This window comes from Mesorhizobium sp. M0998 (assembly GCF_040318885.1).
Lineage (GTDB): Bacteria > Pseudomonadota > Alphaproteobacteria > Rhizobiales > Rhizobiaceae > Mesorhizobium.
In genome coordinates this window covers 114166-222783 of record NZ_JAMYND010000002.1, presented here as the reverse complement: position 1 = coordinate 222783, position 108618 = coordinate 114166, and the positions used below count along the sequence as shown (strand labels likewise).

At 62.8% G+C, this 108618-nt stretch carries 125 protein-coding genes and 3 pseudogenes (2 of these 128 cut by a window edge); 59 read left to right on the top strand and 69 right to left on the bottom strand.

Going from position 1 to position 108618, the window contains the following annotated elements; translation table 11 throughout:
• Window positions 1-200, bottom strand: the 5' end (the start) of a protein-coding gene (locus tag NKH59_RS02985) for a TetR/AcrR family transcriptional regulator (RefSeq protein WP_352502131.1). Its footprint begins 451 nt before the window's first position; 200 of the gene's 651 nt are visible here — the first part of the coding sequence; the start codon lies at window positions 198-200; its stop codon lies off the left edge, out of view.
• 77 nt (window positions 201-277) lie between these two features.
• Between NKH59_RS02985 and NKH59_RS02980 the strand changes: the two genes are divergently transcribed.
• Both NKH59_RS02980 and NKH59_RS02975 read left to right on the top strand, forming a co-directional pair.
• Window positions 278-472: a hypothetical protein gene (locus NKH59_RS02980; RefSeq protein WP_352502132.1), complete on the top strand. Its 195-nt coding sequence runs from the start codon at window positions 278-280 to the stop codon at window positions 470-472.
• Between the two features lie 16 nt (window positions 473-488).
• A complete protein-coding gene (locus NKH59_RS02975; protein WP_352502133.1) occupies window positions 489-1382 on the top strand; it encodes an NAD(P)/FAD-dependent oxidoreductase in 894 nt (297 codons plus the stop codon).
• Between the two features lie 732 nt (window positions 1383-2114).
• Here the strand turns inward: NKH59_RS02975 and NKH59_RS02970 are convergent.
• The 3 genes and pseudogenes from NKH59_RS02970 to NKH59_RS02960 all read right to left on the bottom strand — a co-directional run bounded on the left by NKH59_RS02970 (window position 2115) and on the right by NKH59_RS02960 (window position 5262).
• Entirely contained in the window at window positions 2115-2660 is a 546-nt protein-coding gene (locus NKH59_RS02970) for a dihydrofolate reductase family protein (protein ID WP_352502134.1), read from the bottom strand.
• A 281-nt stretch (window positions 2661-2941) separates the two neighbouring features.
• Window positions 2942-3025: pseudogene (locus NKH59_RS02965) on the bottom strand (dihydrofolate reductase family protein); the annotation flags it as partial.
• A gap of 167 nt (window positions 3026-3192) precedes the next feature.
• The gene (locus tag NKH59_RS02960; RefSeq protein ID WP_352768218.1) at window positions 3193-5262 is read right to left on the bottom strand and encodes a N,N-dimethylformamidase beta subunit family domain-containing protein; all 2070 of its coding nucleotides are present in this window, start codon (window positions 5260-5262) and stop codon (window positions 3193-3195) included.
• 199 nt (window positions 5263-5461) lie between these two features.
• Between NKH59_RS02960 and NKH59_RS02955 the strand changes: the two genes are divergently transcribed.
• The 9 genes from NKH59_RS02955 to NKH59_RS02915 all read left to right on the top strand — a co-directional run bounded on the left by NKH59_RS02955 (window position 5462) and on the right by NKH59_RS02915 (window position 14303).
• Entirely contained in the window at window positions 5462-6235 is a 774-nt protein-coding gene (locus NKH59_RS02955; protein WP_352502136.1) for an SDR family NAD(P)-dependent oxidoreductase, read from the top strand.
• 79 nt (window positions 6236-6314) lie between these two features.
• The gene (gene hisD, locus NKH59_RS02950; RefSeq protein ID WP_352502137.1) at window positions 6315-7637 is read left to right on the top strand and encodes a histidinol dehydrogenase; all 1323 of its coding nucleotides are present in this window, start codon (window positions 6315-6317) and stop codon (window positions 7635-7637) included.
• Window positions 7638-7652: 15 nt separating this feature from the next.
• Window positions 7653-8675, top strand: coding sequence for a zinc-dependent alcohol dehydrogenase (locus NKH59_RS02945; RefSeq protein ID WP_352502217.1), 1023 nt, complete (start codon window positions 7653-7655; stop codon window positions 8673-8675).
• Window positions 8676-8706: 31 nt separating this feature from the next.
• Window positions 8707-9438, top strand: a complete 732-nt coding sequence (gene hutC / locus NKH59_RS02940) for a histidine utilization transcriptional repressor HutC (protein WP_352502138.1) — start codon at window positions 8707-8709, stop codon at window positions 9436-9438.
• Window positions 9439-9664: 226 nt separating this feature from the next.
• Window positions 9665-10666, top strand: a complete 1002-nt coding sequence (locus tag NKH59_RS02935) for an ABC transporter substrate-binding protein (RefSeq protein WP_502893732.1) — start codon at window positions 9665-9667, stop codon at window positions 10664-10666.
• A gap of 97 nt (window positions 10667-10763) precedes the next feature.
• The gene (locus NKH59_RS02930; RefSeq protein WP_353020915.1) at window positions 10764-11561 is read left to right on the top strand and encodes an ABC transporter permease; all 798 of its coding nucleotides are present in this window, start codon (window positions 10764-10766) and stop codon (window positions 11559-11561) included.
• Window positions 11562-11571: 10 nt separating this feature from the next.
• Window positions 11572-12354, top strand: coding sequence for an ABC transporter ATP-binding protein (locus NKH59_RS02925; RefSeq protein WP_352451005.1), 783 nt, complete (start codon window positions 11572-11574; stop codon window positions 12352-12354).
• Between the two features lie 204 nt (window positions 12355-12558).
• Entirely contained in the window at window positions 12559-12960 is a 402-nt protein-coding gene (locus NKH59_RS02920; protein ID WP_051406115.1) for a YciI family protein, read from the top strand.
• An 86-nt stretch (window positions 12961-13046) separates the two neighbouring features.
• Entirely contained in the window at window positions 13047-14303 is a 1257-nt protein-coding gene (locus NKH59_RS02915; protein ID WP_353020799.1) for an RNA polymerase sigma factor, read from the top strand.
• Window positions 14304-14390: 87 nt separating this feature from the next.
• On the opposite strand, the gene NKH59_RS02910 is transcribed toward NKH59_RS02915, so the two are convergent.
• From NKH59_RS02910 to NKH59_RS02895, 4 genes are all read right to left on the bottom strand, one after another.
• Window positions 14391-14798 (bottom strand): PIN domain-containing protein, encoded by a 408-nt coding sequence (locus NKH59_RS02910; protein WP_352502141.1) that lies wholly within the window; start codon window positions 14796-14798, stop codon window positions 14391-14393.
• The gene (locus NKH59_RS02905; RefSeq protein WP_023676182.1) at window positions 14788-15018 is read right to left on the bottom strand and encodes an AbrB/MazE/SpoVT family DNA-binding domain-containing protein; all 231 of its coding nucleotides are present in this window, start codon (window positions 15016-15018) and stop codon (window positions 14788-14790) included. Before NKH59_RS02905 ends, NKH59_RS02910 begins: the two co-directional genes overlap by 11 nt.
• Window positions 15019-15125: 107 nt before the next feature.
• Window positions 15126-15554 (bottom strand): type II toxin-antitoxin system VapC family toxin, encoded by a 429-nt coding sequence (locus tag NKH59_RS02900; RefSeq protein WP_352849884.1) that lies wholly within the window; start codon window positions 15552-15554, stop codon window positions 15126-15128.
• Entirely contained in the window at window positions 15551-15793 is a 243-nt protein-coding gene (locus NKH59_RS02895) for a type II toxin-antitoxin system Phd/YefM family antitoxin (protein WP_352502143.1), read from the bottom strand. The genes NKH59_RS02900 and NKH59_RS02895 overlap by 4 nt, the downstream gene beginning before the upstream one ends.
• Window positions 15794-15987: 194 nt before the next feature.
• Between NKH59_RS02895 and NKH59_RS02890 the strand changes: the two genes are divergently transcribed.
• The 6 genes from NKH59_RS02890 to NKH59_RS02865 all read left to right on the top strand — a co-directional run bounded on the left by NKH59_RS02890 (window position 15988) and on the right by NKH59_RS02865 (window position 18465).
• On the top strand, window positions 15988-16311 hold the full coding sequence (locus NKH59_RS02890; protein WP_023716560.1) for an ArsR/SmtB family transcription factor: 324 nt from the start codon (window positions 15988-15990) through the stop codon (window positions 16309-16311).
• Window positions 16308-16718: an SRPBCC family protein gene (locus NKH59_RS02885; RefSeq protein ID WP_352502144.1), complete on the top strand. Its 411-nt coding sequence runs from the start codon at window positions 16308-16310 to the stop codon at window positions 16716-16718. The genes NKH59_RS02890 and NKH59_RS02885 overlap by 4 nt, the downstream gene beginning before the upstream one ends.
• Window positions 16719-16789: 71 nt before the next feature.
• Window positions 16790-17182 carry a VOC family protein gene (locus tag NKH59_RS02880; RefSeq protein WP_352502145.1) on the top strand — a complete coding sequence of 131 codons (393 nt, stop codon included), beginning with the start codon at window positions 16790-16792 and terminating at the stop codon, window positions 17180-17182.
• A gap of 87 nt (window positions 17183-17269) precedes the next feature.
• A complete protein-coding gene (locus NKH59_RS02875; protein WP_352473441.1) occupies window positions 17270-17500 on the top strand; it encodes a hypothetical protein in 231 nt (76 codons plus the stop codon).
• A 4-nt stretch (window positions 17501-17504) separates the two neighbouring features.
• Window positions 17505-17975, top strand: coding sequence for a DUF1801 domain-containing protein (locus tag NKH59_RS02870; protein ID WP_352502146.1), 471 nt, complete (start codon window positions 17505-17507; stop codon window positions 17973-17975).
• Between the two features lie 91 nt (window positions 17976-18066).
• Window positions 18067-18465, top strand: coding sequence for a DUF1801 domain-containing protein (locus tag NKH59_RS02865; protein ID WP_352502219.1), 399 nt, complete (start codon window positions 18067-18069; stop codon window positions 18463-18465).
• On the opposite strand, the gene NKH59_RS02860 is transcribed toward NKH59_RS02865, so the two are convergent.
• The gene (locus NKH59_RS02860) at window positions 18466-19374 is read right to left on the bottom strand and encodes a dihydrodipicolinate synthase family protein (RefSeq protein ID WP_352502147.1); all 909 of its coding nucleotides are present in this window, start codon (window positions 19372-19374) and stop codon (window positions 18466-18468) included.
• A 265-nt stretch (window positions 19375-19639) separates the two neighbouring features.
• On the opposite strand from NKH59_RS02860, the gene NKH59_RS02855 reads away from it, so the two are divergent.
• From NKH59_RS02855 to NKH59_RS02830, 6 genes are all read left to right on the top strand, one after another.
• Entirely contained in the window at window positions 19640-20737 is a 1098-nt protein-coding gene (locus tag NKH59_RS02855) for a Gfo/Idh/MocA family protein (RefSeq protein ID WP_352768230.1), read from the top strand.
• An 11-nt stretch (window positions 20738-20748) separates the two neighbouring features.
• The gene (locus NKH59_RS02850) at window positions 20749-21408 is read left to right on the top strand and encodes a ThuA domain-containing protein (RefSeq protein WP_352502149.1); all 660 of its coding nucleotides are present in this window, start codon (window positions 20749-20751) and stop codon (window positions 21406-21408) included.
• A gap of 153 nt (window positions 21409-21561) precedes the next feature.
• On the top strand, window positions 21562-22761 hold the full coding sequence (gene uxuA, locus NKH59_RS02845) for a mannonate dehydratase (protein ID WP_352502150.1): 1200 nt from the start codon (window positions 21562-21564) through the stop codon (window positions 22759-22761).
• Window positions 22758-23672 (top strand): PfkB family carbohydrate kinase, encoded by a 915-nt coding sequence (locus NKH59_RS02840; RefSeq protein WP_352502151.1) that lies wholly within the window; start codon window positions 22758-22760, stop codon window positions 23670-23672. Before uxuA ends, NKH59_RS02840 begins: the two co-directional genes overlap by 4 nt.
• 99 nt (window positions 23673-23771) lie before the next feature.
• Window positions 23772-24554 carry an SDR family NAD(P)-dependent oxidoreductase gene (locus tag NKH59_RS02835; protein ID WP_352451506.1) on the top strand — a complete coding sequence of 261 codons (783 nt, stop codon included), beginning with the start codon at window positions 23772-23774 and terminating at the stop codon, window positions 24552-24554.
• A gap of 70 nt (window positions 24555-24624) precedes the next feature.
• Window positions 24625-25386 (top strand): GntR family transcriptional regulator, encoded by a 762-nt coding sequence (locus NKH59_RS02830; protein ID WP_353020794.1) that lies wholly within the window; start codon window positions 24625-24627, stop codon window positions 25384-25386.
• Here NKH59_RS02830 and NKH59_RS02825 read toward each other — a convergent pair.
• The 3 genes from NKH59_RS02825 to NKH59_RS02815 are packed head-to-tail and all read right to left on the bottom strand — an operon-like array spanning window position 25372 to window position 25918.
• Window positions 25372-25560: a hypothetical protein gene (locus tag NKH59_RS02825; protein WP_352473431.1), complete on the bottom strand. Its 189-nt coding sequence runs from the start codon at window positions 25558-25560 to the stop codon at window positions 25372-25374. The two genes, NKH59_RS02830 and NKH59_RS02825, sit on opposite strands and share 15 nt — an antisense overlap.
• A gap of 8 nt (window positions 25561-25568) precedes the next feature.
• Entirely contained in the window at window positions 25569-25697 is a 129-nt protein-coding gene (locus NKH59_RS02820) for a hypothetical protein (RefSeq protein WP_280952094.1), read from the bottom strand.
• Window positions 25698-25702: 5 nt separating this feature from the next.
• Window positions 25703-25918 carry a DUF2934 domain-containing protein gene (locus tag NKH59_RS02815; RefSeq protein ID WP_023676165.1) on the bottom strand — a complete coding sequence of 72 codons (216 nt, stop codon included), beginning with the start codon at window positions 25916-25918 and terminating at the stop codon, window positions 25703-25705.
• On the opposite strand from NKH59_RS02815, the gene NKH59_RS02810 reads away from it, so the two are divergent.
• The 9 genes from NKH59_RS02810 (at window position 25917) to NKH59_RS02770 (ending at window position 32564) form a co-directional block, all read left to right on the top strand.
• Window positions 25917-26537 carry a hypothetical protein gene (locus tag NKH59_RS02810; protein ID WP_352473430.1) on the top strand — a complete coding sequence of 207 codons (621 nt, stop codon included), beginning with the start codon at window positions 25917-25919 and terminating at the stop codon, window positions 26535-26537. The genes NKH59_RS02815 and NKH59_RS02810 overlap by 2 nt on opposite strands.
• The gene (locus tag NKH59_RS02805; RefSeq protein ID WP_352502156.1) at window positions 26534-27754 is read left to right on the top strand and encodes an NRAMP family divalent metal transporter; all 1221 of its coding nucleotides are present in this window, start codon (window positions 26534-26536) and stop codon (window positions 27752-27754) included. The genes NKH59_RS02810 and NKH59_RS02805 overlap by 4 nt, the downstream gene beginning before the upstream one ends.
• Window positions 27754-28116 (top strand): hypothetical protein, encoded by a 363-nt coding sequence (locus NKH59_RS02800; protein ID WP_352502157.1) that lies wholly within the window; start codon window positions 27754-27756, stop codon window positions 28114-28116. Before NKH59_RS02805 ends, NKH59_RS02800 begins: the two co-directional genes overlap by 1 nt.
• Window positions 28116-28454 (top strand): hypothetical protein, encoded by a 339-nt coding sequence (locus tag NKH59_RS02795; protein WP_352830903.1) that lies wholly within the window; start codon window positions 28116-28118, stop codon window positions 28452-28454. Before NKH59_RS02800 ends, NKH59_RS02795 begins: the two co-directional genes overlap by 1 nt.
• A 34-nt stretch (window positions 28455-28488) precedes the next feature.
• Window positions 28489-29775, top strand: coding sequence for an SDR family oxidoreductase (locus tag NKH59_RS02790; protein WP_353020791.1), 1287 nt, complete (start codon window positions 28489-28491; stop codon window positions 29773-29775).
• On the top strand, window positions 29775-30248 hold the full coding sequence (locus NKH59_RS02785; protein ID WP_352473424.1) for a DUF2269 family protein: 474 nt from the start codon (window positions 29775-29777) through the stop codon (window positions 30246-30248). The genes NKH59_RS02790 and NKH59_RS02785 overlap by 1 nt, the downstream gene beginning before the upstream one ends.
• Before the next feature lie 269 nt (window positions 30249-30517).
• Window positions 30518-31246, top strand: a complete 729-nt coding sequence (locus NKH59_RS02780; protein ID WP_352502160.1) for a hypothetical protein — start codon at window positions 30518-30520, stop codon at window positions 31244-31246.
• A complete protein-coding gene (locus NKH59_RS02775) occupies window positions 31243-31638 on the top strand; it encodes a phage holin family protein (RefSeq protein ID WP_352502161.1) in 396 nt (131 codons plus the stop codon). The genes NKH59_RS02780 and NKH59_RS02775 overlap by 4 nt, the downstream gene beginning before the upstream one ends.
• Window positions 31635-32564 carry a hypothetical protein gene (locus NKH59_RS02770; protein ID WP_352502162.1) on the top strand — a complete coding sequence of 310 codons (930 nt, stop codon included), beginning with the start codon at window positions 31635-31637 and terminating at the stop codon, window positions 32562-32564. The genes NKH59_RS02775 and NKH59_RS02770 overlap by 4 nt, the downstream gene beginning before the upstream one ends.
• Window positions 32565-32861: 297 nt before the next feature.
• On the opposite strand, the gene NKH59_RS02765 is transcribed toward NKH59_RS02770, so the two are convergent.
• The 11 genes from NKH59_RS02765 to NKH59_RS02715 form a co-directional block, all read right to left on the bottom strand.
• Window positions 32862-33383 (bottom strand): ferritin-like domain-containing protein, encoded by a 522-nt coding sequence (locus NKH59_RS02765; RefSeq protein ID WP_352472854.1) that lies wholly within the window; start codon window positions 33381-33383, stop codon window positions 32862-32864.
• Window positions 33384-33909: 526 nt separating this feature from the next.
• Entirely contained in the window at window positions 33910-34323 is a 414-nt protein-coding gene (locus NKH59_RS02760) for a c-type cytochrome (RefSeq protein WP_352472855.1), read from the bottom strand.
• A complete protein-coding gene (locus tag NKH59_RS02755) occupies window positions 34304-35188 on the bottom strand; it encodes a cytochrome c oxidase assembly protein (protein WP_352502163.1) in 885 nt (294 codons plus the stop codon). The genes NKH59_RS02760 and NKH59_RS02755 overlap by 20 nt, the downstream gene beginning before the upstream one ends.
• A complete protein-coding gene (locus NKH59_RS02750; protein ID WP_352472927.1) occupies window positions 35185-35526 on the bottom strand; it encodes a hypothetical protein in 342 nt (113 codons plus the stop codon). Before NKH59_RS02750 ends, NKH59_RS02755 begins: the two co-directional genes overlap by 4 nt.
• Window position 35527: 1 nt before the next feature.
• The gene (locus tag NKH59_RS02745; protein ID WP_352472857.1) at window positions 35528-36133 is read right to left on the bottom strand and encodes a cytochrome c oxidase subunit 3; all 606 of its coding nucleotides are present in this window, start codon (window positions 36131-36133) and stop codon (window positions 35528-35530) included.
• Window positions 36130-38106: a cytochrome c oxidase subunit I gene (gene ctaD, locus NKH59_RS02740; protein WP_352502164.1), complete on the bottom strand. Its 1977-nt coding sequence runs from the start codon at window positions 38104-38106 to the stop codon at window positions 36130-36132. The genes NKH59_RS02745 and ctaD overlap by 4 nt, the downstream gene beginning before the upstream one ends.
• Complete coding sequence (coxB, locus tag NKH59_RS02735) at window positions 38103-39077, bottom strand: cytochrome c oxidase subunit II (protein WP_352502165.1); 975 nt, start codon at window positions 39075-39077, stop codon at window positions 38103-38105. Before coxB ends, ctaD begins: the two co-directional genes overlap by 4 nt.
• Before the next feature lie 38 nt (window positions 39078-39115).
• Window positions 39116-39649 (bottom strand): c-type cytochrome, encoded by a 534-nt coding sequence (locus NKH59_RS02730; protein WP_352830893.1) that lies wholly within the window; start codon window positions 39647-39649, stop codon window positions 39116-39118.
• Between the two features lies 1 nt (window position 39650).
• Window positions 39651-40514 carry a substrate-binding domain-containing protein gene (locus tag NKH59_RS02725; protein ID WP_352502167.1) on the bottom strand — a complete coding sequence of 288 codons (864 nt, stop codon included), beginning with the start codon at window positions 40512-40514 and terminating at the stop codon, window positions 39651-39653.
• Window positions 40495-42297 (bottom strand): methanol/ethanol family PQQ-dependent dehydrogenase, encoded by a 1803-nt coding sequence (locus NKH59_RS02720; protein WP_352502168.1) that lies wholly within the window; start codon window positions 42295-42297, stop codon window positions 40495-40497. Before NKH59_RS02720 ends, NKH59_RS02725 begins: the two co-directional genes overlap by 20 nt.
• 59 nt (window positions 42298-42356) lie before the next feature.
• Window positions 42357-43022 carry a GlcG/HbpS family heme-binding protein gene (locus NKH59_RS02715; protein ID WP_352502169.1) on the bottom strand — a complete coding sequence of 222 codons (666 nt, stop codon included), beginning with the start codon at window positions 43020-43022 and terminating at the stop codon, window positions 42357-42359.
• A gap of 310 nt (window positions 43023-43332) precedes the next feature.
• Between NKH59_RS02715 and NKH59_RS02710 the strand changes: the two genes are divergently transcribed.
• The 4 genes from NKH59_RS02710 to NKH59_RS02695 all read left to right on the top strand — a co-directional run bounded on the left by NKH59_RS02710 (window position 43333) and on the right by NKH59_RS02695 (window position 45659).
• A complete protein-coding gene (locus NKH59_RS02710) occupies window positions 43333-44163 on the top strand; it encodes an SIR2 family NAD-dependent protein deacylase (RefSeq protein WP_352472864.1) in 831 nt (276 codons plus the stop codon).
• Between the two features lie 118 nt (window positions 44164-44281).
• Complete coding sequence (locus NKH59_RS02705) at window positions 44282-44440, top strand: hypothetical protein (protein ID WP_352472865.1); 159 nt, start codon at window positions 44282-44284, stop codon at window positions 44438-44440.
• Window positions 44441-44444: 4 nt separating this feature from the next.
• A complete protein-coding gene (locus NKH59_RS02700; protein ID WP_352502170.1) occupies window positions 44445-45077 on the top strand; it encodes a LysE family translocator in 633 nt (210 codons plus the stop codon).
• 84 nt (window positions 45078-45161) lie between these two features.
• Window positions 45162-45659: a hypothetical protein gene (locus NKH59_RS02695; protein ID WP_352472867.1), complete on the top strand. Its 498-nt coding sequence runs from the start codon at window positions 45162-45164 to the stop codon at window positions 45657-45659.
• A 41-nt stretch (window positions 45660-45700) separates the two neighbouring features.
• Here the strand turns inward: NKH59_RS02695 and NKH59_RS02690 are convergent, their stop codons facing one another.
• The 3 genes from NKH59_RS02690 to NKH59_RS02680 all read right to left on the bottom strand — a co-directional run bounded on the left by NKH59_RS02690 (window position 45701) and on the right by NKH59_RS02680 (window position 46739).
• Complete coding sequence (locus NKH59_RS02690) at window positions 45701-46000, bottom strand: DUF982 domain-containing protein (protein ID WP_352502171.1); 300 nt, start codon at window positions 45998-46000, stop codon at window positions 45701-45703.
• 69 nt (window positions 46001-46069) lie between these two features.
• Window positions 46070-46417 carry a DUF982 domain-containing protein gene (locus NKH59_RS02685; protein WP_352502172.1) on the bottom strand — a complete coding sequence of 116 codons (348 nt, stop codon included), beginning with the start codon at window positions 46415-46417 and terminating at the stop codon, window positions 46070-46072.
• A 118-nt stretch (window positions 46418-46535) separates the two neighbouring features.
• Window positions 46536-46739 (bottom strand): hypothetical protein, encoded by a 204-nt coding sequence (locus NKH59_RS02680; RefSeq protein WP_292657608.1) that lies wholly within the window; start codon window positions 46737-46739, stop codon window positions 46536-46538.
• 316 nt (window positions 46740-47055) lie between these two features.
• Between NKH59_RS02680 and NKH59_RS02675 the strand changes: the two genes are divergently transcribed.
• Together NKH59_RS02675 and NKH59_RS02670 are read left to right on the top strand one after the other, a co-directional pair.
• Window positions 47056-47619, top strand: coding sequence for a sigma-70 family RNA polymerase sigma factor (locus NKH59_RS02675; RefSeq protein ID WP_352488584.1), 564 nt, complete (start codon window positions 47056-47058; stop codon window positions 47617-47619).
• A 50-nt stretch (window positions 47620-47669) separates the two neighbouring features.
• A complete protein-coding gene (locus NKH59_RS02670; RefSeq protein WP_352502174.1) occupies window positions 47670-47798 on the top strand; it encodes a hypothetical protein in 129 nt (42 codons plus the stop codon).
• Window positions 47799-47986: 188 nt separating this feature from the next.
• Here NKH59_RS02670 and NKH59_RS02665 read toward each other — a convergent pair whose 3' ends face one another.
• The 10 genes and pseudogenes from NKH59_RS02665 to NKH59_RS02620 all read right to left on the bottom strand — a co-directional run bounded on the left by NKH59_RS02665 (window position 47987) and on the right by NKH59_RS02620 (window position 56577).
• A complete protein-coding gene (locus NKH59_RS02665; RefSeq protein WP_353020911.1) occupies window positions 47987-48205 on the bottom strand; it encodes a hypothetical protein in 219 nt (72 codons plus the stop codon).
• 192 nt (window positions 48206-48397) lie between these two features.
• Window positions 48398-49132 (bottom strand): annotated as a pseudogene (locus NKH59_RS02660) (class I SAM-dependent methyltransferase); the annotation flags it as partial.
• Window positions 49133-49191: 59 nt separating this feature from the next.
• The gene (locus tag NKH59_RS02655) at window positions 49192-50181 is read right to left on the bottom strand and encodes a GNAT family N-acetyltransferase (protein WP_352502175.1); all 990 of its coding nucleotides are present in this window, start codon (window positions 50179-50181) and stop codon (window positions 49192-49194) included.
• 7 nt (window positions 50182-50188) lie between these two features.
• Window positions 50189-51253: a glycosyltransferase gene (locus tag NKH59_RS02650; protein ID WP_352830888.1), complete on the bottom strand. Its 1065-nt coding sequence runs from the start codon at window positions 51251-51253 to the stop codon at window positions 50189-50191.
• A 20-nt stretch (window positions 51254-51273) separates the two neighbouring features.
• On the bottom strand, window positions 51274-52206 hold the full coding sequence (locus NKH59_RS02645; RefSeq protein ID WP_352502177.1) for a glycoside hydrolase 5 family protein: 933 nt from the start codon (window positions 52204-52206) through the stop codon (window positions 51274-51276).
• Window positions 52199-52960, bottom strand: a complete 762-nt coding sequence (locus NKH59_RS02640; RefSeq protein ID WP_352502178.1) for a TIGR04290 family methyltransferase — start codon at window positions 52958-52960, stop codon at window positions 52199-52201. Before NKH59_RS02640 ends, NKH59_RS02645 begins: the two co-directional genes overlap by 8 nt.
• A gap of 2 nt (window positions 52961-52962) precedes the next feature.
• On the bottom strand, window positions 52963-53763 hold the full coding sequence (locus NKH59_RS02635) for a nucleotidyltransferase family protein (protein ID WP_352502179.1): 801 nt from the start codon (window positions 53761-53763) through the stop codon (window positions 52963-52965).
• Complete coding sequence (locus NKH59_RS02630) at window positions 53763-54866, bottom strand: CgeB family protein (RefSeq protein ID WP_353020783.1); 1104 nt, start codon at window positions 54864-54866, stop codon at window positions 53763-53765. The genes NKH59_RS02635 and NKH59_RS02630 overlap by 1 nt, the downstream gene beginning before the upstream one ends.
• A 14-nt stretch (window positions 54867-54880) precedes the next feature.
• Entirely contained in the window at window positions 54881-55477 is a 597-nt protein-coding gene (locus NKH59_RS02625; RefSeq protein ID WP_352472876.1) for a histidine phosphatase family protein, read from the bottom strand.
• The gene (locus tag NKH59_RS02620) at window positions 55474-56577 is read right to left on the bottom strand and encodes an inositol-3-phosphate synthase (RefSeq protein ID WP_352488477.1); all 1104 of its coding nucleotides are present in this window, start codon (window positions 56575-56577) and stop codon (window positions 55474-55476) included. Before NKH59_RS02620 ends, NKH59_RS02625 begins: the two co-directional genes overlap by 4 nt.
• Before the next feature lie 239 nt (window positions 56578-56816).
• Here NKH59_RS02620 and NKH59_RS02615 point away from each other — a divergent pair, with 239 nt between their 5' ends.
• Window positions 56817-58562 carry a hypothetical protein gene (locus NKH59_RS02615; RefSeq protein WP_353020781.1) on the top strand — a complete coding sequence of 582 codons (1746 nt, stop codon included), beginning with the start codon at window positions 56817-56819 and terminating at the stop codon, window positions 58560-58562.
• On the opposite strand, the gene NKH59_RS02610 is transcribed toward NKH59_RS02615, so the two are convergent.
• The 9 genes from NKH59_RS02610 to NKH59_RS02570 form a co-directional block, all read right to left on the bottom strand.
• Window positions 58499-58696, bottom strand: coding sequence for a hypothetical protein (locus NKH59_RS02610; RefSeq protein WP_023676132.1), 198 nt, complete (start codon window positions 58694-58696; stop codon window positions 58499-58501). The two genes, NKH59_RS02615 and NKH59_RS02610, sit on opposite strands and share 64 nt — an antisense overlap.
• A gap of 107 nt (window positions 58697-58803) precedes the next feature.
• A complete protein-coding gene (locus NKH59_RS02605) occupies window positions 58804-59850 on the bottom strand; it encodes a UDP-glucuronic acid decarboxylase family protein (RefSeq protein ID WP_352472879.1) in 1047 nt (348 codons plus the stop codon).
• Between the two features lie 23 nt (window positions 59851-59873).
• Window positions 59874-60983, bottom strand: coding sequence for a CgeB family protein (locus NKH59_RS02600; protein WP_352502182.1), 1110 nt, complete (start codon window positions 60981-60983; stop codon window positions 59874-59876).
• Window positions 60980-62074 carry a CgeB family protein gene (locus NKH59_RS02595; RefSeq protein WP_352502183.1) on the bottom strand — a complete coding sequence of 365 codons (1095 nt, stop codon included), beginning with the start codon at window positions 62072-62074 and terminating at the stop codon, window positions 60980-60982. The genes NKH59_RS02600 and NKH59_RS02595 overlap by 4 nt, the downstream gene beginning before the upstream one ends.
• Window positions 62071-63201, bottom strand: a complete 1131-nt coding sequence (locus tag NKH59_RS02590; RefSeq protein ID WP_352830885.1) for a CgeB family protein — start codon at window positions 63199-63201, stop codon at window positions 62071-62073. Before NKH59_RS02590 ends, NKH59_RS02595 begins: the two co-directional genes overlap by 4 nt.
• A 2-nt stretch (window positions 63202-63203) precedes the next feature.
• On the bottom strand, window positions 63204-64304 hold the full coding sequence (locus NKH59_RS02585; protein WP_352502185.1) for a glycosyltransferase family 4 protein: 1101 nt from the start codon (window positions 64302-64304) through the stop codon (window positions 63204-63206).
• Window positions 64289-65581, bottom strand: coding sequence for a TIGR04295 family B12-binding domain-containing radical SAM protein (locus NKH59_RS02580; RefSeq protein WP_352502186.1), 1293 nt, complete (start codon window positions 65579-65581; stop codon window positions 64289-64291). Before NKH59_RS02580 ends, NKH59_RS02585 begins: the two co-directional genes overlap by 16 nt.
• Entirely contained in the window at window positions 65578-66657 is a 1080-nt protein-coding gene (locus NKH59_RS02575) for an NAD-dependent epimerase/dehydratase family protein (protein ID WP_352502187.1), read from the bottom strand. Before NKH59_RS02575 ends, NKH59_RS02580 begins: the two co-directional genes overlap by 4 nt.
• Complete coding sequence (locus NKH59_RS02570; RefSeq protein ID WP_352502188.1) at window positions 66654-67760, bottom strand: NAD-dependent epimerase/dehydratase family protein; 1107 nt, start codon at window positions 67758-67760, stop codon at window positions 66654-66656. Before NKH59_RS02570 ends, NKH59_RS02575 begins: the two co-directional genes overlap by 4 nt.
• A 272-nt stretch (window positions 67761-68032) precedes the next feature.
• Here NKH59_RS02570 and NKH59_RS02565 point away from each other — a divergent pair, with 272 nt between their 5' ends.
• Window positions 68033-68302, top strand: coding sequence for a hypothetical protein (locus tag NKH59_RS02565; RefSeq protein WP_352472886.1), 270 nt, complete (start codon window positions 68033-68035; stop codon window positions 68300-68302).
• Between the two features lie 24 nt (window positions 68303-68326).
• Here NKH59_RS02565 and NKH59_RS02560 read toward each other — a convergent pair whose 3' ends face one another.
• Window positions 68327-68923 carry a response regulator gene (locus tag NKH59_RS02560; RefSeq protein WP_352502189.1) on the bottom strand — a complete coding sequence of 199 codons (597 nt, stop codon included), beginning with the start codon at window positions 68921-68923 and terminating at the stop codon, window positions 68327-68329.
• Between the two features lies 1 nt (window position 68924).
• Window positions 68925-69122 carry a hypothetical protein gene (locus NKH59_RS02555; protein WP_352502190.1) on the bottom strand — a complete coding sequence of 66 codons (198 nt, stop codon included), beginning with the start codon at window positions 69120-69122 and terminating at the stop codon, window positions 68925-68927.
• A 157-nt stretch (window positions 69123-69279) separates the two neighbouring features.
• Here NKH59_RS02555 and NKH59_RS02550 point away from each other — a divergent pair, with 157 nt between their 5' ends.
• Together NKH59_RS02550 and NKH59_RS02545 are read left to right on the top strand one after the other, a co-directional pair.
• The gene (locus NKH59_RS02550; protein ID WP_352502191.1) at window positions 69280-72384 is read left to right on the top strand and encodes a CheR family methyltransferase; all 3105 of its coding nucleotides are present in this window, start codon (window positions 69280-69282) and stop codon (window positions 72382-72384) included.
• Between the two features lie 8 nt (window positions 72385-72392).
• Window positions 72393-72740: a response regulator gene (locus tag NKH59_RS02545; protein ID WP_352502221.1), complete on the top strand. Its 348-nt coding sequence runs from the start codon at window positions 72393-72395 to the stop codon at window positions 72738-72740.
• A 66-nt stretch (window positions 72741-72806) separates the two neighbouring features.
• Here NKH59_RS02545 and NKH59_RS02540 read toward each other — a convergent pair whose 3' ends face one another.
• Window positions 72807-75107: an FdhF/YdeP family oxidoreductase gene (locus NKH59_RS02540; RefSeq protein ID WP_353020777.1), complete on the bottom strand. Its 2301-nt coding sequence runs from the start codon at window positions 75105-75107 to the stop codon at window positions 72807-72809.
• 147 nt (window positions 75108-75254) lie between these two features.
• On the opposite strand from NKH59_RS02540, the gene NKH59_RS02535 reads away from it, so the two are divergent.
• The 5 genes from NKH59_RS02535 to NKH59_RS02515 all read left to right on the top strand — a co-directional run bounded on the left by NKH59_RS02535 (window position 75255) and on the right by NKH59_RS02515 (window position 76771).
• Window positions 75255-75473: a hypothetical protein gene (locus NKH59_RS02535; RefSeq protein ID WP_352472892.1), complete on the top strand. Its 219-nt coding sequence runs from the start codon at window positions 75255-75257 to the stop codon at window positions 75471-75473.
• A 26-nt stretch (window positions 75474-75499) separates the two neighbouring features.
• Complete coding sequence (locus NKH59_RS02530) at window positions 75500-75937, top strand: GFA family protein (protein WP_352472893.1); 438 nt, start codon at window positions 75500-75502, stop codon at window positions 75935-75937.
• Window positions 75938-76085: 148 nt separating this feature from the next.
• A complete protein-coding gene (locus NKH59_RS02525; protein ID WP_023716639.1) occupies window positions 76086-76244 on the top strand; it encodes a hypothetical protein in 159 nt (52 codons plus the stop codon).
• Between the two features lie 125 nt (window positions 76245-76369).
• Window positions 76370-76549, top strand: a complete 180-nt coding sequence (locus NKH59_RS02520; protein WP_352502193.1) for a hypothetical protein — start codon at window positions 76370-76372, stop codon at window positions 76547-76549.
• Between the two features lie 3 nt (window positions 76550-76552).
• Window positions 76553-76771 (top strand): hypothetical protein, encoded by a 219-nt coding sequence (locus NKH59_RS02515; RefSeq protein ID WP_352502194.1) that lies wholly within the window; start codon window positions 76553-76555, stop codon window positions 76769-76771.
• 43 nt (window positions 76772-76814) lie between these two features.
• Here the strand turns inward: NKH59_RS02515 and NKH59_RS02510 are convergent, their stop codons facing one another.
• Window positions 76815-77075 carry a hypothetical protein gene (locus NKH59_RS02510; RefSeq protein WP_352502195.1) on the bottom strand — a complete coding sequence of 87 codons (261 nt, stop codon included), beginning with the start codon at window positions 77073-77075 and terminating at the stop codon, window positions 76815-76817.
• 448 nt (window positions 77076-77523) lie between these two features.
• On the opposite strand from NKH59_RS02510, the gene NKH59_RS02505 reads away from it, so the two are divergent.
• The 9 genes from NKH59_RS02505 (at window position 77524) to NKH59_RS02465 (ending at window position 85352) form a co-directional block, all read left to right on the top strand.
• Window positions 77524-78240 (top strand): GntR family transcriptional regulator, encoded by a 717-nt coding sequence (locus NKH59_RS02505; protein ID WP_353020774.1) that lies wholly within the window; start codon window positions 77524-77526, stop codon window positions 78238-78240.
• Window positions 78240-79334 carry an LLM class flavin-dependent oxidoreductase gene (locus NKH59_RS02500; protein ID WP_352502222.1) on the top strand — a complete coding sequence of 365 codons (1095 nt, stop codon included), beginning with the start codon at window positions 78240-78242 and terminating at the stop codon, window positions 79332-79334. The genes NKH59_RS02505 and NKH59_RS02500 overlap by 1 nt, the downstream gene beginning before the upstream one ends.
• On the top strand, window positions 79334-79879 hold the full coding sequence (locus NKH59_RS02495; protein ID WP_352502197.1) for a flavin reductase family protein: 546 nt from the start codon (window positions 79334-79336) through the stop codon (window positions 79877-79879). The genes NKH59_RS02500 and NKH59_RS02495 overlap by 1 nt, the downstream gene beginning before the upstream one ends.
• A gap of 80 nt (window positions 79880-79959) precedes the next feature.
• Window positions 79960-80937, top strand: a complete 978-nt coding sequence (gene dctP / locus NKH59_RS02490) for a TRAP transporter substrate-binding protein DctP (RefSeq protein WP_352472899.1) — start codon at window positions 79960-79962, stop codon at window positions 80935-80937.
• Window positions 80938-81015: 78 nt separating this feature from the next.
• Window positions 81016-81528, top strand: coding sequence for a TRAP transporter small permease (locus NKH59_RS02485; protein ID WP_352502198.1), 513 nt, complete (start codon window positions 81016-81018; stop codon window positions 81526-81528).
• 3 nt (window positions 81529-81531) lie between these two features.
• Complete coding sequence (locus NKH59_RS02480; protein WP_352502199.1) at window positions 81532-82842, top strand: TRAP transporter large permease; 1311 nt, start codon at window positions 81532-81534, stop codon at window positions 82840-82842.
• A 26-nt stretch (window positions 82843-82868) separates the two neighbouring features.
• The gene (locus tag NKH59_RS02475) at window positions 82869-83582 is read left to right on the top strand and encodes a hypothetical protein (protein ID WP_353020772.1); all 714 of its coding nucleotides are present in this window, start codon (window positions 82869-82871) and stop codon (window positions 83580-83582) included.
• A gap of 42 nt (window positions 83583-83624) precedes the next feature.
• Window positions 83625-84383, top strand: a complete 759-nt coding sequence (locus tag NKH59_RS02470; RefSeq protein ID WP_352502201.1) for an HpcH/HpaI aldolase family protein — start codon at window positions 83625-83627, stop codon at window positions 84381-84383.
• Between the two features lie 12 nt (window positions 84384-84395).
• Window positions 84396-85352 (top strand): C-terminal binding protein, encoded by a 957-nt coding sequence (locus tag NKH59_RS02465; protein WP_352502202.1) that lies wholly within the window; start codon window positions 84396-84398, stop codon window positions 85350-85352.
• Between the two features lie 212 nt (window positions 85353-85564).
• Here NKH59_RS02465 and NKH59_RS02460 read toward each other — a convergent pair whose 3' ends face one another.
• The 8 genes from NKH59_RS02460 to NKH59_RS02425 all read right to left on the bottom strand — a co-directional run bounded on the left by NKH59_RS02460 (window position 85565) and on the right by NKH59_RS02425 (window position 92894).
• Window positions 85565-86044 carry a MaoC/PaaZ C-terminal domain-containing protein gene (locus tag NKH59_RS02460; RefSeq protein ID WP_352502203.1) on the bottom strand — a complete coding sequence of 160 codons (480 nt, stop codon included), beginning with the start codon at window positions 86042-86044 and terminating at the stop codon, window positions 85565-85567.
• A gap of 1 nt (window position 86045) precedes the next feature.
• Window positions 86046-87122 carry a Gfo/Idh/MocA family protein gene (locus NKH59_RS02455; protein ID WP_352830870.1) on the bottom strand — a complete coding sequence of 359 codons (1077 nt, stop codon included), beginning with the start codon at window positions 87120-87122 and terminating at the stop codon, window positions 86046-86048.
• Window positions 87115-87444: an L-rhamnose mutarotase gene (locus NKH59_RS02450; protein WP_352502205.1), complete on the bottom strand. Its 330-nt coding sequence runs from the start codon at window positions 87442-87444 to the stop codon at window positions 87115-87117. Before NKH59_RS02450 ends, NKH59_RS02455 begins: the two co-directional genes overlap by 8 nt.
• A 9-nt stretch (window positions 87445-87453) precedes the next feature.
• Window positions 87454-88566 (bottom strand): mandelate racemase/muconate lactonizing enzyme family protein, encoded by a 1113-nt coding sequence (locus tag NKH59_RS02445; protein ID WP_352849892.1) that lies wholly within the window; start codon window positions 88564-88566, stop codon window positions 87454-87456.
• 4 nt (window positions 88567-88570) lie between these two features.
• Window positions 88571-89668 (bottom strand): ABC transporter ATP-binding protein, encoded by a 1098-nt coding sequence (locus NKH59_RS02440; protein WP_352502207.1) that lies wholly within the window; start codon window positions 89666-89668, stop codon window positions 88571-88573.
• Between the two features lies 1 nt (window position 89669).
• Window positions 89670-90536, bottom strand: a complete 867-nt coding sequence (locus tag NKH59_RS02435; protein WP_352502208.1) for a carbohydrate ABC transporter permease — start codon at window positions 90534-90536, stop codon at window positions 89670-89672.
• Between the two features lie 2 nt (window positions 90537-90538).
• The gene (locus NKH59_RS02430; RefSeq protein ID WP_352451568.1) at window positions 90539-91435 is read right to left on the bottom strand and encodes a carbohydrate ABC transporter permease; all 897 of its coding nucleotides are present in this window, start codon (window positions 91433-91435) and stop codon (window positions 90539-90541) included.
• Window positions 91436-91577: 142 nt separating this feature from the next.
• The gene (locus NKH59_RS02425; RefSeq protein WP_352502209.1) at window positions 91578-92894 is read right to left on the bottom strand and encodes a type 2 periplasmic-binding domain-containing protein; all 1317 of its coding nucleotides are present in this window, start codon (window positions 92892-92894) and stop codon (window positions 91578-91580) included.
• 159 nt (window positions 92895-93053) lie between these two features.
• Between NKH59_RS02425 and NKH59_RS02420 the strand changes: the two genes are divergently transcribed.
• Entirely contained in the window at window positions 93054-93842 is a 789-nt protein-coding gene (locus NKH59_RS02420) for an IclR family transcriptional regulator (RefSeq protein WP_352502210.1), read from the top strand.
• 67 nt (window positions 93843-93909) lie between these two features.
• Window positions 93910-94746 (top strand): amidohydrolase family protein, encoded by an 837-nt coding sequence (locus tag NKH59_RS02415; RefSeq protein WP_352502211.1) that lies wholly within the window; start codon window positions 93910-93912, stop codon window positions 94744-94746.
• 62 nt (window positions 94747-94808) lie between these two features.
• On the opposite strand, the gene NKH59_RS02410 is transcribed toward NKH59_RS02415, so the two are convergent.
• From NKH59_RS02410 to NKH59_RS02370, 9 genes and pseudogenes are all read right to left on the bottom strand, one after another.
• Window positions 94809-95774 carry an ABC transporter permease gene (locus tag NKH59_RS02410; RefSeq protein ID WP_352502960.1) on the bottom strand — a complete coding sequence of 322 codons (966 nt, stop codon included), beginning with the start codon at window positions 95772-95774 and terminating at the stop codon, window positions 94809-94811.
• 5 nt (window positions 95775-95779) lie between these two features.
• Window positions 95780-96169: an ABC transporter permease gene (locus NKH59_RS02405; RefSeq protein WP_353020770.1), complete on the bottom strand. Its 390-nt coding sequence runs from the start codon at window positions 96167-96169 to the stop codon at window positions 95780-95782.
• A 184-nt stretch (window positions 96170-96353) separates the two neighbouring features.
• Window positions 96354-96482 (bottom strand): annotated as a pseudogene (locus NKH59_RS02400) (ABC transporter permease); the annotation flags it as partial.
• A 242-nt stretch (window positions 96483-96724) separates the two neighbouring features.
• Window positions 96725-97468 (bottom strand): ATP-binding cassette domain-containing protein, encoded by a 744-nt coding sequence (locus tag NKH59_RS02395; protein ID WP_352502962.1) that lies wholly within the window; start codon window positions 97466-97468, stop codon window positions 96725-96727.
• Window positions 97461-98198: an ATP-binding cassette domain-containing protein gene (locus NKH59_RS02390; RefSeq protein WP_352502963.1), complete on the bottom strand. Its 738-nt coding sequence runs from the start codon at window positions 98196-98198 to the stop codon at window positions 97461-97463. Before NKH59_RS02390 ends, NKH59_RS02395 begins: the two co-directional genes overlap by 8 nt.
• 55 nt (window positions 98199-98253) lie before the next feature.
• Window positions 98254-99444: an ABC transporter substrate-binding protein gene (locus tag NKH59_RS02385; RefSeq protein WP_352502964.1), complete on the bottom strand. Its 1191-nt coding sequence runs from the start codon at window positions 99442-99444 to the stop codon at window positions 98254-98256.
• A 21-nt stretch (window positions 99445-99465) separates the two neighbouring features.
• Window positions 99466-100608, bottom strand: a complete 1143-nt coding sequence (locus tag NKH59_RS02380; protein ID WP_353020908.1) for an ABC transporter substrate-binding protein — start codon at window positions 100606-100608, stop codon at window positions 99466-99468.
• 20 nt (window positions 100609-100628) lie between these two features.
• Window positions 100629-101789 carry a CaiB/BaiF CoA transferase family protein gene (locus tag NKH59_RS02375; RefSeq protein ID WP_352472920.1) on the bottom strand — a complete coding sequence of 387 codons (1161 nt, stop codon included), beginning with the start codon at window positions 101787-101789 and terminating at the stop codon, window positions 100629-100631.
• 3 nt (window positions 101790-101792) lie between these two features.
• Window positions 101793-102344, bottom strand: coding sequence for a MaoC family dehydratase (locus NKH59_RS02370; protein ID WP_352472921.1), 552 nt, complete (start codon window positions 102342-102344; stop codon window positions 101793-101795).
• A gap of 190 nt (window positions 102345-102534) precedes the next feature.
• Between NKH59_RS02370 and NKH59_RS02365 the strand changes: the two genes are divergently transcribed.
• On the top strand, window positions 102535-103632 hold the full coding sequence (locus tag NKH59_RS02365; protein WP_352472922.1) for a lactonase family protein: 1098 nt from the start codon (window positions 102535-102537) through the stop codon (window positions 103630-103632).
• A 52-nt stretch (window positions 103633-103684) separates the two neighbouring features.
• Here the strand turns inward: NKH59_RS02365 and NKH59_RS02360 are convergent, their stop codons facing one another.
• The 3 genes from NKH59_RS02360 to NKH59_RS02350 form a co-directional block, all read right to left on the bottom strand.
• Window positions 103685-106933, bottom strand: a complete 3249-nt coding sequence (locus tag NKH59_RS02360; RefSeq protein WP_352502965.1) for an AfsR/SARP family transcriptional regulator — start codon at window positions 106931-106933, stop codon at window positions 103685-103687.
• A gap of 437 nt (window positions 106934-107370) precedes the next feature.
• The gene (locus NKH59_RS02355) at window positions 107371-108093 is read right to left on the bottom strand and encodes a phosphoadenylyl-sulfate reductase (protein WP_352502966.1); all 723 of its coding nucleotides are present in this window, start codon (window positions 108091-108093) and stop codon (window positions 107371-107373) included.
• A gap of 36 nt (window positions 108094-108129) precedes the next feature.
• Window positions 108130-108618: the 3' portion of a putative sulfate exporter family transporter gene (locus NKH59_RS02350; protein WP_352502967.1), read on the bottom strand. It continues 942 nt past the right edge of the window; the window shows 489 of its 1431 coding nt (coding positions 943-1431); its start codon lies off the right edge, out of view; it ends in the stop codon at window positions 108130-108132.

Sequence of the window (108618 nt, the reverse complement as noted above, 5' to 3'; positions counted from 1 at the left end):
GCCGCGCTGTACAGCGCCTCCTTGTTCTCGAAGTGCCGATAGATGCTGAGCTTGGATATCTTCGCCCGCTGGGCGACCTTGTCCAATGTCGTCGCTTGAAAACCCAATTCCACAAAGAGTTCGCAAGCGGCGTCGAGTATCGTTTGGCCAAGCGCCTCGTTGGCGGGCCGGCCGCGCCGGCCCTGGCTGTTTTCGGTCACGACAATTCCAGTCCTTGACAGTATCCTAATTCTTGAATTACGATACCATGTAGTTTCCGAAATGTGCAAGCTAGCGGGTGGATTTCAACCTGTCCTCCAAATCAAGTTTCCCCGGGCCGCCCGGCGATATCGAATGCGGCATCGTCCGGCCGGCCAACACAGTGATGGGCGACTTTCTCGCCGATGCCGAAGCCCTGCTCGCTGCCCGTCTTGAGCGCGTATCGCTGGACGCTATTTCGCGACACGCCCAGCCCACACCCCTCCAACCGTAACACGGAGCCCATCACTATGGATGACGTCATCATCATCGGCGGCAGCTTTGCCGGTCTCGCCGGCGCCCTGCAGCTCGGCCGTGCCCGCCGCAAGGTCACCGTTCTCGATACCGGCCTGCCGCGCAACCGCTTCGCCGGCCACTCGCATGGTCTGCTCGGCCACGATCACAAGCCACCGCTGGACATCCTGGCCGAAGCGCGGCAGCAGCTGGCGCGCTATCCCACGATCAGGCTGGTCAATGCCCGGGCCGACAGGGTCTCCGGCGCCATCGACGATTTCTCCGTCCTCACTGGCGATGGCGAAAGCCTTGGGGCGCGGCGACTGATCCTGAGCTATGGCGTTGCCGACCAGATGCCTGATGTCCCGGGCTTTGCCGAGGGCTGGGGCACGTCCATCGTACCCTGCCCCTATTGCGATGGCTTTGAAGTCGCCGGCCAGCATTGGGGCCTGGTCTGGTCCGGCCCGCCGTCGCACAATTATGTCAGGCTGTACCACGACTGGACCGACACGTTGACGGTCTTCGCTGATGGTCACGACATTGCACCCGATATCCGGGCCGATCTGGCGCGCCGCAACATACCTGTCGTCGATGGCCGGATCACCGAGATCGCCCATCACGGGGGCCATATCGCCACCGTCAATCTCGATACCGGCCGCAATGTCGCGGTCGACATCCTGTTCGCCCATCCGCGCAACAAGCCGTCCGCAAGCCTGCATGAATCACTGGGCCTCGCCACGGTCGATACGCCCCTCGGCATCGCCCTCAAGGTCGACGAGCGCCGCGAAACTAGCATTCCCGGCATCTACGCCGCCGGCGACCTCGCCAACCCCCTCATGGCCTCGGTCACCCTGGCAACATCGCATGGCGCGACGGCGGGTATCTCCGCCCAGCAGTCGATGCTGGTTTGAGAGCACAGATTCCCTTCTCCGGTTGCCGCGGGCTATCATATTCTGAAGGTTGCGGGCCGGTGCCACGGAACGCGGGGCCCCTCTCCCCTGAGGAGCGTCTTTGGCCGGTCAGCCGTCTCGAAGGGGCAGTTGAGCAAAACGATTCCTAGGCTCAGGCCGGTCCGCAAACGGTCCCAAAAAGACCCACAGGCCTTCCACAGGTTATTCAACCTCCCCCGGCCCCCTCCGGGAAGAAGTTCAGCAAGTGGAGGGCGCGACATTGCACCTTGAACCGTGCTGTCGCGTCCTCGGAGCGGGTGGGTCTTGAGGTGTCCAGTTTATGCTGCCGGGAGTGTCCAGTTTGCACTGCCAGCGGTATCCAGTTCACCTACAAACGGAGAGGGATGGCGCTTGGATGACGCTGCCGCGGCGGGTCGCGTTGTGGCGCGCTGTGCTATGAAAGTTAGTGACGGTACTTTCTTGGTTCGCTGTGAAGCCCACCTGAGTTGCCCAAAGTGGGTCGGGAAAAGGCGATCGACTTCGATAGATGCCGAAACGGCACAAAAAATTTTCGTGCTATTTTTCCATTTCAAATCAAGACTGTAACGTTTTGACGGCCCATGGGTTCGGCTTCTTGCGCGGCAACGAATAAAAAACCTAGCTATATCAATGGCCTAACTAGATTTGGAACAATCGAGTAGGAATGAGCTCAAATTCGGTCCGACGGACGTTAGGGTGTCGGATGGGTTGTGATCAGGCGGGAACGTACGTCACTCTGATCGCGTCCTCGCCAACCCGGTCGCTGGCCACGAGACGCAGCGGCGGCCGCGGGCCGGCGAAGAATGGCTTGCCGCGACCAAGCACGATGGGACGGAAGTAGAGCCGGTACTCATCGACAAGGCCAAGCTCGGTCAGACTACCCGCAAGCTCCGGTCCGGCGACTTCGATCTCGCCCTCGTGTTCGGCTTTAAGCGCCCTAACGAACCCTTTGAGATCGTCGTCCACCAGCGTCGCGTTCGGCCCGACCGACTTCAGGGTGCGAGAGACGACCCATTTCGGCTGCGCCCGCCAGGCCGCCGCAAAGTCGCGCCCGACCTGGTCCTGTCCTGGCTGACCCTCGTCCCAATAGCGCATTACCTCGTACATGCGCCGGCCGTAGAGGCTGCCGGCGATCCCGCGCACATGGGCGTTGAAGTGGCGATGGAGCGCCTCGCCCGGCATCGGCAGCCCGGGCCCGCCCTCGGCGCCAGCGACATAGCCGTCGAGCGACTGCATCATTCCGAACACAAGCTTCGCCATGCACAGGCTCCTATCGATCGACGACGATCCGAAGGGATCGCATTCATTTATACCTCGCCCTTACTTCGTCGGTTCGTTGGCTGCACACATTCTCTGACCTGTTCACGTTGGCCGGTAAATCTGCGCCACCGCGGCCCCCGGAAAGGCTTTCGAGCTCACCAGCTTGAGAGACATCGGCGCGGCGAGTTCGGAGAACAGCGGCAGGCCTTTGCCCAGCGCCACGGGGCCACCATCAGGGCGAGCTGGTCGACCAGTCCTTGGGCGACGAGACTGCGGGCGAAGCTCACTCCGCCGTGGGCGATGATCGGCTTGCCCTCTTGGGCTTTCAACTTCGCGACTTCCTCCGCCAAGTCACCGCTCGCCACATAGGCCTCCGCCCAACTTTCACCACCGGGCTGCAATTTCGCCGGCTGGTTGCGGCTGAGGCAACTGCCGTCCGCCAGGTGGCGAGAGGCATGTGAGACGAAGCCGGTGCACGCCGACTGATTTGATTTCCCAAGACCGGATACGGGTCTTTCCGTAACGGCGCCAATCAGCTTATCGATTTTTCTCGGCCTGGTTCTCCTTTCGTCGCACCGAGGCGGGTAAGCAGATTGAGCGTGATCCTGCCGACATCGTTCATGGCGCCTGCGGCTGGCAGCGCGCCGCACCAGGCAACCGAGCTTGCGGAAAAGATCAAGCCGCCTGCTGCGAGCTTTCGCAGGGTCATTTCGGCGCAGCGGCGGGCGATGCGTTGCTTATCCCCGCCCTCATACCAGCGCGTCGGATCCTGGAAGAAGCTGTCGGGAAATCCCGTCGCCCGCGCGATCACGACGGTGTCAGCGGAAGTGCCGAGGGCTGGATACGTCGCATCCACTTCGTAGCCCGCGGCACCGCCCAGCACCATGCCGTCGGTGCCGAAGGTCGCATTTTCAACGCCTTCGAACAGCCATGCGCATCCTGCTTCATGGCTTTCCTCAGTGCGCGTGAAGGGGCGTGCGCCATCGAAACCCATCAATGAGATTGCACCGCCGATCAGCGAGAATTCGCCTCGGCCGCGGCAGCGGAGATAGCCGCCTGGTTCGTTGGTGATCGACAGCGCCTGTTCGGCGACAGGGCCGTCCCAGGTGCGGCCGGCCTCCAGCGGCGAGCGCCGCAACTCCATCAGGTCGTCCTTGAAAGCCACAGTGGCAGCAAAGCCGTTTCCGCCGAGATAGGCGATGCTGCCGCCTTCGGCTACAAACTGCCGCAGCGCCTGCTCCATCTCGATCGACATATATTCGGGATGACTGCCGGTGACGACGGCTTGATGTCGACGCAAACCGTCTATGCCGCATTCGTGCAAATCGTGATCGGTCATGACGTCAAACACGATTCCATTGTCGTGGCAGAATCGGAGGAAATGCAGATCGACCGGCAAATTGTGTGGGCAGCCGCAGAGCGGATAATCGTAATCGTCCCTGAGCGTCACTTTCGGCTTTTTGTAGGAGCAGATGGAAACACCGCTAAGGTCGGAATGGTAGTCGTAAAGGGATTTCAGATTGTTGGCGATCGCGAAGCGATGTCCCCGGTCGTCGCCTTTCCATTCATAAAGATGATCCGGGAGATATTCGTCCGCATAAGCGAGATAGGTGGCCGTCGGCACGAGATACAACAGCGGCGACGAAACCTGTGAAGAGGTGACGAAGAACACCACGCGTTCGTAGCCACCCTCCCATTCGGCCTGGAACGCGTAGACGCCTGGGTGTGCGTTTTCGGGGATCGTCACGCGGTGCGAGACCGGCCACTCAAGCGGGCCGATGTCGTCGTCGTGGCAATGGATAGCGTCGTAGTGCGACGGCACCAAGCGAGGCTCGAAGCTCGATCCGTCCCAGCGTGCCGAAGTCACGCAGAAGGCTGGCTGATTGATCACGTCGAGGAGCAACGGATCTGCTCCGCCCGACGTCAGGATCGCCTGCGTTGGTAACAGCGTCGGGAAATCCCAGGCAACAGTCCCCTGTGGGGTGTCGAGCCGGATCGCAGCAAATTTCGCGTTGAGGGTAGGTTCGTGGTTGGTGGCGCTTGCGCCGAAATGGATGCCTTGCGCCTGGAGGTTCCGCGCCGGGCCGCCAAAACCTTCATGGAGTTCGTAAGGCGCGAGACGGTCATGGGATTTGATGCGCAGACGCGATTGATCCTGCCGCAGATCCAACTCGACGGTGAGCCACACACCAGTTGGCGCCTTCTTCTCGACAAAGGTTTCGTCACCGATTTCCACGACAAATGCGCCGTCGTCGCGGAGGCGCAGCCCGAGGGCGCCTGCTTCCAGGATCGTGCGCGCACCTTCGTTGCGCGTGAGGAACAGCTCGAAACGAATGCCGTGGACGGCTTGTACTTTGGCCAGTTCGCCGGCTCGCACGAACAGGAACGACCCCTGGTCGAAATGCCGATGCCGTGCTTCACCTATCGTTTCGATGGGCCAGGCGAGAAATTCCGGAGCCGGCTTGTCGAGCCGGCAAATTCGTGTGGCCTTTATCGGCCGATCGCATGACAGGCTGAGGTTGATCCGCTGGCCTGCTTTGGCACTCCAGGGGGTGGTATAGCCTACCACGCTCATCGCGTCGTGGTCTACTGCGCGCTTCATCTATCCCCTCCCGATGAACTCCAGATGGGCTGGGGCGAACCGCGTAGACCGGTCCGATGTCGGTCAATGCGCTGCCGCTCTGACAAGCAAAGTTCCGCATGGCGCACTACAGCCATGATGTACATGCTTGTATAGATAAGCTGCATTCGGATAGTCTCGACGCGATCGGTCCAAGCGCGACATTACCAAGGAGGATGACATGCGCAACGCATCTCTCTTCGATCTGTCAGGCAGGAAGGCGCTTGTAACCGGCGCAAGCCGTGGCATCGGGCGCAGCATCGCCGAGGCGCTCAGCGCGGCCGGCGCCGACGTCGCGGTCGCGGCGCGCAGCGTGGCCTCGCTCGAGAAGACGATGGCCGCCATCCGCACCGCCGGCGGGGTCGCGCACGCCGTCGCCCTGGATGTCACCGATGTCGACCGCTGCCGGGCGGCGACAGCCGAGGCCGGCAGCCTGCTCGGAGGTCTCGATATTCTCGTCAACAATGCGGGGGTGGAAGAGGTCCGGCCTTCACTCGATGTCGACGAGGCCTTGTGGGACCGGATTGTCGATACGAATCTCAAAGGCGCCTTCTTCTGCGCCCAAGCCGCCGCGCGGCAGATGAGAGACGCCGGACGGCCCGGCGTCATTATCAATCTCTGCTCGCTGACCTCCGAGGTTGGGGTTCCCACGGCGGTGCCGTACGGCTCGTCGAAATCAGGCCTCCTCGGCATGACGCGGGCGCTTGCTGCAGAGTGGGCAGATCTCGGAATCCGGGTCAACGCCATTGCGCCTGGCTATTTCAGAACAGCGATGACAGACGTGTTCTACAGCAACGAGGCATGGCAGCAATCGATGCTCGCCAAGATTCCGCAGCGCCGTTTTGGTGATCTCTCGGACCTGCACGGAATCGCGGTGTTCCTCGCTTCGGATGCGGCAGCCTACATAACCGGCCTGTCCATTCCCGTGGATGGAGGCTTTCTCGCATCGATTTGAAGGCTTCAGGGCCGGAGACGTGTCCCAGAAGTGATCGACAAGCGCTAATCGTAATTGCGTTCTAACAAAAGGAGCCGCCATGTCTGACGTCAGCTTCCACCGCCTGTCATCCCTCAGCGTCGATCAGCGGGCCAGTTTACTGAAACGCGCCGAAGGAGATCTGTCTTCCTTCATCGAAAAGGTCCGTCCAATCATTCAGGCCGTCAAGGATGAAGGTGACGCGGCACTGCTCCGGTTTGCACGCGAACTCGACAAAGCCGATGTTGCCGACGGTGGACTGAAAGTTTCGGAAGCGGAGTTCGACGCGGCATTCGACAAGGTCGAAAAGGATGTCGTGGAGAGTATCCGGTTCGGCATTGAGAACATCCGGCATTTCCACGAGGAGCAGCGCCCGGAAACGATGTGGCTCAAGGAAGTTCGGCCGGGCGCCTATGCGGGTGACCGATACACACCGATTGCTTCCGTTGCGCTTTATGTGCCGCGCGGCAAAGGCGCCTTTCCCTCGGTGACGATGATGACCTCGGTTCCGGCGGTGATTGCCGGGGTTCCCCAGATCGCGATTGTGACGCCTGCGACTTCGGATGGTTCCGTCGACGCCGCGACGCTGGTTGCTGCCCGCATCGCCGGCGTGGAGACCGTGTACAAGTGCGGCGGCGCCCATGCGGTCGCCGCCGTCGCCTATGGGACCGAGACCGTGAAGCCTGCCGTCAAGATCGTCGGGCCGGGGAGCCCCTGGGTGGTGGCGGCAAAGAGCGTGTTGTCCCCGATCATCAACACAGGTCTCCCCGCCGGTCCTTCCGAAGCGATCATTTTTGCCGATCACAGCGTCGACGGCGGCTTGGCCGCTCTTGACCTGTTGATCGAGGCCGAGCACGGGCCGGATTCCTCGGCCTACCTAGTGACGCACAGCCGCAAGGTCGCCGAAGCCGCGTTGATTGCGATACCGGAACACTGGTCCAGGATGAGCGAACAGCGTGTGGAGTTCTCACGCGCGGTGCTGACTGGGAAGCGCGGCGGCATCGTGCTGACCGAGTCGCTGGAGGACAGCTACCGGTTCATCAACGACTATGCGCCGGAGCACCTCGAGATTCTGTCAGCGGAGCCATTTGCGCATCTCGGACGTATCACGGAAGCTGCCGAGATCCTCATGGGTCCGCATACGCCGGTGACCCTCGCCAACTTCGTCCTGGGACCCAATGCGGTGCTGCCGACCAGCCGGTGGGCGCGAACCTTTGGACCGCTTTCCGTGACGGATTTCGTCAAGAGATCGTCGGTCGGCTATGTGACCTCGGCGGCCTATCCGGAACTCGCCCTGCATGCCCGCAGGCTCGCCCGCTACGAAGGATTCAGCTCGCATGAGAACGCGGTTTCGGAGATCCGCGATCGCTATCTCGCCGGCTGAGCGGAAACGATGACGATGAGGGCGGCGCGGCTCCATGGACCCGGCGACCTGCGCGTCGAGGATATCGCCGCGCCAGGCGCTCCCGAGCCAGGCTGGGTGAAGCTGAGGGTCGATGCCGCAGGCATTTGCGGTTCCGATCTCCACAACTTCCGCACGGGCCAATGGATAAGCCGATCGCCTTCCACGGCCGGCCATGAGCTGACAGGCACGGTGATTGCCATCGGCGAGGGCGTGGATACCGTCGGTGTTGGCGACCGAGTGGTCGCCGATTCCCGTTTCTGGTGCGGAGAATGCGCGCAATGCCATGCAGGCAAGCGGCATCTTTGCACGTCGCTGGGCTTTGTCGGCGAGATATGCGACGGCGGATTTGCTGAACAGGCGGTCCTGCCCGCACGCCTCCTGCACATCGTCGATGCCGTGCTTGACGAACGGGTCGCGGCGATGGCCGAGCCGCTGGCTGTAGCGTTGCACGCAGTGCGGCGTCTGCCGAAAACGGCCGGTTCCGTTCTTGTCGTCGGCTGCGGGACCATTGGCGGGCTTGCCGCACTGCTGCTTTCCCGGACATTCGCAGGTACCGTGCTCGTCGCCGACCGCAATCAGGGCCGCTGCGCCCGCGTGGCGCGGGTCACCGGCGCCAGCATCGTCGATTTGAACCGGAACGCCATCGCCGCCGCCACCGCGGATGCCCCCTTGCTCGCTGCCGTCGAAGCGACCGGCAGCATCGCAGCACTCGGCCAGTTGCTCGGCGTTCTCGACGCCGGCGGCACCGTTGCGATGGTCGGCATATTCCACGGCCGCCTCGATATCGATCCCAACATCCTGGTTGAACGCGAAATCGCATTGCTGGGATGCCACGCCTTTGCCGATGAGCTTCCCGACGCCATCCGGATGCTCGGCGAATTGACCGAGCCCATGGTCGAACTGATCGACCGGGAGATCGGCCTGGATGATGTTCCCGCAGCCTATAAGCGGTTGTTGGCGGGACAGGGCGATGGCTTGAAAACAATCATCCGGATGCGGTCTGCCGGGCGCGTGTGATTTCCGAACCTTGCCGGAAAGGATTTTTGTAATGATCACTTTGCCCGACACCGCCAGCCCTCTTTACGAGAAGGTCAAGGACTACATCCTGACGAATATCGGAACGGGGCGATGGAGCAAGGACCGCAAGCTGCCGTCCGAAAATGAATTCGTGGCGACACTCGGCGTGTCTCGGATGACGGTCCATCGTGCCTTGCGGGAGTTGACCTCTGCGGGTTTTCTGATCCGGCTCCAGGGCGTCGGCACATTCATCGCGCCGCCTCGACCGCAATCCGCACTGATCGAGATCAACAACATCGCGGCGGAAATTGTCGCGCGGGGAAACAGGCATCGCTCCGAGGTTATCGTCCTCGAAAAGATCACGCCGACAAAGGAGCTCGCGCTTTCGTTTGAGTTTGCAAAGCGCGTGTCGGTCTATCATTCCATCGTCGTCAACTTCGAGAACGACCTGCCTGTGCAACTGGAAGAGCGCTTCGTCAACCCGGGCCTGATACCCGACTATGACAAGCAGGATTTTTCCAAGACAGCGACCTACGACTACCTCATGCAGAAAACCCCCGTGACGGAGGTCGAGCACATCATCTCGGCGACCCCTGCCGATGCCGAGACGGCGCGGTATCTGGGCATCGACGTCGGCAGCTGCTGCCTGTTTCTGCATCGCCGGACATGGACGGGCGCCGTCGTTGCCACGATCAGCAAGCTGACTTACGTTGGCAGCCGCTACTCGCTTGGCAGTCGATATTCTCCATCCAAAAAAACCTGATCGCAGTGAAGCGAATCAGAGTCGGAAGGAGGGGGGCTAACTTGTATATGCATGTATGTATTTAGCCTTGACATCCGCTGTTGCTGACGTTGAAGTGTCGTCGCACTTTCGTTGAACGGACAGCTAAGATGCCGAGGCACGGTGCCGCAAGAGCAGAAGCCCGCATTCTCACCAGGCCGGATGTTTGGTTCAAAAAAGCGGCCTGATCATCAAGGGGAACAAGATGATGCGTAACCTAGCAGGACAATTTCGGGCACTCGTTATGGCTGCTGCCGTCGGGTTTGCCCCGGCGGTCTACGCGGCCGACACGACAATTCCGGCGACGCCTGAGGCAGGAACATTCAAGATAGGCATCGAGCCATGGCTTGGCTACGGCCAGTGGCACGTCGCCGAAGCCAAGGGTCTGTTCAAGGCAAACGGGCTGTCCGACGTGCAGATCGTGAACTTCGCCGAGGACAAGGACATCAACGCCGCCCTGGCGAGCGGCCAGCTCGATGCCGCCAACATCGCGACCCACACGGCTATGGGCATGGTTGCGGCCGGCCTGCCGGTGAAGATCGTGCTTCTGCTCGACGTCAGCATGACGGCGGACGCCATGATCGCCGGCAAGGACATCGCCTCCGTCGCCGACCTCAAGGGCAAACAGGTGGCTTTCGAGGAAGGCACGACGAGCGACATCCTGCTCAAATACGCGCTCGCCAAGAACGGCATGTCCATCGCCGATGTCCAGCCGGTTCCAATGCCGGCGGCGGATGCCGGCAGTGCGTTGATCGCCGGCCAGGTCCCGGTCGCGGTTACCTATGAGCCCTATCTCACCGCGGCCAGGGCACAGAACAAGGACGTCAAGCTGCTCTTCACCGCAGGCGAAGATCCCGGCCTGATCAGTGACGTGTTGGTGGTGCGCGATGAGGTGATCAAGTCGCGTCCCGGCCAGGTGCTTGCCATGATCAAAACCTGGGATGCGGCCCTGAAGGCTTACAATGCCGACACGCCCGACGGCCGGGCGATCATCTCCAAGGCGGTTGGTTCGAGCGTCGAAGACCTGAACACCGCCTTTGATGGCGTGCGTTACTATACTCTCGCCGAAAACAAGGATGCGCTGACGGGCGAATTTTCCACCAAGACATTCGCCGATGTCGAGGCAGCCGCCAAGAACGCCGGGCTGCTTCAGGCGGACGTGACGCCGGAGCAGATGATCGACCCGTCATTCGTCAAGGCCGCGAAATGACGAGGGCCGGCTCGCGGTGGTGACGCAAATGTCCGAGCAGCGTGCGACCAAGCCAAGCCCGTCTCACGCAGCGCCGGGGCAGGTGATCAAACAGCCGATGCGCCGTCGCCCCTCCACCCGGGTCGGCGCGCCCCGAGCCCGCGGGCGGGGCCGGGGGATTTGCGTGGGGGTTTTTTTCGGCCTCGGCCTCGCCTGGTGGGCGGCAACGGGGTTGGGGCTGGTAAAGCCGATTTTCCTGCCCTCGCCGGGGAGCGTGGTGACCCAGCTCGGCAAGCTCTCGGGTGACGGCACGCTGTGGCTGGATCTCAGGACCTCAATATACCGTATTTCTGTTGGCTTCCTCATCGCCTCGGCATTGGCGATTCCGATTGGCGTGCTGATCGGCAGCTTCAGGACTTGGGAAGCGGCGATCGAGCCGCTTGTGGATTTCATCCGCTACATGCCGGTGGTCGCTTTCGTGCCCCTCTCCATCCTGTGGTCGGGGACCGGCGATGCCCAGAAGTTCCTGATCATCTTCATCGGCACCTTCTTCCAGCAGGTGCTGATGATCATGGACAATGTGAAGCGGGTTCCCGCTGATTTCATCGGCCTTGGCAGGACGCTCGGCCTGCCGGATCGCAGGATCCTGACGCGCATCGTGGTTCCCAGCGCCTTGCCAGGCATCTGGGATACGTTGCGCATCAGTCTCGGCTGGGCATGGACCTGGCTGGTGTTGGCGGAACTTGTCGCGGCGACATCAGGGCTCGGCTACCGCATCACCGTGTCCCAGCGTTATTTCCAGACAAACACCATCATCGGCTACATCTTGCTGCTGGGCGTGCTTGGCCTCATCACCGACCAGGTCATGAAGGCACTGGGAAAAGTGCTGTTCCGGCAGGAGGGCCACGTGCAATGAGGCCGGGCCGATGAGTTTGCCCAAATTGCGGATCGAGGGTCTCCACAAGAGCTTCGGCACGGGCGCGCGGCGCACGGAAGTGCTGCGCGATATCAATCTCGATCTTGCCGACAACGAGTTCGTCTCGCTGGTGGGCACGTCGGGTTGCGGCAAGAGCACGCTGCTGTCGATCGTTGCCGGACTGCAGGATTTCGACGCGGGAGATCTTGCCATCGATGGCGCGCCGATCCTGCAGCCGGGCCTCGACCGCGGCGTCGTCTTCCAGTCCTACACCCTGCTTCCCTGGCTGACGGCGCAGCAGAACATCGAGTTCGCCCTCAAGGCCGCGGGTCATGATCGCGCGACCTGCCGCAGGATAGCACGCGAGCATCTCGATCTGGTCAAGCTCCCTCACAGCGCCAATCGTTATCCGTCTGAGCTTTCGGGCGGCATGAAGCAACGGGTGGCCATAGCGCGTGCTCTTTCCTATCGACCCAAAATGCTTCTGATGGACGAGCCCTTTGGCGCGCTCGATGCCTTGACCAGGCATCAGATGCAGGAACTCCTGACGCAGATCTGGGAGGAGCACAGGCTCACCGTGCTCTTCGTCACCCATGATGTGGAAGAAGCCGTCTACCTGTCGGACCGCATCGTCGTGATGGGGATCGGCCCAGGACGCATCATGCAGACCTTCAATGTCGACATCGAGCGCCCGCGCCGGGAAGAGGTCATGGAAACCCCGGCCTTCATGGATTTGCAGCGCAGCGTGCACAAGGCGATCCGCGAGGCCTCAAAACGTCCCGAAATGGTTTAGGCGGGCCACTCAATTACTTACAATCGGCGACCAGCGTTGCGCCCAATCTCGATATCGCGCCATCGCGATTCCTGACCAGGGGAGCCGCGATCGGCGGCTTCTCCTCAACCTCGAAAAAAATTTGCAGGACAATGTCGATTTCCTAAACTCCGTTCGTCGTTTCGATGCCGGGCCGGTGAGTCCGGCTCAACAAGGAGACAGACGATGCGTGTGATGGTGCTCGTGAAGGCTACCGAGGACAGCGAAAAGGGCTTTGTCCCCACGCCCGAGGCGAAGGAGGCGATGGAGGCGATGGGCAGGTTTAACGACGAGCTGCGCAATGCCGGCATCTTGCTCGACGCCGATGGCCTCAAGCCCTCCTCGCAGGGCAAGCGCGTTGCCTTCGATGGCCCCCGCCGGACGGTCATCGACGGGCCTTTCGCCGAGACCCGCGAACTGGTCGCCGGCTTTTGGCTCTGGGAAGTCAAGGACATGGACGAGGCGGTCGCCTGGGTGAAGCGCTGCCCCAATCCCATGCCGGGACCGAGCGAGATTGAAATCCGGCCGCTGTACGAGATGGCTGATTGGCAATGGGAATCTGACGCCGGAGGTCACGGAAATCCATGACCGGACGCGCGAGAAGCTCAGCGGCAACTGAACCTGTCGGCCGCAACCTGCTTTGCCTTCGTTATGGCTTTGGCCGATAAGGCAGCATGACGGCAGGCGAGACGCAGCAGGCGATCGAGGCGATTTTTCGCATTGAACGGGCCCGGCTCATCGCGGGCCTGGCCCGCCTCGTGCGCAATGTCGATCTTGCAGAGGAACTGGTGCAGGACGCCCTCGTCATAGCCCTATCCGAATGGTCCATGACCGGCGTTCCGGCCAATCCTGGCGCTTGGCTGATGACAGTCGCCAAACACCGCGCCATCGATGCGATCCGTCGCGACAAGATGCGCGAGCGCAAGCATGAGGAGATCGCGCGGGAGCTGGACGGCGAGTGCGACGGTACGGCCGAGGGAAACGAAATGGCCATGAACAACGATCTTGGCGACGAACTGCTGGGCCTCATCTTCACAGCCTGCCACCCCATACTTTCGGCCGACGCCCGCGCGGCCCTCACGCTGCGTGTCATCGGCGGCCTGACGACGGACGAGATCGCCCGTGCTTTCCTGTCGAGCGAGGTGACGATCGCCCAGCGCATCGTCCGCGCAAAGCGGACGATCGGAAAGGCCAGGCTCAGCTTCGAGGTGCCGCGCGGCGCCGAGCGTGCGGCGCGTCTGTCCTCGGTGCTGGAGGTCATCTATCTCATCTTCAATGAAGGCTATGCCGCCACGGCAGGCGACGACCTTGTCCGGCCGAGCCTGTGCCTGGAGGCACAACGGCTCGGCCGCATGCTGGCGGGGTTGATGGCCGAGGATGCCGAGGTGTTCGGCCTGCTGGCTCTGATGGAAATCCAGGCATCGCGCCTGCCGGCACGCATCGGGCCGGACGGCGCCCTCTTGACCCTGACCGAGCAAAACCGCGCGCGCTGGGACCAGCTGCTGATCCGCCGAGGCCTTGACGCGCTGGCCCGTGCCGAAGCCCTTGGGGGCGATGGCCCCTATGTGTTGCAGGCCGCGCTTGCAGCCTGTCACGCGCGGGCGTGCAGTCCGGCCGACACCGACTGGCCCCGCATCGCAGCGCTCTACGACCGGCTGCGTGCAGTGATGCCCTCGCCGGTGGTCGATCTCAATCGAGCGGTCGCCCACAGCATGGCCTTCGGGCCCGAAGCGGGCCTGCGGCTGGTAGACGAGATTGCCGACGCCGCCGCCTTGCGCAATTATGCGCCATTGCCGGCGGCGAGAGGCGATTTTCTGTTTCGGGCCGGCCGGCTGGCCGAGGCCCGCGCCGAATTCGAGGCTGCGGCCAAGCTCACCCGCAACGTGCGCGAAGCGGCCTTTCTCCTCGCCCGCGCAGACGCTTGTGGTTGACAGCATCGCTCTCCGTGCCCGACGCGCCGCTCGGCAACATCGAAAGCCGCCAGTTCGCTCCCGGCCAGCCCCCTTCAATGAGCGTGATCAGCTCGCAACGCGAAAGGGATTAACGATGCGCAAGCCTTCGTCGAGCGCCATTCCGTGCTGCATGTCCTCTGACCAGAGTGTATCGCAGCCAGCGTGAACCGCCGCGGAGGCGATCATCGCTTCATAGGTGGAAAGGCCGTACCGCTCGGCGAGCCTCAATCCTGTTTCGTGGGTCTCGTGCGTGAGCGGATGAACCGTCAACAGGCCGCGCAGCGTGGTCAGCAGCGCATGCGTGTCGTCCCATGACATTTGCATCTTCCGACGCGCGACATTGGTGAGTTCATTGAGAACCTGCACGCTGATCGCCCCGCCATCGGCGATGACCGCCTCGGCCCGATCCGCCTTCGCCGTGTCGTCTGACGCGATATAAAGAAGGACATTGGTATCGAAAAAACTAGCGGGCATTTGCCTCGTCCCGATCGAATTTGAAGTCAGCGGGAAGCCGACCGCGGAAGGCGCGGAGACGCTTCAGCAACTCCTCACGCCCGGGCTTCCGCGCGACGCCAAGCTGGCGGGCGTCAGCGACATGGATTTCGATCTCATCGCCTTCCCTGAGTTCAAGCGCTTCGACCACAGCGGCGGGAAGGCGGACCGCAAGACTGTTTCCCCATTTGGCGACCTGCATGCCACTTCCTCGCTTAGATATACGCTGGAAGCAATGTATATCCACAAGTCGTGAAGGTCAAGAATTGCAGCCAATAGGTGTGTTCATTTTGGAGGAGAGGGCCTCGATCATGCCATCAACTGCGTCGGCACGCCGACAATCGGTCCTGCCTCGGCGAGCCGCTGGTCGAGGGTCCACACCGTGGCGCCATGCTCCGATGCCGTCGCGAGGTGCAGGGCGTCGCCAGCACGAAGCCCGAGGATATGCTGATCGGCGAATTTCGCGGCGACCCGAAAATGCCCGCCCGTCACCGGCAGCACGGTGAAGCTCTCAGCGACAAGCTTATTGAACATCGCGAGCGCTGCCGCGCGTTGATCCAGGTCGATCTGTCCGGTCCGAAGCTTGACCGCCATGGCGGAGGACATCTCGGTGATGGTCCAGTCGCTGATCACAAGTTGCGCAGGGTCCTGCTCCGCCAGCCAGCCCTGAACGCGCGCGGTCACGGCTTCGTTGGATAGCGCCGCGATGATCAGCGAAGTATCGAGATAGGACGTCAATAGCGATCGCCATCTCGCATCGATCGCACCAGATCGGTGGCAGCCTGAGCCTGCAGAGACATGGTTGCGGTCAGGGATTGGAGCAGGACGGCGTCGATCCGTTTGCGAGGGCGGGCCACGGCCGTGAGCCTGGCGACCGGCTTGCCACGCCGGGTTATGTCGATCGAGTCTCCAGCTTCAACCCGGTCGACGAGCTCACTCAGATGTGCCTTGGCGTCCGCCAGATTGACTGCATCCATGTCACGCTCCTGACCATGTAGATGGTCATGTAGCGCATAACGCGTGACAATTCCAGTGCAGAGCACGGCGAATAAGCAACTGGCTGCGTGAGCGAAGCAGGTGACCTGCAACGAGAATTATGCCGCTTCCCGCTTGACTCACACATATCCCGGCGGTTATACATCGATCAATAGCCGAAGAGTTATCGATCCCAATGCCAAACGCTCACGATGTACTCTTCAGAACGCTTGCCGATCCGACTCGGCGCGCTATTTTTGAGCGGCTGTGTCGCGAAGGAGAGCAGACGGTCGGGGCTCTGACGGCTCAGGCCGGAATTTCGCAACCGGCCGTGTCAAAACATCTCGGCGTTTTGAGGCAGGCCGGGCTCGTGCGCGACCGCCATGCAGGGCGACAGACCCATTATAGCGCGCAGCTTGCTGCGCTTGCCCCCCTGATCGACTGGACAAGCCAGATGACCGGGTTCTGGCAGAGCCGGTTCGACGACCTCGAAGACCTGCTCAAAAGGATGGACCAGTGAACCGAACGTCGACCGAAACGCTCTCCGTCGTTGTCGAACGGGAAATCGCTTATCCGCCCGAGAAGATCTGGCGCGCGCTCACGCAACCACACTTGATCGAGGAGTGGCTCATGAAAAATGACTTCAAACCTGTCGCGGACCACCGTTTCAATCTTCACGCAGACTGGGGCGTTGTCGAATGTCAGGTGCAGACGGTCGAGCCGAACAGAACACTGACTTACACGTGGGATACCAAGGATCTCAAGAGTGTCGTCTCCTGGACCCTCACCCCCACGAGCACCGGAGCCCGCTTGCGCATGGAACAGTCGGGCTTCCGGCCGGATCAGCAGCCTTACTTCCGGGGTGCCAAAATCGGCTGGCCGAGGTTCTTTGACGATCTGGAGCAGGTTCTGGCGCGGACGGACTGAGATCCGCTGGGCTATCCAGGCAAGGGCTCTGTTACAGAGCGACATCACGAGGCGATAATGGAGGCAAGCCAATGAAGATCAAGTTGGCCAAAGTATACGTGGACGACCAGGAAAAGGCACTGGGCTTTTACACCGAAACGCTCGGCTTTACCAAGAAGGCCGATTTCAGCAATGGGCCGTTTCGCTGGCTGACCGTCGCATCACCCGACGAGCCGGACAGTGCCGAGCTGCAACTCGCGCTCAATGACAACCCCGCTGCAAAGACCTACCAGCAAGCCATTTTCCAGCAGGGCCAGCCCGCGGTCATGTTCTTCACCGATAACGTCAAGGGCGACTACGAGCGCATCAAAGCGCGCGGCGCCGAGTTCACGATGCCGCCGACCGAAGTGACCGGCTCGACCATCGCCCAGCTGAACGACAACTGCGGCAATCTCGTTCAAATCACCCAACTGGCGCGCTGGTAAAGCATGCGTTCAGTGGCGTGGCTGCCCGGCGGGAGTCGCCAAACGGGCTGCCCGATCCGCTTCGGTTCGTCTTCAGAGGAGGTCTCAATGGATTGGAACAAATGGGTTCGGCAGATCCACCGCTGGCTATCGATTATCTTTGCGACGGTCGTCGCCGCCATCTTCATCAGCCTGGGAGTAGGCAAGGAACCCGCCTACTGGGTATACCTCTTGCCGCTGTTTCCACTCGGCTTGCTCCTGCTTACCGGGCTGTACATGTTCGTGCTGCCTTACGCTCCCAAGTGGCGCAACGCAGGGGGCACCGGCGCATTGGAGTGAACGCATGGCCGACAAGACGTCCATCAAGTCAGCGGCGGTCGCGAAGAAGCCCGCCGCCAAGCCTGCAGCCGCCAAGCCGGTCCTCCTCGCAGGCGGCAACCCGCAGATCCCGAAGGGTGATGGTGACGCTCCCGTGCAGGCCTACATCGCGGCCATGCCGAGCTGGAAACGCGACGTCGGCCGCCGCCTCGACGCACTCATCGAGCGCAACGTTCCCAACCTGCGCAAGGCCGTCAAATGGAACTCGCCCTTCTATGGCGTAGAGGGTCAAGGCTGGTTCCTCAACTTCCATTGCTTCACAAAGTACATCAAGCTGGCTTTCTTCCGCGGCACGTCGCTGCATCCTGTCCCTCCAGGCGAGTCCAAGCACAAGGACGTGCGCTACCTCGACATCCGCGAGGACGACCAGCTCGACGAAGCTCAACTCACCGGCTGGGTAAAGCAAGCCAGCCAGTTGCCTGGCGAGCGAATGTGAGTGGAATGCGAGTCATTCCCGCAAACCCGGTGCCGACTAGCGGTATTCATGTGACGGGCGAGCGGCAACAACCCTAGGGAAAGCGACAATGATGATGAAGAGTGGCTCTATGGAAGGAAATGCAGAGAGCTCTCCCTCTCAGCTGATAGATGCGAGGATCAGTGAGCTGGGCGATTGGCGAGGCAAGACGCTTTCCCATGTCCGCGCTCTCGTCAAGCAGGCTGACCCGGAAGTCGTCGAGGAGTGGAAGTGGCGAGGCGTTCCGGTGTGGTCGCACGCCGGAATAATCTGCACCGGCGAGACCTACAAGAACGTCGTGAAGGTGACCTTCGCAAAGGGCGCCGCCCTGCAGGATCCTTCAGGCCTGTTCAACTCCAGCCTCGAAGGCAACACCAGGCGCGCCATCGATATCCGTGAGGGCGAAGACATAGATGAGAATGCGTTCAAGGCGCTGATACGCGCCGCTGCCGCCCTGAACACGGCCCGATAGTCAGCTCCGGCCGATATGGTCGGCTAGCGGGCCGAGAGCGGCGAGCAAAGCTTCGCCGGTGGCTTGCGTCGCGTTCTCATGGGGCGCGCGCAGGTTCAGCCAGCGTCTGTCGCCGGACCGTACCGCCAGCACTGCCTTCATCGCGGAGATGAGGCCGGCGTCCTGGATGATTTTGCGGAACGCGTTGATGGCGGCATCCGCGTCAGTAATGTCCTCTCCCGCCAGCGCTGCGTCGTAGAGGGCCCGGATCGCTGCGGCATTCAGATTGACCGTCGCCGAGATGCACCCCGCAGCACCGTTGGCGAGGCCTTTCGTCAGCTGTGCTTCCGAGCTCGGGAACACCGCGACCCCTGGAGCTGCCGCAATGACCGCCACGGTGTTGTTCCAATCGCCGGCGCTGTCCTTGTAAGCCACCACGACATCCGGAAACGCTTGGCTCAAGCGGGCGGTCAGCGCCGGGCTCACCGGTACGCCGGAATTCTGCGGGATGTGGTAGAGGATCATCCTCATCGCCGGGTTCGCCACCCGTTCGATCAGCTCGCCATAGTAGCGGGCCTGTCCGTTGTCGCCGGCGGCCGTATAGAAGAACGACGGCAGCACCATCACCCCGGCACAGCCGAGCCCGACGGCATGCGCCGTCAGCTCGACGGTCTCGGCAAGTGCCGTGACACCGGTGCCGGGCATCAGATGGCTTGGCGAAATGCCGGCCTCGACCAGCCACTCCAGCGCTTGCATGCGCTCGCGCAACGAGACGGACAACGCCTCGCCCGTGGTGCCGAACGGCGACAGGAAATGCGCTCCCTGATCCAGCACCCACTTGGCGTGTGATATCCAGAGGTCGCGGGCAATGCGGCCGTCGTTTTCGAACGGCGTCAGGATCGGTGCGATGGTTCCTTGTGGGCGGATCATGTGCGTCCTTCTACGGGTGAAAATCTGTTCTGTGCTCAAAGCCGGCATCAGAAATGTCGAGCAAGCTACATGAAGCAGTGTTGCTGAGTACCGGCCGTTCGACCTCGAAATCAAGCGGCTCGCGCATAGGCGCGCGATTGTGATCGGGCGGCGGTTCTGAGGCTCTCGAGGTATATCCTTGTCACGGGACAACCTCGTCCGGCCGAAAGGGGGGTGACAAACGAGTTCTGCTGTTTCATCAATGCCGCCTTTTGAGGAGAAGCCCATGCGCAGCATCGGCGTCGGCATTATCGGCTGCGGCAACATTTCGGATGCCTATCTGAAGGCATCGCCACAATTCCCGGTGCTCGACATTGTCGGCGTCGCCGACGTCAACCGGACGGCGGCCGAGGCCAAGGCAGCGACCTACGGCCTGGCTGCCATGCCGGTCGACGCGCTGTTGGCCGATCCGCGCGTCGAGATCGTGCTCAACCTGACGACGCCGCAGCATCATGTGCCGGTCGGCCTGCAGGCTGTCGGGCAACGCAAGCACGTCTATTCCGAGAAGCCGCTGGCAACGACGCTCAGCGACGCCGAGCGGCTGGTCGCGGCCGCGCGCGAAAAGGGCGTGCGCGTCGGCTGTGCACCCGACACCTTTCTTGGCGGCTCCCACCAAACGGCGCGGCGGCTGGTCGATAAGGATACGGTCGGGACCATTGTCGCCGGCTCTGCCTTCATGCAGGTGCCCGGCCACGAGCTCTGGCATCCCAATCCGGATTTCTACTATCAGCCCGGCGGCGGGCCGATGCTCGACATGGGACCGTACTACCTGACCTGCCTGGTCAATCTCCTGGGTCCGGTAAAATCCGTGACCGGGCAGGCGAAGTCATCCTACGCCACCCGCACCATCGGTTCTGGACCGCGCCAGGGCGAGACCATCCGGGTCGAGGTGCCGACCCATATTTCCGGCCTGCTCGCATTCGAGAATGGCGCCGCGGTCTCGATCACCACCAGCTTCGACGTCTGGAAGCATGAACACAATCACATCGAACTTTACGGAACGACGGGCTCGATGATCGTCTCCGATCCCAACCAGTTCCAGGGCGACATCAGGACCAGCCAGCGCAAGGGCGACTGGACGGTGGCCGATCAGATCCATTCCTATGGCGACGGCAATTACCGGGGCCTCGGCCTTGCCGACATGGCGCAGGCGATCGTCTCGGGCAGGCAACACCGCGCCAGTCTCGACCTTTCCCTCCATGTCCTGGAAATCATGGAATCGATCATCTCTTCAGCAGACGTAGGGCAGCGTATCGATCTCAGATATGGCTGCGCCCGGCCGGCGCCGATGCGCGCCGATCTGCCTTTCGGAATTCTGGAATAGGGAACAATGCGATGAGCAAGACGGCACTGATTTTCTGGGGCGGCTGGGAAGGTCACACCCCGGCTCGAAGCGCCGAAATCGTCAAGGAGATGCTGGCCGGCAACGGCTTCGACGTGCAGCTGGAGCAGGGGACTTCGGCGCTTGCCGATCCGCAGCTGAGCAAGCTCGATCTCATCGTCCCGGTGATCACGATGTCGACGATCGAAAAGCCGGAGCTGCAAAACCTGACCAGCGCCGTCGGGGCCGGCACCGGCCTTGCGGGCTTTCACGGCACGATGTGCGACAGCTTCCGAAATGAGCCGGAATACCAGTTCATGACCGGCGGCCAGTGGGTCGCCCATCCCGGCAACATCATCGACTATCACGTCGATATCACCAGTCCAGACGATCCGGTCATGCAGGGCATCGACGGCTTCGCCTACCGTTCAGAGCAGTATTACATGCATGTCGATCCGACCAACGAGGTGCTGGCGACGACTACTTTCACCGGCGAGCATCTCGATTTCATCGCCGGCGTCGTCATGCCGGTCGTCTGGAAGCGCCGCTACGGCAAGGGCCGCGTCTTCTACAGCGCGCTCGGCCACACCGCCGACGAGTTCGCCGTGCCGCAAATGCGCACGATGTTCGAACGCGGCGCGATTTGGGCCAGCCGAAACTCGGACCTTGCATAGCCGTTCAATCTGAACGCCACGTACCGTTGTAATCTCTCATAGGGCGGCCGCCCGAACGCGGACACAGGACCGGCTGCGGCAAGCAATTGCCTGCCATGGTAGTATCCAATATATCAGCGGTTCTCATCGAGAAATTCCGCAGCTGGAGGTCGAATGGAGCAGACGTGGCGATGGTTTGGCCCGAGCGACGCGGCAACGCTTGCTCATGCCAGGCAGGCCGGCGCGACCGGCATCGTGACGGCACTGCACGACATCCCTTACGGCGAAGTCTGGCCGATCGACGCCATCAGGCAGCGCCAGGCGCTTATCGAGGCGGATCCGGCGATGGGCCTGAAATGGAGCGTCGTCGAGAGCGTGCCCGTGCACGAGGACATCAAGCTCGGCCGCGGCGATCTCGACCGGCTCTACGACAATTTCAGGCAGACCTTACGCAATCTCGGCGCCTGCGGTGTGCGCACGGTCTGCTACAACTTCATGCTGATCCTCGACTGGACCCGGACCGACCTGGCTGCGCCCCTGCCGGGCGGCGGACGGGCGCTCCGCATGAACATGCACGAGCTTGCCGCGTTCGATTGCTACATGCTGCAGCGCAAGGGATCGGAGCGCGACTATGCGTCCGATGTTCTCCAGCGGGCGAGCGAATGGTTCGAGACGACGCCGGATACGTCAAAAGAACGTCTCCTCGCCAACATCATGGCCGGCCTGCCGGGCGCCTTCAAGCGCTACGACATAGCAGAATTGCGCGAAGTGGTGGCCGAGCAGTCGGGCCTGTCGCACGACCGGCTGCGCGAGAATCTCGTCCGTTTTCTCGAAAACGTGCTGCCGGCGGCCGAAGAGGCGGGCGTCACGTTGGCGATCCACCCGGACGATCCGCCGCGCGATCTCGTCGGCCTGTGCCGGATCGTCAAGAACGCCGACGACATCGCGCTTATCCTGGACGCCGTGCCGTCGGCCCATAGCGGCCTCACCTTGTGCACGGGGTCTCTGGGCGCCAACCCGGCCAATGACGTGCCCGCCATCGCCAGGCGCTTTGCGCACAAGATAAACTTCGTGCATCTGCGCAACGTCAGCAAGGACCCGGACGGTTCGTTCATGGAATCCGAGCATCTGCGCGGCGATCTCGACATGGTGTCGGTGGTTTCGATCTTGCTCGACGAGCAGCAACGCCGCCGCGACGCCGGCGAACCGACGGCGCTGCTGCCGTTTCGCCCGGATCATGGCCACGAGCTGATCGATGACGCTGCGCGGCACACCCATCCCGGCTACCCCGTAATCGGCCGTCTTCGCGGCCTTGCCGAATTGAGAGGCGTGATGACCGCGATTGCCCATCAGCGCGGCTACCGGCTGCAATGACAGCGCCCCGCCTGCTCTGCGTGGGCGCGCTCACCTACGACACGATCTTGCGCCTCGATGTACTGCCCTCCGGCGCCGGCAAGTTCCTGCCAAGCGAGGCCGTGCAGATCGCGGCCGGTATGGCGGCAACCGCCGCCGCGTCAGCCAGCCGCCAGGGCGGGCAGGTCTGGCTATGGGCAAGCGTCGGCGACGATGCTGTCGGCCGCGATGTCATCGGCCAGATGGAGGCGGAGCGGGTCGACTGTTCGTTGGTGCGCAGGGTTGAAGGTGGCCGCTCGGCCATTGCCACGATCCTGGTCGATGCCGCCGGCGAGCGTATGATTGTGCCCTTCTACGATGCCGTCACGCAAGCCGATCCTGACCTTCTTCCGCCCGCGGATTTTTCCCGCTTCGACGCCGTGCTGGTTGATGTCCGCTGGCCCGGAGCCGCGGCCCTGGCGCTGGCGAAGGCTCGCGAGTGCGGCATCCCGGCGATCCTTGACGCCGATGTCGCGTCGCGACCGGTGCTCGACCGGCTACTGCCGCTCGCCTCGCATGTCGTTGCTTCGCTGCCGGCGGCACGCATCCTTTGCGGTCCAGAGGTTTCCGCCGGTTCCGCCGTCGCCATTCTCGGCGAACGGACCGGCGCCTTCGTGGCGGTCACCGATGGCGCGAACGGCACCGTGTTCCGCTACTCGGGCAGCAATGACGTCCGTCATCTGCCGTCGCCGCGGGTCGAAGCCGTCGACACCCTGGCGGCGGGCGACGTGTTTCACGGCACCTTCGCTCTCGGCCTGGCCGAAGGTTGGGACGAAGAGCGGGCGATAGCAGTGGCCAGCGCCGCCGCCGCGCTAAAGTGCCTGCGCTTTGGCGGACGGCTCGGCGCACCGACGCGCGCGGAAACGCTGGCTTTCATGCAAGGATCGACATGACGCCGAACACGCTTGGGCCGGTTCGGCAAAGAAAGGCACGTCAAGTGGCGCCGATCGACTACCATGGTAGTCACTGCGCAACTGTTCGAGGGAGAATAAATGGCTGAGTTCAAAAAACGCGCACTGGTCACGGGAGCGGCCATGGGCATCGGCCGTGCTGTCGCCGAAAGACTGGCCGGGCAAGGCGTCGACCTGATTCTGTTCGACCGGGCGGGCGATCAGCTGGATGACGTCGCGGCGCAGCTTTCGGCGCGCGGCGTGACCGTGCACACCGTGCTTGGCTCGACCGCCGACACTGAAGCCTGTGGCCGCGCCGTCGAGCTTGCCCGGTCCGCGTTCGGCGGGCTCGACATGCTTTCCCACAATGCCGGCATTCAGCGTTACGGAACGGTGGAGACCACGGACGAGGCGCTTTGGGACGAGGTGATGAACGTCAACCTCAAGGCTGCCTACCTGCTCTCCCGCGCGGCGATGCCGCTGCTGCGGCAAAGCCGCGGCGCCATCGTCCATATGAGCTCGGTGCAGGGTCTGGCCAGCCAGGAAGGGGTTCTGGCCTACAGCACGGCCAAGCACGGCCTGATCGGCCTGGTCAAATCGATGGCGGTCGACTATGCGCCGCTCGGCGTGCGCGTCAATGCCGTGGCTCCGGGCGCGGTCGACACGCCGATGCTGCGGGATGCGGTCAAGCTCAACGATAAGCCCGACGAGATCCTGCGCATCCTCGACAACATGCATCCGCTCGGCCGTACCGCCCAGCCGCAAGAGATTGCCGCAGTCGTCGCCTTCCTGCTGTCCGACGATGCCTCCTTCGTCACCGGCGAGGTCGTACGCGTCGATGGCGGCCTGCTGGCGCGCATCGGCGGTTCTCCGCGCAAGGAATAACGTCGGCGCTGCTGCTTGCGCAGGCATTTCATGAACGGCTTGAAGCTGCAGAGCCTATAAGGGGTCGCCGATGGCACGGCTTTTGGGAACGCGGACCATCACCGAGGGGCGGCTCGACGAAACCACCCCCGGCGCTTCAGTCGCGGCTAGGACGTTCGAGGTTTTGCTCGACCAGATCCTGACCTTCCGTCTGAAGCCGCACGAGCTGATTTCTGAAAAGGCGATGTCGGAAGCCCTCGGCGTGAGCCGCACGCCGGTCAGGGAGGCCCTCGCCCGGTTGGCCGGTCTTGGCTTGATCGACATTTATCCGCAGCGCGGCAGCATGGTGGCGCCGCTCCGGATTGCCGATCTCGAGAAATCGCAGTTTCTGCGCGAAGCGCTCGAAGTCGGCCTGATCAAGCGCGCGGTCGAGAGCCCGCGCCGTGCCGACCTGCTTGCCGTGCTCAAAGGCGAACTGGCCGTCCAGGAGACGTTCGCCTCCATCGCGGACGACAGGCGCTTCTTCAAGTCGGACGAGCTGTTCCACCAGCACATCGCCAGCCATGCCGGCTTCCCCGGAATCTGGGCCGACATCAGCGCGGCGAAGCTGCACATGGACCGCTTCCGTTTCCTGTCTTTCCCGCGCCTCGACAGCATGTCGGTGGTTCTCGGCCAGCATCGGCGGATTGTCGATGCGCTTGAGCAGGCCGACGCGTTTGCGGCGGAAGAGGCGATGCGAACGCATCTTCGCCGCATCTTCGAGGTGCTCGAAATCGTCCAGGAGCGCTATCCCTATTATTTCGAGGCAAACGGCAGTGTGAGCCCGCTTTCGGCCGGCTCAATCCAAGCCTGAGCCTTTCTTGCGCGCTTCCGAAGGTGTCTTGGTCTTGCTGCCGGATGTGTCGGAAGCTGGCTCGGCTTTGCGATTTTGACCCTCACCGCCTTGCTCGTTGCGGAGCTGCTTTTCCACTATCGATCGCGATCCTTCCGCCGGGTCTTGTTCAGGATGAGTATCGGTTCCCGTCATGTCGGTTCCTATCCATTTTGATCAATTGCGTGCGGCGTGGGCTGACCTCCGCCGCCGGTTCTGTCGCGCCCGATCATCAGCCAGGCGGCGAACAGCACGACCAGTACGACCACGATCCAGGCGACGAAACGAGGCATCGGCCTCATGTCCCTCGCCGCCGCTTGCTGCCGCGTGCCTCCGGATCGGAGCCGGCCTCGACCGTTGGATCGGGCACGACCGGGCCGCGTTCGGCCTCGGAACCCTCAGCTTCGATCTCCTGCACGGCCTGATCCCAATGCTCGCGCTCGCGTCCTTGCGGACGGCCTTCGCGCTCCCAGATCTCATGGGCTCGCTGCCTGATACGCTCTTCCCTGTCCATGGCCTTTGCCTCGTCATCCCCTAATCCGGCGATCGCTGGTTTGTTCCGCGGTGCCAGCGCCGTTCATCGCGATTCAGTTGACCTGATCACCCAGCGCTCTAGATCAAACTTCGCGCCGAAGTCGCCTGGTGCCGGGGAGAACAATCGTGTGGCAGCAACGCTACAAGCACGTATTGTAAATGCCGTTACAGCCGTCGGTTCTCGACCAGACCGCCTGCGCTTGCTGCTGATAATATTTGTAGTGACGGCATGCTCGCCTTCCGGCCAGGTCGAGCAGCAGTCGAAAACCGCGGCTTCCGCCACACAGACCGCATCGCTGGTCCTGGAGAGCTGGATCGCTGGGGAAGCCCCGTCGGAATACACGTCGCGCACTTTGCAATCGGCCGGCAAGGCGCTCGCCGATGCCGGTGCGCAAATCCAGTCCGGCAAGTCGCCTGAGTCCAGCGGCCAAGCCGGTCTGAAGATGGCGGTTGGACGGCTTTCGGCAGCGGTAATTCGCGCGGCGACGGCCGTGCAGAACGGCAACCGCTCGGAAGTGGAACACGCGCAGCAGGATCTGCGGGCCGCCGCCGCCGACCTGAGCACGTCCTACGCGAAATATTTCGCGCCGAAATCATGAAGAAGCTGCTCGAAATATCGCTCGGCGTCGTCACCAGCGTTGGCGGCTTTCTTGAGGTCGGATCAATGGCGACCGCCGCCCAGGCCGGCGCGGCGTTCAGGTTTCAGCTGATATGGGCCGTCGTCCTGGGCACGATCTGCATCATCTTCCTGGTCGAAATGGCCGGACGCTTCGCCGCAGTTAGTCATCACACCATCGCCGACGGGATCCGGGAACGGTTTGGCTTCAACGCCTTTCTGTGGCCGTTGCTCGCCACTTTGCTGGTTAACTTCCTGGTCATGGCAGCCGAAATCGGCGGTGTTGCCATTGCGCTCGAGCTCGCCACCGGCATCGGCTTTCAGTGGTGGGCGCTGCCGGTCGCTTTTCTGGCATGGCTGTTCCTTTGGAAAGGCACGTTCGGACTCATCGAAAAAGGCGTCGCGATCCTCGGGCTGGTCACGCTGTGCTTCGTGGTTGGCGCCGTCATGCTGAAGCCCGATTGGGGGCAGGTCGCGGCCGGGGCCGTGCCAACACTGCCGGATCACGACGCGGCCAACTACTGGTTCATGGCGGTCAGCATTCTTGGTGCGTCGATCTCGCCCTATCTGTTCATGTTCTATTCGTCGGGAGCGATCGAGGACGAGTGGGACAAGAGCTATCTCGGAGCCAATCGGGCGATTGCCGGCCTGGGCATGAGTTTTGGCGGCACAATCGCTATGGGTGTGCTGATTGTGGCGGCGCTCGTTCTGGCAGCACACGGCATAGTGCAGGTCGACGACTACCACCAACTGCCGCTGATGCTGATCCAGATCTTCGGTTTCTGGGGATTTGTCCTGTTCGTTGCGTCACTAGGCATTGCCTGTTTCGGCGCCGCGCTCGAAATCGGCCTGCAGCAAGCCTACCTTGTGGCGCAGGGTTTCGGCTGGACCTGGGGCGAGAACCTGAAACCGCGCGACGACCCGGGCTTCAGCGCCGTGTATACGGTCTCGCTGTTTCTCGCCGCCATTCCGATCGCACTGGGTCTCGATCCGCTGAAGCTCACCATCTTCTCCATGGCGCTGACGGCCGCCAGCCTGCCGCTAACCGTGGTGCCGTTCCTCTTCCTGCTGAACGACGAGCGTTATGTCGGCGAGCACCGCAATGGCATGATAGCGAATGCCGCGGTCATCTTCATCATCGCGCTCGGTTTCGTGCTCGCGATCGTGACCATTCCTTTGCAGATATTCGGAGGCACGTGATGGATTTGCTGCGCGACATCCTGGACAAGCAAGTGGTCGACCGCGAGCAGGTCAAGATCGGCAAGGTTGACGGGCTGGTGGCCGAACTCAGGCCAGGCAAGCCGGCAAAAATCATTGCGGTCGAGCTCGGCTCGATCACGCTGGCGCGCCGGCTTGGCCAGCGGCCCGGGCGCTGGATGGCGCGGCTTGCGGCAAGGCTCGGCGGCAAGCGCCATGCCGAGCCGCACCGCATCGCCTGGAACAAGCTGCGCGACATCGGCGTCGACATCGAGTTCGATATCGACGTCCGCGAAACGGCGATTTTCGACTGGCAGGACTGGCTGCGCGACCGTGTCATTGGGCGTATCCCGGGAGCTGGATGATGGCTACTATCAATCTCGAGCAATTGGCTGGCAGGAATGTGCTTTCGCAGCGCGGCAAAAGCATCGGTCATATCGAGGAGATACGCGCAGAATCGGATGGCGACGACCTGGTGATTGCCGAGTACCATGTCGGCATCTACGCGGCCTTCGAGCGTCTGTCCGCTTCGGCCATCGGCATTGCGGTCCTCAATGTCTTTCGACTGCGCAGTCGCGAAAGCATGTACCGCATCGCTTGGGACAAGCTCGACATCTCCGATCCGGCGCGGCCGCGGTTGTTATGCACGACGGAAGAACTTTCCGGTATGAAGGGGAGTATCGAGGGCGATAAACCGGAATGAACGATACTTTCCCGCCGTCGGAGAATGGGGTCCAGTGAAAGTCCTGGTTACCGGCGCCACCGGCCTAATCGGTGCCTCCGTCGTGGCACGCCTTCTTTCCGAAGGACATGAGGTGATCGGATTGGTCCGCAGCCCCGGCGCAAACCGGACCGGCAATTATCAATTGCTGGTGCTGGACATGGCGGTGGCGCTGCAGCCCGAAGACTGGCTACCGCATCTCAGGGGCATAGACGCCGTCGTCAATTGTGCCGGCGTTCTGCAGGATAGCCCTCGTGAAAAGACGCGCGAAGTCCATCGCGAGGCGGCGGCAGCACTCTTCCTCGCCTGTGCGCGGGCAGGGGTTGCCCGGGTGATCCACTTCTCGGCAATCGGCGTCGATCGGGCGCAGCCTTCGGCATTCTCGGTGACGAAGCTGGCTGGCGACCAAGCGCTTATGGCGCTTGATCTGGATTGGGTGATCCTGCGCCCGTCCGTGGTGCTCGGCCGGCCGGTGTTTGGGGCCAGCGCATTGTTTAGGGGTCTCGCCTCGCTGCCGGTGCTGCCGTCCATGCCCGGCACCGGCCGGCTCCAAGTGGTGCAGCTCGACGACGTGGTCTCAACCGTCGTCTTCCTTCTCGATCCCGCCAGTCCGTCTCGCATCGTGCTGGAACTTGTCGGTCCCGAACAGCTGAGCACGGACGAGGTCGTCGGCAGCTATCGCCGATGGCTCGGCTGGGCTCCTGCAGCCAGGTTTGTCTTGCCGGCGGCTGTTGCAAGGCTTCTCTACCGCCTCGGCGACCTTGCCGCGATGTTCGGCTGGCGTCCACCGATGCGCACCAACGCGGCCAGAGAGATTGCCCGAGGAGCGGTTGGAGATCCCTCGGACTGGACCGCCACGACCGGCATACGCCCGCAAACCCTGGCGGGCTTCCTCGCGCTCAATCCGGCAACGGTGCAGGAAAAATGGTTTGCCCGGCTGTATTTCATCAAGCCTGCGATCTTCGTCGTCCTGCCCTTCTTGTGGATCGTGACGGGAATTGTGTCGCTGACCACCGGCTACGGCAGCGGCGTCGATCTGATGCAAGGCACTGGGGCGGGCATCTTGTCGGCGCCGATCGTGATAGCCGGTGCTCTTGCCGACATCGCCGTCGGCGCGCTCCTAGCCTGGCGGCCGGCGGCGCGAAAAGGCCTCTATGGCGGCATCGCGCTCTCGCTCTTCTACCTGGTCGTCGGAAGCTTTCTGAGCCCCGAGCTGTGGAACGACCCGCTTGGGCCGTTCCTCAAGGTGTTGCCGATCCTGGTGCTGCACTTTGTGGCCTTGGCAGTGCTGGAGGAGCGTTGATGCTCTATTTCCTGCTGAAATTTCTGCATGTCATCGGCGCATCCGTGCTGCTTGGTACCGGCGCCGGTATCGCTTTCTTCATGTTGCTCGCCCACAGGACCGGCAATGCCGCGACGGTTGCGGCGGTGGCGCGTGTCGTCGTCGTCGCCGACTTCCTTTTCACCGCGACGGCCGTGGTCGCGCAACCTTTGACCGGAGCCGCGCTCGCCTGGCAGGCCGGCTACTCGCTGTCGGAGGGCTGGATCGTACTTTCGATCGCGCTCTATATCTTCACCGGAATGTTCTGGCTCCCGGTCGTCTGGATGCAAATGGAGATGCGCAAGCTGGCATCGCAAGCCGCCGCTGCAGGCGCGCCGTTGCCGCCGCGCTATCATCGGCTCTTCTGGCTGTGGTTCGCCTTCGGCTTCCCCGCCTTCGCTGCCGTACTCGGGATTTTCTGGCTGATGATCGCGCGGCCTGCGATCGAGTGGTAGGTCGCAGGCAGGTCCCACTGCGATAATGCCCAGTCAAAGCACTACGGAAAGATTCCGGCCCATGCAGCGCCATGTGCCGGAGCGGACCTGCGCCTCGACCTGTAAGTCGCACCGGAGTCCGGTCTCGTATCATTTCCAACCGCGCGCTCACCGCCATCGGCACAGGACAACATCCCGTCTTGAGGCTGGTTAGGCTTCGCTTACCAAAAAAGATGACGCCTGAGGGGAACACGGGAAGCACAGGCAAGTTCGGTGCGCAGTGGAGGAGATTGCGCCATGAACAGCGTTATTTATCTCATCGGCCTCGTCGTCGTCGTGCTTGCGATCCTCTCCTTCCTCGGATTCCACTAGGAGACACCATGCAGGACCAGGACGATCAGGGCCGTCAGACGGCCGATTTCGAGACAGCCAGAAGCGAGCTTTCGGAAAGACTACAGCGAGAAAAGCAGACCGCGACGGAAGCGCTCCACGATGCGCGTGACGAGATCACCAGGAAAGCCGGAGACTCCGCATCGGAAGCAAAGCAAGCATTGTTCAACAAGGCGGAGGGAACGCAGCGCGACGTGAGCGCCAATCTGAAGGCCTTCAGCGGCGCATTGCGCGCGGCAAGCGAGCATCTTGCCAATAGTGATCAACGGACCGCTTCGAAATTCGCCCTTGACGCCGCAGGCGGGCTCGAGCGGCTTTCCTCGTCCCTGAAGGATAAACCGTTCGACGAGGTGCTTGGCGAAATTCAGTCGTTCGGCCGCGAAAACTCGGGGGCGCTGATCGCCGGTTCGGTATTGGCAGGCCTGGCGCTGGGGCGGTTCATCAAGAGCTCGCCGCCCTCTGCCCAAGCCGGAGCACCGCGCCGGTCGGGAGCAGGCCGGGCGCCCGAGACCGGTCCTAGCTCGAATGAGTTCGGAGGGCGATCGGCAGAGGCAGTGGAGCCGGCCCCGCTAGTATCCGATCAGTCCGGCGATGACTGGGCCAATGCAAGCCTGGAGCAAAACCCATGACTGACAATCAGGACACTCGCAGCCTGACAACCCTTGTCAGCGATCTGGCACAGCAGGTCACAACACTGCTTCAAACCGAAAGCAGGCTGTTGCGGGCTGAAATGTCGGAAAAGGTAAGCAAGGCCGGCGCCGGCGCCGTGGAGGTAATGGGAGGCGCCATTTGCCTGCTCGCCGCCCTGATAGTGCTTTTGCAGGCGCTGGTGATTGCCTTGGCGAGCGCCGGGCTGGGAGCCGGATGGTCCTCGCTGCTCGTCGGCGTCGTGGTGGCAGTACTGGGCGTCATACTCTTGCGCTCCGGCAAGGCAAGCATGGCTCCCTCAGAGTTGACCCCCGACCGGACACAAGACCAACTTAAACGCGACGCACGCGTGATCAAGGAACAGATAAGATGACCGACAAATCCGCAGCCGAGTTGGAACGCGATGCTGATATTGCTCGCGCCAGAGTGGCAGATACCGCAGACTCGATCCGCAGCAAGATGACACCGGGCCAACTGATCGACGAATTCACCGGGATGTTCAGCGGCGAGGGATCCGCCATGCTCAGCAATCTTAAGACTCAGGTCAGGGACAATCCGTTGCCGCTTACATTGGTCGGCGCGGGCCTGGCCTGGCTGATGCTTGGCAAGGGCACGTCGGTAGACAGTTCAGCACTTGGTGCCTATTCGACCAGCAGGGAACCTGACGGCAGCCGAACCTTCTCTGACCAGCGGAGCTTGGGCGGGGCCTGGCAGGACTCAAGCGGCGATGAGTACGGTGCCGAGAGCGAAGATTCCGCCGGCTCCATGCTCTCCGATGCCGCTCGTTCGGTTGCTTCCGTGGCAGGCGGTGGGACTGAGGCTGTCGCAGACGTTGCGAGCGGCGCCAAAGAAAGATTAAGAAGCACGGCCGGGCAGTTCGGCTCGAGCGCCAACGATATGGCGGGGCGGGTGCGGCAGTCGACGCGGGACCTGTTCCAGCGCGAACCTCTGGCAATGGCCGCGGTGGGCCTTGCCGTGGGCACCGCCATCGGCGTGATGCTGCCTCACACCGCCGCGGAAGACGAACAACTCGGCCCCTACCGCGACAAGCTTCGTGACAGTGCCGAGGAGCTCTTTGAAGAAGGCGTGGAACAAGCCAAGCAGGTCGCCGCCGAAGCATATGAGACTGTAAAGGAAGAGGCTGACCGACAGGGTTCCAGCAGCGACGCCGAGACCTTGGTCGACCGCGTCAAGAAAGTCGTGAAAAAGACGGCAAGCAAAACTGAGGAAGCGATTCGCGATCGTTTGCCGGAGACCGACGAGGTTCCCAGTTCGAACGATTCTCCCGAAACAACGTGATAGCGCTGCGGTCGTTCGTGGCGATTCCGACCACGGGCCGCCTCGCGGTTGGCACATCGAAGTCGGCTAGGAGTCCGCAACCTTCCGCAGACAAATATGATCGCGGCGCTCAAGTCATTAGCCGAGGCGCTCCGGTCCGTTCCGATTCTTCGCTCTGAATCCGTTCGGTTCGTCGGGCTGCATGAAGCGCGTCTGGCCAACGGGCCTCAGCAGCACTGTCCATTCTGAAAAAAAACAACCACCCCGTCAATTCGACAGGGGTGGTTGCTAGGAATTCCTCTCGGCCCGCCGGGCGGCCTAACTCTTGGCGGTCTCTCCCGCCTCACGCAGCCTGGCGTATTGCAAGGTGACACCGCGCAGGTTCTGCCTCAACCAGTCGGCCATTTTCTCTTCTTCGCTGAGATTCTGCTGAAGGGAATTGGTTGCCTGACTAAACCCTCCGGCCTCGGCGAGTACGAGCAACGAGTTGTAAGCGGCGATCTCGTAATTTTCGAATGCAAAGTTGGCGAAGCTGTTCTTGAGGATTTCGTCGCCGGCTACGGAATGTCCCATCGCGGCCATGCTGCCGACCATCGACATGGCCGTGTCCTTCAATGTGGAATGGTCCTCACCGAGGCCATCCAGAATGGATTCCAGGCGGGCCATCTGCCCTTCGGTCTCCGTGATATGCTGCTGCAGGCGGTCGGCGACCTGCGGATAGTTCTCGATCCGCTTGACCTGAGGTTTCATGATCGACAGTGCCTGGTTCTCCATGGCGTGGGCGTTGCGCAGCCCGACAATGAAGATCGAGCGGGTTTCGGAATTGACATCAGTATCCATAGGATTTCCTCGCGGTTTGACGTGTAGAACCAAACCGTGGCTATGCCGATTTGTTCCTGGCGAGGTGTTGACTGTCGAGCTTTTACACCTAACCCTGCTCTTCAAGAAGTGCAGCATAAACAGCTCTCACAACCTGCGACAGTACGTCGAAAGCATAGCCGATGTGCAAACGGTCGCACGGCGTATGGTAGTCTCGTTCCCCACCATATTGAGGGTAGGAATGTTGCCCACATCGGCGTGTTGCGGACGACGACGTCGGACCGGACTCGGCCCCCTCGCCAAAGAAGCTCATATCCGAGATGCCCGCGAAACAATCCGCACCAGCAGATTGCCCGGGCCATAGCGGGCGCTCGCGTCGGCCGCGATGTGCGACGCGACCGCGGGCAGCCTCGCCGATGCGGGCCGGTTCCGAAAGGTTCGTCGGCAAGCAAGGCATCGAGCCGAAGGCGGTGACGATTGCCGGTCCGGCAAACCGGCATCGGTAGACTGCCGGCAGTGTTTGATCTCGACTAGGCGAGCAACGATGTCATTTCAGCGAATAGAGGTAGGCAGCGACGTCCCGCGCCTCCTGATCGGAAATTCTGGTCGAAGGCATTGCCGTATGCGGATTGATCTCCCTTGCCGCACGGATCCAGCGGATCAGGTTCTCCGGCCTATTGCGCAAGACGCCGCCGACATAGACCCGGGTGGCCAGGCTTGCGTCGAGGCGTGGACCGACTAACCCTTGCGCGCCGGGAACGCCGGTGATGGTGTGGCAACCGGCGCAGCCATTGGCCATCATGATCGGAATGGCGCGGGCGCCGACGCCGCCGGTCGCATTGTCGGCCTTCTGCTCGACCCGACGGCTTTGCTCGAAGTACAACAAAATCCCGGCCAGGGCTGCAACGAGCACGACAATAACCGCAGCGCCGATTACGGCTTTAGACAGCGTGAAGCGCATGCGACGCCTCCCGGTCCTTTCGGCTGCTCGAGCGGATCCACAGGCCGGCCAGCAGCAACGCCGCGCCGCCATAGATCAGGCCGGCCGGAACCCACATGACCAGACCGGCGAGTTGCTGGTCCTCGAGCGGGCTAAGATTCCATAGGTCTGCGCCTGCGCCATTTTCCGGATACCACAGCCTTGGCGAGACCAGGAGCAGCACTCCGAGCAGGCCAGTGTGCAGCGACGTGAAGAAGAGGTGCATGACTGCGCTGCCACAGGCTTGTTCGCGGCCTGAACGCGGCAGCAGCACCCACCAGAACAGCAGGCCGGAACCGAAGAAGCTGGCATGTTGCGCGTAATGAAGGACACCCTGTGCAAGCGCCGCCTCGAACAGCGCCGGAATATGCCATGCCCATATGGCGACGCCGTGCAGGACGGTGGCCGTTACAGGGCGGCTGATGGTGGCCCAAACCGCCTGCAGCATCTTCGCGTGCCCGGCTGGGCCAAATGCCAGCCGCAGCTTGATCGGCAATGCCCACATCATCGCCGCCGCCGGCCGGGAGGCGACCAGCAGGGGTGCCGCCACCGCCATCAACAGTTCGTGCTCGATCATGTGGGCGGTGAAGACCCGCTCACCGAATGCGTGGAGCGGGCTGACCAGTGCTGCCGCCAAAATGGCCCAGCCGGTTGCAAACAGCAGGGCTTGCCGCAACCGCAACGGGCGGCTGCGGGCACTCCGCCGCCACAGCCGAAAGGCGCCTGCCGCGTAAAGCAGTGCGACCAAGGTTAGCGGCAGCGTGATCGGCAACGCCAGCGTCCAGCCGGCCTGCGCGGCGCCGGCACCGTAGCAGATCGTGGTAGAGAAGAGCGCGTCGAAGCTCATCGCAGGCAGCCGTCAAGAATGAGCGAGGCGGCGCCTTGCATGACAATTACCAGCGCAAACAGCACCGCGCTGAGAATGCCGATATTGGCGACGAAATCCTCGGTGCCGCGCGTACGATCCGGTTTAAAGGCGGCGCCACCTTGCTGGCGCGCCCGCCACGAAAGCACGCCGCCGAGCAAGGCCAGCACTGTCAGCACCAGCGCAATGACCAGTATGAGGGGAACGCCGTGGGCGCACTGCCACTCCACGAACGCATAGTTCAGCTGCGTCGACACCGCCCAGGCCAAAGGCCCGGACAACAGCCCGCCCCATGATGTGCCCAAGCGAAGCGCACGCATCTCAGTCAAGCCTCGGCATCCAGTAGATCAACAGATAGATCGGGATCCAAGTCGCGACCACGAAATCCCAGTAGAAGACGTTGTCGCCAACGTCCCCGAAACGCCGGCCGTTATAGCCATGGCGCGTGAACATCAGGACCGTCAGCACCAGCGTATCGCCGACGTCGGTAATCAGATGCGTTGTGTGGAGGCCGAGCAGGACCCACAGCATTGAGCCGTACGCATTGGTATCCCAATAGATGTTGAGGGCCGGAAACTCGAACCACCGCACGACAAGCGGTGCGATACCGAGCAGCGACATGACGATCAGGCCGATGCGCACGGGCACCATGGCACAGGCTTCGGCATAGCGGTTCAGTATGTGGTTGGGCACCACGCTGGCGAGCAGCAACAGCGTGACGATGGTGCCTGGCCAATGGTTGGGCGGCGGCACGCCCAGCGGCCATTCGGGCGACAGATAGGCAAGATAAAGATAGGCGCCTGCGGCGAGCGCGAACCCAGTGCCCTCCAGCGCCATGAAGGCGAGAGTGCCCCACCAGGTCGGGCTGCGTGGTCCGAGCCCGAAGGTCGGGAGTTGGGAAAGATCGGCGGTAGGGCGCTGTTTCATTCCTCATCCTCCGGGTCGCCTTTCGGCCAGAACCAGCCGATCAGAGTGATGGCAATCGGCCCGGCTCCCCAGACCACCGCCCACGGGCTGAAGATCGAATAGAGAAAGGTGGCGCCGACGGCGAGCGCGGCGAACAATGGCCAGATCGACGGTGTCGCCGACTTCTCGCGCACATCTGGATGCGCCTCTGCCACGGTCGATATGACAAGTTCGCGCGCGTCGACGCGAAGCCCGGTCGCGACAGGCAGCGTGTCACGTTCGGCCCAGAGCGGCTCGGCGTGGGTAACCACCGGGATCCGAGCGAAATTATAGCTCGGCGGTGGAGAGCTCGTCGCCCATTCCAGCGTGCCAGCATTCCAGGGATTGTCCCCCGCCGGGGCGCCCCTCGAGGCGCTGTACACCAGGTTTATAGTGAACAGAACGAAGCTTAGGAACAGGATGACCGCGCCGGCTGTGATGAACAGGTTGATGTTGCCCCAGCCGAGTTCCACCGGATAGGTGTAGACCCGCCGCGGCATACCCCACAGGCCGACAAAGTGCATCGGAAAGAACGCCGCATTGAAGCCTAGGAAGGCAAGCCAGAAGTGCCAGCGTCCGAGACGTTCGCTCATCATCCGGCCGGTGATCTTGGGGAACCAGAAATAGGTCGCGCCGAGCAGCGGGAACACCGACCCGCCGATCAGCACGTAATGGAAATGCGCGACCACGAAATAGGTGTCGTGCACTTGCAGGTCCAATGGCACCGACGCCAGCATCACCCCAGTCAGGCCGCCCGCGACGAACGTGAAGAAGAAGCCGAACACAAACAGCAGCGGCGTCCGGATTACAGGGCGTCCGTCCCACAATGTCGCCAGCCAGCAGAAGATCTGCAGCCCGTTCGGGATGGCGATCAGCATGCTCGAGGCGGTGAAGAAGCTCGCGCCGAGCTTGGGCAGACCGGTTGCGAACATGTGGTGAACCCACAGGCCGAACGACAGAAAGCCGACCGCGATCAAGGCCAGTACCATGCCCAGATAGCCGAATACCGGACGCCGGGCGAAAGCGGCGATGATCGAGGACACCACGCCGGTAGCCGGCAGGAATATGATGTAGACTTCGGGGTGGCCGAAGAACCAGAACAGGTGCTGGAACAGCAAAACGTCGCCGCCCTCGGCGGGATTGAAGATATGGGTGCCGACCAGCCGGTCGAGGATCAGGAACGTCGACGTGATCATGACCGCCGGCATGGCGAACACGATTACGAAAGAGGTGACCAGCATCGCCCAGACGTAGAGCGGAATCTTATCGAGCGACATGCCCGGCGCACGCTGCTTCAGCACGGTTACGATGGTGGCGACCGCGACCGCCAGCGATGACACTTCGGTGTAAGTGATCATCTGCGCCCACACGTCGGAACGCTTGCCTGGCCCAAATTCAGGACCGGACAGCGGCACGTAGGAGAACCAGCCGACGTCGGGCGCCATGTCGAGTGCAAACGACACCCAAGCGAAGAGGCCACCGGAGAGATAAATCCAGAAGCTGAATGCATTGAGGCGCGGAAAGGCGATGTTGCGGGTGCCGACCATCAGTGGCACGAGGTAGATGCCGGTCGCCTGAACGATCGGCACTGCAAACAGGAACATCATGGTCACGCCATGCATGGTGAACAGCTGGTTGTAGCGGTCGGGCCCGATCAGCCCACGCTCCGGCCCCGACAGTTGGATGCGCATGGCAACGGCGCTGAGGCCACCGAGGCACAGGAAGACGAAAGCGGTGATCAGGTAGCGCCGCGCGACAATTTTGTGGTCGACGCTCGAGAGCGCACCGATGATGCCTGGCGCCGTCTGCCATGTCCGCGCCAACCAGCCGTCAAGGCTGGAGTCGTCGAGGCCGGTGTCGCGAGGACCGTCGCGCTCGGGAGCTAGGTCACCCTTTTGTGCTGCGGCGCGTTGCTGGGCGAGGTCACGCCCATGGGCCAGGTCGGCGCTACTCATTTCAAGCCCTCGAGATAGGCTACGATTGCATTCAGCTCGTCCCCGTTCAGTCCCACCACGGGCATGTGGGCACCTGGCTTGATCCCTTGCGGATCGGCTATCCAGGCAGCGAGATTGCCCCGGCTCATCGCCAGCGTTCCGGCAGCGAGCGTCCGCCGGCTTGCGATATGTGTAAGGTCGGGAGCGACCGTACCGCCGGCGATGGTGCCGCCGATCTTGTGGCACATCACGCAGGGCCGTTTGAGGAACAGGTCGTGGCCGGTTTTGGCCTCGGCCGACACGGGGGCGGCCGCCGGCCGCAGCTGATCGTTCAGCCAGGCATCGAAGACGGGCCGAGGTTCGGCGATGATGAAGGTGCTCATATTGGCATGCTGCGCGCCGCAGAACTCGGCGCACTGGCCGCGATAGACGCCGGGCTTGTCAGCCTTCAGATCGAGAACGTTCTCGTGGCCTGGAATGAGGTCCAGCTTGCCCGAGAGGTTCGGCACCCAGAAGGAATGGATGACGTCGGTCGAGGTCACTACAAGCCGCACCGGCTCGCCCGCCGGGATGTGGATTTCATTGGCGGTCGTCAGGATGCGGTTCGGCTGATCATTTTCGTAGCGCACCTCCCACCACCATTGATGCCCGGTCACCCGGATCGTCAGCGCCGCATCCGAGCCGATAGCAGCGAGCGTCCGGTTGGCGAAGTAGCTCAGCAGGGTCAGGCCTACCAGGATCAGGGCGGTAGCGGCGAGTGCGGCGACGACAATTCGCATCTTGCTGCGCTCGGCGGCAGCGTCGAGTACAAGTGGATCGCCGAGCGGCGCCGCGCGCCGGGCCAATGGCATGATCAGCACAGCCAGCACTAGAAGCCAGACCACCGTGCACAGCGCGGTGAAGAACCAGATCAGCCACGCAAGCTCACCCGCGGCCGGGCCTTTTGGGTCGAGCGCCGATTGCCAGCCGCTGCATCCTGCAAGGAGCAGCATGAAGGCTGCGCCGCAGCACACCCTGCAAACAAGGCGGTTCACGGCGACTTCCCCAGAGTCGCGGCATCCGGCAGGCGATTTTCGGATGGATGGGGCATCATGTCGTCGTCGCGGCTCGGCGCAGCGGATTTTGGCGCGTTGCCGCTCAACGCGCGGACGAAGGCGGCAAGCTCCCAGATCTGGTCGTCCGGGATCTTGTCGCGGAAGCTCGGCATGCCGTTTGGCCGACCGTCCCTGATCGTGGCGTGGATGCTTTCGATCGAGCTGCCATAGAGCCACTTCTTGTCCATAAGGGCCGGGCCCATGCCGCCACCGCCATTGGCATGGCAACCGGAACAGTTGAACCAGTTGAACAGACGCTTGCCCTCGCTGAGGTGGAAGGCGTTGGCCTCGAACACGCCGGCCTTGGTATCGGACGAGGCCGGCCGTTGGCCGCCCGGCTCGAGGGCCGTCACGGCTGACGGTTGGTCGCCCGAGCCGAGCGCCGACTGTGGACGCGTGTCGCGTTCCTCACGCTGGCACCCGGAAACCGCGAGGATCGCGAACACCAGCAAGGGAAGACCGCGCTTCATTTCAAGGCGCTCCGACAGGATCGAGGCGGGGCACCTGGTAGGCCGCCAGGATCGCGTCGATCTCGTCGCGGTGTCTGGTCAGGGCGGCGTTCACCTCGTCGCGCAGCGTATCGTCGCCACGGCGCACGCCCATCGAGATGTCGTAGATCATCGGCAGTTGCGGGCCGTCCACGCGCGGCGAAACCGGCGTGATCCGCAGCGCCACCTTCTGCTTGGATGCGAAGTAGCCGGCCAACGGTCCCCAGACGACGGCCATGTCGATGTCGCCATTCGCGACCGCCTCAATAATGCGCGCTGGCGGGTTCGGCGCCGAATAGTCGCCATAGACGGGGAAACCGATGAGATGGCCGACGATGCCGCGGCGGCCAAGCGCCTGGACGGGCGGCGAGTTGGCGCCGTCGTCGCCGATCAGTTGGACGCCAATGTGCAGATCGCGCAGGCGAGGATCGTTGAAGGACGTGATTTCTGGCACATCCTTGCGTGTCACGAACACATAGGAAGACCGGTAGTAGGGCGCGGTCATGCGCAGCATCTCGAGATTGACGGGCGCGCCGGGCACCAGATCGCACAAGCCGGCTTTCAGCGTGTTGCGGACGAAGCCGCGCCGCTGTGCCCACCACGTGTAGGACACCGTCGCACCAAGCTCCCCGGCGACGAGTTCGGCAATCTTGTTTTCAAAGCCTTCCCTGGCGGCATTGGAGAACGGCATGTTGTTGGGATCGGCGCAGATCCTCAGCTCGCGCGCATCGGCAAGGGTGGCGACAAGCGAGAGCGCCAGTGCGCCAACCGCGACGGCTAACCGCCGCGAACGCGTTCTCCGTGGCCGCGCAACTCGGCCGATCGTCTCAAGGCAGCCGGAACACATACAGCGTACCTCCCGGCGTGGTTACATCCTTCAGATCTTTCATGACGTTGACGAAGCCGAGCGCGGCGGTGGCGTCGCGCGGGTCGAGATCGCCGGATACGATCGCGCCGGCCCAGCCACCGACGCCCGAAAGAATCGCGACATATTGGTGCCCGTCCGGGCCGCGATAGGTGATCGGCTGGCCGATGATGCCGGACGACGTCTTGAACTGCCAAAGCAGTTCGCCGGTCCTGGCACTGATCGCCTTGAACCAGCCTTCCATAGTGCCGTAGAACACGACGTTGCCGGCGGTGGCGACGGCGCCGCTCCACACCGGAAAGTTCTCCTTCAGGCTCCACGCCGGCTTGGCGGCGGCGACATCCCAGGCCGTGAATGCACCACGATTGCCGCCCGGACCGGGAATCATGCGCACGTTCATGCCGACATAGGGCGTGCCAGCGATGTAATTTACCTCGACGCCTTCTTCGTCCATGCACATGTTGTTGTGCGGAATGTAGAGCAGGCCGGTCTTCGGCGAGAAAGCCGAAGGCTGCCAGTCCTTGAGGCCGGACGCGGTCGGGCAGATGTCGCGCACGACCTTGCCGGTGCCGGTTTTTTTGTCCGGATTTACAATCAGCCGGCCGGTCTTGAGGTCGACGCCCTTGCTGGAATTGACCGGCCCGAACGGCACTGCCGACAGGACCTCGCCCGTGGTGCGATCCAACAGATAGACGTAGCCGTTGCGTTCCGGCCGCACCAGCACCTTGCGGGGCTTGCCCTGCCAGGTCATGTCGAGCAGCACCTGTTCGTTGATGCCGTCGTAGTCGTGCAGATCGTGCGGGGTCCATTGATAGAACCATTTGGCTGCGCCGGTGTCGGGATCGCGGGCAAAGATGCCGGCGGTCCATTTGTTGTCGCCAGGCCGCAGATCCGGATTCCACGGACCGGGATTTCCGGTGCCATGGAAGATCAGGTTGAGGTCCGGGTCATAGGAGATCCAGCCCCACACATTGCCGCCGCCGATCTTCCAGGCGTCGGGCGGCCACGACGTCACGCCGAGATCCTTGCCCTTGTCCATGTCGTAATGCGGCTTGAAATCCGGGCCGATCAGCACCTCGGTGTCCGGGCCGGTGTTGTAGGCCGTCCAGACGACGTGGCCGTCGCCGGCGTCGAGCGCCTTGATCCAGCCGCGTACGCCCATTTCGCCGCCGGAATTGCCGACCAGCACCTTCCCCTTTACCACCAGCGGCGCCATCGTGATGGTCTCGCCGACATTGATGTTGCCGATATGGGTGTTCCAGACCGGTTTGCCGGTGGCCGCATCCACGGCGATGGTGTGGCCGTCGAGCGTGTTGAAATAGATGCGCCCGTTGAAGAAGGCCGCACCGCGGTTCACCACGTCGCAACAGGCAACGCCCTGGGCGGCAGGCTCGGGATTGGGCTCGAACTTCCACTTCATCGGCGCGCCGGGCTTGGTAAGGTCAAGCGCATAGAGGATGTTGGGAAACGGCGTCACTATGTACATCGTGTTGCCGACCACCAGGGGCGCAGCCTCCTGGCCCTTGTTGACGCCGGTCGAGAAGGTGAAGGCCACCTGCAGGGTCTTGACGTTGTCTTCGGTGATTTCCGCGAGATCGCTGTAGCGGGTCGAGGCGTAGTTCTTTGCCGGCATCGCCCACTGGCCGTCGTCGGGCGGAGCGGCTGCGGCCGGCGGATTTATCGCAGGGCTTGACGTTGACTGAGCAACCGCCGCGGTAATCAGCGCGAAGCCCGCCAGCAGCGTCCATCCCAGCATCGCAGTCATAGACCTTTTTCCCCCGTTGGCTGACACACTGGTTTGCACGGCCACCTGTCGCACTTTCTTCATTTGTGTATTGACCCGCCCACGCCGGCGCCGAGCTCCGCCGCCACGTCCGCCTCACTTCCGGCACACAATGGATGCCCCCAGCCGGAGGCGCTCTTGCCGCCGGGATCGAGGTCGTAAATGATGGCGTCCTTGCGGTCTGGGTTGATGCCGGCCGGCACCTTGTCCAGCCCCAGCGCGGCGCGCACGCGCCAGGCGACATTGTGGTCGGCACAAGAGGAATCGCCGCTTATGCCAAGCGCCCCGACCATCCCCTTGGCGTCGTAAAGAGCCAGGCCGCCGCCAAATGCGACGACACCGCCGATGGGCTTTCCCAGCAACGGATCGCTGGAGCTTCCAAATGTCGAAGGATCGCCGGCATAGGCTACCGCTGGATTGACCGGATTGGTGGCCTGCAGGCCGTATAGAGGACCGCCGGGCTGCACCGGCGCATAGAGGTTCGCGGTGGACAACGCCATCTGGGCGAGGCTGAGCCCGTTGGCGGTATTGGCTTTTTCGGCGGCGATCAGCCGGCTGCCGGGCCACTGGGCGTCGGCGGTAGGCCCGCTGAACGCGACGGCGCAGACCGTTCCGTCGCGAGCCACGACTGCGGCCCATTCATGAGTATCGAAGCCGCCATTGCCCGGGCCGCCGCTTGCTTTGACGTTGGCCTTGAGAGCGGCCAACAATTTGTCGTGGTCGGCCGGGCAAGGTGCTTGAGCCCAAGCTTTTTGCTGGACGGCGCAGATCGTAAGCAGGAACAGACATAATGCTACTGAGTCAATCCGATTGCGATCCATCAGCTGCGCCGTGTTTGTTGAACACTCCCAACGCGTGACAGGCGCAGAAGTGCCAAATGGAATGAAATAAATATCGGATGGGGAGAGCTAAACTCGGCGGCGGGCGCTCGGGAGGCATTCAATCCGAAATCGGAGTTATTCTCCCGGTGGTCCGGGCTCGGCTGGAACGGAGCGGTATCTATTGCAGTTGTGTCGAATGCTGTCTGCAGTCGAGCAACTGGCCCAATCGGTGAAAGAGCGACGAGCGATCCTGTTCGTTGGAGCCGGGGTGTCGATGAGCGTCGGCTTGCCGTCTTGGCAAAAGCTCATCGAGCACATGCAAAACGAGCTCGGCCTTCACGAGGACATGATAGGCGCACCAGAGGCCAGCTATCAGGCCATTGCAGAATATTACCGGCTGAAGCAGGGGAGCCTCAGCCATTTGCGCAGTTGGATGGATCGCGAATGGAGCGTCTCGCGGGAAGAAGTGCAGCGATCGGCAATCCACAAGCTGATCGTATCGCTCGATTTTCCGATCATCTACACCACCAATTATGATCGCAACCTCGAGGTGGCCTTCGAGATCCATAGCCGCCCCTTTGTCAAAGTCGCCAATGCGAAGGACTTGCCAAAGGCCACCGGCGAGGTGACGCAGATCATCAAGTTCCACGGCGATTTCGACGACGATAAATCGTTGGTCCTGGCGGAGACCGACTATTTTGAACGGCTGTCGTTCGATTCGCCGCTCGATGTGAAATTTCGAGCCGACGCGCTAGGGCGCACCATCCTGTTCATCGGCTACAGCATGTCCGACATGAACATCCGTCTGCTGCTGCATCGGCTTTGGCAGACCTGGCGCAGGTCCGGTTACGAGAAGAACCGTCCGAAATCCTTCATCTTCATGTCGCAGCCGAGCATCGTCCAGGAGGCTGTTCTCGGCCGCTGGGGCATCGATATGCTGACCGAAGAGGCCGACGATCCTGAAGACGCGCTGCTCGCATTCCTGAACGAACTCAAGGACAGGGTCGGCCGGCCGGACGGCGCGTGAGAAAACCTGCGGAAACGAATTGGTCAGGCAGTGGGAACCGGCTGATCCGATGTGAGTTCGGGAGGACTAACATAGCCGGGACCGAGCCTTGGTGGGCGCACGCAAACACAAGCGAAGAATGTATGCCAAACACGACCTGTCGGCCGAGTTGGCCTATGAGATCGATTTTTTTGCCCGCAAGTGCGGCCTGACGAGGGACGAAGCGCTCAAGATGATGCGAGATGCCGGCCAGTTGAAGGACGGCGCAAAGGCATCTTGCGAAACCGGGGCGAAGTAGCGACGTGGATCCCGCTTCGTGGACGGCTTTTGTCGGAACGGTCATCCTGATGCAGATGCCGCCGGGGCCCGACAGTCTGCTGGTGATTGCGCGCGGCATCGGGCAGGGCCGTGATGTTGCCCTGTTCACCGTCCTGGGAATGACCCTCGGCGCCGGTATGGTCCAGCTGCCGCTGCTTGCCCTCGGCATATCGTCGCTGCTCCAGGCATCGCCGTTTGCCTTTGCCATGCTTCGATGGATGGGCGCAGCCTATCTGGTTTGGCTTGGATCGCGTCTGGTGCTGCTGCCGTCGGCCGGCGTCGCCGTCGAGGAGCCCCGCAGTGTCGGGGCGCTTGTGGCCGCACGCGAAGGAATGATCGCCAATCTGATAAATCCCTGGCCGATAACCTTCATGCTAGCTTTCCTTCCACAGTTGGTCGATCCCTCCCGCGGATCGGTCACGCTGCAATTGCTGCTGCTCGGTGGCACCCAGAAAATGACCGGTGTGTTGGTGCTGGGCACATATGCACTCGCATCCGGCACGCTCGGGACCTGGGTCATGAAACGCCCGAAGGTAAGGCTCTGGCAGCAGCGCGTGGCAGGCTGCTTCGTCGTCTGTCTCGGTATCCGCATGGCAGTCGGTGGCGCGCACCGCTGAGGACCAAGCGATGCACCGGCCACCGCCGATGGAACATCCGCCGACAATTTTCGTTGACCTGCTCCACAAGGCGAGAGGTCGAACATGTCGAAGTTCCAAGCCGCTACCCCGGAGCGTTTGCAGCAGCTCAGGCTTGAGGCGACGGCGCACTTTGCGCCACTCATACTGCGCGAGGCGCTGGTGCGTCTCTGCCGGGCCTGCGGAAACGATAATCTCGACCGGTTCGAGAAGACGATGGTCGACCAAATCGAGGCATCGCGTGACGAAAAAGCCGATTTCGACACGATGAAGGAATTTGCCATCGAACAGCTCTACGGCTGGATTCGAGAGGTAAAGTCTTCACCGGACATGAAGCAGCCACTGGAGAACGTAGATACCCGAAGGACCCCCGGCCGGTCTGAAGAGCCGCAAACGCTGGAAGACCAGTTGCAGGCGGGTCTGGAGGATTCTTTCCCGGCAAGCGACCCACCGGCTGTTGTGTCCACCGCGATTCCCGGCGGATCGAAGAAGCTGGTCGGAACCGACGAGGTCCTCAGGCAGCAGCGCGAGAAAAAGGCCGAGAACGCCAATCATTCGCGATAAACCAAGCTTTGGACGGAACTGCGGGAAAACAGCGTGCCGGTTCACCCGCTGTCCGACATGAAGGCTGTCAGGCCACGCGCGTCATGCGGCTCGCCTTCGACAAGAATGTTCGCCTCCCAAGCGGCGTCGACAAATGCTTGCCGCGCTTTGCCGGACGTAATTTCACCGGTCCGGGCGCGATTCAATACATCAGCGGCCGCCAGCGCCAGCGGAGCATTGCGCGCCGGCCATTTCTCGCTTTTCAGGCAATGTACTGCTTCGAAAACGGAACTGACCAATCGCGATCGCCCAGGCTTGCCGAAATAGATGCAAACAGGGGTATCGAACTCTGTTCTCAGCACCGTATTCCTCCCGGTTCAAGCAAGGTGGCCGCTTCAAGCAAGGTGGCCGCTTCAAGCAAGGTGGCCGCTTCAAGCAAGCTGGGCGTCTTCAGGGTCTACACGGCCGTCCGATGGGCGTTTCGGCCAGACGTCGTGGGCCTTCGCAGCTGTTGTGGGGCGTGCTGGTATTTCGGCTGCGATATCGTAGGCCAGAATGCCCGCCTTGCGGGCGAACGTATCGAACGCCGCGCGCACCGTCTCGACGTCGACCTCGTCAGCCAGCCCGGCGCGACAGGCGTCGAACGCCGCCTTGTGCGCCGGACCGCGGCTCGGCCATTCGTTTAAGACGTCATAGGCCTGCCAGATATTCTCGACATGGCGAGGGAAACCAAGGCCGACGAGAATTGGAACGGGACGGCCAAACGATTTTTTTGTCATCTGTGTCTCCGCGAAAGAGCCTGTCGCATCAACGTCCGGGGCGCACACGAGGCTCATGCTCTTTAACGCGGGATTGCTGCACGGGTTGCAGCAGGTTTGTTCGATCGTGCGCAGCCGGTCACTTGTTGGTCCGCATCTTTTGCCGGGGATTGATACCGCCTTGCGGCGTGGTGTCGTTCTCGACATCGCCTTCGAACGTATTGTTGCCCTGATCGAGCCGGTCGCCCTCCTTGATCGTGCCCCTGGAACTGCCGATGCCGGGATCGTTGGCAAGATCGCTATCGGCCGGCGTTTTGCCTTTGGCGTGCTTGTTTCCTGTCATGGACTCCTCCTGTTTCTTGAGGTTGCGGGCCGCCCTTGAGGTCGCAGCCAAGGCTCGCTGCGAGATCGCATTTCGACGCGCCAAATGTCGGCGCGCGAATTTGTCGGACGACCTTGATTTTGAACTCCGCGATCCCGATGGTTGTTCCGTCAAAAATATCGCCGTCGCCGGGATTGCTCAGCCAAGTCCTCTCCGGTGTCTGGAGCCGGGTGCTTTCGCCAACCGGAACGATCTTTCGCCCAATGCATTTAACTGGTCTGCGCTCACGAACTCATTCTGGACGGGAGCTGGACCATTGCCACCTACAGCCTACGCCTTGGCGACTCGCGAAACCGAAGAAGTTTCCATCGTCGACCTCATACCCGCTTTGAGGGCTTTCGCCCGCACCTTCTGCCGCACCCCCGATGATGCCGACGACCTGGTCCAGGAGACGCTGACCAAGGGCTTGGCTAACATTGACAAGTTCGAAGCTGGAACGCGCATGAAGTCATGGCTCTTCACGATCATGCGCAACACCTACTACACGCGTGTCAGGGCCGCGGTGAGGGAAGCGCCCGGCCTGCTCGACTGCGCTTCGCTGCGGCCGATCTCGGAAGCGACGCAGGAATGGTCCGTACAGGGCAAGGAGGTCCACCAGGCCATCCAGAGCCTTCCTGAGCATCAGCGCGAGGTTCTGATGTTGATAGGCGTTCTGGGCGTCAGCTATGAGGAAACGGCCGAAATATGCGGTTGCGCGGTGGGAACCGTGAAGAGCCGGCTCAACAGGGCACGCGCCGGCGTGCTGGAATACCTTGGCGAAAGTTCCTCGCAAACCCTGATGGAAAGGCGCAGCTATCTGTCCGAAGGACAACTGGACTTCGAAGCCGAGAGGCGCCGCTAATACACGTGACGTTAGTTGCTGGTCTCGCGCAAGCGCCTTTCGACAAGCGCATGCTGCAACTCGATCGCAAGTTTGGTCAGCCGGTCAGGAACCCTTTCCTGTTCGATGGCCGCAAGCAAGGAAGCGATTTCCCGGTCTATCGTCAGATCGGCACGCGTGCTGACAGAATCTTCCCTTGAGCGAGACATCGCGTTCTCTTGGCAAATGTTGGTCCCTTCACCTCACTCTGGTGGCAACAGTGCGAGTTTGCAAGAATTTGCAGGCCATCCATGCGACCGGCTTCGGTCCTTGCACAGCTTCGTCAGCGGTTGGCCTCTCGCTGCGTTTCAATTGCTCGCCGGCTGCAAGCCATATGCCGCCGCAACGATCAGTCTTTAGGCCGCCGATCCGCCGAATGATCCTGGTACTGCTCGGACTTGACCCGATTGCCGTCGAGCCCACGCTCCTTGGTGTGCTGCTTCTTGTCTCTGTTGGACAGAACGGCGTTCTCTCCGATCTTGTCCTTGGAAAGATCGGTCATCGCGCCAGCGCCAGCGCCTTTGCCGTGACTGCCGCGACCGATGTGCTTCTTGCTGCCGGACGCCATCTTGTCCTCCTTCATACCGTCGAATAGCGGCTTTTCCCGTTCGGCATCCGAACCAGCGTTGGGCCGCAATGTTCCGCCGGAAATCGTAAGCAGGAAGGCATCGCCGTCCCAGTGCCGGAACGGCTTTTCGCCGTCGACAAGGACTTGCATGCCATTTGCGTTGGCGAAGTTTTGGACATCGGCGCGATCCAGCGCCGGCGATCCGCGATATGAATAATTCAAAAGCGCGGCCATGCCCGGCCTCTTCAGCACGCGCGCGATTTCCACGAAATGTCGCTCCGCAAGGCCGGCCAGCACCAGATAGGGAAAGCTGTCGACGGCCAGCACGCGGTCGAAGCTGGCATCGCAAAAATCGGCAAGATCGAAACCGCGCGCAGGGCGGAATTCCACATTGCCGAGCCCGGCGCATCGCCGGCGGGCGATCGAGATCATCGCTGGGGATATATCGACGCCGACGAGCCGGTGCGACAGAGCGGAGAGCGCGCGTTCGAAGCGACCGATACCACAGCCGATGTCCAGTATGTCGCGGCCGGTGCCGGTAAAGCCTCGCCTCTCCAGCCATGCGACGATCTCAGCCGTAGCGGCAGAGAGGTTTTCCTCATCGCCCAACGACGACAGCTGGACGCTCGCCGCCGGGGAGATCGCCGCCGCCGCGTCAAACCCGGCCGCCAGCCGCTTGACGACCGCATCGTCGGTCTCGTCCTCGCCACGCTCGTGCCGAACGGCACCACCTGTTTTGCGCAGCGTGGCGAAGATCTCGGGCCTGCGCCGAAGCAGGTCGGCAATCCGTTGCAGTTTTGCCGTGTTTCGCGGGTCAGCCGAGTGCGTGTTTTGCGCAATCTTCGCCAATTCTGCAGCATCGATTCCTGTCTCGAAACGGAGAGCCAGCCTGGCGATGACGGCTTCGACGCCGGCACCGTCTGCCATGCAATCCTCCAGCACCCGCCTTGCTGATATCGACCGCCGAGATTCTGGCTGGGTCGCGCTCATCGCCCTTTGCTCCGCGTCCAGATCTTGCGCATCGTCCACCGGTCGACGGCGCCCCAGCTGTACTTGTAGGCCTCTTGTCCGCGCAGAAAATCGAACTCTTCCGCGCCTTCGCAGATCGCCTGCCTTATCGCCTGGCCGATGAGCAGCGCGCCGGGACTTTCCTCGGCATAGGCCGGATCGAAGCCACCGAAATAAGCGCAAGCGCGGCCACGATGATGGAACCCGTAATAGGCGCCCACGATCGCGTTACCGATCGTGATGAGCCAGCATCGGGCAAGCACCTGTGCGACCAGCTGCGGCAGCGCCTGACGGTGGAATGCTTCAACGCGGGAATCGGACAGAACGCCGTCGCCGTGTCCGGCCCAGCGCGCGCGATGAAGGCGGATCAGGTGGTCGAGGAATGTCTGCGGATCGGACAAAGCGGGTTCGATGGAGACACTGCCGCGTCTCGACGCGGCCCTGTGGGCGCGCCGCAATTGGCGCCTCCGCCGTGCCGGAACGCAGCCTTGAAGCGTCTGGTCGCCGGCGAGGGCGAGCACCGGGCAAGCGGCATGACCGACGGCTTGGCACGATTCGAGCGCGGCATGCCTGATGGCAAGGCCGGCGCCGCCGGGAGGCAGGTCCTGCAAGATCCACTGTGACCAGCCGACGGAAAGAACGGCGCCACCGATGACTGCGCCGACCGGTTCGGCCATCTCGGGAAGACAAAGGACATCCAGATAGTCGCTCAACGAAATGCCGAGCGGAAGCAATCGCGCGGCGGCGTCGTGGCGTTCCAGATAGAGTGGCGCCAGGCCGACCAGATCGTCGCCACGCCAGACGGCGACCGTCGCTAGCTCGCCGGGAGCAAATGTCCGCCACCATGGCAGCAACCATGCGGGAGACTGGAACGGCGTCGCCGAGGGACTGCGCGACCAGAGTTCCCACCAGTGCGGCTCGAGGGCTTCGAGGTCCGCCGGATCGTCGATGATCTGACTGCGGAGCATGTCCTGCTCACCTCGCCGTCGCGAGCTGCCCGCTGTCTGTGCCGAGCCGTGCCAGCGCCCGATAGGCGTCCATGTAGGAGGAAACCATGCGGTCGAGTGAAAAGCGCCGCCGCGCCTCGGCTCGGCAGGTCTCGGGGTCCAGGCTGCGTGCGGCAGCGATGGCTTCGGCCATCTCGTCGACATCCCCGACCAGATACCCGGTCTTGCCGTGCTCGACCACATCCGGCAGTGCGCCATTCGGGAAGGCCACCACAGGGGTGCCGCAGGCGAGCGCCTCCATTGCGACGAGCGAACTGGTCTCCGCGGCAAGGCTCGGGATGACTAGGCAGCGGGCTGTATTCAGCAGGCGCCGCTTGGCGACAAAGCCGAGCGGACCAAGGAAGCGGCGCCGGTCGTCCAGCCGGCGTTCGACCTCGTCGCGAAAATACGTTGTGTGCGTTTCATAGGGGTAGACCTTGCCACCGATGACCAGCGGCACGCTGGCCTTCTTGGCTGCGTCGAGCGCCAGATGGATGCCCTTTTCCGGGCAGACGCGGCTGAGCACGAGCGCAAAGTCGTGTTTGGCCTGCGGCTCGCTCAGCGCGTCGACGTCCACTCCGTTGGGAATCGGCCCAATCAGCCTGGCTCCCGGCGGCGCGGTTCTTTGCTGAGCCGCCGATACCGCATGCAGCCACAGATCCTCCCGCGCCGGATTGAGGGCGTCGGCCGGATACCAGTCGAGCGGCAAATGCAGGGTCACCAATGTCGGCCCGTCGCCCGGCAGATAGGCATCGAAATCGATACCGTGCAAATGGACCACGTCGATTCGCCAGCGAGCCCGTGCGGTAGCAATTGCGGCGCAATGAGCACGCTGCGCCCGGCGCTTGGCCGCTTCATCGAGCACGCCCGGTTCGGCCGGCGTCTCGATGAGGACACCCGCAGCGCTCGAGCCCTGGCAGCCGATCACGATCGAGCGGTGTCCGGCCTGTACGAGCGCCTGGTCGAGCATCGACAGCACCTGCTCGGCACCACCGACCGCATCCGGCCCGACCGGGGCGAGGGGATAGGCGACGTTGAGGACGGTGAGCGTCATGGCTGGAGAGCCGAAGCTCCTCACGCTGCGGAGGCGCGCAGCCTGCCGAACGAAGGGGCAGCGATGCTGCCGGCATATCGGCGCGTCATTGCCGCGCAGAAGTCGGCGAATTCCTCCGGCACCAGCGGCGGACTGCTGTGGTGCGGCATCATTCCGCGGTGTTCCGGCGTGAAGCAGAAAGTAACCGTCACGTCGAAGTCGGCCAAAGCTTCCATCTGCCGGTCGAACCAGTCAAGTGCGTTCGGCCTGAAGCTGTCGGCCCAGGAAAGCCCGGTGCGCAGATTGGTGACGCCGAGGCGTTTCATCCAGGCAACGGCATCGTCCAGCCGGTGATCTTCGAAATGGAACCACTGCACCAGTCCCATTGCCGGCGTGTGGTGCAGGAACTCCTCAAGCGCGGGCTTTGGCGTGCCGTCCTGGCGGAGCAAGCCCATGTAGAAATGGCGGTAGTAAGACGAGCCTTCCGCCTCGCGATGGCGCGTCGTCGCTTCCCACTCGCGCGGCAGGTCGTAGAGGCTGTACCATTGGATGCGCGGTGCGTTGCCGATCAGCAATTCCGCGGTCCGGCGCAGGCCCCAGACCTGTACCTCCTCGGCGCCGAAGGTCGACACGCCGACCTCGCTGACCCATACCGGAAGATCGGTGACAGCCGAAATCTCGCCGATCTTCTGCGGCCATTCGTGGATCTGCCAGAGGTTCCAGTCGAGCGGAAAGCCGTGCACGGCGACTGCGTCGACATGATCGAGCACGCCGAATTCCTTCATCCGTGTCATGAAGCCGGCATCGATCGGCGAGATGCCGCCAAGGACCTTGGTCAAGGCCGGATTCTCCAACGCGATCGCGTCAGCGGCCAGGATTGCCGTAGCGGCGAAGCGACTCCAGTCGGGGTCGAGCTCGGGATCCCAGTGGGATTTGTTGTTGGGCTCGTTCCAGATCATGGCGGCTTCAATCATTTATCTGTCCTTTCGACGGGTAGACGGCGCCGCCGCCGGCCGGCACGTCGCCGGTGCGGCAGAAATAGACCTCCTGCTCCGGTTGCAGCACGATCTCGAAGCCGGCGCTGCGCAGCATGGCTTCGGTGCAGGCGCGATTGGGAATCCACCAGTTGGTCGGGTCGTCGGCATAGCGATGCTCGATGAAATGCAGCTTTGGGAACTCCGGCCGGTCGAACAGGTCGTGGGTCCAGAAATGATAATTCTGCTCGAGCGCCGGCACGTTGGTGCTGCCGCGCTGCATCGACTGGAAGATCATCAGGTCCCGGGCGACGTGCTCCCGGATCAGATCGAGTGCGAGCAAGGGATGGCGCAAATGGTAGAGCACGCCCATGAACAGCACGATGTCGAACCGCTCATGCAGGGCGCCAACGTCGTAGACCGAGAGCTGCCGGAATTCGATGTCGCAGTCTGCTACCTCGGCGGCAAAGCGCGCCTGCGCCAGGTAAGCCTCATCGAAATCGATGCCAAGCACGCGGCCGGCGCCGCGGCGTTTCATCTCGATCGAATAGAAACCCGCATTGCAGCCTATGTCGAGCACCGCCTTGCCGGAAAGATCGGCGGGAATGGCGTCGGCGAATTTGCGCCATTTGATCAGCGGATAGTTGCCAAGGAAATGGTCGGGAGCGGTTTCGATGCCGGCCAGTTCCATATTGTGGAACCATGGGCCGAGCGCATCGATACGGCGGCGGATTTCGGCATCGGAATGCAGCATGGCTAGCCTCCTTCGCCTGCGAGGACAGGGACGTGCTGGTGGCCGGGCAGCGTAATGGCGGCTTGGTCGTCCTTGGTACCGGCGGCGCTTTCAAGCAGGCGAAGTGCGGTGCGATAGCCGTTGAAGGTGCCGACGTCGACATAGGCGGTGCCAGCCTTGATGCCGCAGGCATCGCCTCCGGCGGCGAGATAGGCATTGACCAGCGTGCCGATATATTCGTCGCACCGGTCCCGTTCCCGCCACAGCGCGGCGAGCTGGTGAAGGGTGCGGCCGGGCATCTTGAACGCACCCCAGATCCAGTTCGACGCGGCATTCTGCTGTTTGACCTGGATTTGCTTCACCCGGCTGTCCTGGTCGACAACGACGGCGTCGAAGAACTCCGGCTGGTCCACCGGAAACAGCAGGAAGGACAGGCCGTCGTCCGGGAGGGCCAGGAAGCCGTCTTCGGGAAACCAGATCGTATCGGGCAACCCGACCAGAACGGTCTCATCGGCTGTGACGAGCGGTGCGGCACGGAAGATGGCGTCGCAAAGGCCGACCGGAGAGGGCTGCACCACAAACAGCGCAGTCGCGTCGGCATAGCCGGCAGAATAATATTCGAGGATATCCGACTTACCCGAGCCGATGACGAAGCAGATCTTGTCGGCCCCCGCGCGCACCATGCGGCGCACCAGGTATTCGCTGACCGCGCAAGGCCGCTCGGTGTTGCCGTCGATGCGGCTGCCGACCGGCAGAAGCTCCTTCGAAAAGCCGAGCGGCTGGATGCGGCTTCCCCGTCCGGCTGCGGGCACGATGCCCAACATCAAACTGCCTCCTTCAACGGCTCGCCATGCGTGGAGCCGTGCAGTGCATCGGACAGGATGCGGTCGAATTCCTTCGCGCGCCGTGCCGAGGTGTGTTCCTCCAGCACCCGCTCGCGCGCTCGGCGGCGGATGGCGTCAAGCTCGGCGTCGGACAGGTCGAGCGCGGCGACCACGTCGTCGGTGCTGTTCGCCACGACGATCTCTTCGCCGGGCCGGAAAAAGGCCTGCAGTCCCGGCCATGTGTCGCTCACCATCGCGGCACCGCAAGCGGCGGCTTCGAACAGCCGGCCGGATGGGCACCAGCCCCTTTCTGCCATCGCCTCGCGGGTCACATTCAGAGTCAGCCGTGATGATGAAAAGAAGGCGGGGTGGTCGGCGGGCGGCAGGTGACGGACGAAGAAAATATTGTCGCTCCACGGGAATTCCTGCGGATATTGTGCGCCGCCAATGATGAAGCGGCGCTCCGGCAGGCGCGCAGCCGGACTGACCAGCAGCCTCTCGACCCCGGCCTGGCGGTCTGCCGCATAGGTCCCGAGATAGGAAAGGTCGCCGGCAAACTCCGGCCTGGGCAGAGCCGGCCGGTGTCGCTCTGGATCGACATGGCCGTAGAGCGGCATGACGTGGCGCGCACCCAGCATCGACCTCAATGCGTCGATCGCGGTTCCTCCCGTGTAGCTCAGCACGAGATCGAAATCGCGAAGCCCTTCCGGCCCGAAATAGGCCGGAGGCTCACCTTGTTCGATCCGCGCCAGCGTCACCGGCGTGTCCAGATCGTAGAACACCTTCAGTCCGCGGCAGGCCTGGTGGGCAAGGCGCGACGCGCTCACGGCATCGGGGCAATAGGAGGTGACGATGACGACATCGGCCTCACTCATCGCCTGCTCGGCAACGCTCTGGATGTCCTGCCAGTCCGGATAAAGGACAATGCTGCCGCCATCCAACTGATCGAGGTCGCGCGTCCCGGCATAATAGGGAGTGTTGCGTTCGAAGAAGGTGATGGACCAGCCCAGCCCGGCCATCGCCCGGATCAATCCGCGCCACAGTGTGGCGTGCCCATTGCCCCACGACGATGTCACGGTAAGACCGAAAATAGCCATGCGCATCCGGCAATTCCTCGTCAGGCAGCTTCGTTGAGTCTGATCAGCTTCGACCCCCAGTCCCCCCAAACAACCGTGGTGATCGAGGCTGGGTCGATATCGAAGCGAAAGCAGTTCCCCAGCGACAGGCCGAGCACCTTGCACACGGCGGCCTTGATGACGTCGGCATGGCTGACCAGTGCGACGCCCTGGTTCTGGTACGTGCCGCGGACCTGCTCGATCAATGAGACGACGCGTTGCTGCACGTCCAGCATGGTCTCGCCGCTCGGTGTTCTCGCCTGCTGACGCTGGTCGTTCCACACCCGCCAGTCGGCATCCTGGTTCAGCTCCTCGAAGGTCTTCCCCGACCAGGTGCCGAAGTCGATCTCATCGATCTCCTCGCGGATCGCGATTTCACCGGCATTGCAGGCGAGCGCGATCGGATTGGCAGTCTCCTGCGTGCGTTCGCGCGGGCTGCAGAAGATTGCCGCTATCGCCTCACGTGCCATGCGGTCTGCCAGATGCGAGGCCTGTGCCTTGCCGGCTTCGCCGAGGCAAACGCCGGCCATCCTTCCGGCAAGATAACAGCCGACATTGTCGTGCGCGGCGTGGCGCACCAGAAAGAACGTCGTCGTCATTCCGCGGCATCGAGCATCGGCTCGTCCTTGCCGGCGATAAAAGAGAGCGTGCGCTGGCGCGCTTCCGCGTCGGTGAACTGCTCGGGCGGCGATTTCATGAAATAGCTGCACGGACCGGTCAGCGCGCCCGCGATACCGCGGTCGAGCGCCAGCTTGGCGCAACGCACCGCATCGATGACGACGCCGGCCGAATTGGGCGAATCCCACACTTCCAGCTTGAGCTCGGCATTGAGCGGTACGCCGCCAAAGGTCGTGCCTTCGACCCGGATATAGGCCCACTTGCGATCGGTCAGCCACGGGACATGGTCGCTCGGCCCGACGTGAATGTTGCCGGGCTCCAGGGGAACGTCGATCTGGCTGGTGACGGATTGCGTCTTTGAGATCTTCTTCGATTCCAGCCGCTCGCGCTCCAGCATGTTGAGGAAGTCGGTGTTGCCGCCGAAATTGAGCTGGTAGGTGCGATCGATGCGCACGCCGCGCTCGCGGAACAGGTTGGCGAGCAGCCGGTGGACGATCGTCGCACCGACCTGGCTCTTGATGTCGTCGCCGATCAGCGGCAGGCCGTGCTGCTCGAAGCGCCGGCGCCACTCCGGCCGCGAGGCGATGAAGACGGGTATGCAGTTGACGAAGGCACAGCCCGCCTCGAGCGCGCACTCGGCATAAAAGCGCGTTGCCTCCTCCGAACCGACAGGCAGATATGACACCAGGATTTCGGCGCCGCTTTCGGCGAGGATCTTGCTGATGTTGGCGACGGGTTCGTCGGCCTCCACGATCTCGTCACGCAGATATTTGCCGATGCCATCCAGCGTCGGTCCGCGTTCGACGCGGGCGCCGGTAGGCGCTACATTGGCAAAGCGGAAAGTATTGTTCGGCGCGCTGTAGATCGCGTCGGCCACATCGCGTCCGACCTTGCCCTTGGCGACGTCGAAAGCGCAGACCACCTCGATGTCCTTGACATGGTAGCCGCCAAGATCGGCATGCATCAGCCCGGGTATGGGCTCATTGCTTCTTGCGTCGCGGTAATAGGTGATGCCCTGAACAAGGGAGGAGGCGCAGTTGCCGACGCCGACTATTCCGATCCGAACTTTCTTCGATCCCACGAAACCGCTGCCTATGCTGTTGAAGGTAAGTTCTTCGTGCCAAACCGCCTGCCTCGCTGATTGTTCCTTGCCGGCTGCAAAAATCGTGCAACCGATGGTGGATCAAAGTAGCGCTCGCCGAGTTGTGCAGTGAGGCCAACCGGGACGGGACAATGATCGTCTATGGCGACCACAAGCGAATTGAGAGCGCGCGACATGTTCGCAGCTCGGCCTGCGAAGCGGCCGGGCACATTGCGGACATGCCCAGCGGGATCGAACGCCACGCAGCCCTGGTCGGCCTGTTCATCAAGACCTCGGAATTGGTCCAGGGCCTTGCCGATGCTGAATTCGAGGCCAACGGCATGGACAGGAATTCCCGACAGCGGATCGCGGGCGCAAATCTCCTGGTCGGCTTGGCCCGGGACGTGGGCAGATCGTGGAGGGCCGGATTCGCCGTCGACGGCCCGATCGATGCCGACGTGCCGCGAATGCTGGCCGAACTCGATTGCGACGGCGAAATCCTCATCGGCACGGCCGAGGGCTACGCGCATTACGCGCTCTATCCGGAAAGCTATTTGGTCGCCGCGCGGCAGTCGGGTCTCGATGCGAACACATGCGTAATCGGCATCCGCAGCATCGGCCTGGGGCTTGCAGCGATAGTGGCTGCAGCCATCGGCGCACCGGCACCCGTCAGCGTCCGTCCGACCGGTCATCCGTTTCGCAGGCGGCTTGCCGCCGATCCGGAGTTGATCGGTAGCTGGATGGCGAAGCCGTCGGCCCGCTTTGCCATCGTCGATGAGGGCCCGGGCCTGTCCGGCAGCTCGTTTCACGCCGTCGTCGCATGGCTGCAAGCGCTGGATATCGATGCCGGGCGCATCCATCTGTTCCCCAGCCATTCGGGTGGGCCGGGGGCCGAGGCATCGGCGGACATCCGTGAGGCATGGACGGTTTGCCAACAACACACAGCGGATTTCGAACGGACTTTCCCCGCGGGATCCGCTCTGCCGGCGCTGCGGGATTGGGTGGCCAGGACGATCGGCCGCGCAGCGGTCAGCCTGATGGAAATATCCGCCGGAGAGTGGCGTCGCTTGCATTATGGCTCGCAGGATCATTGGCCACCCGTCCACCGCGGCTTCGAGCGGCGAAAGTTTCTTGCTTCTGCGGGCCGGGAAAAATGGTCGGTCAAATTCGTCGGCCTCGGTGAAATCGGAATGCACAAGGCCGAGACTGCCAGGAGGCTGCATGACGCAGGCTTTGGCCCGGAAATTGCCGGGCTGTGCCATGGCTTTCTCGTCGAACGCTGGAGCGACGGTGCAACGCTGGAGCGGGCAAGGCATTCGAAACAAAAAATGGTCGCTCATCTCGCGCGCTATCTGTCCTGGCGCGCAGCCAATCTGCCCGCCTCCGAACCGGGCGCCTCGCTGAAGGCGCTTGCCGACATGGCCGTGCGGAATACAAGCGAGGCTTTGGGCGAAAGCCGCGCGGCGGAGCTGCGGAACTGGTTCTCGAAACAGGCTCCACCAAAGACCATGCAGCGGGTCGAAATCGACGGGCGGCTTCATCCGTGGGAGTTCATCCTTTCGCGCGGCGGAACGCTGATCAAGACGGACGCCCTCGACCATTGCCGATCGCACGATCTGATCGGCTGCCAGGACATCGCCTGGGACATTGCCGGCGCCCGTGTCGAGTACAGCCTCTCCGACGCGGCGACTGCGGCACTGTGCAAAGCTGTCGAGGCGACTACGTCTCGTCCCGTCGATGCCAAACTGGTCCACTACTACGAGCCCTGCTATCTCGCCTTCCAGCTTGGCTTGTGGAGCATGGCTGAGCGATCGGGCGATGATCGGGAACAGATCCGGCTGGCGGCCGCGGCAAGACGTTACGCTGCCGCGCTGCTTCGTTTCCTGGAAAGCCAAGGCGACCTGCCGCCGCTCGAGCGGGATCAGTCCAGCCGGCGCAGCATATCCGCTTCCTTTTCGAGGATGGCGGCTACCTCCTCGCGCTGAAGATGCGTCATCATCAGGCTCACACAACATTCCAGATAGGTAATAGAGGCGCGCCGCAGGAAGGCAGCCGTCTCCTTTGCGGCCATTTGTTCGATGTCTTTGGCGGATCGCTTCGGATGCACAATCGTCTCCATGCCGGTACCTTGGCAGAACCAGAAGCTGGACGGGTTGTTCCCGCGACGAGAAAAAGTGACCAATCCGAAACGACCGCGCGATCATGCAGCGGCCAGCACTCCTCGCCTCAGGCCGGCAGGTTTTGCAGCCGGCCTGATGCAGAACGCACGGTGGCGGCAATTCGACGTCTTCTGTCGATCATCTGCGCCGTCTCAAGCTCGGCAAAATAGCCGATCGTGTGCATCAAACCCTGCCTGAGCGGCACTTTTGGCGACCAGCCGAGAAGCTTTCTTGCGCGGGAAATGTCGGGTTGCCGACGACGAGGATCGTCTTGCGGCAGCGGCAGGAATTTCAGGCCCGATTTGGTTGCGGTCATGCCTCTCACCAGGCTCGCCAGTTGCAGGATGGTGAACTCCCCCGGATTGCCCAGATTAACCGGCTGGCGTGGATTGGGATCGACCTCCATCAACCGGATCAAGCCGTCGACCAGATCGGAAACGTAGCAGAACGACCTGGTCTGCAGCCCGTCGCCGAATATCGTCAGCGGCCGTCTCTCGAGTGCCTGCATGATCAGATTGGAAACGATCCGTCCGTCCGCAGGGTCCATCCTGGGACCATAGGTGTTGAAGATGCGCGCGACACGGATATCGGCCTTTCCCATTCTCAAATAATCGAAGCATAAGGTTTCGGCGGTGCGCTTGCCTTCGTCATAGCAGGCGCGGGGGCCGATGCAGTTCACGTGGCCGACATAGTCTTCCTTCTGCGGATGCTGTTCGGGATCGCCATAAATTTCGCTGGTGGACGCCTGCAGGAACCGGGCGCCATTGCGGGCGGCGAGCTCCAGCAGATTGAGCGTTCCGATGACGCAAGTCCGCGTCGTATGGACCGGGTCGGCCTGGTAACGCGGCGGCGAGGCCGCGCACGCCATGTTGAAGATGCGGTCAACCGGTTCGCCAAGCTCCAACGGTCGGCAAATGTCTTGCTTGATCAGCCGAAAATCCGGACGATCGGCGATCGATGCTATGTTCTCCATGCGGCCGGTAAGGAAATTGTCGACGCAGATCACGCGCCAGCCGGCCTGGAACATTGTCTCGCAAAGATGCGAACCGAGGAAACCTGCGCCGCCGGCGACAAGCACGGTCTTGGTCCGTTGCGCCTTTCTTGATAGCTGCATCTCTATCTTCTCCCGTCTGCGGGTCATGCTGCGCTCTCGACGTCCAGATCGAGAACAGAACGTGGCGATTTGGCCTGCGCCAGCAGCGAAACGAATTCGCGGGCTCTTGCGATGCTTGTGTGAGCTGCGAGGATGAGCACGCGCGCCTGCCTGGCCATGGCAAGCCGGGCGCCGTCGGATTCCCCGGACAGGATACCGACTACGTCCTCGGTCCTGCGAGCCGTGTGGATCGTCCGCTCTGGAAACAGGCTGTCCAGTCCGGCCCAGCTATCGCTGATGATCGCCGTACCGCAGGCGGCTGCCTCGAAGAGGCGCACGCTGGGCGACCATCCGGCCGCGATCATGGAACTGCGCGTGACGTTCAACGTGTAGCGTTGGCGGCTGTAAAAGGCGGCGTGATCTGCCGGCGGCAGGTGTTCGATGCGATCCACATTGTCCGGCCAGGCGATTTCGCGCGGATATTGCGAGCCTGCCACGACGAAGCGGCGCTCCGGCATGCGACGCGCCGGTTCGAACAGCAGCGCCTCCAGCGTCGCCTGGCGGTCGGGGCTGTAGGTGCCGAGATAGCCGAGATCCCATCGAGTTGGATCACCGGTTCCGTGATGCCGTTCCGGGTCGACGGAGCAGTAGAGCGGCTCGGCCCGCCTCGCGCCGAATTCCGCCGTCAGACGGGCAAGCGTCGGCCCGCCGGTGAAGGAGAAATAGACGTCGAAATACGGGACCTGCCGCCGGCCAATGTACTCGCAATCATCGCTCGAAAGCTTTGCCAGCGTGATCGGCGTGTCGATGTCGTAGAAGCAGAACTGACCCGTGCACAGCGATGCCACGACGTCGATGATTTCAGGGCCTTCGGGAACGAAGGAGCCGACGACCACGATATCGGCATCGCGCAGGCAGCGCGCAAAATTGCGGCGAAGATCATCGATCGTTTCATAGTAGCGCAAGGCGCAGAAATCGGGATCGCGCAGATCCCGGTGACTTGCGTACCACGGCACGTCGCGTTCGAGAAAAGTGACGCGGTGGCCGAGTTCGTGGAGACCTTTAAGCAGCCCCCGAAAGGTGGTGGCGTGGCCGTTTCCCCAGGATGAGGAGAGCGACAGGCCAAGAAAGACGATGTCGAGCGGCTTTGTCATTCGGCCGCCTCCACGGTCGGACGCTCGAAATGGCGCCTGAAGATGGCGTCGGCCAAAATGGCACGTGTCGTATAGGTATGTTCGCCAAGCACGCGCCGAAGCGCCGATGTCCCGATCGCCTTAGCCCGTTCGGCACTAAGGCTTTGCATGATCTCGGCGACGTCCTCGCCATCGCGCGCGACCAGGATTTCCTCTCCGGGTTTCAGGAACAGGTCCACGCCGAGCCAGGCGTCGGTGATGAGGCATGCGCCGGCGCCCGCCGCCTCGAAAACGCGCGTCGCAGGTGAAAAGCCATTGGCCGCCATGCTGTCGCGGCTGATGTTCAGCACCGCCTTGGCCGTGACGTTCAATGCATTGTGGTCACGCGTGCCGACATGGCCGAGCCATCGGACATTGGCGGGCATCTGCTTGTCGCCCCAGCCCGATCCGCCGAGCAGGAAGCGCTGATCGGCGGAGCGGCCGGCCGGGTCGAGGAAGAAGGCCTCGACGCGCGCCTCGCGGTCCGGCAGCCGGTTGCCGAGAAAGGCGAGATCGCAGGCAAAGCGCATATCCTTGCCGACCGGATGATGCGTTTCCGGATCGAGCGCGTTGTAGATCGGCACGCATTCGGCCGCCCCCATTGCCCGATAGGCCCAGACCACCGGGTCGCCGCCGCCATAGGTCAGCACGAGGTCGATTTCCTGCAGCGCGCGATGCAGCGGATGGTCGGGCTCGTCGCGCAACTGGCCAAGCGTCGCCGGCGCATCGACATCCCAGAATACGGTGAGCGCATCGGCACGGGCGTGATCGAGCACCGCCCGCAGGAGCGCGTCGTCGGCGAAACCGACGCCGCTCGCCTTGACGACGATATCTGCCTCCGCCGCTCGCGCCGCCACCTGCATCATGGCATGCGGAGTGGCCTCGTAGACGACGACGGCACACCAGTCCGGCGCCTCGATATCGCGGTTCTTCTGGCGATCGTAGACGTCCGGCTCGTAGAAGGTGATGTCGTAGCCGAGCCTTGCCAGGGCCTTGAGCAGTCCGCGGTAATAGGTGGCCGCGCCGTTCCAATAGGACGACAGCAGGCTCGACCCGTAAAATGCGATCTTCATTCGGCGGCCTCCTTTGCAAGGATCGTGTCGGCGGCTTGGCGGTGCCCGCATTCGGCGAGCACGCCGAACAGCTCATCCGCCCGGTGCCGGCATGTGTGCCGCAAGCGAATGGTCTCGAGGCCCGACGTCGCCAGAGAAGCGGCGAGATCCGCGTCGTGCAGCACGGCGCGAAGATGACGCCGCATCTCGGAACCGTTGTTTGCAAACAGAAAATCTACGCCTGGCCTGAACAGGCATTCGACATCGGACCACGGCGCCGAAACCAGCGGGATGCCGCAGGCGAGCGCCTCGAACATGCGGATGGTCGGGATGCCGGGCAGGCTTTCGCGGTATGGACGCCGCGGGATGTGAATCGTGATGCGGTTCGCCGCGAATGCCTTCGGCACGTCGGCATTGGCGATCCAGCCTTCGCAGCGCAGGCCGGCGGCCGCAAGGTCGGCGAGCGCCTCCCGCGGATAGCGAACGCCGTGGACGGTTCCGCTCAGGCCGAGTTCACGCACCGGGCCGACCAGGAACTCCCTGATTTCGGCACTGCGCTCGTCGTCGCCCCAATTGCCGATCCAGATAAGGTCGGAACCACGCTCGATTTCAGGATGCGGCTGGAACAGGTGGTCATCGGCTGCTTCATGCCAGGTGAAGACCCGCTTGCCCCATCCGGCGCGAAGATAGCTTTCCCGCAGCGCCTCGCCGAAGGCGAGCACGCCGTCGTAATGTTCAAGCCGCAAGGCGGAAATCGCTTGCGTAGCCGAGATAGCGCGATGGTGCGTGTCGTGGAACAGCAGCGTGAAACGGCCGCCAGTTGCTTTCGCCCTGCCCAGCCGCGCAACAAGGTCCGGCTCGGTCCACTCATGCACGATCACCACATCGGCGTCGGAGATCCAGGCTTCGTGGTCGAAAGCGGCATCGTAGGTCACCGGCATCAACTCGGGAAAGTCCTTCCGGAATCGCTCGATCGCGAAGGACCCTTTCTCGGCCAGCAGGTTCGACCGGCTCCAGCCGTCGGCGGGCTCCAGCGCGATAGCCTGGTGCCCGCGCGCGACCAGCTCGCGCATGATGCCGCGCAGGAAATGTGCGTTGCCGTGGTTCCAGTCGGAAACGATCGAGTGGGTGTAGAACAAAAACCGCATGATCAACTATCCGCCATGGTGGCCAGGGCCGCCTTGTCGTAAACGCCGCGCATGGCGGTCGCCTGCCTTGCCAATGAAAATCTGCGGCTTCGGCGAGCCGCTGCTTCACCGAGCTCTCGCCGGCGCTGCGCGTCGCTGCAAAGGCTGTTGACGCATCTGGCGAGATCGCCCGAATCGCGCGCGTCGAAGAACATGGCCGCCCCGTCCCACAATTCGCGATAGGTCGAGATATCGGCGAGCACCAAAGGCGTCTTCGACATCGCGGCTTCCAGCGTGGCCAGGCCGAACGGTTCGTAGAGCGACGGCGATACGAAAATGCCTGCCCGGGCCATCAGCGAGCGCACTTCCTCATGTGGCACCGGTCCGACCGGAACGGCGTGACTGAAGCCAACATGCTGGCCGTCCGGGCCCTGCAAGGAGCCGGCGACGAAGACCGGCCATTGCGTCAGGGAGGCGGCCTGGTCCAGCACCGCCGCATTCTTTCCTTCGTCCCACCAGCGCGCGGCGGCGAAAACCACCGATTCCCGTCTTTCGCTCTTCGCGCCGGGCCGCGCCCCGTTGCCGACGACGCTCAGGTGGGCGATCGGCCCGTAGCAGGTTTCGAGCATGTCGGCATGGCTGCGGCTGGGTGCAACGATAATGCCTGCTTTGTCGAAACCGCGCCGGTTGCGGTCCTTCTGCCAAGCCCATTCGCCGTCCGCCGCCTTTCCCTTGACGGCGTGGAACCATGTCACCACGCAGGAATGCGACACCGTCACGACCGGGCAGGGCACATCGAGCCCCGCGGCCTGCGTCGGCGCGTTGAGATGGACGATTTCGACGGCGTAGTCACGTATGAGCGGGTGCAGCTCCTGCTGTAATGTGTCGAGGTCGTGCTCGTTGCGGGTCATCCAGTCGGGCGGCGTGTTGAGCCAGGTCAGCGCCGCGAATGACTGGGCCTCCTCCGCCTGCTGCCTGGACGGTTCCGGACCAAGCCCGGCAAGCACGACGCTGTCGCCGCCGGCGACCAGTTGCCTGGCCAGATCGAGCGCATAGCGCCAGACGCCACCGACGGCATCGACGGTCATCAGTATGCGACGCGGCGGGCTCAGCGTCCGCAACATGTGGCCTCCAATTCGGCCAGCGGACGCGGACGCTTCTCCTGGATGTCGCTGAACGTTCGGAAGGATGCGAGGTAATGTTCATGCGCGCGCTCCCAGGCGAGATCGTCCGGCTCGCCCCAAAGTTCGCGGTAGCTCGGCGAACTCGGATAAGGATAGAGCGGCACCGGTTCGTTGGCCCAAACGCCGTTGTCGATCAGGTGCTTCCGCCAATAATCGACGAGCGCGGGATCGTCCTCGACCACGCCGATCAGATTGGCCTGCACGAACGGCACGTGGCGCCTTGCGTCGACCAGCAACGCGGCCAGCTCCTCGGTGCCCAAACGGCAGCGTTTTGCCAGCATGGCGCGGCCTTCCACAGTCAGGCTTTCCAGGCCCGCCTCGATCGAGACGCAGCCGGCGGCACCGAGCAGCTTCAGCAATTCCGGCTTCCAGAGGTCAATACGGGTCTGCACGCCGAACTTCACATCGCGATCGACCAGCGCCTCCAGCAATGCCTTTTGCGGCAGGAAGATCTCGTCGATGAAGTAGATGTAGCCGACACCCTGTGCGATCAGCCGGTCGATCTCGGCGATCACTGCTTCGTGGTTCCGGCGGCGATAGGCATCGCGGAAATCGATCTTGGCGCAGAAGCTGCAATTATACGGGCAGCCGCGTGACGCCTCGACCTCCGCGCCAAAACCGACCTGGTTGTCGTCGAAGCGATGATGGTGGTGCGAATGGGCGGCAATCCAGTCCGATGGCCATTCGAGCGGCGGGTGATCGATGAACGAGCTCGCATGCACGCCGCCGTTCGAGACCAGTTCTCCATCCTCGAAATGGGCCGTGGACGGCACCGCAGTCCAGTCGTCGCGTCGGGCAAGTTCCGCGACCACTTCCTCGCATTCGCCGCGCACGACGATGTCGACGCCAAGCTTGCGCAAAGTCGGCGTCGGCGTCGCCGAGCCATGCGGCCCGACGGCGACGGTGCGACCGCCGCGCCCGGCAAGATGGTTGAGGAAATCGGCCGCCACGCGCAACTCGGGCGGTGCGCAGCGCCAGAACAGGTAGGTCGGCGCGGTGCTGACGACGGTCATGCCAGGCTCGAATGCGGCGACGCGATCGGCGAGCGCGGCGTTGTCGAGCTTCTGGATCTGCCCGTCCAGCATCAGCACCTCGTGGCCGGCGGCTTCGAGCAGCGCTTTCGAATAGCCGAGTTCGAGCGGCAGATGCGGTTGGCGGCAGCCGAAATAGATGCTGTCCTGGTACGTCCAGGACGGATTGACCAGGGCGACCTTCATGCCACGTACCTCGCCGGTTCGGGATGCGGGTCGAGGCGATGACGCTGCAGCCAGTCGGCGAGGTCGCGGATGCCGTTTTGCCACGGGACGTGCGCTTTCCATCCCAGCGCCGCCTCGATCGCGCGTGTGTCGGCGACGAAGAACGGTTGGTCGCCGGTGCGTTCGCGGTCGTAACGGATCGGAACGTCACGTTTCGTTATGTCGCGAATCTCCTTCAGCAGCATGCGCAGGCTGACGGCGTTTTGTGGTCCGCCGCCGAGATTGAATGCCTGGCCGCTGATTTCCTCGATCCGGTCGAGCACGGCGCGATAGGCCGCGACCGCATCGGCAACGTGGAGGATGTCGCGCACCTGCTTGCCGTCGCCATAGATGGTGATCGGCCGGTCGGAGAAGGCGCTAAGCAGGAAGTGGGCGACCCAGCCCTGATCCTCCGTCCCGAACTGGCGCGGTCCATAGATGCAGCTCATGCGCAGCACCGCCGTCGGCAGGTCGTATGACTTGGCGTAGTCGAGGACATACTGGTCCGCCGCGCCCTTGGAGCAGCCATAGGGCGTGCAGAAATCGAGGCCGCGCGTCTCGTCGATGCCGTGCGCATGGATGGCCGCGTCGCGAGGCGCGTATCTGCCGTCCTCTTCGCGCATGGCGAGGTCGGCGAGGCGGCCATAGACCTTGTTGGTGCTGGCGAAAACGACGGGGATGCGCTTGCCGCCGCGGCGAGCGGCTTCCAGGACGTTGAACGTTCCGCGCAGGTTAACGTCGAAATCCTCGTCCGGCCGAACCAGGCTCGTGGTGACGGCGGTCTGCGCGGCAAAGTGGAAAACCGCCTTCGAACGCGCCACCAGCGGCGCGAGCGCCTCTGCGTCGCGGATATCGGCGATTTCGATGGTCAGGCGGCTGCCGTGCTTTTGCGTCAGCCATTCCAGGTTCTGCTCGACGCCGGGACGGCTCAGGTTGTCGATGACCAGCACCAGTTCGCCATCCGACAACAGGCTGTCGGCGAGGTTGGAGCCGATGAAGCCGCTGCCGCCGATAATGGCGATGGGCATTTCGCGAAAATCGGGTGACTCCGGTCTCATGATACCAGCCCTCGCGCTTCGAGTTCCCGCTTCATCTCGGCGCTGCGATCGATGGCGACCGTGTTGCGCACCCAGGCGACGAAATCGCCGAGCGAATGCTCCAGCCGGTACTGCGGCTGGAAGCCGAGCAGTTCGCGCGCCTTGGAGATGTCGGCAAAGCAATTGCGGATATCGCCGGAGCGTGCCTTGCCGAGGATTTCCGGCTGGCGGCCAGGCACGCCCATCGCTTCGGCGAGCAGCCGGGCGACATCGCTGACCGCGTAGGCTCGCCCGCTGCCGATGTTGATGACGTGGCCGCGTGCCTGCGGCTGTTCCAGCGCCAGCCGGAAGGCGCGGGCGACGTCGCGTACATGCACGAAATCGCGCTGCTGTTCGCCGTCCTCGAAGATCAGCGGCCGCTGGCCGTTGGCGATGCGCGAGGCGAAGTTCGCGAGGACGCCGGTATACGGGTTCGAGAGCGCCTGTCCGGCGCCGAAGACATTGAACAGGCGCAGCGCCACCGCATCGACCCCATAGGCTTCGCCGAAGATCAGTACGGCGCGTTCCTGGGCGTATTTCGTCAGCGCGTAAATTGAGGCGAGATCGACCGGTTTCTGTTCGTCGGTCGGCAGCGGCGACAGGACTTCACCTTCCGGGGACAGGGGATTCCATTGGGCGCTGCGGATATCGTCCGGCTGCCGTCTTGCATTGTCGATGCGCCGGCCGTCCGGCGTCGCATAGAGACCCTCGCCATAGACGCTCATCGACGAAGCAACGACGATCCGTTCGATCGGGCGTTTGATCAGCGCTTCCAGCAACGTGGCGGTGCCGAGGTCGTTGGCGCCGACATAGCGGGCGATCTCGTACATGGACTGGCCGACGCCCACTTCAGCCGCCAGGTGAATGATCGCGTCGACATCGTCGACCGCCTCTGAGATGCCGTCGCGATCGCGAACGTCGCCTTTGATCAGCTTGGCGCCTGGCGGCAGGCTGATTGCCTCGCCACCATGCACCTGGTCCAGCAGCGCATCGAGAATTGAAACCCCATAGCCATGTTCAACGAGTTCCTGGGCGACGTGGCGGCCGATAAAACCGCAGCCTCCCGTGACCAGTATACGTTTCACGACAACTCCTCATACGAATGGCTTTGCCGCCCCAAACTTCCGGGCGAAAGGTTTGTTCCCTTGCTTCAACAAAGTTCCCGGAACGCTGCGCTCCGAAAGCGACCCCGCCTCGGGCTGGGCACGGGAACATCGAAGCGCGCTTGGTGTTAGGAGCCATAATCAACCAACCGCGCGCACATGCCGGGCAGCAATGCATCTGCTGGTTGTGTGAGGGCAGACCGGAGCAACGCGTGAGATCTCGCGGCCTGCGGTGGAATCGAAGGGAGATTGCGATGTCTGAATCCAGGACGACCACCGATCACGACGAAATCCGCCGTTGGGCCGAGGACCGCGACGGGCGACCGGCGGTGGTGCGCACCAAGGGCGAGGGAGGCATACTGCGCATCGACTTCGGCGAGCCTGAAGAGACGTTCGAGCCTGTCGAATGGGACGAGTTCTTCAGGATCTTCGATGAGAACGAACTGGCCTTCCTCTACCAGGATGAGACCAGCGGCGGAAAGACCAGCCGCTTCAACAAATTCGTCGAACGCAGCCGGAAGTAGGATCGCGGCAAACAGCGGCCACGGTCAGTGCAGCAGGTTTGGCCCGCGTGCCCTGACGATGTTTCGCATGATGCCGTTGAGCCAGTCCTCCGTGGAGGAGCCGGATCGTCTCTTGTCGATTTCGCCGATGGCCTGTTCGAGCGTTCGCTCGACCAGCCGGTCGGAGGCCTCCACATCTCCCAGCAGCAGGCGCGCCGCGAGCCTGAGCTTGGGCAGCAGCGAAAATACGTCGTCCGAGGGCTCCGACGCTCGGCCTCCTTTCGATGCCGACGTCTCGGCTGGGAAGAGAGCATCGAAGACAGCCTGGCCGTTCGAGGATTTTCGGAGGCTGCTGGCATAGCGAAGGCGCTCAGGAATAACGATGTCTTCATCGCCGCTGAAAAACACGAACGGCACGCCACGGCGCATCAACTCGTCGGCGATCGGGAATACCCGTCGTCCGTTGAGATTGACGTCCAGGATCGCGGCCTCCGCCTCGTCCGTATGTTTCGATGCCTGTTCGACCGTCGCCACCGGGCCAAGCACCACGGCGCCCATCTTGCTGAAGTAACGTGCAAGATCGCCCGCCAGCATCCATTCGTCCTCGACGATCAGGATATGCAAGCCTTGCAGGTCGCGCACCTCATTGTTCCTTCTTCCTGCGGAATTTACGGCTGTCGGCGCGGACTTCCGCAAAATGGCGGGCCAGGACCTCTTGCAACCGTTCCGCGAGCGCGAGCAGGCGAGGCGGGATGTTTTCAGATACCGGGAACTTGGTCAGATCCGGCGAGGGCAACAGGATTCGCTTGGCCGGCTTTATTTCAGGTGGTCGTCTTGCCATTGGAACCGCCTCCGAAGTCAAATGTTAATGCCCAGCCGCGGTGCTTTGTTCCGTTACTGGACTATTTACTGGCCTCAGGCTCGGCCCGGTCTTAGTCTGAGGCGTGATTAGGGTCGTTTGACGGCTTTGTGTTCGCGGCTGTTACCAGGGGCTTGGCGTGGCATCCCAGAATGGCAGATTTCCCATAGTCGGCGTCGGTGCATCGGCCGGCGGCATTCCGGCGATGGAGGGCTTGTTCAAGGGAATGACCGGCGGCACCGGCATGGCGTTCGTCGTCGTCACGCACCTCAGCCCGGAGCGGGAAAGCCTGCTGCACGAGGTCATCCGACGTTACACCGAAATGCCGGTCTTGGTGGCCGAGGAGGGGGCAGCGGTCCAACCCGACCAGGTCTATGTGATGCCGCAAAACGTCGTTCTCACCATCCGTAAGGGCGCGCTTTCGCTGCGCCGGCCGAACACGTTCAGCCGCGAGCGCAAGCCGATCGATATCTTCTTCAGCGCATTGGCCGAGGACCAGGGCGAGTATGCCGTCGGCATTATCTTGTCGGGTGGCGATTCGGACGGCACGCTCGGCGCCAGGGCAATCAAGGAGCATGGCGGGCTGACCATTGCCCAGGCCTCCAACGGTTCCGGCCCGCGCAATCCAGCCATGCCGCAGAGCGCGATTTCGAGCGGCCTGATCGACATAGCGGCGCCCGCCGAGCAGATCGGTGCAAAGCTTCAGGCGTTTGTCCGCGGTTTCGACGTGCTGAACGGCCTGACCGAAGCAGACGACGAACACAAGGCCGAGATGGATCGAGCCCGCGATGAAATCTACACCATTTTGCGCAGCCATTCCGGTCACGACTTTTCCGGCTACAAGGCCAAGACGTTCCTGCGTCGCGTAAAGCGGCGCATGCAGATAACGCAGCTGCAGTCGATCACCACCTACACAGAACGGCTGAAAAGGGATCCGGACGAGGTGGCGAAGCTGTTTCGCGACCTCCTCATCAACGTCACCAGCTTTTTTCGCGACGCCGAAGCGTTCAAATTGCTGGAGGACAAGATCATACCGCAGATTTTCGAAGGCAAGAACGCCTCCGATGCGGTGCGTGTGTGGGTGCCCGGCTGCGCCACCGGCGAGGAGGTGTTCTCGATCGGCATGCTGATGCGCGAGCGCATGGAGAAGCTTTCGGCGCCACCGCGCGTCCAGATATTCGCGACCGACATCGATGAGCCGGCGCTCGCGGTGGCGCGTGCGGCACGTTATCCAGAAGCGCTGCTGCACGGGCTTTCGCCCGAGCGCAGGCAACGCTTTTTCCACAGTGACGGCGAGAGCTATGTGCTCGGCAAGGAGGTGCGCGAACTGTGCATCTTTTCGCCGCACAGCATTATCCGCGACCCTCCCTTCTCGCGCATCGACATGATTTCGTGTCGCAACCTGCTGATCTATTTCGGCCCGCAGATCCAGAACCGGGTCATCCCGATCTTCCACTATGCGCTGCGCCCGGGCGGCTATCTGTTCCTCGGGACCTCGGAAACCATCGGTCAGCACGGTGACCTGTTCGCCACGGTCGACAAGAAGCAGCGGATATTCCAGGCGCGGGAACATGCCACGCCGCGGCCGCCGGTCCTGATCGGCAATGGCCGCACGGGTGCCCTTCCGGTCGGACGCGGCGGCTCGAAGAAGGATGCGGCCAGCCATTCACTGCGCCAGGCGATCGAGGCTCAGGTGCTGGAGCGGTTCGCCCCGCCTCACGTTCTGGTCAATGGCGATGGCGACATCGTCTACTATTCGGCGCGGACGGGCAAATATCTGGAAGCGCCGCAAGGCGCCCCGAGCCGGCAGTTGCTGACCCAGGCCCGCCACGGGCTGAGACTGGAACTGCGCGCCGCGTTGCGGGAAGCAGCCACGACGCGCCGCACGGTCGTGCGGGAGAACATAGCGGTCGAGGAAGACGACGGACAGCTTCAGGTCATTACATTGACGGTCGAGCCATACACGGAACGGGGTAATGGCGAGCCCCTCTACCTCGTCCTGTTCAATCCGGTGGGACAGTCCCAGATCCGCTCCGAGCCGGCACACGAAAGCCGCGGCACCGACGACGCGGCCGATCTCGAGCGGGAGTTGCGCGACACACGCGAGCGGCTGCAATCGACCATCGAGGAATACGAAACCGCGCTGGAGGAAGTAAAATCTTCGAACGAGGAACTCGTCTCCGTCAATGAAGAGGCGCAGTCGACCAATGAGGAGCTTGAGGCCTCGAAGGAGGAGATGCAGTCGCTCAATGAAGAGCTAAACACCATCAACGCGGAGCTGACCGGCAAGATAGAGGAACTCGATCGCGCCAACAGCGATCTCAGAAACTTGTTCGAAAGCACGGAAATCGCCACCATCTTCCTCGACCGCAACCTTGTGGTGCGGACCTTCACTCCCGCCGCGTCATCGTTCTTCAACTTGCGTCCGTCCGATGTCGGCCGCCCGCTGACCGATCTTTCGAGCCGACTCGATTACCCCGAGTTGAAGCGGCACATCCAGGCGGTGTTCGAGACGGGAGAGACCCTGAACCATCACCTTGCGCGCGATGACAACGGCCGGTTTCACCTGGTTCGCATCAACCCTTATCGGGACAAGAGCGGCGGCGTCCAAGGCGTGGTCGTGACCATGATCGACGTGACGACGCTGGCGCAGGCGGAAGAGCGTCAGCAGGTGCTCATCTCGGAGCTGAACCATCGCGTCAAGAACATGCTGGCGGTCGTCGCCAGCATCACCAACCGGACCCGTGAAAACTCGGCGTCGAAAGACGAGTTCGCCGACGCCTTGATCGGCCGCCTGCAGGCGATGTCACGAGCATACAGTCTGCTCTCGCGAGAAAGCTGGACCGAAGCTTCCGTCGAGGAACTGCTGCGCCAGGAACTCGATCCCTTCGGGGCCGAACGGTTCGAACTCCATGGCAAACGGGTGAGCCTCAAGCCGGTACAAGGGCTTTCCTTCGGCATGGCAATCCATGAACTGGCGACGAATGCCGCGAAATATGGCGCACTTTCGAAACCTGCCGGGCGGATAGTCGTGAAATGGTCGGTGGCGGACGGAACCTTCAGGCTCACTTGGCGCGAGAAGGGCGGCCCCCGCATCAAGGAGCCAACCGACAGCGGCTTCGGCCTTACTCTTCTGCGCGGAGAAATCGGCTACCGGCTGGGCGGAAAGGTTGAAACAACTTTCCACTCAAATGGTTTGGAGGCGGAAATCGCATTCCCTCTGACCCGTGAGGGCTCGTCGTGACCGGAAAGATGCGTGTGCTGATCGTCGAGGACGAATGGCTGATCGCCGACGACGCGGCGGCTTACCTGCGCAAAGCCGGCCATCAGGTGGTTGGACCTGTTTCGTCGGTAACGGCGGCACTCCGGCTCGTTGGCGAAGGCGGGATTGACGCCGCGTTGCTGGATATCCAGCTGAACGACGAGACCAGCTATCCGATCGCGGAAGCGTTACGGACGCGCGGTGTTCCGTTCGCCTTCCTCTCAGGCTTTGGCGAACGCGAAATTCCAGCCGGGTTCCGCGCTTGCAGGATGGTGCAGAAGCCGGCGAGCCAGAGTGCGATCCTGAATGCCGTGGATGAACTCGCGCGAGCCGGCTGAGGTCGCGATTGAAAGTGGCGCCAGGTCACATCGGCGTGGTGCGTGCCTGCCGCGAACGACGAACGCCTATGGCAATATCCGCACCGGTACCGATTTGACCGCCGGAACATGAGCCCTCTCGGCTCTGTGCCACAAAGGAACCAGCGGGTTGAGCTCGGGGTAGTAACCGGCGCAATTTCCCTCCGGCACCGAGTAAGGCGTGATGCGCAGTCCGTGCACGCGGCGCTCCACACCGTCCCGCGCGTTGGCTTCGAGATCGACCTCCTGTCCCGCGCTCAAACCGAGGCGCTGGATATCCTTTTCATTCATCAACAGCACCATGCGTGTGCCGCTGATGCCGCGCAGCCGGTCGTTGTAGCCGTAGACGGTCGTGTTGAACTGGTCGTTGGAGCGCACCGTGATCAGTGTCAGCACATCATCGCCGGCGACATCGATGTCAGGATCGGTTTCAAGGCCACTTGGCAGCTTGAAATTGGCCTTCTTGTTCGGCGTCTCCCACACCCGCTTGCTCGCCTTGATGTCGCGATGGAAGCCGCCGGGCGTCAGGAAACGCTCGTTGAAGTCGCGGAAATGTTGGGGGTAGCAGCGCTCGATTTCGTCGCGGATGCGGGAATAATCCCCAACCCACTCATCCCATGGGATCGAACTCCTGCCCGGCACCGTGGCCTTGGCGAGTTCGGCGACGATCCTGGGCTCTGAAAGCAGATGCGGCGAAGCCGGAGGTTGCGATCCGAACGAGCCGTGGATACAGGCGGTGGAATCCTCTACCGACACCCTTTGGTCGCCGCTTGCCTGATGGTCTCTTTCCAGGCGTGACAGGCAAGGCAGCAAATAGGTTGTCCGGCCGGCGATCAGGTGACTGCGGTTGAGCTTGGTCGCGATCTCGACATGCAGGTCGAGCCCACGCCAGGCTTTCTCGACCAGGCCGGTTTCCGGCACGGCCCGCACGAAATTGCCGCCGAGCCCGACAAAGCCCTTGACCGATCCGTCGATGACGCCTTCGCAGGTCTCGACCGTATCGAGACCTTTCTCGCGCGGCGGTTCAAAGGCGTAGAACTCGGCGAACCTGTCGAGCGGGACGAGCTCGGGCTTTTCCGATATGCCGACGGTGCGCTGTCCCTGGACATTGGAATGGCCGCGCAGCGGCGAAATGCCGGCGCCGGGTTTTCCGATATTGCCGCGCAGCATCAAAAGGTTGCACAGCATCTGGACGTTCTCGGTGCCGTGCCGATGCTGGGTCAGGCCCATGCCGTAATTGCCGATCACCGCGTTGGCATGGCTGTAGACCTCGGCGACATGCTCCAGGTCGGTCAGCGCAATGCCGGATCGCGCAACGATATCGCTCCACTGGGTTTTGCGCAGGAAGGCTTCGAATTCGGCGAAGCCATGCGTGTGTTCGGCGATGAAAGCCGTGTCGAGGACACGCGTCCTGCCGCTTTCGCGGGCGTCGTCGTCGAGCGCCAGCAACGCCTTGGCGATACCCGTCATCGCGGCGATATCGCCGCCCGAACGAACCTGGAAGTAGTCGCTGGACATTTTGGTACCCGGTCCGGGCGACAGCATGTCGAGGGGGTTTTGCGGATTCTTGAAGCGCTTCAGTCCCCGCTCGGGCAAGGGATTGAAAGTGAAGACGGGCACGTTGCGTTGACGTGCCTCCTGCAGCGGATGCAGCAGGCGCGGCGCCGTCACCCCGGTGTTGTGCCCGAAGAAGAACATCATGTCGCATTTCGCAAAGTCTTCGAGCTGCACGGTCCCCACCGGCGAGCCGATCGATTCCGGCAAGCCGACGGAGGTCGATTCATGACACATGTTGGACGAATCGGGCAGGTTCGAAGACCCATAGATCCGCGCAAAAAGCTGGTACATGAACGAGGCCTCGAGCGAGGCCCGGCCGGACGTGTAGAACACCACCAATTTGGGATCGAGCCGCCGCAGTTCGGCAGCTATGTCGCGGAATGCATCGTCCCAGGAAACCGGCTCGTAACGGTCGGTGGCGGCATTGTAGCGCATGGGCTCGGTAAGCCTGCCCTGCTTCTCAAGATCGTGGTCCGGCCAATCGAGCAGTTCCGTCACCGAATGCTCGGCGAAGAAAGCCGGTTCGCAGCGCAGCTTGGTCTGGTCCCACATCGTCGCCTTGGCGCCGTTTTCACAGAATTCGAAAGGCCTCGGCTGGGCTGGCTTTGCCCATGAGCAAGACACGCACATATAGCCGTCGGCCTTGTTCTGCTTGAGCAGCGTGCTCCATATCCCGGACAACAGCAGGCCTTCGCCTCGCGCCTTGCGGACCAGTGATTTGAGCGATCCCCAGCCGCCTGTCGGGTGGTCGTATTTCTTGGTTTCGATGCGATCGGTTACGGCGGGTCTCATGCAAGCCACTCCCTGTAAGAAGAGCACTCATACGAACCCGCCGTGAGGCTGAATGTTCCCGGCCGGCTCCGTCCCGTCACGCCGTTCCGTCTCGCCGGAACCATTTCCGCCATCGTTTGTTCGGCTCGAAGAAAGGAGCCGCGCGAAATGGAGCGACGTAACGCGTTAATTGCGATGGTGATTTCGGCCATCATCATCGTCGGCTTTCTCATCGGCTTTTTGTACGGCGATATGGGCTGGCGAACTTCGCCGCTCAAAAGAGCCCCTGAACAGAACCAGGGTGGCAATGCTCCGGCCGATACCTCGCCTGCCGCGGGCATCAAGAAGAACCCCAAGGAAAATACCGAAATGCCAGGCCAGCAATGAGTGAGACTCAGCAATGAAGGCAGGCAATGCCACGAACTGAAACGGGGTCCTGTTTTTGCGGCGCCATAACGGCGGAGATGCGCGGCGAGCCGTTCTGGATTTGCTCCGATCACGATGACGACTGCCGCAAGGCGATAGGAAGCCCGCTAACGGTGTGGGTCGGCTATCGGCCTTCCGAATTCACATTGCTCACCGGCACGCCCAAGACCTTTTCGAAAACCCCCGGCGTGCTCCGGTCCTTCTGTGCGGATTGCGGAACATCGATCGGCTATGTCGACCAGGGCCTGCCCGACGAACTCTATCTGTCGATCGGCTTTCTCGACCACCCCGAACGGTTTCCGCCGCAGGCCCACGCATATTGGGACATGAGGCTTCCCTGGGTCGACTTTCCAGACGAGCTGCCGCGGGTGGGAAGGTATTCGAGGCGGCGCGATCCGGCGTTCGGAAATCCGGCGGACCGCTAGCCTGCTGCCCGCCTGCAGGTGGAAAACGTACCGTTCGCAGTTTCGTACGAATACGACAATTGGCGCGCGGCCGAAAACGCGCAATTATAGGCCAATGGGCCGCCGTTTGGATGACAAGCTCGATTGCAAGGCGTGTGGGACGATCCTGATGGAAATTCCCGACAACCCGAAGGATTCGACGCCGATCTATTGCAGCAATTGCGGCGCCTATCTTGGCGAATGGGGCGATCTGCAGGAGGATTTCTTCAGGCAGGCGTTCGGCGCCCAGGCCTTCGATCTGAACAACGGAAACATCATCAAGAAATAATCCTGGATCCCGCCGGCCAAGCCACGGCCTGCGGGCCCGGCTATTCGCGGCAATTGCCGTTCGGACCGGCCCATCGGGAACCTTTCTCCCGAGCCGCTTGTTTGGGTGGCGGAAGGAGACACGCCATGAGCACAAAACCTCCCCCTGTGCCGCCGAAGAACCTGAGCCCAAAGGGCGCCGGTGACAAAAAATCGGTAGCAGCCGAACAGGCACCGCAATCAGCCGTTCCGGATCCCGACAAGCAGGGCCAGCAAGGCAATACGAAGGTCAACACCACCCATCAAGGCAACGTCCAGGATCGCTAGGTCATGTCCACGTCGAAGAAGACTCCTGCCAGCATCCGCCAGGGCGGTCCCGGCGCCGCGCACGAAAACGCCAAGAAGCCGCTGAGCGTCGAAAAGCCGCCGGCCGACTCCGACCGTCGCAGCCACAGCAGGGTCTCCGGCGGCGGTGGCGAACGCGACAGCCACCATACCCACGACCCCGAAAAGAAAGGCGACACCCGGCCCGCGCATCAGGACACGTGACGTCGGCCGGCGACGCGACGATCGGTGAGGTTCGAGCGAAGTGTCAGCGGGGACGGCGCGCCGAGGCAATCGGCACGACGTTGTCGACCACCGGCAAGTCGAACAGCATCGGAAGCCCCCGCGTCGCGGCCATTTCCACGATCAGTTCTTCGATGGAGTGATCGGTCAGACGCGTCTCGACGCCCAGCCGGATCATCGCCGCCAGCTTGTGCACCGGCACTGGCACGGACTTCGCCCGGTCGTCGAGCAGCTTGCTGATTTCGATCACGACGTCGGCGTCGATATTCCTGGGCAAGTCTCGCATAAGCGCCTCCCCGCCAAACGAAACGAAAAGCCCGCCGCACCTTTCGATACGGCGGGCGATCCAGTAATGCGTACCGGCGAGGGGATCGGGGTGGGCGTGCCGGCGCGCGCAGATCGCAAGTAATTTTAGTTAAATCCGTCAACTTCGATGTGTCACGGAAAAACGTCTGTACGCTTTTTACCGAACCGCGCGGAATCGCTGGCTGTCCCCGCCGTCGCGCGGCGCGGCAGCACAGATGGCGTGACCCATTGCCCTCCGGACAGCGAACTCAAACAGTATACATTATAAACTTAAAACATCTTGCCAGGTGATCCAGCCTATGCTCCACTTGAGCCGGGAACATGGCTGATAGGTCGATTTCTGCCGACACGTGGCTGCATTTCAAACGGCACGACTGCGAGAACACAGCCTCAAACGATATACGAAATCTTCGCATGGGAAGGCGTGGATGACGGAAACGATAGAGCTCAAACGGGTTGGCGATGGCAATCTGCGTGCCCAGGTCTATCAACAAATCCGGCTGACGATACAGCATGGCGAATTGGCGCCTGGCCAGAAGCTCGTCGATGTCGATATTGCCGCCCAGCTCGGTATTTCCAGAATGCCTGTTCGCGACGCCTTGATGCAGTTGGTGCATGAGGGCTATCTCGTCGGCACCACACGCGGCTTCACCCTGCCCACGCTTACCGCGACGGATGTCGCCGACATCTTCGAGGTCCGCCGCCTGCTTGAGCCACGGGCCGCCGCGCACGCCGCACGGACACTTGACGCCGCTGGCCTCAAGACGCTGGCAGCCGCGCTTCGGGAGGCCGAGGCTGCGGCCGCCGCCGGCGATGCCGACCGCTTTTTCCAGGCCAATTCGGCATTCAGGAATTGTTGGCTCGGCGCCGTCGAGAACGAGCGCCTTTCCCAAACGATTGCAAGGTTCGCCGACCATGTGCTCGTCGTCCGCTTAAGGACGCTGTCGCACCAGCCGACGCAGGCCGTCATCGTTGCCGGCATGCGCGCAATCTATGAGGCATTCGTCAAGCGCGACGCCGTCGCCGCTTACGACCGCATGACCCACTTCATTCAGAACGCCGAGGAGCGTTTCACGAAGCTTAGCCCACCGTTTCAAAACTCCAACGGTGAAGGTGAGGGCATGTCGCGGCAGGGGAAAACATGATCAGGAAGCAGCACCCGCTGAAAGGGCCGAACAGGTTCAAACTCGGCGTCTTTTCAATGAATGCCGATGGCGGCCTGGCAATGACCACCGTTCCCGAGCGCTGGCGTGCCCGCTGGGAAGACAACCTAAACTCCGCCTGCATCGCCGATCGCGCCGGCCTCGAGTTTCTGCTGCCGATCGCCCGCTGGCGCGGCTTCGGCGGTTTGACGCATGTGCGGGAATGGTCGTTCGAGACGTTCACCTGGGCGGCGGGCCTTGCTGTCGCCACGGAAAACATCGGCCTGTTCATGACGGTGCATGTACCGCTGGTTCATCCGCTGCAGGCTGCCAAAGCGCTGGCGACGGTCGACCACATCTCCAACGGGCGTGCCGGCTTGAACATCGTCTGCGGCTGGAACCCGGATGAGTTCGCCATGTTCGGGCAGACGGTCGGCGAGCGGACCTACGATCAGGCCGAGGAATGGATCAACATCATCGCGCGTGCCTATCAATCGAGGGAGCCGTTCGACTTCGGCGGCGAGTTCTATGATCTGAAGGGCGTCGTCAGCCGGCCGCCAAGCCTGCAGGCGCCGCGACCGGTGACCATGAACGCCGCCTTCGGCGCGCCGGGGCGCAACTACGCAGCGCGCCACTGCGATTATCTGTTTTCGACCTTTTCCGAAATTGCGGACGGCCGTGCGCATGTGGTCGACATCACCAACCGCGCGGCCGAAGTCGGGCGCGAAGTCGGCGTCTATACGGTTTGTCACGTCGTCTGCCGGGAGACCCAGCAGGAAGCCGAGGATTACTACCGGCACTACGCGTTGGAATGCGCGGACGAGGGTGCGGTCGACGAGCACATGCGCAAGAAGAAGGAATTCGCGAACTCGCACGATGCGAAGGCTTTCACCGAATATCGGCAAAGGTTCGCCGGTGGTGCCGGGACGTTCCCGCTCATCGGCACGCCGGAAAAGATCGTCGACGACCTCACCGAGATCATGGAACAGGGTTATTCCGGCGCCGCCCTCACATTCGTCAACTACACCTACGAATTGCCCTTCTTCTGCGACCGCGTGCTGCCGCTGATGCGCCAGGCCGGGCTTCGAGTAAATTGATGCCGGCGGCCGCCATTCCGACGCCGTGGGTGGATGGGCACGACGCCATCAATCCGCGCGCGTTCAAGCAGGCTATGCGGGCCGTGGCGGGCTCGGTCGCCATCCTCGCGTCGGAACATGACGAGATCGGTTTTTGCGGCATCACGGCGACGGCTCTCTGCTCGTTCAGCGCCGAGCCGCCGTCGCTGCTGGCTTGTGTCAACCGCGGCAGCACCTTTGCCTCGGTCATTCACGAAGGTTTGCCGTTTTCGGTCAATCTTCCCGCCGGCGACCAGGAGAACGTTGTACGTGCCTTTGGCGGCATGACCAAAGCCAAGGGCGCCGCGCGGTTCTCGTCCGGATCATGGGTGCGTGGCGAAACCGGCGCGCCCTTGCTTGTCGGCGCACGGGCAATATTCGAATGCCGGGTGGCCGAAATCATCGTGCGGGCATCGCACATGATCGTCATCGGCATCGTGTCGGGCGTTGCGCTGGACCGCGCTCATCGATCGCCGGTCTTCTACGCGCATGGGCGGTTCCTGACAGTAGGAGATGATGCCAACTAACCGCCGTTCACGCGGCGGCGCGGCGATTGCAATTTTAGATCGAACCCGATCATGGACGAACTATCAAAGGGAGTATGGCAATGCGCATTTGGAAATCCCTTGTTCTGGCTGCACTCATGTCGGGTGTGGCGGGTAGCGCCGCGGCCGAAGAGGTCGTCCTCAACGCCGTGCATTTTACGCCGACGCAGAACGGCTACGCGCAGAGCTTCCTGAAGTTCGTTCAGAAGGTGAACGAAAAGGGCAAGGGCGTGGTCCAGATCAACGTCCGTGGCGGGCCGGAGGTCATTCCGCCGATCCAGCAGGGCGCGGCGCTCAGGAGCGGCCTGATCGATGTGATCGACACACCGGCAGGGCAGTTCCTCGAACTCGTGCCCGAAGGCGAGGTTTTCTCCGCATCGACGAAGACGCCGTGGGAGGTCCGCGACAATGGCGGCTGGGATTTCATCAGCGGAATTTTCGAGAAGAAGGCCAATGCCCACCTGCTGGCGCATGTCGACGCGGGCTCGGGCTTCAACGTCTTCACCGTCGACGAACCCAAGCTCAACAGCGAAGGCAGCATCGACTGGGGCAGCCTGAAAATCCGCTCGTCGCCGCTCTACCGCGATTTCCTTGAATCCTTGGGCGCAACGGTGATCGTGCAGGCGCCGGGGGATGTCTATACCTCGCTCGAGCGCGGCGTCGTCAATGCCAACGCGTATACCGTGTTTGGCTATGCGTCGTTCGGCTGGGACAAATTCACCAAATACCGTGTCGACCCGCAGTTCTTCAAAACCGACGTGCTGATCTCGATCAACAAGGCCAAATGGGACACGCTGTCGCCCGAAGCGCAGAAGCTGCTTGCCGACACGGCCGTCGAATACGAGCGCGCGAGCTATGACGCCAACCTTGCCCAGTCCGAAAAACAGGCACAGGCGATGATTGACGGCGGGCAGAAGGTGATCAGCTTGACCGGCGCCGGCCGCGACAAATTCCTGGCGGCTGCCACGCAGGCGAGCTGGGCGAGAATGGCCAAACGCGATCCCACCAACATCGATCAGTTGAAGAAATTCTTCCAGTAGCCCGAGCCGAGGGTGCCTTGCGTGCCCTCCATCAAAGCTGGGCCAAGAGGACGAAGGTGGACATGGGGGTCGTCGGGCATGGACAGATTGTTTGCAGCGATTGGGAAGCTGAGCCTTGCGTTGGCGGCGGCGGCAAAAGTGGTGCTTGGCCTCATCATCGTCGCGGTGGTTGCTGATGTGTGCGTCCGCAATCTGGGCCTGAGGCCGCTTGCCTGGGCGGTGTCGGCGACGGAATACGGCCTGCTTTACGCGGCATTTCTGCCGATGCCATGGCTGGTCCACAGCAAGGGCCATGTCTTCGTCGAGTTCCTGCGCCAGGCGCTGCCGGTGCGGGCACGGGCGGTGCTTGAAAAGCTGGTCTATCTCGCCTGCATCGGCGTCAGCCTCTACCTCGGCAGCGTCGCTCTGTCTTCGCTGACAAGTGCCGTTGCGGGCGGCGAATATGAAACGCGCAGCTTCGATATGCCGAAATGGCTGGTCTTTCTGCCCATCATGCTCGCCTTCTATCTCTCGGCGCTGGAATGGCTCAGATATCTGCTCGGCCGTGACACGCTGTACACGCTCGATCCGCTGGAAATGGAAGGCCTCTGACCGGTGGCCTGGCTGTTTCCATTCGCCGTGCTCGTTGGCACCATCCTGGTGTTGATGGGGCTTGGGCTGCCGGTCGCCTTCGCGTTCTTCGTCACCAATGTGATCGGGCTGTATCTGTTCTTCGGCGGCTCGATCGGCGTGACGCAGATGGTCGCCAACTTCTCCGACGCTGTCTCGACCTACGCGCTTGCCCCGCTGCCGATGTTTCTCGTCATGGGCAGCCTGTTCTTCCGCTCCGGCCTCGGCGAGAAGGTCATCTACGCGCTCGACCTGTGCATCGGCAATCTGCGCGGACGCCTCGCCTATGTCGTCCTCGCCGCCGGCACGATCTTTTCCGCGCTGTCGGGCTCGAGCCTCGCCAATACCGGCATGATGGGCTCGCTGATGGTGCCCGAGATGCTGAAGCGGGGCTACAAGCCGCATATGGCCTACGGGCCGGTGCTTGGCGCCGGAAGCCTTGCCGTCATCATCCCGCCATCCTCGCTGGCCGTCTTGCTCGGCTCGCTGGCCCAGATCGACGTCGGCGCGCTGCTCATAGCGGGGGCTTTGCCCGGACTGCTGCTCGTTGTCATGTACGCGGCGCTGATCTTCGCGCAGACAGAGATCGATCCGGACGCCGCTCCGCACTATCCGGTACCCGCCGTTCCCGCGGCCGAGAAGGTGAGGGCGGTCGCCGTCAACATCATTCCGATGAGCGTCATCGTGTTCATGGTGGTCGGCACGATCATCCTTGGGATAGCGACGCCGACGGAATCGGCCGGACTCGGCTGTGCCGCCGTCTTCGCCTTGTTGTTTGTCTACCGACGGTTCAGCTGGTCGGTTGTCTGGAAGTCGCTGGACGATGCGATGAAGGTCACCGGCATGACCTTCCTGATCATCTCGGCTTCGACGACGTTCTCGCAGATATTCGCCTTCTCCGGCGCCTCCAACGGCTTTATCCAGTTCATCGTCGGCTACGATCTTGGACCGTATCCCATGCTGCTCATGATGGTGCTCGTCATCCTGCTGCTCGGCATGTTCATGGATCAGGTCTCGATGATGCTGATCACGCTGCCGATCTTCCTGCCGATCGCCCAGCAATTCGGCTACGAGCCGGTATGGTTCGGGCTGATCCTGCTGCTCGCCTACGAGGTCGGCTTCACCACGCCGCCGTTTGGTCTGCTGCTGTTCATCATGATCGGCGTTGCGCCGAAAGGCACATCGCTCAAGACCGTTGCCATGGCTGCGGCGCCTTACATCGCGCTGACGCTTCTGCTGATCCTGCTGATTGTCCTCTTTCCGCAGATCGCTCTCTTTCTTCCGAATTTGATCTAGTCGAACTCGATCCAGCAGGTGTCCACATGCGCTTTGCCTATCTTGCTTTCTTCCATGATGACCGCGAGGCAAATTTGGCCATCGCCGGCGAAGATGTTGACGCTGTGCGGCGTGTGATTGCATCGACGCCGGGCCTTGCGCTTGCCAACATCTATTTGCCCGAAGTGGCGACGGACATGTTCAACAACGATGGTCCACCGCCGGTCTTTGGCTTCCAGCTCTATTACGACGAACTGGCGGACATGGAGGCGGCGCTGGCGCCGTCCGGCCATCTGCAGGCGCTTGCCGCACCTGGTATGCTGTCGAGCATCGCCGGTTCGAGGCCGACGCAACAGGCAATGTGCGTGCGTCCGTTTCCCGTCGACGACGCTGGCGTCAAGACGTCCGGGCTCCCCTGCAGCTATCTTGTCCACTATCCCGGGCCGGCCGAAGACATGAATGCCTGGCTCTACCACTATGTGACGCATCATCCGCAATTGATGCGGGGCTTCCCCGGCATTCGCCACATCGAGGTTCTGTCGCGACTGGATTGGTGCGGTTCGCTGCCCTGGCCGCGGATCGACCATATGCAGCGCAATCGCGTCATGTTCGACAGTCCCGCTGCATTGACGCACGCGCTGCAATCGCCGGCGCGGCTGGAGATGCGCGCCGACTACAAGACCTTCCCGCCGTTTTCAGGCGGCAGCGGGCATTTTCCGATGTCGACGGAAGCCGTGCATCCTTCGTCAAGGGCCACATAGGCAAACAGGTTTTTGCCGACGCCGAAAATTTCTGGAGATTTCATGTACGACTTTCGCAAGAAATGTATCTCTCTCGATCGCCTCATCGGCACCTTCTGCGCCATCCCGCACCCTGTGGCGGTCGAAGTGGCCGCCGCCAGCGGGGTCGATTTCCTGTGCATCGACTGGGAGCATTCGCAGATCGGCCGCGAACGGCTCGAGGATCTGATCCGCGCCGCCGATGTCCACAAGGTTCCCGCGATGGTGCGCGTTCCCGGCCACACGCCGGAGTGGATGGCCGCCGCGCTCGACGCCGGCGCCTCGGGTGTCCTGGTACCCCGCGTCTCCACGGCCGAGCAAGCGCGCGTGGCGGTCATGGCCTGCCGGTACCCGCCGGTCGGCGCCCGCGGTGTCGGCCCGGGCCGCGCCGCCGGTTATGGCTACAGCATTCCGGACTACCTCAACTCGGCCAACGATGTCCTGACGGTCGCCATCCAGGTCGAGACGGCCGAAGGGCTCGCCAACATCGACGACATCGTCGAGGTCGACGGCGTCGACGTGATCTTCATCGGTCCCGGCGACCTGTCGGTTTCGATCGACGCCATGGGGCCGGCCGGCCAGGACAAGCTCAATGCAGCGATTATGAGGATCGCGGCCGCGGCGCGCACGGCCCGCAAGGCCGTCGGCATCTTTCGCCCTTCGGCGGATGATGTCGGCAAATGGTCGCGGCACGGCATCAGCTTCTACATGCTGGCCAGCGACACGATGTTTCTCGGGGCCGGCCTTGCCGCCGGCGTCGCCTCGGCGCGCAGCGCCTCATAGCAAGAGTTTGCCATGAAGATCATCAAGACCGACGGTGTGCTGTCAGTCGAGGAGGAGCAGCTGCGCTACCTCGACGGCTTGAACGTCGAATTTGTCGAAAAGACGCTGCTCACGGAAGATGCCCTGATCGAACACTGCCGCGACGCCGACGCATTGATGGTATTGCGGGAGCCGATCACGGCTCGCGTTTTGGCGGAACTGAAGAGGCTCAAGGTCATCGGGCGGTTCGGCGTAGGGCTCGATTCGATCGACGTCGAGGCTGCCAGCCGTGCCGGTGTTCAGGTAACCTACGTGCCGGACGCCAATCTGGTTGAAGTCAGCACCCACGCCATGGCCCTGATCCTGGCCTTGACGCGCAGGCTGAAGCAGTTCGACAGCGCGGTGCGCGCCGGCCGCTGGGTTGCAATGACCGATGGCGCCGGCATCACACGGCCCGACAGGCAGATCCTCGGCCTGATCGGCTTCGGCCAGATCGGGCGGCTGACTGCCGAGCGGGCGCGGGTCTTCGGCTACCACATCATCGCCTACGATCCGCATATGCCGGCCGAGCGCATCGCGGCCGGTGATGCCGAACCGGTCGGCTTCGACGAGTTGCTGGCCAGGGCCGACATCGTCTCGCTGCACGTTCCAGCGACACCGGAGACCAGAAACATCATGTCGGCGCAAGCCCTGTCGCGGATGAAGAAAGGGGCGATACTCATCAACGTGGCCCGCGGCGGCCTGGTCGACGAGGTTGCATTGGCGGACGCGATCCGGCGCGGCCATCTGGCAGGCGCCGGCATCGACACGTTCGAGCGGGAGCCGCCTTCGCCCGACAATCCGCTGCTGGCGCTGGACACCGTCCTGGTCAGTCCACACGCGGCGCACTACTCGACCCAGTCTTACGCGGAGGTTCGCAACAAGGTGTTTGCCGATGTCGCATCAGTCCTGCGCGGCGGCAAGCCTGTATATCCGGTCAACCGGATATGACCAATTCCCGATGTCGGCACCACCTCTATCCGCCTGCTCCGCGGAACCCAAGTCCTGCAAGTCGGGGTTCGCAGGGCGATAAGGGGCAGCGCAACCTGTCGCGATTTATCCGGTTTGCCACATTTTGTTCTTGCTTTGTGCCGGCAGCTATGCTACTAATTTGCGTATGGTGACGATTCACCGAGGACCCGCCGCAAGGCGGTTTTTTGTCTTTAGGTTTCAGCGTCATCTGTCGAGGCTCTGCTCGGCTTGTCGCGACGCTCGACGATGTAGATGTGATCAGCGACCAGCACCACGTCGCCATGCTGGTTGATCACCTCGCAGCGCTCGACGACCCGGCCTGAATCGGGTCGCTTCGGGTCGTCTTCCCTAGCCGAGATGGTGGTGCGGGTCCTGATCGTATCGCCGATGAACACCGGCTTGATGAAGCGCAGCCGGTCGTAGCCATAGGAGAAGGCAACCGGGTTGACGACGCTGGCCGTCAGCCCGACGCCGACCGAAAACACCAGCGTGCCGTGGGCGATGCGCTGCCCGAACGGCGTCGTCTTCATGAACTCGGCGTCCATGTGGTGGGGAAAGAAATCACCGGTATGGCCGGCATGGACGACGAAGTCGGTCTCGGTGATGGTGCGCCCGCTGGTCATGCGCGACGAGCCGATCCGGTAGTCCTCGAAATAGACTGTCTGCTCCATGTCAGGGCCTCGCCGCTATCGGTGTTGCCGGCGCCGCGCTCGATCGGTAGGCGGCTTCGACCAGCGCCATGGTGTTCCAGCCGTCCTCGACGGAACTGACAAGCTCGGCGTCCTCGCCCGACGCGTAGCGCTGGACATTGGCCATGCGGCCGGCAAAGGCGTCCGGAAACCATGCGCCGACGAGTGGAACCGCAATCCATTCCGTGCCGCCTTTGGGGTAGATTTCGAGAATGTCCGGCTCGCCGCGCGGATAGTCGAGGTTGACGCCCAGTTTGAGGTAAGCGGCGCCTTCGGTGCCGCAGATGCGGAATTCGCAGGCCTGGTGTTTTCGACCGAATTTGTGATCGTGGTTGATCGACAGTGCACAGCGCACCGTGTCGCCATAGTCGAGGATCGCGCTGGTGCGCGTTTGCGCAACCTTGTGGCCGGGATGGCCGAGTGTCTTGGCGTGAACCCCCTTGGGGTCGCCGAGCAATTGCCGGATCAGGTCGAGATAATGGATCGAATGCATGGCGATCTCGACGCGCGGCGCCCGCAACAGGAATTCCCAGAGCTGCCAGGGTGTCGCCAGCGCAAGCCATGCGTCGAAATCGACCACTTCGCCCAGCCAGCCCTTGGCGATCGCATCCCTGAGCGCCAGCATCATCGGCGCGAAGCGCAGCTGGAAATTCACCGCCGCTTTCAGATCTTTGGCGCGGCAGATTTCGAGGATCTCGGTCGCCTCGGTGAGATTGCTGCCCATCGGCTTCTGGATCAGCGCCACCGCACCATCGGGCAACGCCCTGAGCACGCCGGCATGATGAGCCGGGGGCGTCGCCAGATCGAAGACGGCGTCCTTGATTGACGCAGCTTCCTCGACCGACCGGTAAGCGGCGACGCCCCATTTCTGCGCCAGTTTTTCCGCCTTGGCCAGGTCGGGGTCGAACAGCCCGGCAACCGGAAAACCGGCTTTCCCATAGGCCGGGAAATGCGCATCGCCGACGATCGAGCCGGCGCCGAAAATCACGATCGGCCTGGGCTTTGACGGCTGTGCCCAGGCCTGGGAAAGCGAGGCAGGATCGAAAATGTCATCAGTCATAATGGAAGACTTCGTCCATCGACGCCCACCACTCGCCGTCCTTGCGGGTCGGCAGCGGCTCCTGGCATGGCATGCAGAGCGCCCACCATTCCTGCGTCGTGGGATCGGCGGCCATCTTCGCCATGTCGGCGGCATAGTCGGTGCCGTGGTACTCGAAGGTGCTGAACAAAAGGTGCTCCGGCTCCCTCAGATAAATCGAATAATTCTTGATGTTGCAGGCGGAAATCATCTTGAGGACGTCCGGCCACACGGCAGCGTGAAGCCGCACATACTCGGCGACTTTCTCCGGCTTGAGGCCGAGCACCATTCCCATTCGCTGCATGTCCGCCTCCTACTTCACTATCGCCATGGTGAATTCCGCGATGCTCTTCGCCTTGATCGCATCCCAGTCCCAGTCGATGCCGATGCCGGGCTCGTCCGGCGCCAATGCGTGCCCGTCCTCGATACGCATTTTCTTGCCGGTCAGCTCGTCGAGCTGGGGAATATACTCGACATATCTGCCGTTCTGAACGGCGCATGTCAGGCTGACATGCAGTTCCATCAGGAAATGCGGGCAGACCGGTATGTCGAACGCCTCGGCTGCATGCGCCACCTTCAGCCACGGCGTGATGCCGCCGATGCGGCCGACATCGACCTGCACGATCGAGCACGCGCCCTTCTGCATATATTCGCGGAAATGCCGGATCGAGTAGAGCGACTCGCCGACGGCGATCGGCGTCGACGTCGCATTCGACAGGCGGATATGGCCGTCTATGTCGTCGGCCGGCAACGGTTCCTCGATCCAGGCGAGATCGAGTTCACGCAAGCGCTCGGCCCGGCGGATCGCCTCGTCGACCGAAAAGCCCTGGTTGCAGTCGGTCATGATCTCGTAGGAGTCTCCAACCGCCCGGCGCACCGCCGTCAGCCGGGCAAGATCCTCGGAGCCGTGCGGCTTGCCGATCTTGACCTTCGAGCCGCGAAACCCCTTGGCCTTGGCGGCCAGCGCATCCGCGACCAGCGCCTCGGTTTCGATATGCAGCCAACCGCCTTCGGTCGTGTAGAGCGGGCAGCGGTCCTTGGCGCCGCCGGCCAGCTGCCACAGCGGCAGCCTCTGTTTCCTGGCCCGCAGGTCCCAAAGGGCAGTGTCGATGGCCGCGAGCGCGATTGCCGTGATCGCGCCGATCGTCGTGGCATGGGTGGCGAACTCCAGCTCGTGCCAGATCGCCTCGATCCTGTCGGCGTCGCGGCCGATCAGCCGCGGCGCAAGGTGGTCGGCCAGCAGCCGCATCACCGAGGAGCCGCCGGTGCCGATCGTATAGCTGTAGCCGGTGCCGACCGCGCCGTCCGCGTCGGTGATGGTGACGATCGGTGTTTCCTGGCTGACAAAACTCTGGATGGCATCGGTGCGCTTGACCTTCGGCATCAGGTCGACCATCCGCAGTTCGATTTTCTCGATCTTTGCCATGGTTTTAACCTCGCAATGTCCTGCCCGTTTCGGCGGAAAACAGATGGGCCTGCGACAGGTCCAGGCTCATCTTGACCCGGTCGCCGGCTTTCAGCGGCTTTGGATTGAGCATCCGCGATACCCAGTCGCTGCCGTTGAATTCGGCAAACACCAGCGTCTCGTTGCCGAGCGGCTCGGTGACGGTCACCGGCAACTCCACCTGGTGGACGTCGACGTCTTCGCCGGAGCTGATGCCATGCCCGGTCGGATAGATGTCGTCGGGCCTGAGGCCGAACACGACTTTGTCGCCGGCCTCGATATTGGCCTTGAACTGGCTGGGCAAAGGCAGCCTCTCGCCGCTGGCGAACAGCAACTGTCCGTCGTCGACAACCGCCTCATGCAGATTCATCGGCGGCGAGCCGATGAAGCCCGCGACGAAGCGTGTCTGCGGCCGGCGGAAGACCTCGTCGGGTGTGCCGACCTGCTCGATGAAACCGTCACGCATGATGACGATACGGTCCGCCAATGTCATCGCTTCGACCTGGTCGTGGGTGACGTAGATCACTGTCGACTTGACCTTGGCGTGCAGCTTCTTGATCTCGGTGCGCATCTGCGTCCGAAGCTTGGCGTCGAGATTGGAAAGCGGCTCGTCGAACAGGAAGACGTCGGGATCGCGCACGATGGCGCGGCCCATGGCGACGCGCTGGCGCTGTCCGCCGGACAGCTGCGACGGCCGGCGCTCGAGCAATTGGTCGAGGCCGAGAATGCCGGACGCTTCGGCGACGCGACGGTCCATTTCTTCTTTCGCGGCGCCGGCTATCTTGAGCGAGAAGCCGAGGTTTTCGCGCACGGTCATATGCGGGTAGAGCGCATAGGACTGGAACACCATCGAGATGTTGCGCGAGCGCGGCGGCAGGTCGTTGACCATGCGGCCGCCGATCTCGATGATCCCGTCGCTGATCGCCTCGAGGCCGGCGATCATGCGCAGGGTTGTCGACTTGCCGCAACCGGACGGCCCGACCAGCGCGATGAATTCGCGGTCGGCGACCTCGAGATCGATGCCGTGCACCACCGCCACCGGACCGTAGCTCTTGGTGAGTTTCTTGAGCGATACTGTTGCCATGTCAGCCTTTCACCGCGCCGGAAGTGAGGCCGCCGACGAGGTGTTTCTGGACGATGAAGGTAAGCGTGAGCGCCGGTATGACCATGACCACGGCGAGCGCGCACATGCCGCGCCAGTCGATGGTGAATTCGGCCGTATAGTCGAGCAGGCCGACCGGCAGGGTCTTGGAGTTGATCGAGCGCGTCAGCTGCGAGGCGAGCGCGAACTCGTTCCAGGAGGTGAGGAAGGCAAAGATGCCGGCCGAGGCGATGCCGGGCCCGGCGAGTGGAAACTCGACCTGCCAGAAGGCCTGCCAGCGCGTGCAGCCGTCGATTTGCGCGGCTTCGGCGAGGTCTTTCGGCACCTGGCGGAAAAAGCCGTCGATCAGCCAGACGGTGAACGGCACGTTGAGCGCGACATAGACCAGGATCAGTCCGAAATGCGTGTCGATGATGCCGAGCCGCGCAAAGACGAAGAACAGCGGCAGCGACAGCGCGATGCCGGGCACCGTGCGCGTCAGCATCAGGCCGAGGAACATCGCCGACTTGGCGCGAAAGCGGTAGCGCGCAAAGGCATAGCCGCCGGCCATGCCGATGACGATGGCGATCACCGTCGAGGTCACCGAGATGATCAGCGAATTGCGGAAGTAGTCGAGCACCGGAATGCCGCCCTGGCCGACGCCGCTGAACATGGCGATGTAGGCGTCGAGCGAGAGTTGCTGCGGGATCCACACCGGCGGCTTGGCCATGATTTCGACGGTCGGCCGCAGCGACGACAGCACGATCCAGATGCCGGGCAGGCAGATGACCAGCATGGCCAGGAACAGTCCCATGCCGTGAACGATGCCGAGCGCTTTGTTGCCGACTCGATGCAGGCTGTTCTGGTCCATCCTCACCACTCCGCCGCGATCTGCGTCCGCGCCGCGGCGAGCTTGCGGTAGAAATAGACTGTGAACAGGATCGACAGCAGGATCGAGAAATAGGCCATGGCATTGGCCATTCCCATCCTGGCATCGCCATAGGCGGTGCGGGCGACCAGCGTCCAGACCAGTTCAGTGCGGCCGGCGGGGCCGCCGTCGGTCATGATCTTGACGATGTCATAGGCGCGCGCGACGTCGAGTGAGCGGATGGTCATGGCGATAAAGGCAAACGGCATGATGAACGGCCAGGTGACATAGCGGAATGTCTGCCACGGCGTGCAGCCGTCGACGCGGGCCGCCTCGACCGGTTCGCGCGGCATCGCCAGCAGCCCGGCCAGGATCAGGATCGCGAACACCGAGGTCGACGACCAGATCTCGGCGATCAGGATGGCGATGAAGGCGAGATTTCCGTCGATCAGCCACGGGATGGCGCGATCTGTCAGGCCGAGCCCCTGCAGGGCGTTGTTCACCAGGCCGATATTGTCGTTGAACATGAATTTGAACTGGAAGCCGACGAGGATCGGCGAAAACATCATCGGAAACATCATGATGGTGCGCAGGATCCGCTGGCCGCGCGACGCTTTCTCCACCAGCAGGGCCAGCCCGAGCCCGATCAGCATTTCCAGGTTGAGCGCCACCGTCAGCAGCACCACGGTGCGGGCAAAGGCGACCCAGAAAGCGCGGCTGGTCAGGATGGCGACGTAGTTGCGCGCGCCGATGAAGACCCAGAACGTCTCCGGCCTGGTCAGCCGGAACGGCGTGAAGCTGGAATAGAGCGAAAGCAGCAGCGGCACCACCACCACCGCCGCCAGAACGATCACCGCCGGCAGCAGGAGCAGCAATGGCGGCGAAGGTCTCCAGCCTTTCATGGCGATCCGGTTCTGTTTGGTGCCCGGACGCCGAAGGCCGCCATCGGCGAGCTGGGATCAAGACAAAGCGTGTTGCGCATGGTTCGTAAAAAGTTCGGGGACGCCGCTCTTCGATGAGCGCGGCGCCCCCTTGGGAGAATGGTCAAAGCTTGCCGGCGTCCTCGAGGATTTGCGTGGCCTTGGCGGCAGCGTCGTCCAGCGCCTGCTTGGAGGTCTTGTCCCCAAGGATGGCGGCCTGCAATTCGGGATAGACGGCGTTGGAGATTTCGATCCATTCAGGTGTCTGCGGCACGGCAAAAGCGTGCTTTGCCTCTTCCTGGAAAGCCGCCAACACTTCCTTCTTGTAAGGATCATTGGCCGCCTGCTGGATGTCCCAGTCCCACACTGCCGTGCGGGTCGGCAGTGGGCCGCTTGCCGCCTCGAGCTTCTGGCTGTCCTCATTGGTCAGGAACCAGACCAGCGATGCCGCGGCTTCCTTGCTGGCGCAGTTTTCGGTGACCGAAAATCCGTGGTGCCCCGACCAGCCGGTGCGAATGCCGGCCGATCCCTTCGGCGCCACCTTCACGCCGACATTGCCGGCGACCTTCGACGACTTCGGATCGTTGAAGAAGCCTGCCCAGCCCGGCCAGTCGAGGTTGATGGCGACGGTGCCGGAGGCAAAGCCCTGGCCGAGATCGTCCCACAGATAGTTGGTGGTGCCGGCCGGCACCGCCTTGGCCTTGTAGAGATTGACGAACCAGTCGAGCGCGTGCACGCCGGCTTCCGAGTTGAAGGCCGGCTTGCCATCCTTGTCGAGGTATTCGCCGCCGTCGGCGATGAGCATCTCGTAAAAGCGGCCGTTGATCGCCTCTTCCTTGCCGGCGAACTGGGTACCGTAGAAATCGGGCGGGCTGGCGAAGAATTCCGCCTGCTGAGCGACCTCGTCCCAGGTGTCGGGCGGTGTCAGTTCCTTGCCGTACTTGGCCTTGTAGGCGGCCTTCTTGGCTTCGTCCTGGTAGAGGCTCTTCTGGTAGTAGAGCGCCGAGACGTCGAACTGCGCGCGCGGCAGCATCACCAGCTTGTCGTCGAGCGTCGAGGCCTTGATCGTCGACGGCACGAAGGCGTCGATCTCCTCCTTCGGCAGCAGCTTGTTGAGATCGGTGTAGATATCAGGATATTGCGGCGCGAAGGACGAGTGGTTCGACCCAACGCACCAGTTGATGCTGCCGGAGGCGATGTCCGACTTGATTTCCTTGTCGAGCTCGAAGTGGTTTTTCTTCGAGATCACGTTGACCTTGGCGCCGGTCAGTTTTTCCCATTCGCCGATGCGCGCGTACAGCCCTTCATATTGCTGGCCGCCGATCAGCTTGGCGTCGATGGTGACGCCGTCGAATTTGCCGGGCAGGTCGGCAGCAAGGGCACTCGCACCCAGTGCGAGCAGCGTTACGCCGGCCGACAGGCCGCAAAACAGTTTCGTCATCGGTATCCTCCCAAGAGTCCGCGTCGATCCATAGTGAGGGCGGATCGGCAGCTTCATTCATATACAAACAAAACATTTACAGGATCGTCAAGCCGAAAGTTCTTTCGGAAACAATACCGTTATGCGTATATGAAAAGTGCAATTCACTGGAGAAGCGGAATGGCAGAGGACGAGGAAGACGACCGCTATCGAGCCCCGGCGCTGGACAAGGGGCTCGACATCCTCGAGTTGCTGGCCGGTGTCGATGGCGGCCTGACGCAGGCGGAAATCGCCAAGAAGCTCGACCGCAGTCCGAACGAGTTCTACCGCATGCTGGACCGGCTGGTGCGGCGCGGCTACGTCACGCGGCCGGATGGCGACCGTTATTCGCTGACGCTCAAGCTGTTTGGCCTGGCGCAGCTGCACGCGCCGGTGCGCCGGCTGGTTTCCTATGCGACGCCGCTGATGCGCGAACTGGCCGAAACCACACAGCAGGCAAATCAGCTCGTCGTCTTCGACCGCGGTTCCGCGGTGGTGATCGCACAGCAGGAGGCGCCGGATTACTGGGGCATCTCCATCCGCGTCGGCTCGCATATCAGCCTGTTCGATACCGGCTCCGGCCATGTGTTGCTGGCGTTCCGCCCGCCGGAAGAGCGGCAGATGATGATCTCAGAACATCTGCGCAGCACCGACAAGCCACCGCAATCGCCGGAATTCTTCGCCCGCCTCGACCAGATCCGGGAACGCGGCTACGAGATGATGGCGTCGATGCAGACGGCAGGCGTGTTCAACCTATCGACACCCGTTCTCGGCTCGGACGGCAAGGCGATCGCCGCACTGTCGATCCCCTACATAACCCTGGTCAACGCACCCAAGGCGCCCGACATTACGAGGACGATTGAGCTGCTGCTGGCAGCGACCGAAAAGCTGTCGCAACTGGCGGGATCGACCGTCAAGCAATCGCGATGAATTCTTATTTGAATGAAGATTTTCTCCGTGAGATGATCTCGAAGTCGCCAAGGAGGAGCGCGCCACCATGATCTTCGACACCCATCTGCACCTGATCGACCAGTCCGCGCTGCGCTATCCCTGGCTGGCCGGCGTGCCGGCACTCAACCGCGATTTCTCCTACGACGAATATGCAGTCCAGGCCCGCCGCGCCGGCATCGAGGGCGCATTGCATATGGAGGTCGATGTCGATCCTGCCGACATCGAGGCCGAAACCGGCCGTGTCAAAGCGCTGTCGCGGGAAAAGGCCAGCTTGCTGCGGGGGGCAATTGCCTCCTGCCGTCCGGAAGAGCCGGGCTTTGCCGCCTATCTCGAGCGCCAGCGCGCCGATCCTTTCGTCAAGGGCTTTCGCCGCGTGCTGCACGTCGTGCCGGATGAACTTTCGGAAGGCGCGCTGTTTCGCGAAAACATCAAGCGGCTAGCCGGCAGCGGCCTGACCTTCGACCTCGTCGTTCTGCCGCACCAGATCCCCAAGGCGATCGCACTCGCCGACCTCGCGCCAGATGTGCAGTTCGTGCTCGACCATTGTGGCGTGCCCGACATCAAGGGTGGTGCCGAGCACCCCTGGCGCGAGCACATGGCGGAGATCGCGCGGCGTCCGAACGTCGTCGGCAAAATTTCCGGTGTGGTCGCCTATGCGGATGCCGGATCCTGGACTGTCGAAACGCTGCGTTCCTATGTCGAGCACACCATCAAATGCTTCGGCTGGGATCGCGTCGTCTGGGGCAGCGACTGGCCGGTCTGCACACTCGGCGGCGGGCTTGCGACCTGGATTGCGGCAACGCATGCGCTGCTTGCCGGCACCAGCACCGATGAACGGCAGCAACTGCTGTCCGGCAACGCCAAGCGGCTGTGGAGTTTGTAGAGCATTTTGCAGCCAAGTGGAATCGGGCGTCGCACAAATGCGGCTAAAACGAATAGGTGGCCTCAGATCGTCGCCGACACGTGCCGCTCGCGACCGTAGAGCGAAACCAGGAGCACGATGACCAGGCCAAGTGCCGCCTGCACCGTCGAGGGCCGGAAGCCGAGGCCGATCAGCAGCGTGTTGATCTCCGTCAGCACCAGCACGCCGGCAATGGTGCCGAAATAGCTGCCACGGCCGCCGACAAGGGCGGCGCCGCCGACCACCACGGCCGCGATCGTCTGGAACAGATAGGGCTGGCCGACATCGCCATAGGCAGAGCCGGTGAAGCCGAGCAGTAGCACGCCGGCTGCGGCGGCGAAGAAGGCACTTGCCGCATAGGTCACGGTCCACATGCGGACCGGATCGATCAGCGCCAGCGGGGCAGCACCTGGATTGCTGCCAAGGGCGTAGAGACGGCGGCCGTATGGCGTGCGCGCCAGCACCAGCGCCACCAGCAAGGTCAGCACCAGTACGCATGGCACCAGCCCCGGCACCGGCAGCGGTCCGACCGAACCGCCGATCGAAACGAAGGCGGAAACCGCTTGCGGCGCCGATCCGGATGGAAAACCACCGGTCCACAACAGGACGGCGCCTTGCACAATCATGCCGATGCCGAGCGTGACGATCAGCGGGTGGATGTCGAGCCCGCGCGAGATCAGGCCGTTCAGCGCCCCGATCAGTAAGGCGAGCGCGCTGACGACCGCGCAGACAAGAGCAAAATTCCAGCCGACGCCGTAGAGCTGTGCGGCAACGACATTGGCAAAGCCGATGATGAAGGGGATCGACAGATCGATACCGCCCAAGATTACGACGAGGGTCTGGCCGATCGATGCCACCGCCAGCAGCGAGGCGATCACCAGCAGCGCCCGGATGGCGAACGGCTGGGAGTAGCCCGGGATGAGCAAGGTGCCAAGGAGATGCAAGGCGACAGCGACGGCAAAGGCACCGGCGACGCGGGCATTGGTGGACTGGAACCAGTTCCGGCTCATGCTTCTCAGCCTTTCCGTCCCGAGAGCCGCTCCTGCAGCGCCGTCATGATGACGGCCACAACCAGGATCGCGCCATAGGCGATCTGCAGCACATAGGTGGAGACGTTGAAGGCGGTCAGCACGCTCTGCAGCAGGAAGATGTCGACAGCGCCGATGGCGGCGCCGGCGAGCCCGCCGCGCCCGCCGGCAAGGCTGACGCCGCCGAGCGCCACCGCGGCAATCGCGATCAGCGTGTAGGTTGGCCCGATATTAGGGTCGGCCGAACCGATCAGGGCGGTCAGCATGAGGCCGGCACAGGCGGCAAGTATGCCGGTCATGACATAGGCGATGAAACGTACTTTCGTCACCGGAATGCCGGCCGTGTAGGCGGCGCGGTCGTCGCTGCCCACCGCCATCAGCTGGTCGTAATAAGGCGTCTGCCGCACCAGCCACCAGAACAGGAGTCAGCGCCAGCGGCAGCGCCGACCAGGGTCCGGCCATTGCCTTCAGCCAGCCCGGCGCCGGGCCAATCGGCGCCGGCAGGATGGTCAGCGTCATGCCGGTGAGGATCAGATAGGTGCCGAGCGTTGCGACGATCGGCTGGATGCGGACGATGGTCGCCAGAAAGCCGTTGGCGGCGCCGACGATCGCGCCGATCAACAGCGCTGCCGGCACGATGACCAGCGGCGATGACATGCCAAGCCTGAGAAACAGCAGCTGGATCACCATCGCATTGACGAAGCCCATCAATGGTCCGACGGAAATGTCGATGCCGCCGCGCCCGGCGAGGATCACCGGAGCCGAGGCGAGCGCTGCGCCGATCAGCGGCGCGGCGAGCCCGATCAGCGCGCCCCAGGCGGCAGGATGGAAGCGCGCCGGATTGAGCAGCAGGTTGACCGCGATCAGGATGGCCAGCAGCACTGCCGCAAAGCCAGCGCCGCGCCATCGCGCCGCCATGCGCCGCAACCCGCTCATGCTGCGCGCCCGAACATGGCGGCGATCACAGTATCGCTTTTCATCGCGTCTCCGGTGATTTCAGCCGCCACCTGCTGTTCGCGGAACACCAGCACGCGATGGCAAAGCAGCAGGATCTCCTCGATCTCGCTCGACAGGATGACCAGAGCCATGCCGTCCGCCGCAAGCCTGCGGAACACATCGTAGAGGATATGGCGCGTCGCCACGTCGACACCGCGCGTCGGATCGTTGAGGAGCAGGATTGCCGGTTCCAGCGCCAATGCGCGGGCCAGCAGCACCTTCTGCTGATTGCCGCCGGAAAGCGTGGTGATCGGGGCGTCCGGCCGTGGCGCGATGATCGACAGTCTGTCCCGATAGCGTTCATAGCGCTGCCGCCGCGCGGCGAAGCTGAGCAGGCCGTACCGCGTGTCGCGCGACAGCGTCGAGACGGCAAAATTGTCGAGCACCGATTGGGTCGGAAAAATGCCGGTGGTGCGCCGGTCGCGCGGCAAATAGGCGATGCCGCCGGCGACCGCCTTGCGGAAATTGGTGATCGCGCGTGCTCCGGTTGGCGCCTCGACGGTCACCTCGCCGCCGGCCGGGCGTTCCAGGCCGGCCAGCACTTTCAGGAACCGCTCCTGTCCGTGGCCGTCGAGGCCGGCAAGGCCGACGATCTCGCCAGGCGCGATGGTTTGCGTCATGGGGCTTGCGCCCGGCGCGATCACCAGGCCACGCACCGAAAGGCTGGCGCGATCAGCCATGCGCCAGCTCCGCCGCCGTGCGTGGCGCCATCGCTCTGAGAAGTTCGGATGCGGAGGACGTGCCGCGTTCCTCAGTCGTCACCACGCTGCCGCCGCGCAGCACGGAAATCCGGTCCGAAAGCGACATCACCTCGTCCATGCGATGGGTGATGAACAGGATCAGGCAGCCTTCGGAGGCAAGCTTGCGCATCATGGCGAAGACCGCCTCGCGATCGGCAAAGTCGAGCGCCGCCGTAGCCTCGTCAAGGATGAGAATGCGCGGGCTGCGCACCACGGCGCGGGCGAGCACTACCAATTGCTGAACCGCAAGCGGCAATTGCCCGGCCAACTGGTCGAGCGGGATCTCGGTCACCGCGAAGCGCTTCAGCACCGCTTGCGCGCGTTGCCGCCGCTCGGCACGCGGCACGGTGCGCGTCAGCAAGCCGTCGAGGCCGAGCAGGATGTTGTCCGTCACCGAACGGTCAGGCGCGATCAGCACTTCCTGGAACACGGTGGCGAACCCGGCGCCCTGGAACGCCGCCGGCGAGAGGCCGGTAAAGGGCGCTCCGTCGAGCAGGATCGCGCCGCTGTCCGGCTGGACGATCCCCGACAGCAGCTTGACCAGCGTGCTCTTGCCCGAACCATTCTCGCCCAGGATGGTGTGGATCGTGCCGGCGCGGAATGCGATTGAGGCATTGGCCAGCGCAATCGTTTCGCCGTAGCGTTTCGAGATGGCCTGGACTTCCAGCATGAGCAATCCTGATGGAGAAAGCCGGCACCGCCCGTGCGGAGCCGGCCTTCGTATCCTACTTGGCGCAGGCGTCCGGCACCTTCGAATAATCCCAGCCCTTGGTGGGTGCCGGATTGGCGAAGTAGGCATCGAGCCATTCCTCCGGCATCGGATCCTTCGGCGGGACCGGGAAGATCGAGACGGCGTCCGGCGTCATGCAGTCCTTGTACCAGGCGCCGAGGTCGGCATTGTGCACCGGCGGAATCGGGATCAGCAGCGTGTTGAGCTTCGCCTTCTGTCCGTCGAGCATGCGCACGCCGACACGAAACAGCGTCTCGGCCGTCCAGTGCGGCAGAACCGCATGGCCTTCGAAGCGGTATTTGTCGGGATTGGCCTTCCAGTAGCCGAGCGCATCGCCGGTGATCGAGCCGGTGATCAGCGGGGCAGGGCGGCCGGCCTCGGCAAAGGCCTCGGCGACGACGCGGCTTTCGCTGCCCGTCGTCCACACCGCATCGATCGGCGCCGGATTGGTGGCGATCGCCTGCAGCACCGCCGTCTTGGTGACGTTTGCAGTCCAGTTGCCGTTGACGCTGCGCGAGACCTTGAGCTTTGAATTTTCGGCCAGCGCCTTGTCGGCGCCCTGGCGCTCCTGCACGACGATCGGGTGACCGGCAATGCCTTCGACCAGAAGCACGCTGCCGCCGTCCGGCATTGCTTTGCCGATCGCGGTCATCATGTCGTAGCCCCAGCGCGCATAGTTGGAATCGACATTGATCGCATTCGGGCTGGTCACCGACCCAGCTGCCGTGATGAAGGGGATGCCGGCTTTGGCTGCGGCATCGATGGCATCGTCCAGCGCCGTCGCCGAGCCGGGGATCGAGGTGATGATCGAGCATTTCTTGTCGATGAAGGCGCGGATCTGGTTGATCTGCTGACTGGCGTCGTTGTTGGAATCCGACACCTCGAAGCTCGCCACGGTGCCGTCGGCGATCAGGCCGTCGACCAGCCGCTTCAACTCCTTGGTCACGGTGACGCGCCACGGATTGCCCTGGTAGGACTCGGAGTGGCACCATTTCCACGGCTTTGACGGCGGCGTGAAATTATCCCAGGCCGACGGCAGCACCTTTTGCGGCGCGCCGTCATATTGTGCCTTCAGTTCGGTCGGCAATCCAGCAATCACGCCCGAAACGTCTTGAGCGCAAGCTATGGTGGTCGTGACCGATGCAAGTGCGGTTGCGGCCATAAGGCCGCGGATCAGGCTGTTCATGTTCTCCTCCGTTCGGTTGTTTCAGGCTCCTCCGCCGGCAACGCCGGACACCTGCGTCGAAAGGCTCTCCCGAAACAGGCGATTGAGATCGGCAACGACGCGAGCGGCATTGTGCCTTTCGCTCAGGCCGAGATTGATGCGATCGGACGCCGCCTGCTGGAACGCCATGTAGCCGTCGTGCCGCGGCCTCACCCAGGCACCTTCGAGCGTAGTCCGCGTGTCCTTGTAGAAATTGCCGGCGGCGGCGTTGACGGCGGCATCCGCCCAGGCTGCCGCATGGCCGGGCTGGCCGCCGGCCGAGGCGTAAGGGCCGCGCTGCACGTCACCGCTGGCGATCCAGTAGGCGAAGTCGATTGCTGCCTGTCCGGCCCTCGAGAAGGCCGACACGGCGATGCCGGTCCCGCCGAGCGCCGAGCCTTTGGGGCCGGCATTGCCAGCGGCCGGGATATCCGCGAAAGCCAGGCGGGTGGGTCGAAACCCGGCGATGGCATAGGAGACATAGCCATAGATCAGCGGCGCGCAGGCGATCCGCGAGCCGGATCCGGCCATTTGCTCCAGAACCGCGATCGGATCCATGCCAAGACAGGCCGGGTCGACGAGGGCTGCGATCTCGCGCATCATCTCGAAGACCTGCTTGCCCGCTGCCGGATCCACGTGGTCGCCAGGGCCTTCACCGGCGGGCCGGCCGAGATTGCCGGCAAGCGTGTAGAACACCATCAGCGAATGCGGCGGCCTCAGCGGCAACATCACGTGGCCTTGCCGGGCCAGATCGAGGGCATCGGCCCAGCTCGCCGGCGCAGCCGAAAGCATGTCGGGCCGCCATGCCTGCACCTGGCTGGCCGCGTCGATCGGAAACGCCCACTGCCGGCCTTGCCAGTTGTAGCTCGGAAAGGACCGGCCGACACTGCCCGCCGCAAGTGCCGCGCGTTCGGCTTCCCGGCCGGCGACATCGAGCGGCGCCAGGCAATTCTCGGCGGTGATCTGGCCGACATGCGGATGGTCGACGACGATCAGGTCGTAGGCACGGGCCAGTTCCTCGACCGGGAAGGATTCGAAATCCTGCAGCGAGCGCTTGTCCCATTCAACGGCGATGCCAGTTTGTTGCTTCCACAGTCTCGAACAGGCGGCCATCGGGTCATAGCCGCGCGGATGGCTCCAGGTCATGCCTTTGAGCGTGGCGTCGCTCACAGCCCGAACTCCGCGCGGATTTTTGCGCTGTGCTCGCCGATGCGCGGCGCGGCCCGCTCGACCTTGGCGCGGATGCCGTCGACCCTGAGCGGCGAGCGCGTGGTGAGGATCGAAACGTCATCCTCGCGCGTCACCGTCTGCAGCATGTCGAGGACCTGGAAGCCTTCGCTGGCCATCATTTCCGGCCAGGTCAAAACCTTGGCGCACCAGATGTCGGCAGGCTCGAGGATGGCAAGCCATTCGTCGACCGTCTTCGTTGCGATCTTTTGCGCGATGATCGCCTTGATCTCGTCGCGGGCAGTGAACCAGGTCGACGGCTGATCGCGGTAGGGCGCAAGTTCCTCGAGCCCGAGGAGATCGGCGAGTTTCGAGATCGGCGTCATGGCGATCGCCAGATAGCCGTCCTTGGCCGGATAGACGCCGTAGGGCGCCGAGAGATAGGCGTGCGCGCTGCGGAAGCTCGACCGCCGCGGCAGCCGGCGCCCGTCATTGAGGTGCGTGGTCAGCACCTCGAATTGGAAGTCGACCAGCGCTTCGAGCAGGCTGGTCTCGACATGGCTGCCCTTGCCGGTCACGCCGCGCCGCACCAGTGCGGCGAGGATGCCTTGCGCGGCGGCGGAACCCGCCAGCATGTCGGCGATCGCCAGGCCGAAGGGCACCGGCCCTTGGTCCTCGTCGCCGTTCAGCCACATCACGCCGGAGCGCGCCTGCGCCAGCAGATCCTGCCCCGGCCGCTTGACCCACGGGCCTTCCTCGCCATAGCCACTGATCGAGGCATAGACCAGGCGCGGATTGATCTTGCGCACCGCCTCGTAATCGAAGCCCAGGCGTTCGATGACGCCGGGCCTGAAATTCTGGATCAGCACGTCGGCCTTGGCCAGCAGGCCGCGCAGCGCCGCAAGGTCGGCCTCGTCCTTCAAGTCGATGGCAAGGCTTTCCTTGGCGCGGTTGATCGCATGGAAAATGGTGGAATCGCCGCCGATCTCGGTGTCGCTGAGATAGAGCCGGCGCGACAGGTCGCCGCCGTCAGGCCGTTCGATCTTGATGACCCGAGCGCCGAGGTCGAGCAGCCGCAGCGAGCAGTAAGGCCCGGACAAGAACTGGCTCATATCGACAACGATGAGCCCGGTCAGCGGCAGTTCGGCAATGGCAGCCATTGCCTATTTCTCCGTCTTACCGGCGAAATCGGCCGGATTGCGGTACTTCACCGTCTGCAGGTGCTCGCAATAAAGCACGAGCTCGCCTTCACCCTTGAAGACTTCATAGCTGGCGCGGATCAGCCCCATTTCCTTGTATTTTGGCTTCTTGTCGAGGTTGGAGCGGATTGAATAGATCGTGTCGCCTATGAACACCGGCTTGATGAAGCGCAATTTGTCGTAGCCATACGAAAAGGCGTTGACGCAATTGGTGGCGACGAGACCGAGCCCGGCCGAGAACACGAAGGCCCCTGCCACCAGCCGCTTGCCGAAAATGCCTTGCGTCTCGGCGAACATCTGGTCCTGCACGTATGGATGGATGTCGAGCACCAGCGTGTTGAACAGATGGCTGTCGCCCTCGGCAATGGTCCGGCGCAGCGAGCGGATCTTCTGGCCGACCGGCCAGTCTTCGTAGAACCAGTTCTCCGCGTTCCAGACGGGAAGGTCGGCGTGATCCCTAGGCATGTTGGCGGGGTGTGTCGATGCCACGCCCACGGTTGGCGCGAAACTGCTCATGACAACTTCCTCTGGGAGCGGGAATCGTCCATCAGGGCGCGCCGCAGACCAGCGAAATGCATGATCGATCCTCCCGTCAATCTTCTTTTGTGAATAGTATTTTCACATATGGGGTTGCGTTGCAAGCGAGTCTCGGCGAAATTTTGCCTGCTCCGTTGGGGCCAATGCCGGCGGAACAAGGGAGGAAGTGATGCAGAATGCCTGTCTGATTTTCGTCGGCAGCCTCAATCGCGACGCCCCGTATTTTCAGGGCGCGCGCGGCATCGGGCTGGGTGTCTACAGTTTCGACGAAGGGACGCTGCAGACGAAGAAACTGGCCGAGACGGGAGACATCGACAATCCCACCTTCCTGTCGGTGACGCCGGACGGCTCCCACGTCTATGCCAACTCAGAAGTGTTCACCTGGCGCGAAGGGGTGGTCTCGGCCTACCGTTTCGACAGGCAGACCGCCACGCTGTCCTACATCAACAAGCAGCCGACGCTGGGCAGCATCACGGCGCACAACACCATCACGCGCGACCGGACCAAGCTGCTGGTCGCCAATTACGGCATGGGCGAGGGCGGCCCCGATCGCTCGGTCGTGGTCTATGGGTTGGGTGAGAATGGCGGCCTGACAGCGCCGTTGTCGAGCGTTGCCCATAGCGGGACCGGACCAGATCCTGCCCGCCAGGAGCGGCCGCATGCCCATAGCGTAACCGAGACGGTTGCCGGCGGCATGGCGATCGTCGCTGACCTCGGCATCGACCGGCTGGTGTCCTATCGCATCGGGCGCGACGGCAGCCTGACGAAACTCGCCGAGTCGGCGCTTGCGCCAGGCGCGGGTCCGCGCCATCTCGCACTGCATCCGGGCGGTCGCTTCGTGTTCGTCATGAACGAGCTGGATTCGACGGTTGTCTCGCTGGCGCTGGACGAAGCATCAGGCAAGCTTACGGTGATCGACAGCAAGCCGGCCGTGCCGCCCGAGGCGCGCGACGGCAATCACTGTGCCGACGTCCAGATCTCGCCTGACGGCCGCTTTCTCTACGGCTCCAACCGCGGTCATGACAGCATCGTCGTGTTTTCGGTCGACCAGCAAACCGGCAGGATTGCTCTTGTCGACTATACGCCTTGCGGCGGTGCCACGCCGCGCAATCTGGCACTGACGCCCTCGGGCGGCCATCTGTTCTCGGCCAACCAGAATGCCGACCGCATCTCGATTTTCGCCCGTGATGCCGCAACCGGCCGGCTGACCGACACCGGCCGATCCATCGATATTGGCACGCCGATGTGCGTGAGGATCGTGCGTTGAGCGCTGGCGGGTGAAAATTCCGCCAGTACCATGGCCATAAGAACGTGTCGTTTCAATACGAGGATCGGGACGCCCGTCGCGCGAGATAGGGAGCCACCAGCGCGCGTATGTCTGCGGCCGCTACGTCACCGGCAGCACGCAATGCGCGCTCGCAGCGCCCATATTCGTCAACTGCGCCTTCGAAATCATTGCGGCACAGTTGCTCCTTTATCAGCGCTTTGCAGATCGGTCCGGCATCTGGATAGAAGTCCAATACCGCTAGATATATCGCCCGTGCTTTGTCGGCTTGGTCGGCCGCCTCCAGCCGCTGGCCGAGCCGCAGCCCAAGATCGATCAGTTCGCGACGCACGCGCTCGCAAGCCGGGAGCGACCAGGAAGCGGTTCGCTCGTGCAACAACAACGGACCCGGGAATGCATGGAAGAGCGCCTCCGCGTCTGGCCGCAATCCCTCCGCATTGACCTTTGCGACAGTCTTGAGCCGTGCTTCCCAGTCGGCGAGGTCGACCCAGACCTTGTCCGATGCAAGGCGAAGCTTGCCTTCGCGCTGGACGATGAGGTCGGTCCGTCCCAACAGCTTGCGCAGCCGATGAAGCGCCTGGTCGCACGCCGCCCGCGCCTGGTCGCCGTCGAGGTTGGGCCACAGCCAGTCCTGAATGGTCTCCTGCGAGCAGGTATTTTCCTTTGAGATCGCCAGCACTCGCAGGATGTCGAGGGCCTTCGTCGGCGGCTTCGCGCCGAGCGCGAGAGGGTTTGCATCGAGTTCGAGCCGAAAGCCTCCGAGGACGTGGACCCTGAGCGGCCAGGGCCAGGCGGCGGGCCGCCGGGGCGGCGGCTCGAGCCGGCGTTCGCGGATCAACGACCGGCAGAACTCGGGCTCGATGCCGCGCTCAAGCGCATCGCCAAGCAGTTCGGCGAGCAATTCCGGGACATTGAGCAGCACCATTGGCCAGCTGATGTCGCGCAGCGCTTCCAGGAAGGCCTGCAGCCGGTCGCCATAGTGCGGATCGTCGCTCCACAGGTTCTCCAATGCGGCCGCTGCCAGAATGCATATCTCGGTTCGCTTGTGGGCGCCGCCGTCCAGCCGCGGCAGCAGATCGCTGAGAAGCACGGCGGCTTCGCGCGGCTTCCTGTCCGCCAGCAGCACCTGGAACTGCGTGATGTAGTGCGGCCAGCGCTCGATCATCGGCTCGTTGGCCGCCTCGATGGCAGTCATGAAGCGCTCGCAATCCTGGTAAGCGGCCGTGAAATCGCCTTGCCTGGCATGGAGCGCGGCGTGGCAATCGGCGACGACGGCGACCTGCGTGGTGAAACGGCTGTCGGCGATCTCGGCCAAACGCTCGACCACTTGGTGGAACTCGGCAAAATCGTTGCGGACCTTCATCTGCATTTGCAAATGATAGAGCCCCCCGAACTCCACGCCCCTCAGCGATTCGCGCTCGCCAATTGCGATCGCCGCCCGCAACGCCGCTTCGGCCGACGGATAGGGAAAATCCCTTCTCTTATAGGGAAAATAACGTCCACTTTCCGCACCAAAGGCGACCAGCCACATGCCGAGAATCCAAGGCAGCACGCTCTTGTCACTCAAATCGTCAACGACGCTGTCGACGGCCTTGGCGAACAGATCGGCGCGCATGGTCGATACCGAAAGATCGATCAGCGTTTCGCTGGCAAGCAGCCGCAATCCGCTCGGATCGTGCTCGGGATTCCGGGTCAACCGCTCCAGGAGTTCGGTTTCGAGTGCTTGTCCGGCGGGGCTGCTGCGATAGCAGTCGTCGCCGAAGTTCAGCGCCCGCATCATGCCAATGCGTACCAGCATCGCTTCCTCGGAAGGTAGTTCCGGAAGCCCGCGTTCGATCAGCTCGAACGCCCGTCGCGTCCACATGGACAGACCTTCGTACGTGCGCCAGCTGGCAGTCTTGACCAACACCGCCCGCGACACAGTGAGGCACAGGCCGCGCAGATCGTCGGCCTCGCCAAAGGCTTGCCACGCCTTGGACAGCCAACGCTCCGCCGCAGCGTCGTCGGGCATGTGGGCCACGCCCAGCCAATAGAAATGCCAGCCATTCATGATGGTTTCCGGCAATCGGCCGCACCACTCGATGAAGGTCGCGCGGCTCCCTTGCGCCAGCAAGTCCTCTGCGCGGCTCAGCAGCAGGTCGCTCGCTTGGTCCCAGTCGTCGGCCTGTAAGGCGAGGCGTATGGCTTCGTCATGACGGCCCGCCCCCGCAAGGACCTTCGCCGCCTTTCGCCGGAGCGATTGCTGCTCTTCCCTGGCAATTTGCTGTGCGAAACGACGCTCGAGGAAGTCGCGCAAGAGGTCATGAAGGTGAAAGATATCGCGGTTGTTTTCCGAGCGCGTGACCAGAAACTGTCGCCTGTAAAGCCTGTCGAGCAGCTTTCCTGCTTCGCCCGACCCGATCATCTCGTCAGCCAACCCGGCGCTGATTTCGGGCAGCAGATTGAGTTTCAGCAGCATGTCCTGGTCGACGGAGGGAAGGGAAAGGAAGAAATGACGACCGAGAACGTCGGGCAGCACGTTCTGCCCGCCGGGGACCGTCTCCGTTGTGCCGTCCAGTCCGGCTTTGGTGCCTTGGTCCGCGAGCAGGACGAGCCCGACCGCCCAACCGCGCGCCGCCTCGACATCGACCCGAGCGGCGTCCCTCGAACGCAGGTGGACGAGATCGCGCGCTTCCGCGGTCGAGAATTCGAGCGCGTGGCGGTCGATGACAGCCATTTTGCCCTTGAGAATGAGGTCGCCCAATTCCTCCTGGGGCAGCGTGCGTGAGACACAGATGCAGCGGACGGTGTCAGGAAGTTCACGGAACATCTCGGAAAGCACCGCCCGAAATTCTGCGGTATCGGCGTCGTGCAAATCATCGAGCACCAGAATTGTGCCGGGCTTTAGCCGAGCGAAATAGGCTCTGGAAAAGCGCCTGGCGAACTCCTTCGGCTGCTCGGCATACTCGACGCCGAAGACCGGCATGTCTCCAGCCGAGACTGAGTCCAGCGACTGCGCCAGATATTGAAAGAACCGCGCTATATCCTGGTCGCCCTCATCGACACGGTACCATATGTGCGGCGCCTCGACGCTTTCGAGATAATCGATGACCGCGGTCGTCTTGCCGTAGCCGGCCGGTGCCGCCACCCAGCATACGCTCGACCGCGACACCCGATCGATCGCTTCGAGAACGCGGTTCCGCCTCAATATCCTGGCGCTGCGCGGGGCCGCCAGCTTGGCGATCCGGCCTGTGCCCGAGAGCGGTTGCGTCGCATCGGCTTCAAAGGCATCTAAGGCGGCCATGGGGGCTCCCGCTCGACCAATCATCGAGCGACGGTCGTGCTGCCATGACCGTCCCGCCGATCCGATTGACGTTAGCCTGGCGCAGTCATGCGACAATTCGTGGGGGCTTCGTAGATGAAGCGGCACTGGCTGATCCCGGGAGGGCGGATCTCGATGGTTGCGCAACCTGAAACTGGGCAATGGACGGCGGGCGAACCTCGCACTCGGTCTTCGACCGTCGGCTCCAAATCCGGTAGAAGACCTGATCATGGCTATTCCCTCCGATTGGCAAGCTCATGGGCTGCCTGGCAGTCCTTTCCAAACGCACGAGCTCATCCTGTGCGCAGTGGCATCCGCGCACATCGGTACGGTCACCTAGTTTCCCGGCGATTGATCTCCCAGTTTTCGCAAGCGTGCCTAGTTTTCAAGGCTTGTTGGGCGCCCGGGTCTTCGGTGCCTTACGCAACCGGAAATCGGGAAGCGGACGGGACCGGATTGTGCGAGGGGATGGGCGACCGGTGGATCCCGCACTCTGTTTTCGACAATCCGCTCCAGCGGCCCGCGCGCGGATTGTCCGCACTGCCGCACGCGACGGTGCAGGGCGCACAACCGATCGAGAAATAGCCTTTTTCGATGAGCGGATGCCGGGGGAGGCGATGATGGTCGAGATAGACCTCGATCTGCTGCCGGGTGAAGCGGGCGAGTGGCTCGATCTTCAGGCGTCCGTCAGTTTCTTCCAGCGTCGCAACATCCGTGCGAACTCCGCCATGATAGCGCTTGCGGCCGGAAATCCAGGCCTTGAAACCGCTCAGGGCCTTCTCGAGCGGCAGCACCTTGCGGATGTGGCAGCACCGGTCCGGATCGCTGCGGTGCAGCGATCCAGAGCCGTCGAGCACCCGCAGGACGTTTGCCCGGGGCGTGACGATGCGCACGTCGGTGAGGCCGAGCAAGGCCGTCAATTGCGTACGATAGGCGACCGTTTCCGCAAACAGCTTTCCGGTATCGAGTGTGGCGATGGGGAGCGACCTGTCGATCGATGCGGCCATGTGCAGCAACACCGCAGATTCCGCGCCAAATGAGGAGACGAGCGCTACCTTTCCGCGGAACAAGTCGGTGACGAGTGGCGCCAGCAGCTCGGGTCCGTCGAGATGGTTCAGCTCCGCGATGATGCCTTCATGCATGGCGATTCGGTCCGGTTTTGGCGTGACGCGGCCGGTTCATAGTCTGCTCACGAAATCGAGGACCGCCTGGCGGTCGGCCTCGTCCAGGCCGAAGAAGCGGTCGCGGACGATCTGCGCCGTGCCGCCATGCGCGAACACTGCATCGCGCAGTGTGGTCGCGCGGCCGTCATGCAGGAAGCGCTGGCGCAGGCGGATGCCGACCAGCGGCGTTGTCCGCCATTCGGCGCCGATGGCGTTGCCCTGGATGATCTTGTCGTCGAGCGCCGATCCCATGTCGTGCAGTAAAAGGTCCGAGTAGAGCCTGACTTCGCCTTTTGTGCCCGCCAGCGCCGGCACATGGCATTTGGCGCAGCCGACCGAAGCGAAGAGCCTTCCGCCATCGCTGGCCAGCATTGCGCTTTCGCTCGAGACCGACGGCGAGGCCAGGAAGCCGGCCGAGAACGGGATCAGTGCGCCAGAGGCCAGGGTTGCCGACAAAAGCACTCCGCTGGAGCCGAGGCCGATCAGGCGCCACGCACCGCCGGC

What these genes read in the sequence shown, in the direction of transcription:
- NKH59_RS02720 (WP_352502168.1), bottom strand. Translation starts at nt 42,297, where the DNA reads ATGACTGCGATGCTGGGATGGACGCTGCTGGCGGGCTTCGCGCTGATT.
- NKH59_RS02865 (WP_352502219.1), top strand. Translation starts at nt 18,067, where the DNA reads ATGATGAAGAGTGGCTCTATGGAAGGAAATGCAGAGAGCTCTCCCTCT.
- NKH59_RS02440 (WP_352502207.1), bottom strand. Translation starts at nt 89,668, where the DNA reads ATGGCAACAGTATCGCTCAAGAAACTCACCAAGAGCTACGGTCCGGTG.
- NKH59_RS02650 (WP_352830888.1), bottom strand. Translation starts at nt 51,253, where the DNA reads ATGACGCTCACCGTCCTCAACGTCGCCTATCCCCTCGCCCCGGTCGGG.
- NKH59_RS02555 (WP_352502190.1), bottom strand. Translation starts at nt 69,122, where the DNA reads ATGGCAAGACGACCACCTGAAATAAAGCCGGCCAAGCGAATCCTGTTG.
- NKH59_RS02880 (WP_352502145.1), top strand. Translation starts at nt 16,790, where the DNA reads ATGAAGATCAAGTTGGCCAAAGTATACGTGGACGACCAGGAAAAGGCA.
- NKH59_RS02535 (WP_352472892.1), top strand. Translation starts at nt 75,255, where the DNA reads ATGGAGCGACGTAACGCGTTAATTGCGATGGTGATTTCGGCCATCATC.
- NKH59_RS02680 (WP_292657608.1), bottom strand. Translation starts at nt 46,739, where the DNA reads ATGACAGGAAACAAGCACGCCAAAGGCAAAACGCCGGCCGATAGCGAT.
- NKH59_RS02460 (WP_352502203.1), bottom strand. Translation starts at nt 86,044, where the DNA reads ATGGAGCAGACAGTCTATTTCGAGGACTACCGGATCGGCTCGTCGCGC.
- NKH59_RS02365 (WP_352472922.1), top strand. Translation starts at nt 102,535, where the DNA reads ATGCAGAATGCCTGTCTGATTTTCGTCGGCAGCCTCAATCGCGACGCC.
- NKH59_RS02955 (WP_352502136.1), top strand. Translation starts at nt 5,462, where the DNA reads ATGCGCAACGCATCTCTCTTCGATCTGTCAGGCAGGAAGGCGCTTGTA.
- hisD (WP_352502137.1), top strand. Translation starts at nt 6,315, where the DNA reads ATGTCTGACGTCAGCTTCCACCGCCTGTCATCCCTCAGCGTCGATCAG.
- NKH59_RS02420 (WP_352502210.1), top strand. Translation starts at nt 93,054, where the DNA reads ATGGCAGAGGACGAGGAAGACGACCGCTATCGAGCCCCGGCGCTGGAC.
- NKH59_RS02545 (WP_352502221.1), top strand. Translation starts at nt 72,393, where the DNA reads ATGCGTGTGCTGATCGTCGAGGACGAATGGCTGATCGCCGACGACGCG.
- NKH59_RS02595 (WP_352502183.1), bottom strand. Translation starts at nt 62,074, where the DNA reads ATGAAGATCGCATTTTACGGGTCGAGCCTGCTGTCGTCCTATTGGAAC.
- NKH59_RS02730 (WP_352830893.1), bottom strand. Translation starts at nt 39,649, where the DNA reads ATGAAGCGCGGTCTTCCCTTGCTGGTGTTCGCGATCCTCGCGGTTTCC.
- NKH59_RS02850 (WP_352502149.1), top strand. Translation starts at nt 20,749, where the DNA reads ATGAGCAAGACGGCACTGATTTTCTGGGGCGGCTGGGAAGGTCACACC.
- NKH59_RS02870 (WP_352502146.1), top strand. Translation starts at nt 17,505, where the DNA reads ATGGCCGACAAGACGTCCATCAAGTCAGCGGCGGTCGCGAAGAAGCCC.
- NKH59_RS02925 (WP_352451005.1), top strand. Translation starts at nt 11,572, where the DNA reads ATGAGTTTGCCCAAATTGCGGATCGAGGGTCTCCACAAGAGCTTCGGC.
- NKH59_RS02815 (WP_023676165.1), bottom strand. Translation starts at nt 25,918, where the DNA reads ATGGACAGGGAAGAGCGTATCAGGCAGCGAGCCCATGAGATCTGGGAG.
- NKH59_RS02585 (WP_352502185.1), bottom strand. Translation starts at nt 64,304, where the DNA reads ATGTTGCGGACGCTGAGCCCGCCGCGTCGCATACTGATGACCGTCGAT.
- NKH59_RS02625 (WP_352472876.1), bottom strand. Translation starts at nt 55,477, where the DNA reads ATGACGACGACGTTCTTTCTGGTGCGCCACGCCGCGCACGACAATGTC.
- NKH59_RS02520 (WP_352502193.1), top strand. Translation starts at nt 76,370, where the DNA reads ATGAGCACAAAACCTCCCCCTGTGCCGCCGAAGAACCTGAGCCCAAAG.
- NKH59_RS02820 (WP_280952094.1), bottom strand. Translation starts at nt 25,697, where the DNA reads ATGCCTCGTTTCGTCGCCTGGATCGTGGTCGTACTGGTCGTGCTGTTC.
- NKH59_RS02810 (WP_352473430.1), top strand. Translation starts at nt 25,917, where the DNA reads ATGGCCTTTGCCTCGTCATCCCCTAATCCGGCGATCGCTGGTTTGTTC.
- NKH59_RS02805 (WP_352502156.1), top strand. Translation starts at nt 26,534, where the DNA reads ATGAAGAAGCTGCTCGAAATATCGCTCGGCGTCGTCACCAGCGTTGGC.
- NKH59_RS02945 (WP_352502217.1), top strand. Translation starts at nt 7,653, where the DNA reads ATGAGGGCGGCGCGGCTCCATGGACCCGGCGACCTGCGCGTCGAGGAT.
- NKH59_RS02600 (WP_352502182.1), bottom strand. Translation starts at nt 60,983, where the DNA reads ATGACAAAGCCGCTCGACATCGTCTTTCTTGGCCTGTCGCTCTCCTCA.
- NKH59_RS02510 (WP_352502195.1), bottom strand. Translation starts at nt 77,075, where the DNA reads ATGCGAGACTTGCCCAGGAATATCGACGCCGACGTCGTGATCGAAATC.
- NKH59_RS02385 (WP_352502964.1), bottom strand. Translation starts at nt 99,444, where the DNA reads ATGAACAGCCTGATCCGCGGCCTTATGGCCGCAACCGCACTTGCATCG.
- NKH59_RS02485 (WP_352502198.1), top strand. Translation starts at nt 81,016, where the DNA reads ATGGACAGATTGTTTGCAGCGATTGGGAAGCTGAGCCTTGCGTTGGCG.
- NKH59_RS02765 (WP_352472854.1), bottom strand. Translation starts at nt 33,383, where the DNA reads ATGGATACTGATGTCAATTCCGAAACCCGCTCGATCTTCATTGTCGGG.
- NKH59_RS02540 (WP_353020777.1), bottom strand. Translation starts at nt 75,107, where the DNA reads ATGAGACCCGCCGTAACCGATCGCATCGAAACCAAGAAATACGACCAC.
- NKH59_RS02410 (WP_352502960.1), bottom strand. Translation starts at nt 95,774, where the DNA reads ATGAGCCGGAACTGGTTCCAGTCCACCAATGCCCGCGTCGCCGGTGCC.
- NKH59_RS02395 (WP_352502962.1), bottom strand. Translation starts at nt 97,468, where the DNA reads ATGGCTGATCGCGCCAGCCTTTCGGTGCGTGGCCTGGTGATCGCGCCG.
- NKH59_RS02640 (WP_352502178.1), bottom strand. Translation starts at nt 52,960, where the DNA reads ATGCTGCATTCCGATGCCGAAATCCGCCGCCGTATCGATGCGCTCGGC.
- NKH59_RS02605 (WP_352472879.1), bottom strand. Translation starts at nt 59,850, where the DNA reads ATGCAGCTATCAAGAAAGGCGCAACGGACCAAGACCGTGCTTGTCGCC.
- NKH59_RS02770 (WP_352502162.1), top strand. Translation starts at nt 31,635, where the DNA reads ATGACCGACAAATCCGCAGCCGAGTTGGAACGCGATGCTGATATTGCT.
- NKH59_RS02825 (WP_352473431.1), bottom strand. Translation starts at nt 25,560, where the DNA reads ATGACGGGAACCGATACTCATCCTGAACAAGACCCGGCGGAAGGATCG.
- NKH59_RS02920 (WP_051406115.1), top strand. Translation starts at nt 12,559, where the DNA reads ATGCGTGTGATGGTGCTCGTGAAGGCTACCGAGGACAGCGAAAAGGGC.
- NKH59_RS02475 (WP_353020772.1), top strand. Translation starts at nt 82,869, where the DNA reads ATGCGCTTTGCCTATCTTGCTTTCTTCCATGATGACCGCGAGGCAAAT.
- NKH59_RS02470 (WP_352502201.1), top strand. Translation starts at nt 83,625, where the DNA reads ATGTACGACTTTCGCAAGAAATGTATCTCTCTCGATCGCCTCATCGGC.
- NKH59_RS02590 (WP_352830885.1), bottom strand. Translation starts at nt 63,201, where the DNA reads ATGCGGTTTTTGTTCTACACCCACTCGATCGTTTCCGACTGGAACCAC.
- NKH59_RS02800 (WP_352502157.1), top strand. Translation starts at nt 27,754, where the DNA reads ATGGATTTGCTGCGCGACATCCTGGACAAGCAAGTGGTCGACCGCGAG.
- NKH59_RS02705 (WP_352472865.1), top strand. Translation starts at nt 44,282, where the DNA reads ATGTATGCCAAACACGACCTGTCGGCCGAGTTGGCCTATGAGATCGAT.
- NKH59_RS02355 (WP_352502966.1), bottom strand. Translation starts at nt 108,093, where the DNA reads ATGCATGAAGGCATCATCGCGGAGCTGAACCATCTCGACGGACCCGAG.
- NKH59_RS02975 (WP_352502133.1), top strand. Translation starts at nt 489, where the DNA reads ATGGATGACGTCATCATCATCGGCGGCAGCTTTGCCGGTCTCGCCGGC.
- NKH59_RS02455 (WP_352830870.1), bottom strand. Translation starts at nt 87,122, where the DNA reads ATGACTGATGACATTTTCGATCCTGCCTCGCTTTCCCAGGCCTGGGCA.
- NKH59_RS02915 (WP_353020799.1), top strand. Translation starts at nt 13,047, where the DNA reads ATGACGGCAGGCGAGACGCAGCAGGCGATCGAGGCGATTTTTCGCATT.
- NKH59_RS02710 (WP_352472864.1), top strand. Translation starts at nt 43,333, where the DNA reads ATGCTGTCTGCAGTCGAGCAACTGGCCCAATCGGTGAAAGAGCGACGA.
- NKH59_RS02750 (WP_352472927.1), bottom strand. Translation starts at nt 35,526, where the DNA reads ATGCGTGCGCTTCGCTTGGGCACATCATGGGGCGGGCTGTTGTCCGGG.
- NKH59_RS02960 (WP_352768218.1), bottom strand. Translation starts at nt 5,262, where the DNA reads ATGAAGCGCGCAGTAGACCACGACGCGATGAGCGTGGTAGGCTATACC.
- NKH59_RS02830 (WP_353020794.1), top strand. Translation starts at nt 24,625, where the DNA reads ATGGCACGGCTTTTGGGAACGCGGACCATCACCGAGGGGCGGCTCGAC.
- NKH59_RS02760 (WP_352472855.1), bottom strand. Translation starts at nt 34,323, where the DNA reads ATGCGCTTCACGCTGTCTAAAGCCGTAATCGGCGCTGCGGTTATTGTC.
- NKH59_RS02505 (WP_353020774.1), top strand. Translation starts at nt 77,524, where the DNA reads ATGACGGAAACGATAGAGCTCAAACGGGTTGGCGATGGCAATCTGCGT.
- NKH59_RS02405 (WP_353020770.1), bottom strand. Translation starts at nt 96,169, where the DNA reads ATGGCGGTGGGCAGCGACGACCGCGCCGCCTACACGGCCGGCATTCCG.
- NKH59_RS02840 (WP_352502151.1), top strand. Translation starts at nt 22,758, where the DNA reads ATGACAGCGCCCCGCCTGCTCTGCGTGGGCGCGCTCACCTACGACACG.
- coxB (WP_352502165.1), bottom strand. Translation starts at nt 39,077, where the DNA reads ATGCTGCTCCTTGCAGGATGCAGCGGCTGGCAATCGGCGCTCGACCCA.
- uxuA (WP_352502150.1), top strand. Translation starts at nt 21,562, where the DNA reads ATGGAGCAGACGTGGCGATGGTTTGGCCCGAGCGACGCGGCAACGCTT.
- NKH59_RS02835 (WP_352451506.1), top strand. Translation starts at nt 23,772, where the DNA reads ATGGCTGAGTTCAAAAAACGCGCACTGGTCACGGGAGCGGCCATGGGC.
- NKH59_RS02910 (WP_352502141.1), bottom strand. Translation starts at nt 14,798, where the DNA reads ATGCCCGCTAGTTTTTTCGATACCAATGTCCTTCTTTATATCGCGTCA.
- NKH59_RS02445 (WP_352849892.1), bottom strand. Translation starts at nt 88,566, where the DNA reads ATGGCAAAGATCGAGAAAATCGAACTGCGGATGGTCGACCTGATGCCG.
- NKH59_RS02415 (WP_352502211.1), top strand. Translation starts at nt 93,910, where the DNA reads ATGATCTTCGACACCCATCTGCACCTGATCGACCAGTCCGCGCTGCGC.
- NKH59_RS02890 (WP_023716560.1), top strand. Translation starts at nt 15,988, where the DNA reads ATGCCAAACGCTCACGATGTACTCTTCAGAACGCTTGCCGATCCGACT.
- dctP (WP_352472899.1), top strand. Translation starts at nt 79,960, where the DNA reads ATGCGCATTTGGAAATCCCTTGTTCTGGCTGCACTCATGTCGGGTGTG.
- NKH59_RS02795 (WP_352830903.1), top strand. Translation starts at nt 28,116, where the DNA reads ATGGCTACTATCAATCTCGAGCAATTGGCTGGCAGGAATGTGCTTTCG.
- NKH59_RS02725 (WP_352502167.1), bottom strand. Translation starts at nt 40,514, where the DNA reads ATGTGTTCCGGCTGCCTTGAGACGATCGGCCGAGTTGCGCGGCCACGG.
- NKH59_RS02685 (WP_352502172.1), bottom strand. Translation starts at nt 46,417, where the DNA reads ATGACAAAAAAATCGTTTGGCCGTCCCGTTCCAATTCTCGTCGGCCTT.
- NKH59_RS02935 (WP_502893732.1), top strand. Translation starts at nt 9,665, where the DNA reads ATGCGTAACCTAGCAGGACAATTTCGGGCACTCGTTATGGCTGCTGCC.
- NKH59_RS02380 (WP_353020908.1), bottom strand. Translation starts at nt 100,608, where the DNA reads ATGACCTGGAGCCATCCGCGCGGCTATGACCCGATGGCCGCCTGTTCG.
- NKH59_RS02655 (WP_352502175.1), bottom strand. Translation starts at nt 50,181, where the DNA reads ATGCTCCGCAGTCAGATCATCGACGATCCGGCGGACCTCGAAGCCCTC.
- hutC (WP_352502138.1), top strand. Translation starts at nt 8,707, where the DNA reads ATGATCACTTTGCCCGACACCGCCAGCCCTCTTTACGAGAAGGTCAAG.
- NKH59_RS02450 (WP_352502205.1), bottom strand. Translation starts at nt 87,444, where the DNA reads ATGCAGCGAATGGGAATGGTGCTCGGCCTCAAGCCGGAGAAAGTCGCC.
- NKH59_RS02745 (WP_352472857.1), bottom strand. Translation starts at nt 36,133, where the DNA reads ATGAAACAGCGCCCTACCGCCGATCTTTCCCAACTCCCGACCTTCGGG.
- NKH59_RS02785 (WP_352473424.1), top strand. Translation starts at nt 29,775, where the DNA reads ATGCTCTATTTCCTGCTGAAATTTCTGCATGTCATCGGCGCATCCGTG.
- NKH59_RS02430 (WP_352451568.1), bottom strand. Translation starts at nt 91,435, where the DNA reads ATGAAAGGCTGGAGACCTTCGCCGCCATTGCTGCTCCTGCTGCCGGCG.
- NKH59_RS02390 (WP_352502963.1), bottom strand. Translation starts at nt 98,198, where the DNA reads ATGCTGGAAGTCCAGGCCATCTCGAAACGCTACGGCGAAACGATTGCG.
- NKH59_RS02635 (WP_352502179.1), bottom strand. Translation starts at nt 53,763, where the DNA reads ATGTTGGGCATCGTGCCCGCAGCCGGACGGGGAAGCCGCATCCAGCCG.
- NKH59_RS02525 (WP_023716639.1), top strand. Translation starts at nt 76,086, where the DNA reads ATGGAAATTCCCGACAACCCGAAGGATTCGACGCCGATCTATTGCAGC.
- NKH59_RS02435 (WP_352502208.1), bottom strand. Translation starts at nt 90,536, where the DNA reads ATGGACCAGAACAGCCTGCATCGAGTCGGCAACAAAGCGCTCGGCATC.
- NKH59_RS02695 (WP_352472867.1), top strand. Translation starts at nt 45,162, where the DNA reads ATGTCGAAGTTCCAAGCCGCTACCCCGGAGCGTTTGCAGCAGCTCAGG.
- NKH59_RS02670 (WP_352502174.1), top strand. Translation starts at nt 47,670, where the DNA reads ATGCTGCAACTCGATCGCAAGTTTGGTCAGCCGGTCAGGAACCCTTTC.
- NKH59_RS02370 (WP_352472921.1), bottom strand. Translation starts at nt 102,344, where the DNA reads ATGAGCAGTTTCGCGCCAACCGTGGGCGTGGCATCGACACACCCCGCC.
- NKH59_RS02755 (WP_352502163.1), bottom strand. Translation starts at nt 35,188, where the DNA reads ATGAGCTTCGACGCGCTCTTCTCTACCACGATCTGCTACGGTGCCGGC.
- NKH59_RS02645 (WP_352502177.1), bottom strand. Translation starts at nt 52,206, where the DNA reads ATGATTGAAGCCGCCATGATCTGGAACGAGCCCAACAACAAATCCCAC.
- NKH59_RS02895 (WP_352502143.1), bottom strand. Translation starts at nt 15,793, where the DNA reads ATGGATGCAGTCAATCTGGCGGACGCCAAGGCACATCTGAGTGAGCTC.
- NKH59_RS02580 (WP_352502186.1), bottom strand. Translation starts at nt 65,581, where the DNA reads ATGAAGGTCGCCCTGGTCAATCCGTCCTGGACGTACCAGGACAGCATC.
- NKH59_RS02905 (WP_023676182.1), bottom strand. Translation starts at nt 15,018, where the DNA reads ATGCAGGTCGCCAAATGGGGAAACAGTCTTGCGGTCCGCCTTCCCGCC.
- NKH59_RS02565 (WP_352472886.1), top strand. Translation starts at nt 68,033, where the DNA reads ATGTCTGAATCCAGGACGACCACCGATCACGACGAAATCCGCCGTTGG.
- NKH59_RS02855 (WP_352768230.1), top strand. Translation starts at nt 19,640, where the DNA reads ATGCGCAGCATCGGCGTCGGCATTATCGGCTGCGGCAACATTTCGGAT.
- ctaD (WP_352502164.1), bottom strand. Translation starts at nt 38,106, where the DNA reads ATGAGTAGCGCCGACCTGGCCCATGGGCGTGACCTCGCCCAGCAACGC.
- NKH59_RS02425 (WP_352502209.1), bottom strand. Translation starts at nt 92,894, where the DNA reads ATGACGAAACTGTTTTGCGGCCTGTCGGCCGGCGTAACGCTGCTCGCA.
- NKH59_RS02930 (WP_353020915.1), top strand. Translation starts at nt 10,764, where the DNA reads ATGCGCCGTCGCCCCTCCACCCGGGTCGGCGCGCCCCGAGCCCGCGGG.
- NKH59_RS02375 (WP_352472920.1), bottom strand. Translation starts at nt 101,789, where the DNA reads ATGGCTGCCATTGCCGAACTGCCGCTGACCGGGCTCATCGTTGTCGAT.
- NKH59_RS02665 (WP_353020911.1), bottom strand. Translation starts at nt 48,205, where the DNA reads ATGGCGTCCGGCAGCAAGAAGCACATCGGTCGCGGCAGTCACGGCAAA.
- NKH59_RS02875 (WP_352473441.1), top strand. Translation starts at nt 17,270, where the DNA reads ATGGATTGGAACAAATGGGTTCGGCAGATCCACCGCTGGCTATCGATT.
- NKH59_RS02775 (WP_352502161.1), top strand. Translation starts at nt 31,243, where the DNA reads ATGACTGACAATCAGGACACTCGCAGCCTGACAACCCTTGTCAGCGAT.
- NKH59_RS02575 (WP_352502187.1), bottom strand. Translation starts at nt 66,657, where the DNA reads ATGAGACCGGAGTCACCCGATTTTCGCGAAATGCCCATCGCCATTATC.
- NKH59_RS02465 (WP_352502202.1), top strand. Translation starts at nt 84,396, where the DNA reads ATGAAGATCATCAAGACCGACGGTGTGCTGTCAGTCGAGGAGGAGCAG.
- NKH59_RS02360 (WP_352502965.1), bottom strand. Translation starts at nt 106,933, where the DNA reads ATGGCCGCCTTAGATGCCTTTGAAGCCGATGCGACGCAACCGCTCTCG.
- NKH59_RS02495 (WP_352502197.1), top strand. Translation starts at nt 79,334, where the DNA reads ATGCCGGCGGCCGCCATTCCGACGCCGTGGGTGGATGGGCACGACGCC.
- NKH59_RS02530 (WP_352472893.1), top strand. Translation starts at nt 75,500, where the DNA reads ATGCCACGAACTGAAACGGGGTCCTGTTTTTGCGGCGCCATAACGGCG.
- NKH59_RS02970 (WP_352502134.1), bottom strand. Translation starts at nt 2,660, where the DNA reads ATGGCGAAGCTTGTGTTCGGAATGATGCAGTCGCTCGACGGCTATGTC.
- NKH59_RS02615 (WP_353020781.1), top strand. Translation starts at nt 56,817, where the DNA reads ATGCCCAGCGGGATCGAACGCCACGCAGCCCTGGTCGGCCTGTTCATC.
- NKH59_RS02860 (WP_352502147.1), bottom strand. Translation starts at nt 19,374, where the DNA reads ATGATCCGCCCACAAGGAACCATCGCACCGATCCTGACGCCGTTCGAA.
- NKH59_RS02515 (WP_352502194.1), top strand. Translation starts at nt 76,553, where the DNA reads ATGTCCACGTCGAAGAAGACTCCTGCCAGCATCCGCCAGGGCGGTCCC.
- NKH59_RS02610 (WP_023676132.1), bottom strand. Translation starts at nt 58,696, where the DNA reads ATGGAGACGATTGTGCATCCGAAGCGATCCGCCAAAGACATCGAACAA.
- NKH59_RS02630 (WP_353020783.1), bottom strand. Translation starts at nt 54,866, where the DNA reads ATGCGCATGGCTATTTTCGGTCTTACCGTGACATCGTCGTGGGGCAAT.